Source organism: Prosthecobacter sp. (assembly GCF_044222345.1).
In the GTDB taxonomy this organism is placed as follows: domain Bacteria; phylum Verrucomicrobiota; class Verrucomicrobiia; order Verrucomicrobiales; family Verrucomicrobiaceae; genus Prosthecobacter.
Window position 1 is genome coordinate 1 of the sequence record NZ_JBGANL010000016.1, and the last position, 113,726, is coordinate 113,726.

The 113,726-nt window shown below is 60.9% G+C and carries 100 protein-coding genes (1 of these 100 running past the window's edge); 36 read left to right on the forward strand and 64 right to left on the reverse strand.

The genetic code is table 11. The features are described from left to right. From ACILSL_RS10605 to ACILSL_RS10645, 9 genes are all read right to left on the reverse strand, one after another. Window positions 1-308, reverse strand: a 308-nt coding sequence (locus ACILSL_RS10605) for a hypothetical protein (protein ID WP_395731996.1), incomplete at its 3' end; no start/stop codon positions are given. Window position 309: 1 nt separating this feature from the next. Next, on the reverse strand, window positions 310-849 hold the full coding sequence (locus ACILSL_RS10610; protein WP_395731997.1) for a hypothetical protein: 540 nt from the start codon (window positions 847-849) through the stop codon (window positions 310-312). Then, window positions 836-1,672 carry a 3-deoxy-8-phosphooctulonate synthase gene (kdsA, locus tag ACILSL_RS10615; RefSeq protein WP_395731998.1) on the reverse strand — a complete coding sequence of 279 codons (837 nt, stop codon included), beginning with the start codon at window positions 1,670-1,672 and terminating at the stop codon, window positions 836-838. The genes ACILSL_RS10610 and kdsA overlap by 14 nt, the downstream gene beginning before the upstream one ends. Before the next feature lie 235 nt (window positions 1,673-1,907). Further along, window positions 1,908-2,759 carry a transglutaminase domain-containing protein gene (locus tag ACILSL_RS10620; RefSeq protein WP_395731999.1) on the reverse strand — a complete coding sequence of 284 codons (852 nt, stop codon included), beginning with the start codon at window positions 2,757-2,759 and terminating at the stop codon, window positions 1,908-1,910. Between the two features lie 29 nt (window positions 2,760-2,788). Next, a complete protein-coding gene (locus tag ACILSL_RS10625; protein ID WP_395732000.1) occupies window positions 2,789-3,841 on the reverse strand; it encodes an alpha-E domain-containing protein in 1,053 nt (350 codons plus the stop codon). 9 nt (window positions 3,842-3,850) lie between these two features. Beyond that, window positions 3,851-5,329: a circularly permuted type 2 ATP-grasp protein gene (locus tag ACILSL_RS10630; RefSeq protein WP_395732001.1), complete on the reverse strand. Its 1,479-nt coding sequence runs from the start codon at window positions 5,327-5,329 to the stop codon at window positions 3,851-3,853. A 75-nt stretch (window positions 5,330-5,404) separates the two neighbouring features. Next, window positions 5,405-6,283: a transglutaminase N-terminal domain-containing protein gene (locus ACILSL_RS10635; RefSeq protein WP_395732002.1), complete on the reverse strand. Its 879-nt coding sequence runs from the start codon at window positions 6,281-6,283 to the stop codon at window positions 5,405-5,407. Beyond that, window positions 6,283-8,811 carry a circularly permuted type 2 ATP-grasp protein gene (locus tag ACILSL_RS10640; RefSeq protein WP_395732003.1) on the reverse strand — a complete coding sequence of 843 codons (2,529 nt, stop codon included), beginning with the start codon at window positions 8,809-8,811 and terminating at the stop codon, window positions 6,283-6,285. The genes ACILSL_RS10635 and ACILSL_RS10640 overlap by 1 nt, the downstream gene beginning before the upstream one ends. A gap of 123 nt (window positions 8,812-8,934) precedes the next feature. Further along, window positions 8,935-12,327, reverse strand: coding sequence for a DUF2126 domain-containing protein (locus ACILSL_RS10645; protein ID WP_395732004.1), 3,393 nt, complete (start codon window positions 12,325-12,327; stop codon window positions 8,935-8,937). A gap of 160 nt (window positions 12,328-12,487) precedes the next feature. Here ACILSL_RS10645 and ACILSL_RS10650 point away from each other — a divergent pair, with 160 nt between their 5' ends. Together ACILSL_RS10650 and ACILSL_RS10655 are read left to right on the forward strand one after the other, a co-directional pair. After that, complete coding sequence (locus ACILSL_RS10650) at window positions 12,488-16,003, forward strand: pyruvate carboxylase (RefSeq protein WP_395732005.1); 3,516 nt, start codon at window positions 12,488-12,490, stop codon at window positions 16,001-16,003. A 197-nt stretch (window positions 16,004-16,200) separates the two neighbouring features. Next, window positions 16,201-16,806: a fatty acid desaturase CarF family protein gene (locus ACILSL_RS10655; protein ID WP_395732006.1), complete on the forward strand. Its 606-nt coding sequence runs from the start codon at window positions 16,201-16,203 to the stop codon at window positions 16,804-16,806. Window positions 16,807-17,074: 268 nt separating this feature from the next. On the opposite strand, the gene ACILSL_RS10660 is transcribed toward ACILSL_RS10655, so the two are convergent. Continuing rightward, window positions 17,075-17,602, reverse strand: coding sequence for a transcription elongation factor GreAB (locus ACILSL_RS10660; protein ID WP_395732007.1), 528 nt, complete (start codon window positions 17,600-17,602; stop codon window positions 17,075-17,077). 35 nt (window positions 17,603-17,637) lie between these two features. Here ACILSL_RS10660 and ACILSL_RS10665 point away from each other — a divergent pair, with 35 nt between their 5' ends. After that, window positions 17,638-18,258, forward strand: coding sequence for a prepilin-type N-terminal cleavage/methylation domain-containing protein (locus tag ACILSL_RS10665; RefSeq protein WP_395732008.1), 621 nt, complete (start codon window positions 17,638-17,640; stop codon window positions 18,256-18,258). Between the two features lie 203 nt (window positions 18,259-18,461). Here the strand turns inward: ACILSL_RS10665 and ACILSL_RS10670 are convergent, their stop codons facing one another. From ACILSL_RS10670 to ACILSL_RS10695, 6 genes are read right to left on the reverse strand one after another with little or no spacing between them, the layout of a single operon-like run. Next, a complete protein-coding gene (locus ACILSL_RS10670; RefSeq protein ID WP_395732009.1) occupies window positions 18,462-19,322 on the reverse strand; it encodes a hypothetical protein in 861 nt (286 codons plus the stop codon). Window positions 19,323-19,333: 11 nt separating this feature from the next. After that, on the reverse strand, window positions 19,334-19,867 hold the full coding sequence (locus tag ACILSL_RS10675; protein ID WP_395732010.1) for a hypothetical protein: 534 nt from the start codon (window positions 19,865-19,867) through the stop codon (window positions 19,334-19,336). Between the two features lie 7 nt (window positions 19,868-19,874). Then, a complete protein-coding gene (locus ACILSL_RS10680) occupies window positions 19,875-20,813 on the reverse strand; it encodes a substrate-binding domain-containing protein (RefSeq protein WP_395732011.1) in 939 nt (312 codons plus the stop codon). Window positions 20,814-20,844: 31 nt separating this feature from the next. Then, entirely contained in the window at window positions 20,845-23,091 is a 2,247-nt protein-coding gene (locus ACILSL_RS10685) for an exo-beta-N-acetylmuramidase NamZ domain-containing protein (RefSeq protein WP_395732012.1), read from the reverse strand. Between the two features lie 37 nt (window positions 23,092-23,128). Beyond that, window positions 23,129-24,490 carry a sulfatase gene (locus tag ACILSL_RS10690; RefSeq protein WP_395732013.1) on the reverse strand — a complete coding sequence of 454 codons (1,362 nt, stop codon included), beginning with the start codon at window positions 24,488-24,490 and terminating at the stop codon, window positions 23,129-23,131. Window positions 24,491-24,518: 28 nt separating this feature from the next. Further along, the gene (locus ACILSL_RS10695; protein ID WP_395732014.1) at window positions 24,519-27,995 is read right to left on the reverse strand and encodes a HEAT repeat domain-containing protein; all 3,477 of its coding nucleotides are present in this window, start codon (window positions 27,993-27,995) and stop codon (window positions 24,519-24,521) included. 99 nt (window positions 27,996-28,094) lie between these two features. Between ACILSL_RS10695 and ACILSL_RS10700 the strand changes: the two genes are divergently transcribed. Beyond that, on the forward strand, window positions 28,095-29,039 hold the full coding sequence (locus ACILSL_RS10700; protein WP_395732015.1) for a leucine-rich repeat domain-containing protein: 945 nt from the start codon (window positions 28,095-28,097) through the stop codon (window positions 29,037-29,039). A gap of 53 nt (window positions 29,040-29,092) precedes the next feature. Then, a complete protein-coding gene (locus tag ACILSL_RS10705) occupies window positions 29,093-29,713 on the forward strand; it encodes a cyclic nucleotide-binding domain-containing protein (RefSeq protein WP_395732016.1) in 621 nt (206 codons plus the stop codon). Window positions 29,714-29,901: 188 nt separating this feature from the next. On the opposite strand, the gene rlmN is transcribed toward ACILSL_RS10705, so the two are convergent. After that, entirely contained in the window at window positions 29,902-31,029 is a 1,128-nt protein-coding gene (gene rlmN / locus ACILSL_RS10710; protein WP_395732017.1) for a 23S rRNA (adenine(2503)-C(2))-methyltransferase RlmN, read from the reverse strand. Between the two features lie 63 nt (window positions 31,030-31,092). Here rlmN and ACILSL_RS10715 point away from each other — a divergent pair, with 63 nt between their 5' ends. Then, complete coding sequence (locus ACILSL_RS10715; RefSeq protein WP_395732018.1) at window positions 31,093-31,494, forward strand: hypothetical protein; 402 nt, start codon at window positions 31,093-31,095, stop codon at window positions 31,492-31,494. On the opposite strand, the gene ACILSL_RS10720 is transcribed toward ACILSL_RS10715, so the two are convergent. Beyond that, the gene (locus ACILSL_RS10720) at window positions 31,491-32,351 is read right to left on the reverse strand and encodes an AraC family transcriptional regulator (protein WP_395732019.1); all 861 of its coding nucleotides are present in this window, start codon (window positions 32,349-32,351) and stop codon (window positions 31,491-31,493) included. The genes ACILSL_RS10715 and ACILSL_RS10720 overlap by 4 nt on opposite strands. Before the next feature lie 161 nt (window positions 32,352-32,512). Here ACILSL_RS10720 and ACILSL_RS10725 point away from each other — a divergent pair, with 161 nt between their 5' ends. From ACILSL_RS10725 to ACILSL_RS10735, 3 genes are read left to right on the forward strand one after another with little or no spacing between them, the layout of a single operon-like run. Continuing rightward, window positions 32,513-32,812, forward strand: coding sequence for an FmdB family zinc ribbon protein (locus ACILSL_RS10725; protein WP_395732020.1), 300 nt, complete (start codon window positions 32,513-32,515; stop codon window positions 32,810-32,812). 35 nt (window positions 32,813-32,847) lie between these two features. Further along, window positions 32,848-33,420, forward strand: a complete 573-nt coding sequence (locus ACILSL_RS10730; RefSeq protein ID WP_395732021.1) for a hypothetical protein — start codon at window positions 32,848-32,850, stop codon at window positions 33,418-33,420. Further along, window positions 33,417-36,203, forward strand: coding sequence for a hypothetical protein (locus ACILSL_RS10735; RefSeq protein ID WP_395732022.1), 2,787 nt, complete (start codon window positions 33,417-33,419; stop codon window positions 36,201-36,203). Before ACILSL_RS10730 ends, ACILSL_RS10735 begins: the two co-directional genes overlap by 4 nt. Before the next feature lie 207 nt (window positions 36,204-36,410). Here the strand turns inward: ACILSL_RS10735 and ACILSL_RS10740 are convergent, their stop codons facing one another. The 13 genes from ACILSL_RS10740 to ACILSL_RS10800 all read right to left on the reverse strand — a co-directional run bounded on the left by ACILSL_RS10740 (window position 36,411) and on the right by ACILSL_RS10800 (window position 55,327). Then, window positions 36,411-36,974 carry a YqgE/AlgH family protein gene (locus ACILSL_RS10740; protein ID WP_395732023.1) on the reverse strand — a complete coding sequence of 188 codons (564 nt, stop codon included), beginning with the start codon at window positions 36,972-36,974 and terminating at the stop codon, window positions 36,411-36,413. Between the two features lie 109 nt (window positions 36,975-37,083). After that, on the reverse strand, window positions 37,084-38,445 hold the full coding sequence (locus ACILSL_RS10745; RefSeq protein WP_395732024.1) for a Gfo/Idh/MocA family protein: 1,362 nt from the start codon (window positions 38,443-38,445) through the stop codon (window positions 37,084-37,086). Between the two features lie 164 nt (window positions 38,446-38,609). Beyond that, a complete protein-coding gene (locus ACILSL_RS10750; protein WP_395732025.1) occupies window positions 38,610-39,182 on the reverse strand; it encodes a Uma2 family endonuclease in 573 nt (190 codons plus the stop codon). 78 nt (window positions 39,183-39,260) lie between these two features. Further along, window positions 39,261-41,975: a VWA domain-containing protein gene (locus tag ACILSL_RS10755; protein ID WP_395732026.1), complete on the reverse strand. Its 2,715-nt coding sequence runs from the start codon at window positions 41,973-41,975 to the stop codon at window positions 39,261-39,263. After that, complete coding sequence (locus tag ACILSL_RS10760; RefSeq protein WP_395732027.1) at window positions 41,972-43,741, reverse strand: BatA domain-containing protein; 1,770 nt, start codon at window positions 43,739-43,741, stop codon at window positions 41,972-41,974. Before ACILSL_RS10760 ends, ACILSL_RS10755 begins: the two co-directional genes overlap by 4 nt. Further along, on the reverse strand, window positions 43,738-44,622 hold the full coding sequence (locus tag ACILSL_RS10765; protein ID WP_395732028.1) for a DUF58 domain-containing protein: 885 nt from the start codon (window positions 44,620-44,622) through the stop codon (window positions 43,738-43,740). The genes ACILSL_RS10760 and ACILSL_RS10765 overlap by 4 nt, the downstream gene beginning before the upstream one ends. Next, a complete protein-coding gene (locus tag ACILSL_RS10770; RefSeq protein WP_395732029.1) occupies window positions 44,609-46,087 on the reverse strand; it encodes a hypothetical protein in 1,479 nt (492 codons plus the stop codon). The genes ACILSL_RS10765 and ACILSL_RS10770 overlap by 14 nt, the downstream gene beginning before the upstream one ends. Before the next feature lies 1 nt (window position 46,088). Then, window positions 46,089-47,537 (reverse strand): hypothetical protein, encoded by a 1,449-nt coding sequence (locus ACILSL_RS10775; RefSeq protein ID WP_395732030.1) that lies wholly within the window; start codon window positions 47,535-47,537, stop codon window positions 46,089-46,091. A gap of 49 nt (window positions 47,538-47,586) precedes the next feature. After that, window positions 47,587-48,642, reverse strand: a complete 1,056-nt coding sequence (locus ACILSL_RS10780; RefSeq protein WP_395732031.1) for an ABC transporter ATP-binding protein — start codon at window positions 48,640-48,642, stop codon at window positions 47,587-47,589. Window positions 48,643-48,662: 20 nt separating this feature from the next. Then, entirely contained in the window at window positions 48,663-50,453 is a 1,791-nt protein-coding gene (locus ACILSL_RS10785; RefSeq protein ID WP_395732032.1) for a hypothetical protein, read from the reverse strand. Beyond that, a complete protein-coding gene (locus ACILSL_RS10790; protein WP_395732033.1) occupies window positions 50,450-51,466 on the reverse strand; it encodes an AAA family ATPase in 1,017 nt (338 codons plus the stop codon). The genes ACILSL_RS10785 and ACILSL_RS10790 overlap by 4 nt, the downstream gene beginning before the upstream one ends. Window positions 51,467-51,712: 246 nt before the next feature. After that, window positions 51,713-53,065, reverse strand: a complete 1,353-nt coding sequence (locus tag ACILSL_RS10795; protein ID WP_395732034.1) for a hypothetical protein — start codon at window positions 53,063-53,065, stop codon at window positions 51,713-51,715. Between the two features lie 18 nt (window positions 53,066-53,083). Further along, window positions 53,084-55,327: an ATP-dependent RecD-like DNA helicase gene (locus ACILSL_RS10800; RefSeq protein WP_395732035.1), complete on the reverse strand. Its 2,244-nt coding sequence runs from the start codon at window positions 55,325-55,327 to the stop codon at window positions 53,084-53,086. Window positions 55,328-55,488: 161 nt separating this feature from the next. Here ACILSL_RS10800 and ACILSL_RS10805 point away from each other — a divergent pair, with 161 nt between their 5' ends. Further along, window positions 55,489-56,040, forward strand: a complete 552-nt coding sequence (locus ACILSL_RS10805) for a GNAT family N-acetyltransferase (RefSeq protein WP_395732036.1) — start codon at window positions 55,489-55,491, stop codon at window positions 56,038-56,040. 18 nt (window positions 56,041-56,058) lie between these two features. On the opposite strand, the gene ACILSL_RS10810 is transcribed toward ACILSL_RS10805, so the two are convergent. After that, entirely contained in the window at window positions 56,059-56,799 is a 741-nt protein-coding gene (locus tag ACILSL_RS10810) for a helix-turn-helix domain-containing protein (protein WP_395732037.1), read from the reverse strand. Between the two features lie 93 nt (window positions 56,800-56,892). On the opposite strand from ACILSL_RS10810, the gene ACILSL_RS10815 reads away from it, so the two are divergent. Next, window positions 56,893-59,490, forward strand: a complete 2,598-nt coding sequence (locus tag ACILSL_RS10815) for a discoidin domain-containing protein (protein WP_395732038.1) — start codon at window positions 56,893-56,895, stop codon at window positions 59,488-59,490. 245 nt (window positions 59,491-59,735) lie between these two features. Here ACILSL_RS10815 and ACILSL_RS10820 read toward each other — a convergent pair whose 3' ends face one another. Beyond that, window positions 59,736-60,707, reverse strand: coding sequence for an amidohydrolase family protein (locus ACILSL_RS10820; RefSeq protein ID WP_395732039.1), 972 nt, complete (start codon window positions 60,705-60,707; stop codon window positions 59,736-59,738). Window positions 60,708-60,803: 96 nt separating this feature from the next. On the opposite strand from ACILSL_RS10820, the gene ACILSL_RS10825 reads away from it, so the two are divergent. Beyond that, on the forward strand, window positions 60,804-62,273 hold the full coding sequence (locus ACILSL_RS10825; RefSeq protein WP_395732040.1) for a PQQ-binding-like beta-propeller repeat protein: 1,470 nt from the start codon (window positions 60,804-60,806) through the stop codon (window positions 62,271-62,273). A 4-nt stretch (window positions 62,274-62,277) separates the two neighbouring features. Here the strand turns inward: ACILSL_RS10825 and ACILSL_RS10830 are convergent, their stop codons facing one another. Continuing rightward, window positions 62,278-62,505: a hypothetical protein gene (locus ACILSL_RS10830; RefSeq protein WP_395732041.1), complete on the reverse strand. Its 228-nt coding sequence runs from the start codon at window positions 62,503-62,505 to the stop codon at window positions 62,278-62,280. Window positions 62,506-62,525: 20 nt separating this feature from the next. Beyond that, window positions 62,526-63,902: a dihydrolipoyl dehydrogenase gene (gene lpdA / locus ACILSL_RS10835; RefSeq protein WP_395732042.1), complete on the reverse strand. Its 1,377-nt coding sequence runs from the start codon at window positions 63,900-63,902 to the stop codon at window positions 62,526-62,528. Between the two features lie 415 nt (window positions 63,903-64,317). Here lpdA and ACILSL_RS10840 point away from each other — a divergent pair, with 415 nt between their 5' ends. From ACILSL_RS10840 to ACILSL_RS10855, 4 genes are all read left to right on the forward strand, one after another. Further along, window positions 64,318-64,803, forward strand: a complete 486-nt coding sequence (locus tag ACILSL_RS10840) for a hypothetical protein (protein ID WP_395732043.1) — start codon at window positions 64,318-64,320, stop codon at window positions 64,801-64,803. Window positions 64,804-64,875: 72 nt separating this feature from the next. Next, a complete protein-coding gene (locus ACILSL_RS10845) occupies window positions 64,876-65,865 on the forward strand; it encodes a S1C family serine protease (RefSeq protein ID WP_395732044.1) in 990 nt (329 codons plus the stop codon). Window positions 65,866-65,869: 4 nt separating this feature from the next. Further along, window positions 65,870-66,973, forward strand: coding sequence for a PDZ domain-containing protein (locus ACILSL_RS10850; protein WP_395732045.1), 1,104 nt, complete (start codon window positions 65,870-65,872; stop codon window positions 66,971-66,973). Window positions 66,974-67,061: 88 nt separating this feature from the next. Next, the gene (locus tag ACILSL_RS10855; protein WP_395732046.1) at window positions 67,062-68,351 is read left to right on the forward strand and encodes an aminopeptidase P N-terminal domain-containing protein; all 1,290 of its coding nucleotides are present in this window, start codon (window positions 67,062-67,064) and stop codon (window positions 68,349-68,351) included. A 27-nt stretch (window positions 68,352-68,378) separates the two neighbouring features. Here the strand turns inward: ACILSL_RS10855 and ACILSL_RS10860 are convergent, their stop codons facing one another. Continuing rightward, window positions 68,379-69,827: a hypothetical protein gene (locus ACILSL_RS10860; RefSeq protein ID WP_395732047.1), complete on the reverse strand. Its 1,449-nt coding sequence runs from the start codon at window positions 69,825-69,827 to the stop codon at window positions 68,379-68,381. Window positions 69,828-70,004: 177 nt separating this feature from the next. On the opposite strand from ACILSL_RS10860, the gene ACILSL_RS10865 reads away from it, so the two are divergent. Beyond that, window positions 70,005-70,730, forward strand: a complete 726-nt coding sequence (locus ACILSL_RS10865) for a 16S rRNA (uracil(1498)-N(3))-methyltransferase (protein ID WP_395732048.1) — start codon at window positions 70,005-70,007, stop codon at window positions 70,728-70,730. A gap of 48 nt (window positions 70,731-70,778) precedes the next feature. Then, complete coding sequence (locus ACILSL_RS10870; RefSeq protein ID WP_395732049.1) at window positions 70,779-71,129, forward strand: DUF5329 family protein; 351 nt, start codon at window positions 70,779-70,781, stop codon at window positions 71,127-71,129. Between the two features lie 219 nt (window positions 71,130-71,348). Here ACILSL_RS10870 and ACILSL_RS10875 read toward each other — a convergent pair whose 3' ends face one another. Both ACILSL_RS10875 and ACILSL_RS10880 read right to left on the reverse strand, forming a co-directional pair. Next, on the reverse strand, window positions 71,349-71,930 hold the full coding sequence (locus tag ACILSL_RS10875) for a molybdenum cofactor guanylyltransferase (protein ID WP_395732050.1): 582 nt from the start codon (window positions 71,928-71,930) through the stop codon (window positions 71,349-71,351). Next, complete coding sequence (locus tag ACILSL_RS10880; RefSeq protein WP_395732051.1) at window positions 71,927-72,382, reverse strand: MOSC domain-containing protein; 456 nt, start codon at window positions 72,380-72,382, stop codon at window positions 71,927-71,929. Before ACILSL_RS10880 ends, ACILSL_RS10875 begins: the two co-directional genes overlap by 4 nt. 46 nt (window positions 72,383-72,428) lie before the next feature. Between ACILSL_RS10880 and ACILSL_RS10885 the strand changes: the two genes are divergently transcribed. Beyond that, a complete protein-coding gene (locus ACILSL_RS10885) occupies window positions 72,429-73,460 on the forward strand; it encodes a Gfo/Idh/MocA family protein (RefSeq protein ID WP_395732052.1) in 1,032 nt (343 codons plus the stop codon). 236 nt (window positions 73,461-73,696) lie between these two features. Here the strand turns inward: ACILSL_RS10885 and ACILSL_RS10890 are convergent, their stop codons facing one another. Together ACILSL_RS10890 and ACILSL_RS10895 are read right to left on the reverse strand one after the other, a co-directional pair. Continuing rightward, a complete protein-coding gene (locus ACILSL_RS10890) occupies window positions 73,697-74,968 on the reverse strand; it encodes a protein kinase domain-containing protein (RefSeq protein WP_395732053.1) in 1,272 nt (423 codons plus the stop codon). Between the two features lie 107 nt (window positions 74,969-75,075). Beyond that, window positions 75,076-76,236: a TMEM43 family protein gene (locus tag ACILSL_RS10895; protein ID WP_395732054.1), complete on the reverse strand. Its 1,161-nt coding sequence runs from the start codon at window positions 76,234-76,236 to the stop codon at window positions 75,076-75,078. 139 nt (window positions 76,237-76,375) lie between these two features. Here ACILSL_RS10895 and ACILSL_RS10900 point away from each other — a divergent pair, with 139 nt between their 5' ends. Further along, window positions 76,376-79,447: a c-type cytochrome gene (locus ACILSL_RS10900; RefSeq protein WP_395732055.1), complete on the forward strand. Its 3,072-nt coding sequence runs from the start codon at window positions 76,376-76,378 to the stop codon at window positions 79,445-79,447. A 449-nt stretch (window positions 79,448-79,896) separates the two neighbouring features. Here the strand turns inward: ACILSL_RS10900 and ACILSL_RS10905 are convergent, their stop codons facing one another. From ACILSL_RS10905 to ACILSL_RS10920, 4 genes are all read right to left on the reverse strand, one after another. Beyond that, window positions 79,897-80,133, reverse strand: a complete 237-nt coding sequence (locus ACILSL_RS10905) for a hypothetical protein (protein ID WP_395732056.1) — start codon at window positions 80,131-80,133, stop codon at window positions 79,897-79,899. A 65-nt stretch (window positions 80,134-80,198) separates the two neighbouring features. Further along, complete coding sequence (locus tag ACILSL_RS10910) at window positions 80,199-81,494, reverse strand: tetratricopeptide repeat protein (RefSeq protein ID WP_395732057.1); 1,296 nt, start codon at window positions 81,492-81,494, stop codon at window positions 80,199-80,201. 12 nt (window positions 81,495-81,506) lie between these two features. Then, window positions 81,507-82,913: an AAA family ATPase gene (locus tag ACILSL_RS10915; RefSeq protein WP_395732058.1), complete on the reverse strand. Its 1,407-nt coding sequence runs from the start codon at window positions 82,911-82,913 to the stop codon at window positions 81,507-81,509. Between the two features lie 50 nt (window positions 82,914-82,963). Beyond that, window positions 82,964-83,602: an N-acetylmuramoyl-L-alanine amidase family protein gene (locus ACILSL_RS10920; RefSeq protein WP_395732059.1), complete on the reverse strand. Its 639-nt coding sequence runs from the start codon at window positions 83,600-83,602 to the stop codon at window positions 82,964-82,966. A 367-nt stretch (window positions 83,603-83,969) separates the two neighbouring features. On the opposite strand from ACILSL_RS10920, the gene ACILSL_RS10925 reads away from it, so the two are divergent. The 3 genes from ACILSL_RS10925 to ACILSL_RS10935 all read left to right on the forward strand — a co-directional run bounded on the left by ACILSL_RS10925 (window position 83,970) and on the right by ACILSL_RS10935 (window position 89,355). After that, window positions 83,970-85,052, forward strand: coding sequence for a ribonucleotide-diphosphate reductase subunit beta (locus ACILSL_RS10925; RefSeq protein ID WP_395732060.1), 1,083 nt, complete (start codon window positions 83,970-83,972; stop codon window positions 85,050-85,052). A 134-nt stretch (window positions 85,053-85,186) separates the two neighbouring features. After that, window positions 85,187-88,513, forward strand: coding sequence for a ribonucleoside-diphosphate reductase subunit alpha (locus ACILSL_RS10930; RefSeq protein ID WP_395732061.1), 3,327 nt, complete (start codon window positions 85,187-85,189; stop codon window positions 88,511-88,513). 11 nt (window positions 88,514-88,524) lie between these two features. Next, window positions 88,525-89,355: a hypothetical protein gene (locus ACILSL_RS10935; RefSeq protein WP_395732062.1), complete on the forward strand. Its 831-nt coding sequence runs from the start codon at window positions 88,525-88,527 to the stop codon at window positions 89,353-89,355. 124 nt (window positions 89,356-89,479) lie between these two features. Here ACILSL_RS10935 and ACILSL_RS10940 read toward each other — a convergent pair whose 3' ends face one another. Both ACILSL_RS10940 and ACILSL_RS10945 read right to left on the reverse strand, forming a co-directional pair. After that, entirely contained in the window at window positions 89,480-89,881 is a 402-nt protein-coding gene (locus ACILSL_RS10940; protein ID WP_395732063.1) for an HNH endonuclease, read from the reverse strand. Window positions 89,882-89,884: 3 nt separating this feature from the next. Continuing rightward, complete coding sequence (locus ACILSL_RS10945) at window positions 89,885-90,142, reverse strand: hypothetical protein (RefSeq protein WP_395732064.1); 258 nt, start codon at window positions 90,140-90,142, stop codon at window positions 89,885-89,887. Between the two features lie 404 nt (window positions 90,143-90,546). Here ACILSL_RS10945 and ACILSL_RS10950 point away from each other — a divergent pair, with 404 nt between their 5' ends. Next, on the forward strand, window positions 90,547-91,188 hold the full coding sequence (locus tag ACILSL_RS10950; RefSeq protein ID WP_395732065.1) for an HNH endonuclease: 642 nt from the start codon (window positions 90,547-90,549) through the stop codon (window positions 91,186-91,188). 293 nt (window positions 91,189-91,481) lie between these two features. Further along, window positions 91,482-92,357 carry a hypothetical protein gene (locus ACILSL_RS10955; RefSeq protein ID WP_395732066.1) on the forward strand — a complete coding sequence of 292 codons (876 nt, stop codon included), beginning with the start codon at window positions 91,482-91,484 and terminating at the stop codon, window positions 92,355-92,357. Between the two features lie 24 nt (window positions 92,358-92,381). Here the strand turns inward: ACILSL_RS10955 and ACILSL_RS10960 are convergent, their stop codons facing one another. Continuing rightward, window positions 92,382-92,678, reverse strand: a complete 297-nt coding sequence (locus tag ACILSL_RS10960; RefSeq protein ID WP_395732067.1) for a type II toxin-antitoxin system RelE/ParE family toxin — start codon at window positions 92,676-92,678, stop codon at window positions 92,382-92,384. Next, complete coding sequence (locus ACILSL_RS10965; protein WP_395732068.1) at window positions 92,675-92,905, reverse strand: addiction module protein; 231 nt, start codon at window positions 92,903-92,905, stop codon at window positions 92,675-92,677. The genes ACILSL_RS10960 and ACILSL_RS10965 overlap by 4 nt, the downstream gene beginning before the upstream one ends. Before the next feature lie 85 nt (window positions 92,906-92,990). Between ACILSL_RS10965 and ACILSL_RS10970 the strand changes: the two genes are divergently transcribed. Continuing rightward, on the forward strand, window positions 92,991-93,452 hold the full coding sequence (locus ACILSL_RS10970) for a hypothetical protein (RefSeq protein ID WP_395732069.1): 462 nt from the start codon (window positions 92,991-92,993) through the stop codon (window positions 93,450-93,452). Window positions 93,453-93,601: 149 nt separating this feature from the next. Next, the gene (locus ACILSL_RS10975; protein ID WP_395732070.1) at window positions 93,602-95,008 is read left to right on the forward strand and encodes a tetratricopeptide repeat protein; all 1,407 of its coding nucleotides are present in this window, start codon (window positions 93,602-93,604) and stop codon (window positions 95,006-95,008) included. Window positions 95,009-95,251: 243 nt separating this feature from the next. On the opposite strand, the gene ACILSL_RS10980 is transcribed toward ACILSL_RS10975, so the two are convergent. The 12 genes from ACILSL_RS10980 to ACILSL_RS11035 form a co-directional block, all read right to left on the reverse strand. Beyond that, on the reverse strand, window positions 95,252-95,671 hold the full coding sequence (locus tag ACILSL_RS10980) for an HNH endonuclease (protein WP_395732071.1): 420 nt from the start codon (window positions 95,669-95,671) through the stop codon (window positions 95,252-95,254). Further along, on the reverse strand, window positions 95,668-95,880 hold the full coding sequence (locus ACILSL_RS10985; protein WP_395732072.1) for a hypothetical protein: 213 nt from the start codon (window positions 95,878-95,880) through the stop codon (window positions 95,668-95,670). The genes ACILSL_RS10980 and ACILSL_RS10985 overlap by 4 nt, the downstream gene beginning before the upstream one ends. A gap of 189 nt (window positions 95,881-96,069) precedes the next feature. Continuing rightward, window positions 96,070-97,410 (reverse strand): sulfate adenylyltransferase subunit 1, encoded by a 1,341-nt coding sequence (locus ACILSL_RS10990; protein ID WP_395732073.1) that lies wholly within the window; start codon window positions 97,408-97,410, stop codon window positions 96,070-96,072. A gap of 23 nt (window positions 97,411-97,433) precedes the next feature. Further along, window positions 97,434-97,700, reverse strand: a complete 267-nt coding sequence (locus tag ACILSL_RS10995) for a hypothetical protein (RefSeq protein ID WP_395732074.1) — start codon at window positions 97,698-97,700, stop codon at window positions 97,434-97,436. Beyond that, complete coding sequence (cysD, locus tag ACILSL_RS11000) at window positions 97,700-98,608, reverse strand: sulfate adenylyltransferase subunit CysD (protein ID WP_395732075.1); 909 nt, start codon at window positions 98,606-98,608, stop codon at window positions 97,700-97,702. The genes ACILSL_RS10995 and cysD overlap by 1 nt, the downstream gene beginning before the upstream one ends. Window positions 98,609-98,621: 13 nt before the next feature. After that, window positions 98,622-99,368 (reverse strand): sulfite exporter TauE/SafE family protein, encoded by a 747-nt coding sequence (locus ACILSL_RS11005; protein WP_395732076.1) that lies wholly within the window; start codon window positions 99,366-99,368, stop codon window positions 98,622-98,624. Window positions 99,369-99,374: 6 nt separating this feature from the next. Continuing rightward, window positions 99,375-100,031: a phosphoadenosine phosphosulfate reductase family protein gene (locus ACILSL_RS11010; protein ID WP_395732077.1), complete on the reverse strand. Its 657-nt coding sequence runs from the start codon at window positions 100,029-100,031 to the stop codon at window positions 99,375-99,377. 131 nt (window positions 100,032-100,162) lie between these two features. Then, window positions 100,163-100,423, reverse strand: coding sequence for a 50S ribosomal protein L27 (gene rpmA, locus ACILSL_RS11015; RefSeq protein WP_395732078.1), 261 nt, complete (start codon window positions 100,421-100,423; stop codon window positions 100,163-100,165). Window positions 100,424-100,442: 19 nt separating this feature from the next. After that, window positions 100,443-100,757, reverse strand: a complete 315-nt coding sequence (rplU, locus tag ACILSL_RS11020) for a 50S ribosomal protein L21 (RefSeq protein ID WP_395732079.1) — start codon at window positions 100,755-100,757, stop codon at window positions 100,443-100,445. A 127-nt stretch (window positions 100,758-100,884) separates the two neighbouring features. Next, window positions 100,885-101,676 carry an HAD family hydrolase gene (locus ACILSL_RS11025; protein WP_395732080.1) on the reverse strand — a complete coding sequence of 264 codons (792 nt, stop codon included), beginning with the start codon at window positions 101,674-101,676 and terminating at the stop codon, window positions 100,885-100,887. 16 nt (window positions 101,677-101,692) lie between these two features. Next, window positions 101,693-103,171 (reverse strand): hypothetical protein, encoded by a 1,479-nt coding sequence (locus tag ACILSL_RS11030; RefSeq protein ID WP_395732081.1) that lies wholly within the window; start codon window positions 103,169-103,171, stop codon window positions 101,693-101,695. 28 nt (window positions 103,172-103,199) lie between these two features. Then, window positions 103,200-104,270: an OmpA family protein gene (locus ACILSL_RS11035; RefSeq protein WP_395732082.1), complete on the reverse strand. Its 1,071-nt coding sequence runs from the start codon at window positions 104,268-104,270 to the stop codon at window positions 103,200-103,202. Window positions 104,271-104,377: 107 nt separating this feature from the next. Between ACILSL_RS11035 and ACILSL_RS11040 the strand changes: the two genes are divergently transcribed. Genes ACILSL_RS11040 through ACILSL_RS11055 form a run of 4 tightly spaced genes read left to right on the forward strand, consistent with a single transcriptional unit; the run spans window position 104,378 to window position 106,400 of the window. Beyond that, a complete protein-coding gene (locus tag ACILSL_RS11040) occupies window positions 104,378-105,094 on the forward strand; it encodes a Fe-Mn family superoxide dismutase (protein WP_395732083.1) in 717 nt (238 codons plus the stop codon). 22 nt (window positions 105,095-105,116) lie between these two features. Beyond that, complete coding sequence (locus ACILSL_RS11045; RefSeq protein WP_395732084.1) at window positions 105,117-105,644, forward strand: hypothetical protein; 528 nt, start codon at window positions 105,117-105,119, stop codon at window positions 105,642-105,644. Between the two features lie 41 nt (window positions 105,645-105,685). Further along, window positions 105,686-106,063 (forward strand): rhodanese-like domain-containing protein, encoded by a 378-nt coding sequence (locus ACILSL_RS11050; protein ID WP_395732085.1) that lies wholly within the window; start codon window positions 105,686-105,688, stop codon window positions 106,061-106,063. Between the two features lie 40 nt (window positions 106,064-106,103). Next, the gene (locus ACILSL_RS11055) at window positions 106,104-106,400 is read left to right on the forward strand and encodes a hypothetical protein (RefSeq protein ID WP_395732086.1); all 297 of its coding nucleotides are present in this window, start codon (window positions 106,104-106,106) and stop codon (window positions 106,398-106,400) included. A 29-nt stretch (window positions 106,401-106,429) separates the two neighbouring features. Here ACILSL_RS11055 and ACILSL_RS11060 read toward each other — a convergent pair whose 3' ends face one another. From ACILSL_RS11060 to ACILSL_RS11075, 4 genes are all read right to left on the reverse strand, one after another. After that, window positions 106,430-107,257 (reverse strand): ThiF family adenylyltransferase, encoded by an 828-nt coding sequence (locus ACILSL_RS11060; RefSeq protein WP_395732087.1) that lies wholly within the window; start codon window positions 107,255-107,257, stop codon window positions 106,430-106,432. Between the two features lie 176 nt (window positions 107,258-107,433). After that, window positions 107,434-108,462, reverse strand: coding sequence for an SMP-30/gluconolactonase/LRE family protein (locus ACILSL_RS11065; protein ID WP_395732088.1), 1,029 nt, complete (start codon window positions 108,460-108,462; stop codon window positions 107,434-107,436). Window positions 108,463-108,595: 133 nt separating this feature from the next. Further along, a complete protein-coding gene (locus ACILSL_RS11070; RefSeq protein ID WP_395732089.1) occupies window positions 108,596-109,993 on the reverse strand; it encodes a Gfo/Idh/MocA family protein in 1,398 nt (465 codons plus the stop codon). Window positions 109,994-110,026: 33 nt separating this feature from the next. After that, window positions 110,027-110,878, reverse strand: coding sequence for a sugar phosphate isomerase/epimerase family protein (locus tag ACILSL_RS11075; protein ID WP_395732090.1), 852 nt, complete (start codon window positions 110,876-110,878; stop codon window positions 110,027-110,029). Window positions 110,879-111,105: 227 nt separating this feature from the next. Between ACILSL_RS11075 and ACILSL_RS11080 the strand changes: the two genes are divergently transcribed. From ACILSL_RS11080 to ACILSL_RS11100, 5 genes are all read left to right on the forward strand, one after another. Further along, window positions 111,106-111,615: a LysM peptidoglycan-binding domain-containing protein gene (locus ACILSL_RS11080; protein ID WP_395732091.1), complete on the forward strand. Its 510-nt coding sequence runs from the start codon at window positions 111,106-111,108 to the stop codon at window positions 111,613-111,615. Window positions 111,616-111,708: 93 nt separating this feature from the next. Continuing rightward, a complete protein-coding gene (locus ACILSL_RS11085; RefSeq protein ID WP_395732092.1) occupies window positions 111,709-112,320 on the forward strand; it encodes a sigma-70 family RNA polymerase sigma factor in 612 nt (203 codons plus the stop codon). Further along, window positions 112,304-112,948 (forward strand): anti-sigma factor family protein, encoded by a 645-nt coding sequence (locus tag ACILSL_RS11090; RefSeq protein ID WP_395732093.1) that lies wholly within the window; start codon window positions 112,304-112,306, stop codon window positions 112,946-112,948. The genes ACILSL_RS11085 and ACILSL_RS11090 overlap by 17 nt, the downstream gene beginning before the upstream one ends. Then, window positions 112,945-113,442 carry a hypothetical protein gene (locus ACILSL_RS11095; protein ID WP_395732094.1) on the forward strand — a complete coding sequence of 166 codons (498 nt, stop codon included), beginning with the start codon at window positions 112,945-112,947 and terminating at the stop codon, window positions 113,440-113,442. The genes ACILSL_RS11090 and ACILSL_RS11095 overlap by 4 nt, the downstream gene beginning before the upstream one ends. Window positions 113,443-113,524: 82 nt before the next feature. Beyond that, on the forward strand, window positions 113,525-113,726 hold the 5' portion of the coding sequence (locus ACILSL_RS11100) for a DUF6572 domain-containing protein (RefSeq protein ID WP_395732095.1). The gene runs 200 nt beyond the window's last position; 202 of the gene's 402 nt are visible here — the first part of the coding sequence; it begins with the start codon at window positions 113,525-113,527; the stop codon falls past the right edge of the window.

Genomic DNA, 113,726 nt, shown 5'->3' on the forward strand with positions numbered 1-113,726 from the left:
GCGGGGGGGGGAGTCGTGCCAGCAGGGCTGGGGGCCGTGCTCTGGATCATGGACTGCGCAGCCTGCAGGGCCTTCTGGCGCATTTCAACGCTGTCGGGTGAGAGGAGGAGTTCCTTGGCCTTGTCCTTCACGGAATCCGGCACCTGTTTGACGGCCTCCTTGGCGGCATCAATCGCCTTGGTTTTGGTGTCTTCATCCACCTTCTTTTTGCGGAAATCAAAGAGGGGGCGGGTGCCGCCGGGGCCTTGAGCCAACGCGCCAACGCTGCTGATGAGCAGGGCAATGTACAGTATGGACGACGTCTTCATATCACTTGGAGGGGCGTGATTCAGTGGTGGGTGTTACCTCGCCGCTGAGAGTGCTGCTGTCAAAGATGACCATGTGGATGTTTCCTGTCATCCGTCCCTGATTTTTTGCGGTGTCAAAAATGAGGCTGTCACCTTCGATGTCGAAATCTGCGCGGCGCACATGGCTGCGCTCCGTGCTGCGGAGGACACCGCCGCTGCCGGCCATCTGATAGAAGGCGGTCTTGAGGTCGATGCGGACGTCGTTTTTCGGATCGGCATTGAACATCTGGACCACGAGGTTTTCGGCGTAGATGCGTTCGTCATCCACCCGGCGGAGCATGTCTGCGGTGATGAGCGAGGTGCGACGGCCGGTGGAGTCGAAGGAAGGAATGACGGCGCCTTTGTTCACGGCTCCGGGCGGGACCATCTGCAGAAAGGCGCTGATGCCGGAGTCTGCCGGCGCCGGCTGCTGGGCGGTGGCGAACATGACGAGGCCGGCCAGCACGCCGAGCGTGATGGAAATCGCGAACCTGCGGCGGTACAACCGCTCAAGTGATGTCACGAACGAGGCCATGAATCTTCCGCAAGGTTTCCACCACTTCCGCGATCTGCGAAAGCGGGATTTGATTGGGGCCGTCTGAAAAGGCGTTGGCTGGATCCGGGTGCGTTTCCATGAACACCCCGTCACAGCCTGTGGCGACTGCGGCGCGGGCGAGGACGGGGGCCAGCTTGCCATCACCACCGGTGGCGGTGCCGAGACCGCCGGGACGCTGCACGCTGTGGGTGGCATCCATGACCACGCGGTAGCCGAGTTCCCGCATCCAGTAGAGGGAGCGCATGTCGGCGACGAGGTTGTTGTAGCCAAAGGTGGTGCCACGCTCGGTGAACATGAAATTTTGGCAGCCGGCACTGACCAGCTTGTCACCGATATTACGAACGTCCCAAGGCGCGAGGAACTGGCCCTTTTTGACATTCACCGCGCGGCCGGTTTCGCCGGCGGCGACGATGAGATCTGTCTGGCGGCAGAGAAAGGCGGGGATTTGCAGGAGGTCGATGTGTTCGGCGGCCTGCCGGGCTTCCTCGACGCTGTGGACGTCTGTGGTGACGGGGACGCCGAGTTTGGCACCAATCTGGGCGAGCAGTTTGCAGCCGGCCTCACAGCCGAGACCGCGGTAGGAGGAGATGGCGCTGCGATTCGCCTTGTCGTAGGAGGCTTTGAAAATCCAGCGCCAGCCGTACTGCTGCGCCATGGCACCTAATTTTTCGGCCACGCTCCAGATGAATTCTTCGCTCTCGATCACGCAAGGACCGAGCATCAGGACCGGTTCCGTGCCATCCATCGACACAGACCCTATTTTTACCACCGGAAGAGAGAACAACCCCATAAGAACTTGATATTGATTCTGGGAGCCTCGCTCCAGAATCGGTCTTGAAGATTTCCAACCCCGTTGCGCGGCCCGCTATGGGTGAAATGTAGCGGGCGAGGGGGGAAAGACAACGGGAGATTCTGGCAGGAATTGATGCATCCAAACGTCTGGAGGCCGTGCGAATGAGCAGGAGTCTTCCTGTGGTTTTAAAGGAGGCGTTTCCAGAGCGGCATCGGAGTGCCGCGCTCCCGGGTTATGCATCCAAGCGCCGGACTTCGAGCTCGACTTGAAGGGCTGCAGTCGCTCCGGGCGGACCGTCGAAGTAGCCGGAGACGGGGGCGGCGTCCTGGTAATCGCGGCCGGTGGCGATTTTGATGTGGCGTTCATCGGCGAGGGTGTCGTTGGTGGGGTCCAGGCCGAACCAGCCTTTGCCGGGAACGTGGACCTCACACCAGGCGTGGGAGGCCTGGGTGCCGCGGAGGTGGGAGTCGGGGCCGTTGTAGAGATAGCCGCTGATGTAACGGGCCGGAATGCCGAGGGAGCGGCAGATGCCGATCATGAGATGGGTGAAGTCCTGGCAGACGCCTTGTTTTTTTTCCAGCACCTCATTCATGTGCGTGGAAGCGGTGGTGCTGCTGGGGGCGTAGCTCCACTCGCGGAAGATGTGATGCATCACCGCCTCGGCGGTTTCAAAGACGTCGTTGCTGTCATTGCGGATGTCGATGCCGAGCCGCCAGACTTCGGGCGTGACTTCCACGTAGCGGCTGGCGCCCAGAAAAGGGGAGACCATTTCGTCGGTCTCGCTTTTGAGTGCTTCAAAAGGGACACCAAGGGGCTTGCCGTCCTTGTAGGGATTGGTGGTGTTGATCGTGGACTGCGACTCGATGATCAGATCGTTGTGCGGCTCTGGAATGTCGAAGTAGTGAACGTAGTTGAGCCAGTTGTCACGGAAGTGCTGGAGCCGGGCAGGCGGCTTGACGTTGAGCAGGAAGAATTCGAGGCGTGATTTGTCATCCGTGACGGGACGCAAACGCACTTCGTTGTAGCTGTCACTGACCGCCGCGCGGTAAACGTAGCGGGTACGGTGGAAGACTCGGAATCGCATGGCGAGCAGCAGGGGGTGCCAACGGCGTGTTACTGTTGCTGCTGCTGGACCTGGAGATCTTCGTCGGCGTAGGCATGGTAGGCGCCTGGGGCAACGCTTTCCAGCGGGTCATCGTCGTCGCTCAGTTGCGAGAGTTCGGCGTGCTGGACGAAGGTCTGGAAGATGGCCTCGCCGATCTGATTCAGGCGAAGCTGGAGATCGTCGATGTATTCATGGAGGCCGGTGGCGAGGACTTCCTCCACGGTGGTGTAGGCCAGATCAGCGCGGAGACGGCCCACGTGGCGCAGGGGCAAGGGCATGCCTTTGAGGCCGGCATCTGAGCAGAGCAGTTTCAAGGCAGTTTCAGCTTCTGCGACGCAGCAGGCGATGGAGCGCGGGAAGGTTTCGTCGAGCAGGAGATAGGCAATGATTCTGGAAGGATCCAGGCGGCGGTGATGGGCCTGGAAGGCATGCCAGGCGGAACAGGAGCGCAGCAGGGCGGCCCAGCGCAGGGGCCGGGCCTGTGCGTGGGGAGGCAGCTCGAGTGACAGGCCGGAGCAGGTGTCCAGGAGGCGGGACATTTTGTCCGCACGCTCCAGGCAGGTGCCGAGGCGGAGGAAGTGCCAGATCTCACCGCGGGGGGTGGTGGAATCGGCGATGCCCTGGAACTGATAGGAACCACGGAGCACGCGCTCGTAAAAGGCGGCGCTCTGGGTGCGGTGCATGGCCTTGCCTTCGGCGGAATCGACAAACAGGCGCAGGGAGTTCAGCGACTCCCAGATCTCATCGGAGATCTGATCCCGCACGGTGCGTGCGTTTTCACGGGCGGCGCGGATGCTGTTGAGCATCGAATTGGGATTGTCGGAACGGAGGGCGAGGAACTCGGTGACGTCCTGGCCTTTGATTTTTTTGTGCAGCTTGAAATAAGCCTCTTCATCGCCGGTGGTGGCGAGGAGGGGCTGCCAGAACTGCGCTTCATCGACGCCTTCGGCTCCGGCATCCAGCAGGAGGTCCTGCGTGGAAAGGAGGAGGCGTGAGAGGTTTTCCGCACGCTCGACGTAGCGTGCCATCCAGTAAATGCTGTCTGCGACTCGGCTAAGCATGGCGTTTGATCAGGCGGCGGGTGGGGTTTCGGCAGGCATGTCGAGGGGGTCATCCCAGAGCACCCAGGTGTCTTTGCTGCCGCCGCCCTGGGAGGAATTCACGACGAGGGAGCCTTTTTTCAGCGCCACGCGGGTGAGACCGCCGGGGACGACGCGAACGCGGTCGCCACAGAGCACGTAGGGGCGGAGGTCGATGTGGCGGCCTTCGAAGTGGTCGTCCACAAAGACGGGATGGCGGGAGAGCTGGAGAACGGGCTGCGCGATGTAGTTGCGCGGGTTCTTCTTGATGCGCTCGGCGAATTCAGCGCGCTCCTTTTTGGAGGCGTGCGGCCCCATGAGCATGCCGTAGCCGCCGGATTCGTTCACGGCTTTGACCACAAGCTTGTCGAGGTTGTCGAGGATGTAGGAACATTCCTTCTCGTCCACGCCGAGGTGCGTGGGCACGTTTGGCAGGATGGGGTCCTGATCGAGGTAGTATTTGATCATCTTCGGCACGAGGGCGTAGACGGCCTTGTCGTCTGCGACGCCGGTGCCGATGGAGTTGGCGAGGGCGACATGGCCTTTGCGATAGGCATTGATGATGCCGGGGACGCCGAGGAGGGAGTCTTTGCGGAAGACCTGGGGATCGAGGAAGTCGTCGTCGATACGGCGGTAGATGACATGGACCTGCTCCAGGCCTTTCGTCGTGCGCATGAACACGCGGTCATTGCGGAGGATGAGATCCCGGCCTTCGACGATGGGCACGCCCATCTGCTTGGCGAGGTAGCAGTGCTCAAAGTAGGCGCTGTTATAAATGCCGGGCGTGAGAACCACGATGGCGGGATCCAGAACGCCGCTGGGGGCGAGGTGAGCGAGAGTCTCACGCAGCATGGAGCCGTAGGCATCCACCGGGCGCACGGGCAGCTGCTGCAGCAGGCCGGGGAAGGCGCGCTTCATCGCATTGCGATTTTCCAGCATGTAGGAGGCGCCGGAAGGGCAGCGGCCATTGTCTTCGAGGACGTAGTAGTCGCCTTTGCCATCGCGCACGAGATCGGTGCCGCAGATGTGGATATAGATGCCGTGCGGCACTTTGATGCCACGGAACTCAGGCCGGTAATGCGAGGCGGAGAGAACCAGCTCGGCAGGGACCGCCTTGTCTGTGATGATCTTCTGACCGTGGTAGATGTCATTGAGGAAGAGGTTCAGCGCGGTGATGCGCTGGATGAGCCCGGCTTCAATGGTCTCCCATTCACGCTGCGGGATGATGCGCGGCATGAGATCGAAGGGGAAGATGCGTTCCGTCCCTTGGTCGTCACCATAGACAGTGAACGTCACGCCCTGGCGGAGGAACGCGGCATCCACGGCCTTTTGGCGAGCGGAGTATTCGGACGGAGTGAGTGAACCTATACTATCAAGCATGGCTCCGTAGTGCGGACGTGCCTTCCCGGATTCGGAAAACACTTCGTCGAAGAAGCCCTCTGGTTGGTAGTCGTTAAACAGTGACGACATGAGGTGATATAGTTTAGCAGGGCCTGTGCCAGAGTTTGAAAGTCTTTCTAAATGGCATCGGCTGGGGGGTCTTGATCAGGTTCCCACCGGCTCGACATCCACGCCGACGCCGACGGTGTGCCTGCCACCGCCAGTAATGATGCCACGCACGGGGCTGACATCCGAGAAATCACGACCGATGGCCACGGCGATGTGGTCGAGAGAAGTGAAGCAGTTGTTGGTGGGGTCGAAATCGACCCAGCCAAATCCGGGTACAAAGCAGGAGGCCCAGGCATGCGAGGCATCGACCCCCTGGAGCCGCGGTTTGCCTGCGGGAGGATGGGTGCGCAGGTAGCCGCTGATGTAGCGGGCGGGCAGGCCCATGGCGCGGAGGCTGGCGATGGCGAGATGGGCGAAGTCCTGGCAGACGCCACGCTTTTTTTCCAGCACTTCGTTCAGCGGGGTGCTGATGGTGGTGGCCTTCGGGTCGAAGACAAACTCACGGTAGATGCGGCGGCAGAGATCGGCGGTGGCGGCGAGGACGGGGCGGCCTTTGGTGAAGCTGGGCAGAGCGAAATCACGCAGCGGCATCTCATGGATGAGCAGCGGGCTGCCGAAGACAAACTGGCAGGGGTCCAGCAGATCCACCGCGACGGGGTCACGAAACATGGCGGCAACGCTTTCCCAAGGCGGCGTCTGGAGGGGATCTGGCTGCAACACCGGCATCAGCGAAACGAGGCTGCGTGAGATGACTTCAAAATGCTTGTGCAGCTTCTGCACGGAGAAGCATGAAACCAGATTGCCAAAGGAATCGGTGTGCTCCGTGAGCAGATCGGGCTCCGGGTCGAAGCTGAGGCTGAACTCCAGGCAGCGCTGCGTTTCGGTATCGCGCGGGCGCAGACGAGCGGCATGGTGCGACACGACCACCTGCGAGCTGTAGGCATACGTGGTGCGATGAGTGATGCGGTAGTTCATCACGAGGACGGAGTGTCAGCAGGAGCATCTTCGCTGCTGCTGATGGTGGAGTGTGCGAAGTAACCGGCGGTGAGCGCATCATTGAGCACCGGCATGGCCTCGATGAGCTGGGTGAGCAGCCTGGCCACCTGGGTCTGCGACCAGGCACCGGGCTCGACCCGGGCGAGCTCGGTGGGATCACACAACTGGAGGCGGGTGCTGTTTTCCAAAAAGACGCGCATCGCCGGAGTCAGCAGGGCTGAATTGAGCTCGTGGGGCAGATGCTCGAACTGCTGGCGAATGCGTTCAAACTGGAAGCGCAGGCCACGGGGGTTCTGCTCGTCGAGCATGAGCAGATCGTACACGGCGGCGAGCTGGGGAAGGAGGCTGTAGCGGTTGCGGTAGGTGATGGTGCTGTCACCGACTTCGAGAATGGCCTCCAGCAAGCTGGGGTTTTCGGCATCGGCGCTGCGGAGGCCGGCGCGGAGGAGTTCGCAGATGTAGACGGTGCGCTCAATGCGGTGGCCCATGTCGAGGAACATCCAGCCCTGGGCACGCGTCATGTTTTCCTTGGCGAGGCCATGGAAGGAGGCGAGTTCGAGGATGATGCGGGTGAGGACGTTCAGCGCGTCCGACATCGGCGTGACGCTGGGCGTGTTGTCGTAAGCGTCGAGGGCATCTCCAAGCTGGCTGATGACGCGCCAGGTATCGATGGAAATGCGGTCACGCAGCAAGACGCCGATGCGCTGGATGTGGGCGACGCTGGAACGAATGCTGGTGGGGTGATTGGCATCAAAGACCGCCTCCAGGAGCCGTGCCTCAAGCTGCTCCTGCTGGGAGGCGAGCGAGGCGGCGTCCGGCACATCGTCCAGAACGGTGAGACTTTTCAAGGCCTCCAGCAAGGGGAGCAGCAGGGGTGTTTCGCTCATGCCGCTTTCCGGAGAGCAGCGCAAAAGGGTGGAGCGCAGGAGGCGGGCGCTGGATTCAGCGCGTTCCGCGTAGCGACCGAGCCAGTAGAGATGATTCGCCACACGGCTGCCGAGATTGTGGCCGGTGCGGCGGAGTTCCACCGGAGTGCTGGTGGTGGAGAGCAGTGTGACGTTTTCCACCGGCCCTTCACTGAGCACCCAGGTGTCCTTGCTGGTGCCGCCCTTCTGCATGGAGACGAGGGGTGAATCCATGGAGGCGGCGACGCGGGTGAGCGCGCCGGGCATGACCATGTAGCCGTCCTTGGTGGCGACGAGGTAAACGCGTACGCTCACGGGCTTGTGCACGAGGTGGCCGTCCTCCCACATGGGGGCGGTGGAGAAGGCGATCTTTTCCTGCGCCGCCCAGCGATCCGGGGCAAAGCGCATGCGTTCGGCGAGGGAGGCACGCTCGGCACCCGTGAGGCGTCCGCCAAAGCAAGCCTCACGTCCGCGCACGCGGAAGGCGCTCTTAATCACGAGGCGGTCGAGATTTTTTTCCACCTCGCCACGCGGGCGTTCCTGTCCGCACCACCAGGTGGCCACGGAGGGCATGAGCAGCTCTGAGCCAAGCAGTTTGCGACACAAACCGGGGAGGAAGGCCATCATGGCCGGAGCTTCGGCGAGGCCGGAGCCGAGGGCATTTCCCAGGGACACATTGCCCGCACGCACGGCGCGCACGAGGCCGGGAACGCCGAGCATGGAGTCGTTGCGCAGCTCCAGGGGATCGCAGAAATCGTCATCCACGCGGCGCAGAATGACATCCACGGGTTCGAGGCCGTTGAGGGTCTTCAGGTAGACGCGGTCATCGCGCACGGTGAGGTCTTCGCCTTCCACCAAAGTGTAGCCGAGGTAGCGGGCGAGGTAGGCCTGCTCGAAGTAGGTTTCATTGTAGGGCCCGGGGGTGAGGAGGACGACGCGGGGCTCCTCCACCGGACGTGGGGCCAGGGCAGCGAGGGACTGCTGCATCTGGCGGAAGAAACCGGCGAGACGGCGCACGCGAGCATCGCGAAACACGTCTGGCAGCAATCGCGACGTGATCAGGCGGTTTTCCAGCGCATAGCCGGAGCCGGTGGGGATCTGGGTGCGGTCGGAGATGACCCACCACTGACCGTCGGGCGAGCGGGCGATGTCAGCCCCGTACACCTGGAGTGGTTTGGCGTTTGGCAGCTTGATGCCGTGGCAGGGGCGCAGATAGGCGGGCTGCCCGAGCACGAGAGCCGCAGGCATGCTGCCATCACGGATCAACTGCTGCGGACCGTAGCTGTCAGTGAGAACCGCGTTTAGCAGCGTGGCACGCTGGATGAGCGCCTTCTCGATGCCCTCCCATTCGCGAGCCGAGATGACAAAGGGCACCGGGTCCATCTTCCAGGGGGTGTCGAGGCCTTTGTCGTCGTAGATGTTGAAGGTGACGCCGCGCTCCGCCAGCAGGCGGCGGGTGGTGTCTGCGAGGCGTTTGACGCCAGCGGTGTCCCGGCGCTGGAGATCCGCGATGACGGGCTCGTAATGCGGGCGTACTTTGCCGCTGGCGTCCCGCAGTTCATCGTAATGACCCCGGGTTTCAGGACCGTCCAAGCGCGACATGACCGACCGTTGGTGAACGGGAGCAGCAGTGGAGGTTTGAGATTGGAAGATCAATGCGAGGACAGCTTTGCGATTGGTGATAGTAGGAACCGTTCATGCTTTGTGCATCCCCATTCTTTACTTTCATCCATTGCGCAGGTCCAAGGTGAAGGGGAACTCGGGATTGGGCCGGGCGGGCGCCACCTTCATCTTTCCGGGGGTGTGACCGTGGCGGAAGAAGCGGGCGTAGCGGCGGCTTTCGGCCTCGTAGGCATTCACCGGGAAGGTTTCGTGGCTCAGGCCGCCGGGATGGGCGACGTGATATTTGCAGCCACCGAGGGAGCGCTGATTCCACTGATCGACGAGATCGATGGTGAGGGGTGAGTGGACGCCGACGGTGGGGTGCAGGCAGTTTGGCGGCTGCCAGGCGCGGTAGCGTACACCGGCGACGTATTCGCCGTTGGTGCCGGTGGGATGCATGGGCACGGTGCGGCCGTTGCAGGTGATGGCGTAACGGCCTTCCACGAGCCCCTGCGCCTTGATCTGGATGCGTTCGAGCGAGGAATCGACGAAGCGGACGGCACCGCCGGCGCCGTTGTCCTCTCCGAGCACGTGCCAGGGCTCCAGCGCCTGACGGATTTCCACGTTCACGTTGCGCGTGCACCAGTCGCCACTGAGCGGGTAGCGGAACTCGTAATGCGGGGCGAACCACTCGGGCTTCAGTTCAAACCCGGCCTGCTGGGTGTCATGGCAGACGTCCTCGATGTCGCTCCAGGCGAAGTGAGGCAGCATCCAGCGATCGTGGATGTCGGTGCCCCAGCGCACGAGGGGCGCCTCGTAAGGCTCCTTCCAGAAGCGGGCGATGAGGGTGCGGAGCATGAGGGCCTGGGCGAGGCTCATGTGCGGATGGGGCGGCATTTCAAAGCCGCGCATTTCCAGGAGGCCGAGGCGGCCGGTGCTGCTGTCTGGCGAGTAGAGCTTGTCGATGCAGAACTCGGCGCGGTGGGTGTTGCCGCTGGAGTCGATGAAGAGATTCCGGTATAAGCGGTCAACCAACCACGGAGAGACCTCGCCGCCCTTTGCCATGGCCTCAGATGCGGCCTTGAAGGCCGTTTCGAGTTCGTAGAGCGAGTCGTTGCGTGCTTCGTCGATGCGCGGGCTCTGGCTGGTGGGGCCGATGAACATGCCGGCGAACATGAACGAGAGGGAGGGATGATTCTGCCAGTAGCTGGTGAGGCTGCGCAGGAGATCGGGACGGCGCAGGAAGGGGCTGTCCCGGGGTGTTTCCGCGCCCATGACGATGTGATTGCCGCCGCCGGTGCCGGTGTGGCGGCCATCGACCATGAATTTCTCCGTGCCGAGGCGGGTGAGCCGGGCCTCTTCGTAGAGCGATTCGGTGATGTTCACCATTTCATCCCAGCTTTTGGCGGGGTGCACGTTTACTTCGATCACGCCCGGGTCAGGGGTGACTTTGAGGACGTGAAGGCGGGGGTCATAGGGGGGAGGATAGCCTTCGATGACGACGGGCTGATCCAGAGCCAGCGCCACGTCCTCCACGGCACCGAGGGCGGAGAGGTATTCCTCCAGCGTCTTGGTGGGTGGCATGAAGATGAAGAGCTTGCCGTCACGCGGCTGCACGCAGAGGGCGGTGCGCACGACCTGGTCGGCGGATTGCCCCACGGATGGAGGCTGGGCGGCAGGATCAATGCCCTGCTGATGGTCTTCGCCGGCGTCTTCGGAGAGGCCTTCCGCACCGGAAGGGCCACGGCGCTGGGCGAGTTTTTCCCAGAAGGAGGAAGGCACCCCGGCGATGCCACGCACAAACTGCTGGCGCGAGGGCAGCGGATCGCGCTCTTCCATGGGGTCCTGCTCGTGGTGATAGGGGTAGTCGGTGGTCTTGACCCAGGGCTGCGAATCGAGCGGCAGACGCAGGCCGATGGGGGAATCTCCCGGAACGAGGTAGCAGCGCTCGGCACGGAGGAACCACGGGCCGGTTTCCCAGCCGTTGTCCACGGGTTTGATCGGGAGCACGTGGCCGATGATTTTATCAAGACCTTCCTCGAACACCTTGGCGAGGCGGGTGCGCTCCTCCTTGTCCTTGAGGTTGGATTTGAGCGGATCGACGTTCACCGGCAGCTTGCGCTCGCGCCAGAGGTAGTAGAAGGCGTCCTCATACGTGGGCATGATCCACTTGGTGCTGCAGCCGATGCGTTCGGCGAGAGCGTGGATAAAGCGAGCGGAGTGGGTCTCGTTGACGCCGTAGTCTGTCTGCATGTCGGCATACAGATGGGGATGGGCCCAGAGAGGCTGGCCGTCTTTGCGCCAATGGCAGCCATAGGACCAGCGAGGGAGGGATTCGCCGGGGTACCATTTGCCCTGGCCGTAGTGCAGGAAGGCTCCGGGCGCGAAGCGGTCTCTGAGGCGCTTGAGCAGGATGTCGGACAGCCTGGCCTTCATGGGTCCGACGGCGGCGGTGTTCCACTCGGCCCCTTCGGCGTCGTCGATGGAAACGAAGGTGGGCTCGCCACCCATGGTCAGGCGTACATCGTTGGCTTCCAGCTCTTTGTCCAAGGCATGACCCAGAGCGGCGATCTCCGCCCACTGCTCCTCGGTGTAGGGCTTGGTGACGCGGGGTGACTCATAAATTCGGTCGACTTTCATGTCGAACTCGAACTCGGTTTCGCAGGGCTCGGCCATGCCGCTGATGGGTGCGGCGCTGCCGGGGTCAGGAGTGGCGGCGAGCGGGATGTGCCCTTCCCCGGCGAAGAGGCCGGAGGTGGGATCGAGGCCGACCCAGCCAGCGCCGGGCAGATAGACCTCACACCAGGCGTGGAGGTCGGTGAAATCCACCTCGGTGCCGCTGGGGCCGTCGAGGGACTTCACGTCCGGCTTCAACTGGATGAGGTAACCGCTGACGAAGCGTGCGGCGAGGCCGAGACGGCGCATGAGCTGCACCATGAGCCAGGAGGTGTCGCGGCAGGAGCCGGTGCGCTTGGTGAGGGACTCCTCCGGGGTCTGGACGCCGGGCTCCATGCGGACGGTGTAACCGATGTCCTTCCAGAGGCGCTGATTGATGGCCACGAGGGCATCAATCGTGCGCGGCGGCCAGGGTTTCATGGCGAGGAGCTCGCTCTGCACCTGGGTGAAGTATTCGGCGAATTTGGGCGTGAGTTCCCCGCACTTCAGGAAGGGGGCCAGTTCATGGTCGAGCGCGGCATCGTAATCGAAGGGGAAGTTTTCAGCCTCAGGCTCCAGGAAGAAGTCGAAGGGATTGAAGACCGCCATCTCCACCACCACATCCACCTCGATGCTGAATTCCTTGGTTTTCTCCGGAATGACCAGCCGGGCGAGGAAGTTTGACTGGGGGTCCTGCTGCCAGTTCAGGAAATGCTTCTCCGGGGTGACTTTGAGGGAGTAGCTCAGGATGCGAGAGCGGGAATGCGGGGCGGGACGCAAGCGGATGACCTGGGGGCCCAGCTCGATGGGGCGCTCGTAGCGGTAGCTGGTGCGGTGGTGAAGGGCGACGTGGATGGACATGCGAAAAGGTTGGGAGGGCGGACGGGATGCTCAGCGCCCGCAGGGCTGTGTTTAGCAAGTTCATGGCCAATCTTGGATTCAGGCGCGGGAAAACTGCGCTTCGAACCTTGCCTCCCCACGATTTCGCGGGACTATGGGCGCGCATTCAACCAACCCAGACATGTCCAAGAAAACGCCAGCCCCTGCCACGATCCGTCCCATCAAGAAGCTGATGGTGGCGAACCGCTCTGAAATCGCCATCCGCGTCATGCGTGCGGCCACTGAACTGGGGCTGAAAACGGTGGGGATTTATGCGCAGGAAGACCGCTTCTGCCCGCACCGCTTCAAGGCGGACGAAGCCTATGAGCTGAACAAGGACAAGGGACCGCTGGGCGCCTACCTGGACATCGAAGGGATCGTGGCTCTGGCGAAGGAGAAGGGCGTGGATGCGATCCACCCTGGCTACGGCTTCCTGTCTGAGAACCCGAAGTTCTCCCAGGCGTGCGAGGACGCGGGGATCATCTTCATCGGGCCTGAAGCGAAGATTCTGGACATGATGGGCGACAAGACGGCCGCCCGTAACGTGGCGCGCAAGCTGAAGGTGCCGATCCTGGAAGGCACCGATGAGCCGGTGAGCGACCGCAAGGAGGCGCTGGCGACGGCGAAGAAGATCGGATTTCCGCTGATCATCAAGGCGGCCTTTGGCGGCGGCGGGCGCGGCATGCGCGTGGTGCGTGAGGCGAAGGATCTGGAGAAGCTGCTGGACGAGGCGCAGACCGAAGCGGAACGCGCGTTTGGCAACGGGGCGGTGTTCCTGGAGCGATTTGTGGGCAAGGCGAAGCACATCGAGGTGCAGATCCTGGCGGACAAGCATGGCAATGTGCTGCATCTGCATGAGCGCGACTGCTCGGTGCAGCGCCGGCATCAGAAGGTGATCGAGCAGGCGCCGAGCTACGGCATCAAGCAGGAGATCATCGACGGGCTATGCGAGGCGGCTGTGAAGCTGGCGCATGCGGTGAACTACACGCACGCGGGCACGGTGGAGTTCCTGGTGGATCACGAAACAGGCGAGTGGTTCTTCATCGAGATGAACCCGCGCATCCAGGTGGAGCACACAGTGACGGAGGAGATCACGGGCATCGACATCGTGCGGAGCCAGATCCTCATTGCGCAGGGCTACCAGGTGCACCAGGAGCCGCTGGCGCTGCCACCGCAGCACAAGATCGAGAAGAGCGGCTTTGCGATCCAGTGCCGCATCACGACGGAAGATCCGGAGAACGGGTTCACGCCGGACTTTGGCAAGATTTTGACCTACCGCAGCGCGGGTGGTTTTGGCATCCGGCTCGATGGCGCGCTGGGCGCGACGAACGCGGTGATCACGCCTTATTATGACTCGATGCTGGTGAAGATGACGGTTTATGCCCGCACCTATCAGCAGTCGCTGGACCGCATGGACCGCGGCCTGCGCGAGTTCCGCATTCGCGGGGTGAAGACGAACATTCCGTTCCTCATGAACGTGGTGCATCACCCGGATTTCATGGCGGGGCAGGCGACGACGCGCTTCATCGACAACAACCCTGACCTGCTGAAGTTTGTGGCGCGCAAGGACCGCGCCTCGAAGCTGCTGAGCTACCTGGCGGACACCAACGTGAACGGGAATCCGTTTGCGAAGGGGCACAAGATTTCCAAGGCCTTCACCGCGCCGCCGATTCCGACGTATGACCACCGCGTGGAGCCAGCCAAGGGCACGAAGCAGCTCCTGACGGAGATGGGGCCTGAGAAGTTCTGCCTGAACTGGGTGGCGAAGCAGAAGAAGCTGCTGCTGACGGACACGACGATGCGCGATGCGCACCAGTCCCTGCTGGCGACACGCATGCGCACCTTTGACATGCTGGCCGTGGCGGACAGTGTGGCGCGGCGCACACCGAACCTGTTCTCGCTGGAGATGTGGGGTGGGGCGACCTTTGACGTGACGATGCGCTTCCTGCGCGAAGATCCGTGGGACCGCCTGCGCTCCATCCGTGCGAAGGTACCGAACATTCTTTTGCAGATGCTCTTCCGCGGCTCGAACGCCGTGGGCTACACGAACTACCCGGACAACGTGGTGAAGGGCTTCATCAAGCATGCGGCCCAGAACGGGATGGATATCTTCCGCATCTTTGACTCGCTGAACTACCTCCCTAATTTGAAGGCAGCGATGGATGCGGTGCGCGAGGAGACGGACTCCATCTGTGAAGGCACGCTGTGCTACACGGGCGACATCCTGGACCCGAAACGCGACAAGTACGACCTGAAGTACTATGTGCGCCTGGCGAAGGAGCTGGAGAAAATGGGTGCGCACATGCTGTGCATCAAGGACATGGCCGGCCTGGTGCGCCCGTTTGCGGCGAAAAAGCTGGTGAAGGCGCTGAAGGATGAGGTGGGCCTGCCGATTCATTTCCACACACATGACACGAGCGGTCTGAACGCCTCGAGCATTCTGGAGGCCTCCACGGCGGGCGTGGATGTGGTGGATGCGGCGATTTCCTCCATGTCCGGAGGCACTTCGCAGCCGAACCTGAACTCGATCGTGGCGGCGATGCAGAACACGCCGCGTGACACGGGGCTGGACAGCGAGGCGCTGCAGGAATTCAGCGACTACTGGGCGGCGGTGCGCAGCTTCTACAAGCCCTTTGACACGGCGGAGCCGTACGGAACCGCAGAGGTGTATCTGCATGAGATGCCGGGCGGCCAGTACACGAACCTCAAGGAGCAGGCCATCGGCATGGGCCTGGGGCCACGCTGGCCGGAGATCGCGCATGCGTATGCGGAAGTGAACCAGCTCTGCGGTGACATCGTGAAGGTGACGCCCTCGAGCAAGGTGGTGGGCGACCTGGCGATCGAGTGCGTGGCGCGTGGCGTGAAGCCGGGCGATGTCTTCAACCTGACCGGGACGAAGTGGAGCAAGGACGTGACGAGCATGTTTGAAGGCTGGCTGGGCGAGCCCTTCTACGGCATGGAGCCCGCCAAGGCGGCGGATTCACGCAAGAAGTGGAACAAGCTGGCCGACGCCATCGTGGGCAAGGACGGCAAGCGCATCAAAGGCCGCCCGGGAACGCATGCGGCGAAGATCAATCTGGCCGAAGTGCGCGCGGAGCTGAAGGGCAAGCTGAAGAAGGAACCGACCGAGGATGATGTGTGGAGCTACCTCATGTATCCGGATGTGTTCCTGAAGTTTGCGGATTTCCGCAAGACCTACGGCGATGTGTCTGCGCTGCCGACGCCGGCCTACTACTACGGGCTGCAGGACAAGGAAGAAATCCACATCAGCCTGGAAGAGGGCAAGACGCTGTTTGTGCGCCTGCTGAACATGACCGAGGCCGACGCCGCTGGTCAGCAGACGGCGATCTTTGAACTCAACGGCTACCCGCGCCACACGACGGTGACGAACAAGGCGCTGGCGAAGAACGCGGTGACGAAGACGAAGGCGGATCCGGCGGATTCCACACAGGTGGGTGCGCCGATGCCGGGGATGGTGGCGAGCATCGCCGTGAGCGTGGGCCAGAAGGTGAAGGAAGGCGAGACCCTGCTGACGCTGGAAGCCATGAAGATGTTTGCGGCCGTGGCGTCACCGATTTCGGGGACGGTGAAGGAGATCTGCGTGAAGATCAGCGAGAGCGTCGAGAGCAAGGATCTGATGGTGAGGCTGGTGAAGTAGCGGGGCCTTGTATTTCAGAGACATAGGCCTTTACCATGGACAGTGAGCTTCCTGCGCGAACGCAAGTGCGCAGGAAGCGGGCGAGTCATGGCCTGCCAGCCAGGTGCCTTTGGAAGAGCCGCCATTGATCTCCTCAATCGAAGCTTCAGGACTATCAATATCCTGAGGGGAGACTTTGTGGGCAAGTGATGGGGGTCATGAATGACCTTATCTTACTCTCTCTACAGGCGGCAGGCGTGGTGCTTGCTGCGGATTTTGCGGCAGGCCTTGTCCATTGGACGGAGGATGCTTACATCCGTGAGGACACGCCGTGGCTCGGGCGCTGGGTCGGGCGGCCGAACATGGTGCATCATCATCTGCCGCGGCGGATGACGCGGAACACGTGGTGGGAGAGCAACAAGGAGCTGCTGGTGGCGATGGGGGTGCTGATCTGCGCGGCGGCATGGCTGGGCTGCCTGACGTGGCATGTGTGGCTGTTTGCGCTGGTGGGCGGGAATGCGAACGAGGTGCACAAGTGGTCGCACCGGACAAGGCGGGAGAACGGGCGTGTGATCTCGCTGCTGCAGGATCTGCGGATTTTGCAGACGCCGCAGCACCATGCGGCGCATCACACGAATCCGAAGGAGGTGCATTACTGCCCGGTGACGAATGCGCTGAATCCGGTGCTGGATGCGCTGCATTTCTGGGAGGGGCTGGAGTGGCTACTGGCGCATGCGGCGGGGCTGAAGCGGCAGCCGGACAGCTCGGTGCCCGGGCAGGGCATTCCGCCGGAGTGGATCGCGGAGATGCGGCGTGCGGGATGACGTGGAGGGACTGAGCAGGCTCTGGGCGTGGAGGATGGAATGGGAGCCGCACTCGGAGAGTGCGGACCACGCCGCGATGGCTATGCGAAAGCGATGGGGGGGCGCACTAGCCGCGCTTGTTCACACAAACGCCTCTTCGGCAAACTGCGGGACTTTGAGGGTGTGCGTATGCCAGAGTGTCTGCCATGCGCTGATGGACGGGCGGGCTGTCGCCACGCCCATCCTACCTACCAAACATGCTGCGCCAGGGCGCTCGCCAGGAGCGAATTTATTGAATGGTGGTGACTTGGGCTGAGAGGCCGGGCTGGAGGGGGATGGACTCCCCTGCCCTTTTGCCGAGGAGTTTCTGGCCGAGGGCCGAGGCGGGGGTGATGACGACGATCTCGGTGCCCTCGTGCAGGATCTCGGTGCCTCCGGCGAAGGGGCCGATGAAGTAATGGGCGGCTTCTGCAGGGAGTGCGAGGGTGACCAAGGAGCCGAGGGTGATGGCGGTGCCTGACTCCTGAGTGGCCGCTGACATGGCCGTGAAGGCCTGCACGGCCTGCTGGAGCTCCGCCACGCGCTGAGCCTGACCGCGAGCGACGTAGGAGGCCTCCAGGGTGCGGGTGTCGTATTTGTTCTCCGCCTTGCTGTCGGGGTCCGTGGCGGCAGCGAAGGCGCCCTGCGCGGCGCGGGTGAGGGCGGCGAGTTCGGCATTGAGCACGGAGAGGATTTGAGCGAGGACGGCTTCTTTATTCACAGGGAGGGAAGCCGTGCGCTTTTTCCAGACGCGGATCAAGGATGAAAAATACGGCATTGACCTGCCATTGGCATTTCAGGTAAAATCAAATCATGAAAACGCACCGGCAGCTTGCTACGAGAGCGTTCACCCTGATCGAACTGCTCATTACGATCACCATCATCGCGATCCTCGCGAGTTTGACAGTATCGGGAATCATTAATGCCATCGACCAAGCCAATCGTCTGAAAGTGCGATCGGTGTCGATGGAACTCAAGACTGGCATCGAGCAATTCCAGGTCGACTACGGCCGCTGGCCCATCGACCCCAGTGTCAGCGGAGCGAATGGTGAGGACGCAGCGGAACTGCTGACGGATGGCAGCAATACTCTGGTGGACACGCTGATGGGGATTCCACCTGCATCGGGAGGTGCGGTGGATCTGAATCCCAAGCGTACGTCGTTTGCATCGTTTCCCCCCGCGAACAATGGCCACCACGGTCTGGTAGGAGCCGCACGCCCCTTCAAGCTCGCGGACATGTATGGCCAGCCCTACCACATCCTGCTGGATACGAACGGTGACAACCAGGTGAAGAATCCCGATGTCAGCAACACTGACCCGAAGCTCTCGACGGGTCAGGCGGCGCATCTGGTCACCAAGGTGGCAGTGTATAGCAACGGCAAGGATCAGATCCCACGCACGAGTGATGACGTCACCTCGTGGCGGCCCAAGTGAATGGACTTGCTGCTGAACAGATGGCACGAGCGCGCGGAGAGATGGGGATGTGGCGAGGCTCGTTTGGCTGTCGGAGTGTGGTGGGCGCAGTGGGGTAGGAGCACGCTCGAAGTCGGGCGGTTTGGCGGAGGAGGGACTGGGTGATGGAGTGACTCCAGCGCGCCAAACACGACCGACCTACGACGGGAGCTGCGCGGGCTGTTTCATTTTCCTGCGGCTTTGAACACTTCGGGGTGATCCAGCACCATCTTCTTCACGCGGGCGGCCTGAACCGCAGGGCAGTCGGGCGGCAGCCATGAGGATTGTTCGAGCACCTCGCGGCCGCCGATGCTGCCGAGAATGACGTAGGCGCTGAGCAGGGTGCCGAGCAGATCGGGATGTGTGCCGTCCTCGGCATAGAGCGCGAGCGCGGGATAGAGATCATGCACCCGCCACCAGAAGTCTCCCACGGGGCTGACGATGATCTGTGCGCCGGGAATTTTTTCCTGCGCTGCTTTCACGGCGTTTGCATTGGCGAAGTGGATGCGGGCAAGGGCCTGCTCAGGATCATTGCCGGTGGCGAGGGCATCGGCGGATTTTTCCTTCCAGAGCTTTTCGTGCCGTGCCCATACCTGAAACACGACGACCAGCACTTTGGGATTCAATTCGTGGGCGGATTTGACGAGCTTGGCGAGGCCGTTTTCCATGAGCGTTCTGGCATCTGCATCCACGGCGGCGGCAGCGGAGACGACGCTGTGCTCCTGCACAACGACGACATCCCAGGGCTTGCCGTCGTCCGCGCCTTTTTTCAGCAAGTCCATGCCCTCCGCATTGGTGGTGTGGCGCTCAAGGGTGTAGTTTCCCTGGAGATTGCTGCCGATGTGCGGCGCCAGCATCTGGGAGGAGAGCATGAGCTCGCCCACCATGCCGGGGAGCTTGTTGAAGGCGGTGTAGCTGTTGCCGAGAAAAAGGACGCGAACGGGCGTGGCCTCGTCGGCGGCTTTCGCATTCCCGCAGAAGCAGGCGGCGAGAGCTGCCAGCAGGAGCGTGCGCCGGGACCATGCGATGAATGAAACTGTCTTCATGTGGTATTTCATCATGGCTTGCAGAGCTTGTCCGCGAGCAACTCGGCTTTTTCGTTTCCTTCCTTCGCGGGCACATGGCCGACGACGGTGGATTTGTCCTTGTCGAGCTTGATGATGATGAGCGTTTCGAGGCGTGTCTGCTTTTCGTCGTCGGCGCTGGACATCATGCGGTAGATGATGGCGTAGGGGACAAAGGTGTCGCCTTTGCGGAAGCCGCGCCACTGGACGACGTTGTTTGCCTTGGCCGGGAACTGACCGGGGCAGGCGGTGAGGGTGGCGTTCATGAGGTCGGTCTTGCTGCCGTCGTAGATGAGATTGATCCAGCTGCGGAGATCGCCGCCTTCATGGATGACCTGATAGCCGCCGAGGCCGGGGCAGAGATGCCTGAAGTGATCGATCTCGGGATCTTTTTCGCGTGACGAGTCTTCGAGGATTTTGACCTTCTTGGGATCGGTGGTGGTGAACTCGGAGTCGGGCTTGAGATCTGCGGCGGAGGCGAGCAGGCAGCCGAAAGCCAGGAAGAGAAACTGGGGGAGAGATTTCATGAGTGGATCATTTTAGTGCAGCATCCGCCGCGCCATCGGCTTTGCGATAGAGACTTGTCGGAATGAGCATCTGTGGGGGCAGTTCTTCACCTCTGGAATAACGCATGTAGGCGCGCACGACTTCAATGCCCATTTTATCGGGGAACTGAATGGGGTCGGCGTAGATCTTGCCGTCTTTGATGGCCTGCTTGCCTTCGGGCTGGCCGTCGAAGCCGATGATGACGACCTTGTCCGTTTTTCCCGCCTTCTCCACGGCCCCGCGAGCACCGAGGGCGCCGGGATCATTGATGGCAAAAATGCCGACGAGATCCGGCTGGGCTTGCAGCATGTCTTCGGTGGCTTTGTAGCCTTTGTCATTCGCGCCGCCGCAATCGAGCTCGCTGACGATCTCGATCTTTTTTGTCGCCGTGGCGTTGTGGGCCGCCAGGGCCTCCTTGAAGCCTTTCACGCGGAGGATGCAGGACTCGACCTGCTTCATGTCGAGCACGCCGATCTTCCCCCCCTGCCCTTTCAATGCTTCGATCATGGCTTCAGCGGCCATTTTGCCACCGCCGAAGTTGTCGGTGGCCACCTGGGTGGCGATCTTCACGCCGGGCTCGTTGCAAGGCACATCGACGGTGAAGACCGGGATGGCGGCAGCGTTGGCTTCCTGAATGACGGTGACGATGGCCTTGGAATTCGTGGGGCTGAGCACGATGGCGACGACGTCCCGCACGATGAAGTCTTTGATCTGATTGCTCTGGCGCGCCACGTCCGAATCGGCACTGACGATGAGTGTGTCATAGCCATGCTTTTTGGCCTCGGCTTCGATGTTGTCGGCGATGACTTTGAAGAAGGGATTTTGCAGCGAGAGGAGCGACACGCCAATGGTGCCTCTGGATGACTCCGCCGGTCTGCCGCAGGCGGCAAGCAGGAGGGCGCAGAGCAGAAGGAGGCGGGATTTCATTGTGCATGGTAGCACGAGCTCCTCATTGGCATCAATAGCGGAGAAACGCGCGCCTCCTTGCTTCGAATGCCTGGGTCTCGCTGCTCCAGCCTGCCACCACTTTTTTCCAAGTGTCTCCAGCACGCATTGCCTTTACGCTGGCGGCGCGATTGAGGAGGGTGTTCACCAGATCGAGCTTGAACTGCTTTGGATAGAGACGGTGCAAGGTGCTGGCGATGGCGATGCCTGCATCGACGGCATTCAATGCGGTGCGGTCGGTGATGGAGAGGCGGACGCCGCCGCAGGCTTCGCCTTTGAAGATGCTGGCTGTGGGCGTGAAGCGGATGGGGGTGAACTGCAGGCCGGCGAGGCCGAGTTTGTTGAGTTCATGGGAGAGACGCAGATCGTCCACGTAGGGTGCGCCGAGGACTTCGAAGGGGGTGTCGGTGCCGCGACCGACGGTGATGCTGAACTCGAGGAGGCCGATGCCGGGATAGAGGAGGGCGGCATTGAGCGAGCGCATGTTGGGGGATGGATTGATCCAGGGGAGGCCTGTTTGATCGAAGAGCATGTGGCGGCGCCAGCCTTCGACGGGGATGATTTTCAGATCGCAGCCGATGACGCGCTCGGTGTTCATCAGGGCGGCGAGTTCGCCGGCGGTCATGCCGTGGCGCAGAGGGATGGCGTGCGTGGCGGTGGGTTTTTCGGCGTCGATGACGGCGGGGCCTTCGATCTGGAGGCCGCCGATGGGATTGACGCGATCAAGCACGTAGAAGGGCTTCTTGGCTTTCGCGGCGGCTTCCATGCAGAGGCGCATGGTGCCGATGTAGGTGTAGAAGCGGCAGCCGATGTCCTGGATGTCGAAGACGAGGGCGTCCACGTCCGCGAGCTGCTCCTGCGTGGGGGCGCGCTGCTCGCCGAAGAGGCTGAGCACGGGCAGGCCGGTTTTTTTGTCGGTGGAGTTGCTGATTTTTTCCTGATCGAGCTCACCACGGATGCCGTGTTCGGGGCTGAAGAGTTTTTTCAACTTCACGCCGGGAGCATTGGCGAGGAGATCGATGGTGCTGTGGCGCTGGGCGTCGATGCCGGTTTGATTGGTGATGAGGCCGATGCGGAGGCCGTGCAGGTCGGTGAACTTGCGACGGGTGAGGACGTCGATGCCATTGAGCACGGTGGGCACCTCGGCCTCGGCGCGGGGCCATGGCGGACCGGTGGCGGGAACGAGTGTGACGTACTTGGCGGCGGTGGTGCCGATCTCTTCGTACAAGTCGCGCACGCTGCCTTTGCCATCGGGGTGGAGGCGTGAGCTCATGAAGATGACGAAGGTCTGCGATGCGGGATCGATCCACAGGCTGGTGCCGGTGAAGCCGGTGTGCCCGAATGAGCCGATGGGGAAGGTTTTGCCGCGCGGGCGGCTGAAGGTGGAGTCGATGTCCCAGCCGAGGCCGCGGCGTTCGAAGACGGTGGCGATGGTCTGTGGTGCGGTCATGAGTTTGACGGTCTCGGGCTTCAGCACACCTGCGCCGTTTTGAAGAATCATACGCGCGTATTTGGCGAGATCGCCAGCGGTGGTGAAGAGGCCGGCGTGGCCGGTGACGCCGCCCATCTTGCGGGAGGTGGGGTCATGCACGACGCCGCGCAGCATGGTGCCGTTTTCATCTTTCTCCGTGGGCGCGATGCGTGGCTTCCACTCATCGGGTGGGAGGAAGCGGGTGGAGTCCATGTGCAGCGGTGCGAACACATGCTGCGTGGCGAAGTCATTCAAGCGCATGCCGCTGACGCGCTGAACGATCTCGCCGAGGAGGATGAAATTGATGTCGGAGTAGCGGAAGAAGCGGTCAGGCGGGCCGTCGGGTTCTGTGGCGATGGCGCGTTCGATGCCTGCGGCGTAGCCGGTCCATTCGGGCTCTTTGGGCAGGCCTGCTTTCAGGCCGGAGGTGTGGGTGAGAAGGTGACGCACGGTGATGCCAGCGCGGAACTCCGGGATGTAGCGGCGCGCCTCGGCCTCCAGCTCGATTTTTCCCTGCTCCATGAGGATGAGGATGCTCGGAAGAGTGGCGACGACTTTGGTGAGCGAGGCGGCATCGAAGACGGCGTCTTCGGTCATGGGCTCTTTGGCGGGCACGAGGGCGCGCTGGCCTTCGGCGAGGGTGAGCTTTTTGTCGCCGCTTTCAAACCAGAGCACGGCACCGGGCGGGTTGCCTTTGGCGACGGCTTTGGCCACGACGGCACGCAGAGGATCGAACTCATCCGCGTGCGCGAAGGAGCAGAGCAGAAGGAAAGTGAGCGAGCGCAGCATGAAGAACCTCATGCTGCCAGAAACGCTGCGAAGCAGGCTATTTCTTTTTCTTCTTCGCCGCTGGTTTGCCCTGCTTGGGGCTTTCGAAGATGGGTTTGATGGTGCCTTTTTCCCAGTCGGCGATGGCGGTGACAAGCTCCTGAACCACGGCGGGCTTTTCAGCGGCGAGGTTTTTGGATTCGCCGATGTCGGTGGCGAGATCGTAAAGCTCGGGCTCCGCTTTGCCGAGGCGCACGAGTTTCATGGTGCCGCGACGGATGGCGTTGTTGCCGCCGGGGCCGCCGGTGCGCCAGAAGAGGGTGTCGTGGGGGGCGGTGGATTTTTCACCGCTGAGGAAGGGCAGCAGGTTCACGCCATCGAGATTCTTGGGGGTGAGATCCGCCGAATCTGCAGCGGCGAGAGAGGTGGGCAGGAAATCGAGGGCGATGACGGGCTGCTCGTATTTGCCGGGCTTGATTTTGGCGGGCCAGCTGACGAGGAAGGGCACGCGCATGCCGCCTTCATAGACCATGCCCTTGGCACCGCGCAGGGGAGCGTTGCTGGTGAAGTTGCTGCCGCTCTTCGCCTGGAGGTTGGGGCCGCCGTTGTCGCTGACGAAGCAGATGAGGGTGTTGTCGCGCTGCTTGGTGGTGTCCAACTGCGTGAGCACCGCGCCGATGGCCTCGTCCATGGCCGACACCATGGCCGCGTAGGTCTGGCGGCTTTTGTCGGTGATCTGCGAATACTTGTCGAGCCACTTCTGCGGCGCCTGAAGTGGTGTGTGCGGGGCATTGAAGGCGAGGTAGAGCATCCAGGGTTTGGACTCGCTGGCGTGGCGTCCGATGAATGACGAGGCTTCATCGCCGAACTGCTCGGTGAGGTACTTGGTCTGGGGTTCGTCCTTGCCGTTGCGGTTCAGGGGGATGGTGTACTCCACACCGCCTTTGTCTCCGGGGAAGTACTGGTGGCCTCCGCCGAGCGCGCCGAAGTATTCATCAAAGCCACGCTTGTTGGGGTGAAACTGCGGATGCGCGCCGAGGTGCCACTTGCCGACGGCTCCGGTGGTGTAACCGGCTTTTTGCATGAGCTGCGGATAGGTTGTCTCGGTCACAGGGAGGCCGGCAACGGTGTCCTGAGGGAGCCAGGCGGGGTTGTTTTCATGGCCGAAGCGCTGCTGATACCGGCCCGTCATGATGCCGGCGCGCGTGGGGCTGCAGAAGGGGTGCGAGACGTAGCCGTTGGTACAGACGAGGCTCTGGGCGGCGAGCTTGTCGAGATGAGGCGTGGTGATTTCCTTGGAGCCCTGGAAGCCCAGATCGTGGTAGCCGAGATCGTCTGCGACGATGAGCAGGACGTTGGGTTTGGCGGCGAAAGCCGATGCGGTGAGAAGCAGGGAGGCAAGGAAGAGGAGAGATCGCATGATGAGGCGTTTGAACGATTCCACGTGCTTATTGTTTCATTCCATCGGGTAGTGAGAATCTGAGCAGATCACCCTTGGCCAGGTACACAACACGCGCCTTCTCATCCACCCAGAAGTCCAGGCTGCTGACAGGCCAGAGCGGGAGGTCCATCACCTTCGTGAATTTAAACGTGCGCAGATCGTAGCGGCCAAGCGCCACGGACTCGGGACGCCCGTTGTCATGCTTGGAAACGGATGCCCAGACAACCCCGGGTTCGCCTGCCGGTTGCAAAGGGCGCCACGTTTGATCTTCGAGCGGACCAAACTCCCCCCTCACACGTTCAAGCTCGCCTGTGGCGGGGTTTAGAAGATGGTATTCCGCTTTATCGGGCCCCGCCTTTGGCTCGATGCCGGGCGCAGATTCGTTGCGAGACCTGCGGATCACTATCTTTCCAGAATCAGGCAGCCTTGTGACCGTGCTGATATCGTCCGCCGCAGCCAGTTTGAGAGGAATCACTTCACGCGTGGCCAGATTGATCCTCACGACGTCGTTCGGCTCGGCCCAGGAATTTCCCAGCACGCGCGCAGCCACAGCCCACCGGCCGTCGAGCGACGTGATGGGCGAGGCGAAGACTCCTTTCACGATCAGTTCAGGCTCCTGATTTTCGCGGCAGAGCCACAGACCGCGCACATCATCCTTCTCACGCGTTGCCGGTCGTAAGAAACCGCCAGAAGCAGCGCTGAGCCAAGGTGCTGTGACCAGGTGTTCAGGAGCATCGAAGCCTTCGGTGAATCCGCCGTGGGGCAGTGTCACGGCGGGCCCTTCCCAAGTTTTCTCCGCCTTGCCAGGGCTGCTCTCCATGGCTGCGGGCAGCCAGCGCGCCGTCTCACTGCCAGAGGGAACCGCATTCACCATGAGCACTCCGTTCTGCTCCAGCACCGCGCGAATGTTTTGCTGCTCAAGGGGAATGACGATTTTCAGGTCCGGGAGGGGCGTCGTTATGCGGTAAGTTACCTGAAGACCAGATTTGTCTTCCATCAACTTTTGGAACAACCGAACCAGGCCCACATAGACAGAGTCATTGACCTCCGGCTCCATGTCCTGTGCCGGCACGAACATGGAGCCATGCCCGGCCAGACCACCGCTGTAGGTACCCGGGTTGTTCATGAACACGCGCCTGCCACCTTCTGCAGTCAGGTGCACATACTCGTACTGGATGCCATCATTCACCGGCAGCGTGAGCGGCGGCAGGTCGTCCACGCGATTCTGTGACACATAGGCCCGCAGTTCAGCGAGCTCCGCAGCTGCGAGAGGTCTCGTTCGATACCTTCCGCCACCCTGATCGTTTACGAGCGTGGCCTTGTCACCCTCGACCTCCACCCAGACCTGACCCACGTCACCCCAGTAGCCGGCACTGAGCAGGGCGTGAATCTCCAATGGCCCCTTGGCCGCCAGCACCTGCTTGCGCAGGAGGTCCTGGATTTCACCCAAGCCACCGTATGAGAAGTGTCCGGGATCATGGTTCATACGTGCCCCCAGAATCCTGGCCTCTCCTTTGAAGCGACTCTGCAGAACGGCCCGCGCCTGCGCGCTGTCCTCCGCTTCAAGATAGCGCTCTGCCCCACGCGCGCAGAGTATGTGCCTGGACTCCAGCAAAGGCACCACCTTGTCGAGCGGGAGAGGGGTGCGCTGCAGACGCGCGCATGCCAACAGCATGGCCTGAGCCTCCACGCTGCCCCCTGTCAAAATCTGCCGCATGCGGGCGTCGTCTTTCAGCAACACTGCCACCACGGCGTTAGTGTTTGGCGGAAGGTCTTGTGACCCCTTGAGTTCGGACAAAGGCACCGACCGACTGGAGAACACCTGCCACAGCCATTCCGCGCTGAACCGACCGGCCCGCAGGCGGTCGGCCAGCAACCGTGCCCCGGCAGGTGTGAGCCACAAGCTGACACGTGATTCCAATTCCTCGGCGACATCCATCTTCCGCTTTTGCCGCAGCTCCAGAACCCGTCTGGCCAGCAGCTCCGCCAAAGAATCAGACTGGCAGGATTCATCGCCCGCAATGACCATACCCGTAGTGACCAGCAGCCGCTGATCGGGCGCGATGACTGATTTCGAAGCGCCAAAACCGAGCGACATGTACTCATCTTGCAACGCCTCTCGGCCTTCCTCGGTGAGGGTGATCGATGCGTATTGCACCACAGCTTCGGCCTGCTCCTCCAGAGGCACGCCTCCGAGTTTAAGCAGATCCTCGGCCAGCGATTTGCGGTGATTCAGGTTGGACTCCCTCTGGATGGCCTTTCTCAGATCCGGGACCGCCGGTGTGGCGTGGTAATGAACCAGCGCAGACACCGCCGCCATCAGCGTGTATTCGGAATCATGTTTCAATGCCCAGAGCAGGCCGGGAACGCACTCAGGCAGGTCCACGTCACACAGGGCGTTCATCAAGTGCCTCCTGCGGTCGATTTCTGCATCCAGCGCCCACTTCGGATTCGACAGCCAGGGCAGCAGCGGACGAAGAGCGTCAGCCCGCTCAAACTGAATCAAGCAGCGAACCGCATTGTCATGCACCACCCGATTGGGACTTCCCACCAGAGGAACGATCTTTGGCACCCACAAGTCCGGGGTTGCTTTGACCAGCAACGCCAGCGGCTCCTCCTTGGTATACTTGTCCTTCTGAACCACACTGAGGCTGGCGTCGTCAAAGAGACGCATCACCCACTCCGCTTTGCCCGCCCACTCCATTTCTGCGAGACCTCTCAAAGCACGTGCGCGAACGACCGCAGGCACCTCACGGTGGGTGACGATCTTTTGCAGTTCCTCCCGCCACTGGCCGGCAGGTGCGTCTTTCATGGCACTCAGCCAGAGCAGTGCGGTGGTGCACGCCAGTGGTTGCCCGGCCGCGGCCTGCCGCAGCAAAAGCGCTGTCGCAACAGCAGGTTCGAGTTTTTGCAACGCTTCAAAGGCAGCACGCAGATCAACGTCATCGGGTTCGGTGAAATACTTCTCTGCCCCAGCCTTAAGTTCCTCACGAAACAGTCCCGCCTTGGCCATGAGCCAGAGGCGTACTTTGCGCAGCGCGGCCTGGGCATCTTCGTCATTTACGGCGACGGCGGCAAGGCGGTCATGCAGCTTCTGAATGCGTAGAACCACGCCATCCTGACTGGCAGAGAAACGTCCCGCCAGCATTTCGAACGCTGCTGGATGCTCCTCGCAGTAGTTCAGCAGCCTTTCTCGGACGGCCGCTCTGAGCTCACCCGGCACACTGTCTGAGCTGTCTGTCCGCCAGTAGCATGCCAGCGCTTGAATGTCGTGGGTGTCGGCCGCTGGAGCGGTGGGTAGAGGCGGTGGCACCCACCCGGCCTGCTTGCGCCTCTTCAGATGCTCCTGCCAGTCCTCAGCCGGGACAGAGTAGGAGAGCAGCTCCGAAATGGCGGCGTCTGCATGCGGTTCGACGGCCGGCTGCGCCAGGGAGCCTGACACGAGAAGTGCCAGCATCAATGAAGTCCGAAGAAGCAAGCGCATGCAGCATTCAGTCTGCCGTGAACACAAGCAGGCAAGCAATCCAAAAAACAAAGACGTTCCGGCGAATTTTCGCCCTTGCTCCATGCGTTGAACAACGCCATGCCCGTGACCATCGCCATGCAATGCCGCCGCCTTCTCCTTCTTCCCTCTCTTTCTCTGCTTCTGACCCATTGTGGTGATGAGCCCAAGAAACCTGCGTCTGCGGCGAAGCCGGTGGCGGAAAAGCCTGCGGCAGCAGCTGCTGCTCCAGCTCCGGCCAAGGATGCGCCGAAGAAGGTGTATTGGACGCCGGAGATGATGCATACGGAGATCAAGTTTCACAATCCGGGCTATGCGGGGAACGGGCAGTTCAACATCGAGGGCGGGAAGGTGATCGCGCTGAGCCTGCGCGGGGCGAAGATTGAGAATGTGAAGTTTCTGGAGCACATTGAGCCGCTGGCGCTGGATCTGAGCGAGACGCCGATCACCGACCTGCGGCCGATGCAGGGCAAGAAGCTGGTGGAGCTGTATCTTGAAGACACGAAGGTGCGGGACCTTTCGCCGATCCGTGGCATGCCGCTGGAAAAACTGTACCTGAGCCGCACGCCGGTGGAAAATCTGGCAGCGCTGGAAAACATGCCGCTGGTGGAGCTGAATGCGGTGGGATGCCCGATTGGTGACATCTCGGGGATCGCCAAATGCCCTGTTCAGATGCTGTGGCTGACGGACTGCCCGGTGGCGGACATCAGCGCGCTGAAGACGGTGCCGCTGGTGAGTGTGACGCTGCACCGGACGAAGGTGAAGGACCTCACGCCGCTGAGCGGCACGGGCTTGCAGAGGCTGCACATTGCGGAGACGCCGGTGACGGATCTGTCGCCGCTGAAGGGCATGAAGCTCACACGACTGGTGTTTACTCCGGCGAACATCACGGCGGGCATTGAGGTGGCGAAAGCGCTGCCTTTGCAGGAAATTGGCACGCGGTTTGACGACGGCGGCAAGGACCTGATGCCGCCAGCCAGCTTCTGGCCTGCGTATGATGCAGCGGTGAAGAGTGGCGGAAAATGAGTAAAATTTATCTTTCCCGCCCGCCTTCCTCCTGACAGAATCCGGGCAATTCCATGAAAGAGTTTGCTTACATCCATGACGAGAAGCACAGCCCGTCACCTCTGCGTGCGGTACCGGCTCTCGCCAGTTTTAGCGATGACCAGCTTGATGATGTTTTGAACTCCAGCAGCCTGCTGCAATGCGAGCCGGGCGACCACATCATCAAAGAGGGCAGCATCGACTCCCGCATCTACGTCCTGCTCAGCGGTGAGCTGGAGGTGCGGGTCGGCACCAAGAAAGTGGCTGCCATCACCCGCATCGGGGAAGTTTTTGGCGAGCTGGCGCTCGTGAACCATGACAAGCGTCTCGCGTCTGTCATCGCCTCCACGAAGGCGGTGTGCCTGGCGGTGGACCAGAAATTCCTGCAGGACATCCATCCGCGCGAGGAAGACCCGGATTTCCATGCGGCGCTGTATGAATTTGTGGCCCGCCTGGTGGTGCGGAAGCTGGAGGCAACGTCCAAGCGTCTGGCCGAGGTGGAGAAAGAACTGCGCGAGCTGAAGGAAGCCAAGGCTGTGGCGAAGCCCGCCGCCGCCAAACCAGCGGCTGCACCGAAGCCGGCGGCGTCCAAGCTCAAGCGACCGGTGAAACGCGTGCCTGCCAAGGCGGTGAGAAAACCGGCGCGGGTGAGGTAGCGCATTTTAGACGTTTTACAGCCTGCTGGCGTTTGGGCGCCGGGGGCTGTCGCAATTAGCGGGCCGCAAGGCCCTCTGTATGATTTTCAGCGTGCACGACTGCCCAGACGCCGCACAGAGGACTGTGCGGACCACTTTGCTGCCGCCCACGCGACGGTCTTATTGCTTAAACCGATTGGCGCACAAGTTCAGTCCGCGCCAGCGCCGATGGTGATGCGTTTGGCGGGGATGGGGGATTCGATGATGCCGAGTTCGGTTTCCTGTTTCAGGCGGAGCTGGCCGCAGGCGGCGGCGATGTCGTGGCCTTTTTCACGGCGGAGGGTGGCGGTGACGCCGGCGTTGAGGAGCACGGCGAGGAAGGCGTCCTGGGCGGCTTCGCTGGGGCGCACCCAGTCGAGGCCATCGACGGTGTTGTAAGGGATGAGATTGACCTTGGCATTGGCGCTGCGGGCGCGTTTGGCGAGGGCGTGGGCCTGCTGGAGGCTGTCGTTCACATTGGCGATGAGGATGAACTCGAAGGTGAGGAACTGTTTTCGCTTCTGGTTCCAGTAATCGAGGGCTTCGAAGAGTTCCGCGAGGTTGTGCTTGCGGTTCACGGGCATGATTTTCTCACGCACTTCATCGGTGGCGCCGTGCAGGGAGATGGCGAGGCGGATTTGGAGCGGGAAGTCGGCGAGTTTTTTGATCTGCGGAGCGAGGCCGCTGGTGCTGACGGTCATGTGGCGTGCGCCGATGCCGATGCCCCATTCGGCATTGAGGATTTCGATGGCCTTGGTGACGTTGGAGAAATTGGCGAGGGGCTCTCCCATGCCCATGAAGACGAGATTGTCCACGCGCTCTCCGGCGTAGGCCTCCACCTGCACGATTTGCTCGACGATTTCTGCGGCGGTGAGATTGCGGGTGAATCCGGCGAGGCCGCTGGCGCAGAATTTGCAGTCGTAGGCGCAGCCAACCTGGCTGGAGACGCAGAGGGTGCGGCGGTCCGAAGCACCGCCGTAGAGGGCGGGATTGGCGGGAATGAGGACGGTTTCGACGTAGCGCCCGTCGTGGAGTTTGAGGAGGAACTTGCGCGTGGTGTCGCTGGAGCCGGTGACCTTGGCGATGGTCATGGTGCGGGTGACGAAGCGGGTGGCGAGGGCTTCGCGGGTGGCTTTGGGGAGATTGGTCATCTCCTCGAAGGTGGCGGCGCGTTTGGCGAAGACCCATTCGACGAGCTGTTTGGCACGAAAAGCAGGCTGGCCCAGCTCTGCGAACACGGCAGAGATCTCCTCCGGCTTCATGCCGAGGAGGCCCTGGGGTGCGGGGGGGATGGTCATAGGCCTGACAGTGGCGGTGAAATGAGGATTTGAAATTCGAGATTTGGGTTTGATGCTGCTGGCATGGGAATTCCCGCGCTTATCGCCATGCTGGTCATGATCGTACTGATCGGCGTTGGTATCGGCATTGGTTTGTTTGCCTGCGCGATCGCAGCGGGGCTGGCCATGCTGGGGGTGGTGTCGAGTTCTGTGGCGCTGGGGGTTTTCACGAAGCGACCGGCCACGGCGGTGCGGGCGCTGCTGCTGCAATGCGGGATTCTGGCGGGTATTCCTGCGGGGGCTGTCACGGCGTGGGTGGGCCGGACGGTGCTGGAGAAGGTGGATGAGAGCTGGATGATCGCCGTGTATGGCGGGATCGGCGGGGCGTTCGCGGGGGCGGTGCTGGCGCTGATGCTGGACTTTATTTTCCGCCGCACGCATGCGTGGGTGGAGCAGCGGCTGAAGCAGAAGACGCTGGTGGGCTAAGGCTGCTTTTCCTGCTCACGGAACTGCGTGGGGGTGAGCTTGGTCATTTTCTTGAAGTCCTTGGAGAAGAAGAACTGATCGTGATAGCCGACCTGGCGGGCGATTTCTTTGACGGGATCGTCGGATTCGATGAGGCGGCGCTTGGCCTGATTGATGCGCTCGCGCCGGAGCCAGTCGATGGGGCTGGTGCCGATGGCGGCTTTGAACTGGCGGCTGAAGTGGCTTTCGCTCATGCCGCTGAGCTGGGCGAGCTCGACCACGCGCATGGGGAGGTGGAAATAGAGGCGCATGCGCTCGAGCGCCTTGGAGACGGCGGAGGGGAGCTCTGGCTGCACGAGGCCCGGCTCTGAGAGGCGCACGTGGAATGCGAGGCCGATGATGGCGGCGACGGCGGCGCTGGCGAGGGCGGCATCGCTGGGGCGGGTGCCGCTCATGAACTGAAAGGCGCGCTCAAACTCCTGCTTCACCGCCTGCTCATTGATGCCTTCGAGAACGGGCTGCGAGCGCACCTGGAGGAGTTCGGCGATGCGGTCCAGGGATCTGCCCTCAATGCGCGTCCAGTAGAGCTCCCAGGGATCTTTTTTTGCGGCCCCGTAGATGTGGGGGTGGTGGCAGTTCACCCAGAGGAGAGCGCCGGGCCCGACCTCATGGCGTTTGCCTGCGATCTGGGCCCAGCCGTGGCCCCTGAGGCAGAGGATCAGCTCATGGCCGGGGTAGGTTTCGCGCTCGATGCGGTGCTCGAAGCCCGCCTTCAAATGGCCTGCGCGCACCACGGAATAAAACAAATCACGCTGCCAGTCGGCGGGTGTGGCGTAAAGGTTCGTCATGAAGACGGTTTCCTGGAACAGCGTGGCCATGGCCGGATAATACATTCAGCAGTGCGCGGGTGTCGAGCATTGAATTGTGCCCGGGACCGAACGGAGGGGGAAAATCCTTTTGCAGCAGAGGGGGCCAAGCGGCATAATGGATCCCCTGCTGCGCACTTTATTACCCCCGCGCACGCACTTACCCACACACCATGCCCACTTACGATTACGAATGCCAGACGTGCGGCCACCAGTTTGAGGCCAAACAATCGATGAAGGATCCGCATCTCACGGACTGCCCGAAAGAGGGCTGCCCGGGTCCGGTGAAGCGCAAGATCGGGCTGGGGTCAGGCTTCATCTTCAAGGGCAACGGCTTTTACATCACGGACTACCGCAGTGATTCGTACAAAGCGGCGGCGAAAAAGGACTCTGAAAGCGCCAAAGCTTCCACGAGTTCGACACCGGCGCCGGCTGCCACTCCGCCAGCACCTGCCAAAACTTCGGGCACCTAGACCTGAGTCCGCATCTACCCTCCACCCCTGCCGCCGTGATTCGCCACCTGTTTCAGACTTTGCGGCTGCTTGGGATCAGCCTGCTGGCCGGCGCCACCTGGGTGGCTTACCGCCCGGCTGACCTGCCCAAGGTCGCTGCGCCAAACTCTGCCAAAGCCGATGACTTGCTGGACATCCTGCGCCAGACGACGATCAAACGCGCAGCGGTGATGGAGATCAGCGAAGCTGAAATCAACCGGCACCTGACCACGACGCTGTCAGGAAAAATCCCGAGCATGCTGGGGAGCTGGGTCACTTTTGAAGGCGCACGACTTGATCTGGAGCCTGACCGGGCACGCTTGTTCGTCATCTGGAAGCTCAAAGGCTACACCCACACGGCGAGCGTTGATCTCGCCATCAGTCGTGACGACAAGAACTTTCGAGTCGATGTGCTGCGCGGTGCCTACGGCCATCTGGACCTGCCGCGAGGCATGATGCGGCCGCTCTACCCGTCACTGGAGGCGCTGGCAGAAGCGCTGGATCCTGAAATCCGGGCCATGTTTCAAATGACCCAAATCACCATCGCCAAGGACAAGCTCGTGCTCGATCCCCGTTTCCCTCCCGCATGAACCGCCGTTTCCCATCCGCCCTAGCAAGCGTGCTTTCATTTGCCTGCGCCACATTGCTTGCGGTGGGGCAGACAGCCGCGCCACCCGTCCCACCGCTGACGAAGGAGCAAAAGGAAGCTGCGGCTGCCATCGAGGCACCGAAGACTGCCGTGCCCGCGCCCGCGCCAGGCCAGCAGAATGGAGCCCCTGCCCAGCCTGCGGCGGGGCCAGCCACCACTCCTGCGGCATCTGGTAATTCCGCCAGCAAAATGCAGGTGCTGGAAGCCGTGACCCAAAAGCCTGCGGGCACGGAAGTGCCACGCGTGGGGACGCCTGCGGACAAGCTGCCCGTCACCAGCTCCACCAGCACGAGCCGGCAGTTCATCGTGCATGGGAAAGTGTTTGAGACCCGGAGCGCGATGTCCACGCGCTGTGAGGAGGTTTCCCAGGAAGTGCGGAAGGTGCTCAATGACAAGGAGCCGTGGGTGCTGCCGATCGTGGTGGTGCTGAACACGGGCGAGGAGGCGGCGAAGTCGAAAGGCCCGCCCATTTCCACCACGATTTCCGAACTGAGCTTTGGCGGCTTTCACCTGCAGGTGACGATCAATGAAGGCCCCGGACTGAAAGCGGAGGATCTGCGCAAGGAGGTGGTGCGTGCATTGCTGGCCGAGCGCATCCTGCGCAATCATCAGAAGATCGAGACGCCGAAAGGACGCCTGCTGCTACCGGACTGGATCATGACGGGCGTGCTGCACGCGCTGGACTTCCGTGCCAGCCCAACGCCCAGCGCGATGTTTGCCACGCTGTTTCGCAGCGGTAAAATCTATGGCATCGAGGAGATCATCGAAGCCTCTCCGGTGGAGATGGACACCCTGTCCCGCACGATTTACGAGACCTCCTGCTGCGCTCTGGTGCTGGCGCTTGTGGATCAGCCCAGCGGACCGCAGAACCTGAACAAGTTCCTCAATTCCCTGGCGAGCGATCCGCGTTCCGAACGAGAACTGCTGAGCGCCGCGTTTCCCAACTTTGCCGCCTCGGCCTCCAGTCTGAACAAGTGGTGGTCGTTGCAGCTAGCCGCGCTGGCCAATCCCGGCGTCGCCGAACCCCTCAATGCGGCCGAGAGTCTCAAGGCCATCGAGGAAGCCATCACCATCCACTACGAAGCGCTGCCTGCCGCCGTACCGAAGAACATCAAGCTGCATCCGTTTGTGATCCCGGCACCGCTGGCAGTCATCCCAGCCAGCGAATCCCATCCGGAGCCCCACAAGGCGGCTGCGCCCGCCAAGCCCAAGACCCAAGAAGCCGCCGCCGAAGCCAAGGAAGAGCCGGCTGAAGAGGACCCCAAAGCGAAACGCAGCCTGATCCGCCGCATGCTTTTCCTGGGGGATGCCAAGGAGAGCGAGCCCAAGGGAGATGACAAAGAGCAGCCGGCTGAAGAAGCCAAGAAGCCTGGCTTCATGGGCCGTCTCTTTGGGGCTGGCGGCGAGGAAAAAAAGACGCCGGACGAGCCAGGCGTCAAAGATGCCGCCCCCAAGGTCGTAGCAAAGCCGGCTGAAACCCCTGCAGTGGTCGAAGAAGAGAAGAAGCCCGGATTCATGGGGCGTCTCTTCGGTGCGGGCGGTGACGAAAAGAAGACGCAGGATGAGCCAAGCGTGAAAGAGAGCACAGCCAAGGCAGCTGCCAAGCCGGCTGAAGCTCCCGCGACTGTCGAAAAGGAAAAGAAGGTAGAAGAAGAAAAGAAGCCCGGATTCATGGGCCGTCTGTTTGGCGCCGGCAGTGAGGAGAAGAAGCCTGAGGACAAACCGGCGGTGACCGCGCCTGCTGAGAAGAAGGCGTCTGAAAAAGAGAAGGCTGCTGCGGTTGAAAAACCCAAGACCCCCGTCAAAAAAGAACCGGAAGCCAAGGAGGAGCCGCCAGAGGAGAAGAGGCCCACCAAGCTCAATCCCATGAATTGGTTCCGTGGTGGCAAGAAAACTGAGGAGAAGAAAGAGGAGACGCCGGCCAAGGAGAAGGAGGCATTTCTCACACCGCCTGACACTTTCGATGTCGCACGTCTGATCTCGCCCCTGATGGCGGATGCGTGGCAGATGCTCGCACCTGCCGCCGCGCGTCCGACTGCGGAACCGCTGTTTGATTTCCGCAAACGCAAACCCAAGGCTGAAGAAACGCCCCAAGAGGAACCGCCGCCTGCCCCGAAAACGGAGGAGGACAGACCGCCCGTCAAGAAAAGCAGCAAGCCGCGCACGACGAATCCCAATTCCAAACCGGCTTCCAAAGCATCCGCCACTCCTGCGAACAAACCGCAAACGACCAATCCCAACGCCAAACCCGTGGCGCCTGAACTGGTCAAAGCGGTGACCGCAGCCCCCGCCGACACCGCGCCCGCCCTGGTGCCGGTGAGTTTGCCGCTGGAAGAGTACCAGCACATCCTGAAGCACCCGGACCGCGCCAAAATCCTGGCCTACAACACCGCCTCACTGCGCGCCCTGGAGCTGCGAGTCAGCATCCTGTTCCGCCCAGTGATCCGAGGCTATCTTGTGGCGGTGCATGACATTGACGCCGGAAGGACCAAGGACATGGACAAGCGCCTGGCCGCGCTGCATGAATTTGCGCTCATCGCGTATCAGAAATCCATCGCCGTGCGCGACTACCTGGACTGGTTTGAAGCGAGTGAAAGCGGTCGTTTGTCAGGCAAGTTCGACGACTACCTGAATCTGCCTGCGACCATCAAGAAAGAACTCCCTGCACGCACCGATCCGATCTCGAAGTATCTGGATGCGATCGACAAGGAGTTTACGAAGTAGAGAGCCGCGCACGGACTTCTAGTTTACGTCGGGAGGTTGAGGGCTTCTCGCATACCTCCGGCATGCGCCCTTGAACTGGACGTGGTGTGCGCCTGGTCCGGTGGTTCTCGCTGCACCGCTTCGCGGTTTCGCTTCACCACCGGCTTGTCTCTCTGCTCCCTCCGGGAGCCATGACAAGATTGGCTGCGGGATGAGAAGAGGGTTTGATCAGTTCAAGCTCACGTCCTCAGGCATGCCGGCCATGACTTGGTAAACCGGCCCCATGTCCTTGAGAATGGCGGACCACATCTGAGCTGGCTTTTCGACAGTGAGGACGAGGGGACGTGCGGTGGTGGTGATCCAGGAACGGACTTCGAGCTCGCTTTCGAGCTGACCACCGCTCCAGCCGGAGTAGCCGACGAAGCCGCGCACATCATGCCCAAGGCTGAGCGCATGCAGGGCATCTGTAACAGAGAGGTGGGTCTGGCAGCGCAGGGTGCGGCGACGCTTGTTCCAATGCAGCGCGGCAAAGGCGAGCTTGTCCGTGGAAACCGGGCCGCCCATGAAGACGGGAACCTCACCGAGCGGGCCGAGATCCTGATCTGGGAGGAGATCGGCGACGCATTGCTCGAGCGGCCGGTTGAGGATGTAACCGAAGGCACCGTCCTTCGCGTTGTGCGCCGCCATGAAGACCACGGAGCGGGCAAAGTTTGAATCGCGCATGGCCGGTGAGGCGAGCAGGAGGCTTCCACTGAGGGAAGACGATGATTCGTTGTTGTGTTCCGAATTCATATCGATGTCTGACGCAATAACTACGCCAGCCACTCAATTGCCATCAAAAAAAACGCGCGCTGACTTTTTAAGTTCAGCGCGCGTCTGATTAAACCAGGGCTTGGGATGATTATGCAGCGGCCACTTCGAAGCCCTTGCGATAGGTTTTCGTGAGCAGCTTGTCAGCCTCGGGGGCGTTGGTGAATTTCAGATTGGCGGCGTCCCATTCGAGCACTTTGTTGGCTTCCTCCATGCGACCCGTGATGGGGTCGATCTTCGGAATGGCGAGGCGTGTGGCGACGTTGCCTAGCTGCACGGTTTCCGCGAGCGGGCCGGCGTAGTGGAAGCCATCGCTGGTCTTCTTGCTGGCGAGGCAGGCGTCCACCCAGGTGTGCCAGTGGCTGCGGCCTTCCTCCTTGGGATATTTGAAGCCGGTGAACTTGTCGAGCGGGTACAGGCGTGGGCCGGCCACGTGGGCGAGGACCATGGTGCCGCCTTCGCCGATGAAGATGGAACCACTGCCGGGGAGATCCACGTCTCCGGGCATCTGAGCGAGCTTGTGGCTGGGCTTGAGGCCGCCGTCCATCCAGGTGAGCTTCATGGTCTTGCCGGCGGTGTATTGGGTGCCGGGGAAGACGTAGTTGATGGTCTCGTGCGTGGGCCAGATCTGATTGTTAATGCCGCTGTTCTTGGCGTGGACGCTGATGGGGGCGGTGAGATCGAGCGCGGTGAAGACGGGGTCCATGATGTGGCAGCCGAAGTCGCCGAGGCCGCCGCCGCCGAAGTCCTGCCAGTCGCGCCAGATGAAGGGATGGTAGGCGGGTGCGTAGTCACGCATCGGTGCGGCACCGATCCAGAGGTCCCAGTTCAAATTGGCCGGGGCCTGAGCGGAGGGCGGCGGCTGGAACATGCGGGTGCGTTCATTGCCCGTGACGCCGACCCAGGAATAGACTTCTTTGATTTTGCCGATCGCGCCTTCCTTGATGAGGCGCGTGCCCATGCGGTACTCGATGGAGGAGTGGATCTGATTGCCCATCTGCGTGGTGAGATTCTTCTTCTCGGCCCACAGCTTCATCTGCCGTGCCTCCCAGACGGTGTGTGCCAACGGCTTCTGGCAGTAGATGTGCTTGCCCTTCTGCATGGCGGCCACGGCCACCGGGGCGTGCATGTGATCGGGAATGCCCACGGTCACGGCATCAAAGCCGTCTCCCAGCGTGGAGAACATTTCGCGGTAGTCGGAGAAATGCTTCACGCCCGGGAACTCCGCGTCCGCTTTGTCGAAGCGATTGGCATCCACATCGCAGAAGCCGACAAACTTCACCGAGGCATGAGATCCCACGTTGTGCAGATCACTGTAGCCCATGCCATTGACGCCGACGCAGGCGACCTGGAGCTTGCTGTTGAGGTTCTGGCCACGCACGAAGGCCGGAAAGGCGACAGCGGCGGAGGCGAGCGTGGAGTTTTTGAGGAAGGAGCGGCGAGAGGTGGGCATGATGAGCGGCGATGAATTTGAGTGTCTCCAACGTACGGTGCCACGCCGGATTCTTTGTCTCGAAAGACAAAGAACGGCAGTTTAGTACCATGAGCTGTTGGAAAAGAATCTGGATCAAAGACGCGCAAGCCGTCATCTGGGCATTCCAGGCACGCCCGCGGGAATCAGGCGCCGATACCCGCAAACAATTCGGCGATGTCCACGCTCACTGCTGGCAGTGCGGTGCTCTGAAGAAGGGAGCCTTCGGTGATGCGGAGCTGTGTTTGATAGCGACCGGCAGAGGGTTCGCGATAGCATTCGATGCAGCGTTCCTGACCATTGACGATCCAATATTCGGCCACTTGGTTTTCCGCGTAGATGTCGGCCATTTCCCGATCTTCGTTGAGGCTGGAAACCGAGACTTCCACCACGAGGAGGGCTGTAGTTGGATGATTCTGGAAGTCCTCTTCCCTGCCTGCGACCACCGAGGCATCTGGCTCGGGTTCTGAATCGGTCAAGGTGAGCGGATCTTCTTTGCGGACCCAGACCTGAGCGCCTGCCAGTTTTTGCAGCAAGGCGAAGATTCGCGCAGAGAGCTTCGTGTGGATGATGGACTTGCTCATTTTTTCGACAATCACCCCGCGAATGAGTTCAGCCCGCGCCGGAGCGAGACCGGTGGCGATCATTTGATGCCACGCTTTGATCGACAGCGGCATGGCACGCTGTTGAAAGCCTGGCTGTCTCAGGATGGGAACCATGATGGATTCTAATTCCAGCCTCAAAGACACGCAAGCCTTCATCCACCCCTCCCCCCCAGCGATTCTTTCACTGCTGCATCAACGTTTCTTCGCGCGCTGGAAGCGGTTTTGACGTTCGGCGTCGGTGGTGGGTTCGAGTTTTGCTGGCTCCGCCGCTGCGATGATGGCTGGTGTCTCCACGTTGGGCGTTTGTTGCAGCCGCTGCTGATGCTGCACGGCCTCCCGGGCTGGCTTGACGACTTTGGACCGCTGCGTGGCTGCGGCGCGGGCGAGCCGGGGAATCTTCCAGCCGGTGCGGGTGACGACGGCTTCGAAGAGGAGGAGGAGCAGCGTGGCGATGATGAGATAGAGGCCGAGATCGGTGAAGCGGGGGAGGGTGGGGCTGCGCCAGGCCTGGCTCATTTCGAGGAGTTCGCGGCCGCCGCTGGTTTGGGAGACGCGGCGAAGCTCCTCCACGCGTGCTTCATCGAAAGCCCATTCGGTGCTGGTGCCGACGATGGCGGGACCGAAGCTGATGGCCTGACCGCCGACCTGCACGGCGCCGCGCACCATTTCACCTTCGGGGAGTTCGGTGCTGGTCTGGAAATGACCGGGCGCGACGCGCTCCCAGGCGAGCTCATGCGAGCCTTCGGCGCGCAGGCCATGGGCCAGCACCACACGCGGGGCTTTGGTGCGCAGCTTGGGCTCCCATTCCTCATCGTAGAGGAGATCGAGGGTGAGGGTGTTGCCGTCGATGCGATGGCGCACGCCGATGCCTGGAGGGACGGTCTCGCCCATGAGCCAGCGCACCTGGGTCTGTAGAAAGTCGCCGTATTTGGGCCAGTCGCGCACGCGCTGGGAGTGCTCGCCACCGAGAGGGAAGCTGACTGCGGCGGTGCGGCCGGTGCCGCGCGGACCGAAGGCGACGAGGGGGGCGGCGTATTCATCCTGGGTGATGAGCGCCTGACTGGCCCAGTCGCGCAGGTAGCTGAGATTGAAACCGTCCACCTCCTTCGGCCACTCAAAGGCCTGGCTGCTGATTTCAAACCAGCCGCCTGCGGCCTTGGTGGGGACGGGTTCCGTGATGAAGGCGCTGCGCGCCACGGCAACGGTTTCCTGACTGAAGATGCTGGGCAGTTCCTCGGCTTTGTCGGTATAGAAAATGCGGCCTTTGCCGCGCTTGGCGATGTCATCGAGGATCCAGGCATCCACATCCCTGCGGGTGCCGAGGGCGATGACGCTGACGGTGCCGCCGTTCTTGATGATGTCTTCGATCAGGATCTGGTAGTCGCCCGGCTGCTCGGAGTCAGCGGCGTCGGAAAAGAGGATGATGTGGCGCTGACCTGCGGGTGCATTTTTGAGCTGATCCCACGCGGCCTTGAGGCCGTTGTAAACAAAGATGCCACCGCCGGTGCTTTCGATGCGACGCACGGCGCTTTCCATTTTTTCGCGGTTGGGTCCCACCTGCTGCAGCGGCACCATTTCATGGGCCTCACTGTCCACGGCGTAAACGGCCAGCAGATCCTGAGGACCGAGGAAGCGGATGGCATTGGCCGCGCCTTCATCGGCAAGCTGCATTTTGGTGAAGCCATTCTGCACGGTCATGCCCATGGAGCCGCTGCGGTCCATGACGATGGCCATGGCGACCATGAGCTTGCGGTGCTCCTGCTTCATTTCGAGGGACACGGGCAGCAGGGGATCGAGCGGAGACTCGAAATAGCCGCCAGCGGCAAAGCTCTGCTTGCCACCGGCCATGAGGATGCTGCCGCCCTGCTCGCGCACATAAAAATCCATGGCGGGGAGAAACTCGGAGGGCAGCTCAAAGGCGGGGACGTTGTTGAAGATGACGCACTTCACGCCTGCGAGCTGGCCTGGACGCAGGGAGCGGAGTTCCGTGACAGTTTCGACGGTGAAGCCCTGGCGCTGCAGGGTCTCCGCGACGGGATCGTTCGTATATTTGGTGAGAAGGAGAACGCGCGGACCGCCGGCGATCTCGATCATGGCCTCATGGCGGTTGTTGCCCGAATGCGCGTCCTTGGCGGGCTGGATGATGGCTTCGTAATGAGCCACACCGGCAGCGGGCAGGCGATCGGTGAAGCGGATCATGCCGCTGCCGAGCTTCACCGCCACTTCGCTCGTTTTGAGCTCGCGGCCATTGCGCAGGAGAGTGAGGGGGACCTTGCCATCGGAGGTGCCGCGCAGTTCGACTTCGATGAGAAAGGGCTCTCCGAGCTGAGCGCGCGCGGGGAGCCTCATGGCGGAGACGCGGAAGTCGGTGGTTTCGATTTCGCGGGCGAGGCGGTAGTCCAGCTCCACGCCCTGCTGCGTGAGTTTGGATGCGAGGCCTGTGAGGGGCTCGGTGGAATAGCCGTCGGTGATGGCGAGAATGCGCGCCGGCCTGCCACGGCCTTCACGCTGAGCAAAGGCGAGCGCCTGATTCACGGCCTGGGCGGTGCGAGTCTGAGTTTGATTGCGGGCATACATCTCCGCGCCTTCGGCACCGCGCTTCATCACCTCTGCCGCGTAGTTAAGATAGAAGATGCGATCCTGGCTGCCGCGGCTTTTTTCGAGCAGCTTCTCCCATTCCTGCATGCCTTTGGCCATGGGCTGTTCGGCGGAGGTCGAAGAGTCCAGCAGGACCCAGAGATCCACGCCGTCTGCGAGACGCCGCCACTGTGGCTGCGCCAGCGTGACGGTGATCAAAACGAGAAGCAGCAGCCGCACGGGCCGCCAGAGAGAAAGGCGTGGCAACAGCCAGCCTGCGAGCAGCAGCACGGGCAGAAGAGCGAACCATTCTGGGTGGCGGAACATCATGGCCGTACCACCTCCCGGGCTTCGCGTTTGGAATTGGTGAACCACCAGCTGCCCAAGAGGAGGAGCAGCAGGGTGAGAAGCCACAGCCGCCAGTTGGGATCGGCCTCGTGCAGGGTTTCGATTTGCACGGCCTTGATCTTGTCGAGCTCGCTGAATGGCTTGGCCTGGGTGAGGTCGGCTTCGCGAGTGTCGGCGAAATGGGCGGCGGCGGTGAGCAGCAGTGTTTCGCCCTGATGGATGGTGAAGTGGCCGGGGCGTGAAGGCGCGCGCAGCAGGCGTGCTTGTGCGAGAGGGATCTGCTGGTCACCGAGCTTCAAGGGCGCGGCTTCGGCATCCTGGCGATGCGCGACGACGAGGTGCTGGCGCACATCGAAATTCGCGGCTTCAGGCGCGAGTTTGTCCGCGCGCAGTTCTTCGAGAAAGCGATGCAGCAGCACCGCGAAGGCAGGCAGCTTGCGCGCATTGGAGGTTTCCAAATCGAACTGGCATATCAACTGGCGACCGCCTGCGGGCATGATGCGCAGCGTGATCAATGGGCGCTCGCCCTGCCAGAGGAGGACGCGATCCTGCGACTGGCGCGGCATGGCCTTCGATTCGCGAACCAGCAGGCCCTGCCAGTTCAGGCCTTCGACAAGCGCATGAGGTTCGGCGACGATACTGCCTTTGAGATAGGGCGCGGTGTCGTCTGCCGGGGCTTGAAAAAAGCAGCCATGACGCTGCTCCGGCAGCGCGAAGCTGGGTGTCATCACGGCAGCGACGAGGTCCGATTCACCCGGCACCGAAACCGTGCGCAGGTGGGCGTAGCGGCTGAAGAGCTCGGCCAGCACTGGCACTTTGCCTTCGAGGGGACAGAGCGAAAGAATCTTGGGCTGTGGACGCACGAGGGGCAGATCGTTGTCGAGAGGCAAGGCATCATCGCTGAGGTGCAAGGCGATCTGTTGAATCTCCCCGGCAGGAAAAGGCCCGGAGAGCGTCTGGGTTTCACCGGGAGCGAGCTTGACGGGTTTCCAGGGTGATTCCGCAGCACCGGCCTGCGCACGCCACTGCCGCTCCTGCGCGGTGCGGCTGTAATTTTTCACCAGTGCATGCCACACCCACTGGCCGTCTTTTTCCTCCACGGTCACGCCGGCCCAGCCGACGTTGTCGGTTTCCTGGCCCACGGAAACCACCTGCGCGGCAAAAAGAGGAGGCACAGGCAGGGGGTGATCCGTGATGAGCACGACGACACCCTGCTGACCGACAAGCCCGCGTGCGATGCGCAGTGCGGGGGTGAAATCATGGACGCCGAGCAGCGGCTCCCAATGAGCCAGCGACTGCCTCAACTCGGCGGGCATGGTGCCGTGGTAGAGGCTGGGGGCTTCGGCATCCGAAGAGAGAAGGGTGAGCTCCGCGCGAGCGAGCGGCCCTTCGAGGAGGCCGAGCACTTCATCGACCGCTTTTCCAGCGGGAGCGCGAAAGGCCTGCATGCTGGCGGAGGTGTCCATGACGATGGCGATGCGCTGCACGGCATCGTGTTTGAGCCAGCGTGGCTGCACCAGCAGCCAGGTGAGGAGGAGCACCATGAGCAACTGCAGCCAGAACGGGATGGACGTGCGCAGGCGCTCGAAACGGCTGCCGGTGCGGCTTTCGCGCTTCATCTGCTGCAGGAGGAAGAGCGTGGTGGCTGGCACACGGCGGTTGCGCCGCTGGAGGAAATGGATGGCGATCACGGCAGGAATGCCGAGCAGTGCCCACAGGCCCCAAGTATTGGCGAGGGTGAAGCTCATGCGGTTTCCACAGCTCCACTGGGGATGCCTTCAAGTTGCAGCGCCTTTTGAAAATCCGCCTCGGCGGCGATGCGGGCGAGCGCGATGCCGTGCTTTTGTGCGGTGGCTTTCCAGAGTTCGAAATGGCGGCGGTAGGATGCCTCGTAGCGCTGGAGCAAGGCGGACTCGACGCGGTGCTCGTGCGGGAGGCCGGTTTCGGGATCGATGAATTCGTAGTTTCCATCCCAGCCGGGATCGGACTCCTCCTGAGCCTGCGGAGCGAAGACAATGCCACGGCCGCTGCGGGTGCTGAGGCAGGCGAGGACGGACTCGGGCTCGGTGGGAAAGAGCAGGTCGCTGATGAAGACACGCATGGCCCCGGCACGCAGCGGGAGACGGTTTAGCACGGGAGTTTCCTGCGTGGGGATCAGGGCGCTGACGCGTGCGTGCCACTGACCGCTGAGGATGACCTCGGGCTCCAGCAGTTGATGCTGTGCTCCGGCGATGGCGTAGCAGCGCAGGGTGGCGCCAGACTGCAGTGCGGACTCGACGGTGTAGGCAAACAATTCCAGCGCGCGCTGCTCTTTGGCAGGAAAGGCAAACATGGAGGCGGAGACATCCAGAATCACATCGACGAGGGGGCGAACCTCTTCGCGATAGAGCTTCATCGAGTAGGTGCCGGTGCGTGCGTAGGCCTGCCAGTTGATCTGGCGTGGGTCGTCACCGGGGAGGTAGAGGCGGTGGTCCTGGAAGTCGAGGCTGCTGCCGGTGCCACTGCCAAGAAACTCGCCGGCATGACCGCGCCAGCGCTGCTGACGAAAGGGCAGCTTCAGCACACGGGCCCAGCCACGTGCGCGGACGTGAAGGGTGCGCAGAGCGCCGGCATCTTCAAGCAGCGTCATGAGTGCGAGGGGTTTCCCGAGCGGCCTGCTGCAGGGCTTCGGATTCGAGTGTGGTGTAGGTATTGAAATTCGTTCCTGCACGCACCAGGGCGGCGAGCAGCCACACGGCGCTGAACACACAACCAAGCAACATGATGCCCTCACGGCTGCTGTAGTCCACACACTCGACACCAAACAAGGTGGTGATGGGGGTGAAGATGCCAACGACGCCCAGCTCACGCGCATTCATGGAGAAACAAAACAGCGACAGCAGGATCCCACAGATCACTGAGCAGAGCTGCACCACCCACCAATTCACAAAAGCGTTCGTTCGATTGATGCGCAGGATCACCGGCACGAAGACGGCCAGCAAAATGCAGACCATGTAAACGCCCGGGCCGTCGTCCCAATCCCAGGAGGAATGCCTGAGAGTGATGCCAGCAATGATGCTCAAGGCCATGACACACATCACGAAAGCGAACACCACGCCGGAGGCCCAGCCGGGGTAGAACAACCTGCCTGCCAGCCTGCCCAAACGCCCGCGCCGTGCGAGCGCCACCACGACGGTGGAGTAACGCGGCATCTCCTCCGTCAGCACGTCCATGCAGACGATGAGCGTCAGGATCATCAGGGGGATGTAGGCCCAGAAGGCCACATCAGGATCCGTGTTGAGGAAACACAGCAGCAGGCCCGCCACCATCAGCGCGCCATGCACGGCCAGTGCGATGATGCGCTTCAGCGTGCTGTGATTCTCCGAGGGCGGAGCGATGCGTGAGGAGCCGAGTGCCAGAAAATAATACACGGCATAGACCACCAGAACGAGAATGCCGCCGATGAGGCTGCTCTGCTCCCAGAGAGCTAGGGCAAAGAATGCGCGCACCATCGAGTCTGCCTGCGAGGCCGAAACGAGGAAGGTGGTGAAGAAGGCCAGCGGCGCCGCCCCTGCACCCACGCAAAGCGCCAGAAAGATGCGCAGCAGCAAGGGGCCCTGCGAAGAAAAGGCCAGCAAGGCCGCTGTGATGATGCCGGAACCGAGCGAGAGGACCACCAGTGCGACGACCTCCCGCAGGATTTCGACGCCACCGAAGAAGTAGCGTGCGACCATGTAGGGCAGAATGGAGCCTGCGACCAGCAGCGCCTGGCTGTAAAGCGCGACCCATTTGCCATACAGGATGCGGAATGACGCGATGGAGGTCAGCGTCAGCATGTCCAGCGTGCCGTCGGTGGCTTCCGTATGCAGGGCGGCAAAACCCCGCAGCGGCATGACCACCAGCAGCATGAAACCTGCGATGCCCCAGAAAATGCCGTTCACGGCCTCCACCGGCGCACCCAACGTGACCGTGATGAGAAGCAGGATGATCACGGTGTGAAACAAGATCAGCGCCGAGGTGAAGAACCGCGTGCGCAGGCCCTGGCGCAGTTCCTTGACGACGATAGGGCTGAAGCGATCGCTGAAATCACGCAGCATGGGCAGAGTGGTGTTCATGTCAGACGGCGGGGCCTCCCTTTTGGCCGTGGATCATGCGCCAGCCTTCCTGCCGTGCAGGACGTGCATGCCGCCAGGCAAGGACGGCGGCGATCAGGAGGACCACGGGCCAGATGCAGGCGGTGAGAACTCCAAGATCGAGAAGGGCCGCCTTGTCAGCCGGTTGCGCTGTCGCATAACCCGCTGGCAACAACTGCGGCAGAGCGAAGGTGAACCTGGCCGTGCTGCTCTTCATGGCCAGAGGCATCACCATCAGGCTGCCGAGCGTCGCAATCACGACATTCACAAACAGCCAGAAGATGATGAAGGGAGGCAGCAGATCACGTGACTTGCGGGTGGGAAAAAGCTGCACCAGGGCAGCGATCATCCAAACCCCGGCGGCACTCACGACGACCAGCTTTGCCTCTTCGACACTGCGGGTCCAACCCACGCACCCCACCGCCAGCGCCACCAGCAATGCTGAGTAAACCAGCCCCGTGACCCAGCCCGGCGCCAGCAGCCACAGCGCAAGCCGACCCGGCCACCCGCGCTGATAAAAGGCGGCATAGACGGAAGGAACTTCATTCACGCGCTCGGTCAGGGCATCCATCATCAGCAGAGGAAGCACGCTGACAACCAGCGCAGCCATGGAGGCGACGCCCGCACTGGTGAGCCAGCCCAGCATCAGCAAGGACAGGATCATGAGCAGATGCACGGAGCGTTTGATCACGCTCAGGAGAGAAGCGGCCGGCGCGATGCGCGTGGCCGCCAGACTGAGAAAGAAGAAAATGGCCCAGGCCGACATTCCCACCGCCAGCAGTGGGACACTGCCACCGCCGGCCTTGGTGAAGAAAGTGAACATCGAGCCCGAAGACGTGCCGGGCCCCATGCGTGACATCATGATGAAAGAAAACGCGCCGCAGCCACCGATCATGAGCGGCAGAAAAACAACGACGGCCCGCAGCCAGAACTGGCGCTGCGTGGAGAGCGCCACGATCAGCGCGGCGATCACGACGCCCGCCAGCCATTTGTAAAACAATGCCGCGATCTCGCCGAAGAGATCCAAACCGCCAAAGACGAAACGGGCGACCACATACGGCAGGATGCTGAGCATGAGCAGCAGCGACTGTGAGGCGATGGCGGCCCATTTGCCGAAGATGATGCGCCCGGCTGAGAGGCGCGTGAGAGCCAGCATGTCCAGCGTGCCGGACTTCAGCTCATCCGCCACGGCGGAAAACCCGCGCAGAGGCATGATGATGCAGAGCACGAGCGTGACGATGCCGTCGAACCATCCGCTCACCACGGCGGCATTTTCCGCCCCGCCGCTCATGAGCGTGAGCAGCACCAGCATGAGATGCAGCGTGAGCAGCACACCGCCGAAGAGCCGCGTGCGCAGCCCCTGACGCAGCTCCTTGACCACCATCGGGGAAAGGCGGTCGGGGAAGTCTGAGAGGGTGAGGGCGACGTTCATGAGTGGGATGGCCGCAACGCAGGGCAAAAGAGGGGCCGGAGTTGATGCATTATTTTGCGTCTTCTGCGTTTTTTTGCGGCAAGATTGCCGGCAGCGGCGGTGGTTTGAAGGTGTTCTTGTCGATCTGGCCGAGCATGTCGATGAAGGCGTCTTCGAGACGGCGCTCTTCGCGGTGGTAGTCGAGCACGGGGAGGCCGTCCTGGATCATGCGGCGGAGCACACCCGCCAGGGTGGCCTCATCGGCAGCCTGAATGCGCAGACGCGCGCCGCGTTTGGTCTCTTCTTCGATCTTGATCAACGGGGCGGTGAGCGCCCATTCGATGAGCTTGGCGGGCTCGCCGGCGATCTGCACATTGACGAGTGTCTCGCCGGCGGTCGCGGTGCCGCGCACCATGCTTTCGGCATCGCCATGATGCACGATGCGGCCTTTGTCGATGAAGAGGAGGCTGTCGCACATCTCACCGAGCTCGCTGAGGATGTGGGAGCTGATGAGGATGGTCTTGCCCTCCTGCGCGAGAATGCGGATGAGGTTCTTCAGTTCCACACGCGCCTTGGGATCGAGGCCTGCGGCAGGTTCATCGAGGATGAGAATCTGCGGATCATGCAGCAGCGCGCGGCCCAGACAGAGGCGCTGGGTCTGGCCTTTGGACATCTTGTTGCTCATGCGGTCGGCCAGCGGCGTGAGATCGGTGAAGTCCATCACCTCCTGGATGCGGCGGAGGCGGTCCGCGCCTTTGAAGCCGAGGGCGCGTGCGTAGAAGTCGAGGTATTCGAGCACGGTCATGTGCTCGTAGGTGCCGAAGCTGTCCGGCATCCAGCCGAGCAGACGGCGCACCTTGGCGGGATGATGCACGACATTGTGCCCGCCCATGCAAACCCTGCCGCTGCCGGGAGAATCGAGCGTGGCCATGATGCGCATGGTGGTGGTTTTTCCGGCACCGTTTGCGCCGACGAACCCGACCACCCGGCCGTGGTCAATGCTGAAGGAGACGCCGTCCACCGCCTTCAAGGCGCCAAAGGTGCGGTGCAGATCCTCCACGACGACCGCAGGCTGGCTGCGATCCATCTCGTGAGCGGGGGCGGAATTTGAAACAGACGATGACATGAAGATCGAAGAGGCGGAGTTCAGGGCTGCGTGACGGGGCCGAAGACCACAATGCGATCGTCCTCCCAGCGGATGGAGGACAGGGTATCGAGGGTGAAATCAGGCGCCTGCCGGGCCTTCGCGATGAAGAAGGAACGGCGGTCCGCTGCTTGGATGAGCGAGGTCTGCAACGTGCTCACGGCAGGATCAAGAGCTGCATAGAACCAGGCGGTTTTTGCAGACGCATTCGTTTTGATCAGTGTCGCACTCTGCCCGGTGACCAGCGGTTTTTCGAGCTGCCACAGATCGCCCGCTGCATCGGTGTAATACAGTTCATCCACGGTGAAGCCGAGTGCTGAGATCAGAGTTGGTGCTGCGTCAGGTGCGGCACCAGCTTTGAGTTCCAAGCGGGCGCGCGTGGAGATGGCGGCGCGCAGCACCTGGCCCTGCTCCGCACGGCTTTGGAAAAAATTGCCGCGTCGTTCGCGTCCGTCCTGCGTCAGGTCTGCGGGCTGCACGTTGTTGGTGTTTTTCAGTTTTGCCCAGGGTGTGTCTGGCATGGTGAGGGGCTCTATGAGCACGGGCTGCTTCATCTCAAAAGCCGCGCCGAGAAGCACGCCCGTGCGGGAGACCTGCTCCTGCGTCACGTAGGCTGCCGCTTCATCCGGCTCCAAATCAATGGCAACAAAACGCCTGCCACTGCCGCCGATGCCGTCCTGCAGCAGGATGAGCACTACCATGACCAGACTGGCGCCGATGGAAAGCAGCGGTGTGGTGACGAAGAGCTTGTGCCGCCTGCCCGCAGGAGCCAGCACGAAGAGATTCACCGGACCCACCAGCAGGCCGAAGACGACGAGGAACACGATGACCTGCCATGAAGCAAAGCTGCGCGAGCCCAGCAGAGACAGCAGCGGCCATGAGCCTGACGTGGCATGGTCAGACCTGAGACTTTCCAAACGCACTTTCTCGCCCCAGTAGCGATTGATGGTCTCTCTTGCGGGCAGCGTCTTTCCATCCCAGGCAAAGACCGCGATTTTCCCCTGAGAGACCGACTTTGAACCTGCATCCGTCACCTCGGGCAGCCCCAGCGATGAAGCCGAGACACCCGGCGAGAGATAGACATGCAGCGCACCGCCCATCCGCACCCACTCCAGCAACGCGCGCTTCACACCTGGCTTCAGCTTCTGGCAGTCGGTGCTGCTGAGGAGAATGATGTCAAAACCACTGCAGCCCATCCAGGAGTCCGGAAGATCCGACACATCAAAGCGGCTGCCAAAAGTCACGGGGCCGCCGTAGTGGCCGCCACCGCTGGAGCGAAGCCTCGACTCCATCTCCTTGTTCAGCTGGGTGATGCTGAATTCGGCCAGCGTCTCGCTCAGGGCGAGGGCCGTGCGACCGGTGACGCGGTTTTCATGCTCGTATTTTGACCCCACATCAAAACCCGTGCCTGAGAAATCCACACGCAGCACATGGCCGGTAACGCTCACGCTTCTGTCCCCGTAGTCCACAGCCAGCGGCACCATGAACAAGGCCGACTGGGTGGAACGCGCGGAGACATCGAGCGCAAAGCTGCTGTGGTGCGCGTTTTGCCGATAGTGCTGGGTCTGTGAATGAAAGTCGAAACCCCAGCGCGCATTCCGGCCTGTGCCGTTCGTCGCCACGATGCGCATGGGCGCATAGCCCGAGGGAGGCAGCGGATCAAACACGCTGCGCACCTGCACCCGCGTGCCGGAGAGCGGATCCAGCTCGTCATTGGCGATGTTTTTCTGTGCATGCGCCGCCGTAGCCCCAAGCAGCAGCAAACTCAGCAGCAGACGGTGGAAAGTCTTCATGCGGCCTCCTTCAGCGTGCGGGGTGTCGCGAGATTTTGCACGGGCACTTCCGCGAGAATGGCACGCACCACGCCGGCGCTTGTTTTGCCGTCCATGCGCGCGGTGTAGTCCAGCAGGATGCGATGATTGAGCACGGGCAACGCCAGGGCCTGCACGTCTTCAAAGCTGGCATTGGGGCGGCCATGCATCAGAGCGCGCGCCTTGGAGGCGGCCGCCAGACTGAGCGCCGCACGCGGGCTGGCACCGAAGCGCACGCCCACCGCCGCCTGCGACTGCCCGGGATGCGTGGCATCGACGATTCGCGCGATGTAGTCCGCGACGATCTCGGGCAGGAAAATGCGCCGTGCCGTGGCCTGGATCTGCGCAAAGGCCTCGCGTGTGACCACGGAGGCCACCTGCGGTTCCACGCCGAGTTCGCGCTGGGTGACGATCTTGGCGAGCGTGGCGGCTGAATTGCGCAGCACCTCCAGCTTGAACAGAAATCGGTCCACCTGCGCCTCCGGGAGTGGGTAGGTGCCTTCGAGCTCGATGGGGTTCTGCGTGGCGAGCACGAAGAAAGGATCTGGCAGCGCGTGAGTCTGACCGAGCACGGTGACGCGGCGCTCCTGCATGGCTTCGAGCAGCGCGGACTGCGTCTTGGGGGAGGCGCGGTTGATTTCGTCTGCGAGCAGCAGATTGGTGAACACGGGCCCGGGTTGAAAGACAAACTCACGTTTGCCATCCACCTCCTGCAGCACGGGATTTCCGGTGATGTCGCCTGGAAGCAAGTCGGGGGTAAACTGGACGCGGCGGGTGGTGAGATTGAGGGCTTTAGACAGGCCTTTCACCAGCTCGGTTTTTCCCAGGCCGGGCAAACCTTCGAGCAGCACGTGGCCGCGTGCGATGACGCCGCAGAGCACCAGCTCGATGAGTTCACTCTGGCCGAAAAGCACCTCGTTCAGAGTTCGTCGCAGGGAATCGACGGGTAGGGAGGCTGACTGGATCTCTGAGTCTGAAGCGTAGGCGTCATTCATTCATCCGACTAAAACAAGAACCAAGGCATGAAGTCGAGTTGAAAACAGAACTTCACACACATTTCACAAACACCGTACGGCAGAAGGCGGACGATGCCTGGAAAACGACCACGAACGAAGGGTGGGCGCGTGGGTTTACCGGGAGGATGGAGGGCGATGGGCAAACCCTAGATCGAAGGCTGTGGGTGGTGCGTGAGTTTAAGGGATCAGGATGATCCCTCTCCTGCCGGAGGCGGCGGGCGGCTGCTACTTGAAAACGCGCTTCAGCACGGCCTTCTCGTCCGGGGTCAATGATTCGCGCCAGACCTGCTCGCCGCCTTGGCCGGCGTTTTGAATCGCACCGGCGGCCTGCGGGCCTTTGCGGGTCTTGTCCACTTCGTGTTTGCCATCCTGCAGTGCCAGCATGTTGCCCACCTGAGCGCGGGACATGTCGGTGTTTGAGACGGCTTCGTTTTTGTTCGTGCCGAAATCGTTTTCTTCATCGGAGAGCGTCAGCGGTGCGGTGCCCGGGCCACGCGTGACGCCGCCATTGCCGGGGCCCTCTCCCTCTTCCCCGCTGCCCTGGCCTTGTTTTTTCAGCAGTCCCAGAGCCTCAGCCAGTTTGTCGTCCTCGCCTTCGCCATCGCCGAGAAAGCCGGGGTTTTTGCACATGCCATTGCAGGCGCCCGCCTTCTTTTTCATCGACTCGCCGAGTTGTTTCATCTGCTCCTTGGAAAGGCTTTTCAGATTTTTGGGATCGAGGCCCGCAATCGACTTCAACAGCTCAGGATCAATCTCCAAGGAGCTCGACTTCATATCCGCCAGCGCCTGATCGAAGTCTTTGAGGAGCTGCTCCTTGGCTTCCACCGAAAGCTGGTCAGCGTAATTTTTCAGCGCATTGAGGCTGCGCTCTGCCGTGGTGAGATTTTGCGCCAGTTGTTTGATGTCACGCTGGAGCTGCTCCTTGAGCGTGTCGCCTGCATTGAGGCTCTCGTGGCTGAACCACTTTTCCGGCGGCTGGTCACGGAGTTCGGAGATCTTCGCGAGCTGCTCCTGTTTTTCCTCTTCGGTGACGATCTTGTCTTCCTTCAGCTTCTCCAGCCATTCTTCCATCTGCGCCCAGGCCTGGGGCTCCACGGTCGGCCCCTTGGCTTCGGCGTCCTGCGCGACTGGCAGCCAGATCGCGAGGGCCAGGCTGCCGGCAAAGGCGACGACGGGTCCGCCCACGGTCTGCCAGCGCCAGCGCCAGCCGTCGTCTGCGGAGGGGATCAACGCGGGCCAGGCACCACGGCCTGCGGCGGCTGTGGTCAGGGCATTGTGCAAGTGCAGTTCTGATTCAAGGCGCACCAGGGCCTGCGAGGTGGAGACAAACTGCCGCCGAGCGAGAAGCCAGCCTGTGATCATCAAAGCTGCAAAGCCAGACGCCATCCATGGCCAGACGTGCTGCCATCCCAACTCCATGCCGCGCGAACGGAGCGCAAAAATCACGACGAAACCGAGCACTCCCGCCATCACCAGAAGGGGCATGGCCCGAGCGAGCCACCAGCCGGCATTCACCTTGCGCCGCGTGCGGCACGCCTGTTTCAACCAGGCCGTGGAAAGCTGAGCTTGATCCGTCATGCCGGGATTCATATCCGATCAACCGCCGGATGACGAGCACAATAATTGACGCAGGCCGGTCCAACGTTTGCGGCTTTCCTGCTTGCTCACGGCGAGTGACAGAGCGCGCTCATCGCCAACGAGAACGCACAGCTTTTTAGCACGTGTGATGGCGGTGTAGATGAGGCTGCGCTCCAGCAGGACGTAGTGCTGCGTGCTGACGGGAATGATGACGCAGGGGAACTCGCTGCCCTGGCTTTTGTGAATGCTGAGGGCGTAGGCGAGCTGGAGTTCATCGAGCTCTCCGGGCTCGTACTCGACGAGGCGGTCGGCATCGTAGCGGACGTGCACTTTCACCGGATCGGGATCGATGGTGACGATGTGGCCGATGTCTCCATTGAAGACATTCTTGTCGTAGTTGTTGTGGGTCTGGATGACTTTGTCGCCAACGCGGAAGGTGACGCCGAAGCGCTCGATTTCGAACTTGAGCTCGTTGGGCGGATTGAGCGCGAGTTGCAGCGATTGATTGAGCGAGAGGGTGCCGAGGAGGTTGCGATTCATCGGCGTGAGCACCTGAATGTCGCGGATGGGATCGAGGCCGTATTTGTTGGCCAAGCGTGTGTGCGCCAGCTCGACGAGGGTGTGTTTGATCTCTTCCGGCTCGCTCTCCTGAAGGAAAAAGAAATCGCTGCTGCGCGAGGGTTTCAGATCGGGCACCTGCCCGCGATTGATCGCATGGGCGCTGGTGATGATGCGGCTGCTGGCGGCCTGACGGAAGATCTCGGTGAGCTTCACGCAGGGGACTTTTTCACTGGCGATCAAATCGAACAGCACCATGCCGGGGCCGACGGAGGGGAGCTGATCTGCGTCTCCCACGATGAGCAGATGCGCGCCGTCAGGGAGCGCTGCGAGAAACTGCGCCATGAGCGGGGCATCGATCATCGAGGCTTCATCGACGACGAACAGATGGCCTGCGAGGGGCTTGCCTCGATGTCGGCCCCACTGGCCTTCGCCCTGGTATTCGAGCAGGCGGTGCAGCGTCTTGGCTTCAAGGCCCGTGCTTTCGGTGAGGCGCTTGGCCGCACGGCCGGTGGGCGCGGCGAGCACGAGCTTGATCTGCTTGCTTTGCAGAATGAGCAGGATGCTGCGGAGGATGGTGGTCTTGCCCACGCCGGGGCCGCCGGTGATGATGAGCAGGCGATGACGCAGGGCCTCGCGCACGGCGCGCTGCTGGCTTTCGGCGAGTTCCTTGCCGGTTTTTTTCATCACCCAGGCGAGGGCGGCGTCTTCATCGATGCTCGGATAGGCGGCGGGCAGGGCGGCGAGTGACTTCACATTCGCGGCGATGCTTTGCTCGGCGGCACGGAGATAGGGCAGGTAGAGAAAAGTGATGTGGGCACTCTTGCCCGCAGTTCCGATCGCGGCGTCCTCATTGCAGGCAGGAGTGCCCGCATCACTATGGCGCTCGACCTTGTCCTCAGCAATGAGCGCTTCGATCTGTGGTGCGATCAAAGCCTCCACGCCGAGAAGGTCGATGGCTTTTTTGATCACCTCGGTTTCGGGAACGCAGCAGTGGCCGCTTCCGGCGGCGGTTTCGAGCACGTGAAGGATGCCTGCTTTGATGCGTTCGGGTGCGTCCTCCGCGACGCCGAGCTGATAGGCGATGTCGTCCGCTGTTTTGAAGCCGATGCCGCGAATGTCCTGCGCCAGACGGTAGGGGTTCTCTTTCAGCACCGCCTGCGATTCTTCGCCGTAGGTTTTGTAAATGCGCAGGGCACGGGAGGAACTGATGCCGTGCTGATGCAGGAAGAGCATGATGCCGTGGATCGACTTCTGCTTGATCCAGGATTCGCGGATTTCCACACGACGCTTCTTGCCCACGCCTTCGACGTCCTCGAGTTTCTTGGATTCGTTTTCGATGATGTCGAAGACCTTGGGCCCGAACTTCTCGACCATGCGTTTGGCGTACTTCGGCCCAATGCCTTCGATCAAGCCGCTGCCGAGGTAGCGCTCGATCCCTGCGAGCGAATCGGGGCGCCGGAGTTTGAGCGCGTCTGCTTTGAACTGCGGGCCGAAGTCGCGATTAGGCTCCCAGACGCCGCGGGCTTCGAATTCCTCGCCGGCGACGACTCGCGGAGCTTTGCCGATCAGGCTCACGACATCGCGTCGGCCTTCGGGGACGATTTTGAGGATGCAGTAGCCGTTGTCCTCATTGTGGAACACCACGCGGTCCACCAGTCCGCGCAGGACTTCGGATTTGGGGGTGTTTCGCGGAGGTGGCATGGGTGCAGGCTAGACAAGGATGCGCCTGCCTACAAATCCGATTGCCATTTGAATGCTTTGACGGAGTTGAACAGAGGCCCATTTGGCCACTACTTGAATGCCAATCAAACCTCCCTGTTTTGCTGGACCACTATCGACTGCAACTTCGTGACCAACTTCCCGTGATCCTGCGTCCGCTGCTGCCGGATGACCGGGAGCGGATCATTGAGGCCTTCAGGAGGCTTTCGCCTGAATCCACGTACTTCAGGTTTTGGACGAGCTTTCGCGGGGCCAATCCGACCTTCATTGATCGCCTCTGCGCGGAAGATCAGGGGCTGCATGCGAGCTGGCTCCTCGTCATCGAGGACAACGATGATGTCCCAGGCGTGGGAGGGGGCTCATTCTGGCGCATGGGTGAAGATGCAGACACCGCGGAAGTCTCCTTCACCGTGGCGGATGAGTTTCAGGGGCAAGGTGCAGGAACGATCCTGCTGGCGGCGATCTGGGAGCATGCGTACTCGATTGGCATCCGGAAGTTTGTGGCGCAGGTGCTGGATGAAAATCATGTGATGCTCACGTGGTGGACCAGTCTGGGTGCGGCCCATGTCAGGCATCCGCATGGAGGATGGGAGCTGACGCTCATGCTGGATGAGGCCGCGCTACCGGACACGTCTGCCGCCAACAGTTTGCGCCAAAGGCTGGCGTTTCTTCGCGCGGCATCCTTGCCTGCCTGATCTCGCGCTTTGAGCGCCTCACCCGGCATGCCGGATGCGGAACTCCTTGGGCGTCATGCCGGTGCGTTTGCGGAACTGCTGGGTGAAGGCGCTTTGATCGCAGAAGCCGTGGTCGAGGGCGATCTGGATGATGGGCGTGGAGGTCTTGGCCAGGGCTTCGGCGGAGGACTGGATGCGGGTGCGCAGCAGCAGCTCGTAGGGGCTGAGGCCGAGGGCCGCGCGGAGCTTGCGATGAAGGTGGCGCTCAGAGACGCCGGCGGCACGGGCGAGCTCCGCCGTGGTGACGACCTGCTGGCAATGTTCGCGGGCGTATTGAATGGCGGCGGTCACTTCGCGCACGTCGTGCTGGCGCATGCGGTCTTCATCGCGCCGGGTGATGCCCATGACGCCGATGACCTTGCCGCGCTTGTCGAGCACGGGGAGCTTGGTGCAGAGGAACCAGTTCAGGTTGTGCTGCTCGTCATACCAGACTTCGAGGCGGTTGATGAGCGGTTTTCCACTGCGGATGACTTTCTGATCGTCCTCGCGGTACGCCTTGGCGACCTCGGGAGGGAAGAATTTTTCGTCCATCGCGCCGACGAGGTCGCGCTCACTTTTGATGCCGAAGCGTTCATAGGTGGCGCTGTTGGCCGCGATGTGGCGCCCCTGGTCATCCTTCATGAAGAAGAAGACGCCCGGCATGTGCTCGAAGATGGCTCGCACGCCCTGGGGATCGGCGATCTGGGCGAAAAAATCAGCTTGGAGGCGCGGCAACGACATGGCCGGATTTTAACAAAAATTGGCAGCCTGTCACCAAACGAACGGCGGGTGGCGGAAGTATGTAGACGGCGATCATCTCCACCTCCGTCCGTCATGCACCTTCGCCTCCTTTCCTTCCTCGCCTTTGCCGGCACCGCCGCCTTCGCTCAAACGAAGCCGACTTACACCTTCCCCATCAAGGCGCTGACCGCCGAGGAGGAGCTGAAAACGATCGAGCTGCCGAATGGCTACTCCTTGGAGCTGGTGCTGAGCGACCCGATTATCAAGGAGCCGACGGCGATCGCCTTTGATGGCAATGGCAAAATGTATGTGGTGGAAATGCGGACGTACATGCAGGACATCGACGGCACGGACGAGCTGACGCCGAAGAGCCGCATCTCGCTGCATGAATCGACGAAGGGCGATGGCGTGTATGACAAGCACAGCGTCTATCTCGATAACATCCTGCTTCCCCGCATGGTGCTGCCGCTGGATGACCGCGTGCTGGTGGGCATCACGGATACGAATGACATCACGCTGCATCGCGATGCGAACGGCGACGGCGTGGCGGATGAGCAGTCGCCGTGGTATGTGGGCGGGCCGCGCGGCGGCAACATGGAGCATCAGCCGAGCGGGCTGGTGTGGGGATTGGACAACTGGATTTACACGACCTACAACGGCTACCGCCTGCGCTGGAATGGCAAGGAGGCGCCACTGAAGGAAAACACCGCGCCGAACGGCGGGCAGTGGGGTCTGGCACAGGATGACTACGGCAAGATGTGGTGGAGCAACGCGGGCGGTGAAAAGGGCCTGTGGAACTACCAGGCACCGATCCTCTACGCGGCGATCAATGTGCCGCAGCAGAAGAGCGAGAAGTTTGATACGGTGTGGCCCATCGTGGCGCTGGGGGATTTCCAGGGTGGCCCCGGCCGCTTCCATTCGCCGGAGGATCTGCGTTTGAATCATTTCACCGGCTGCGCGGGACAGACAGTCTATCGGGGTGATCGCCTGCCGAAGGAGCTGTATGGGAATGTGTTTCTGCCGGAGCCGGTGGGACGTTTGATCCGGCGTTCGATTGTGGAGATGAAGGATGGCATCACCACCGTGACGAATCCGTATGAGGCGGAGATGAGCGAGTTCATCCGCAGCAGCGACCCGAACTTCCGCCCGCTGAACATGACGACCGGGCCAGATGGCTGCCTGTATATTGTGGATGCGTATCGCGGCATCATTCAAGAAGGCAACTGGGTGAAGCCGGGCAGTTTCCTGCGCGGTGCCATCGAACCCACCGGGATGCAGCATGTGACCGGCCATGGCCGCGTGTGGCGTCTGGTGCACAAGGACTTCAAACCCGGCCCGCAGCCGAAGATGATCGGCGAAACACCTGCACAACTGGTGGCGCATCTCACGCATCCGAACGGTTTCTGGCGCGACACGGCGCAGCGCATGCTGGTGGTGAAAAATGACAAGTCCGTGGTGCCTGCGCTTGTTGAGATGGCCGCGAAGCATGCGAACCATCTGGCCCGCCTGCATGCGCTGTGGACGCTCGAAGGGCTCGACGCGATCACGCCTGACATCATCCACACCGCGATGAAGGATGCGCATCCGCAGATGCGTGCGAGTGGTATTCGCGTCGCGGAGACACTGCTGAAACGTAGCGCAGCCGTCCCGGCTGCGAAGGACGCAACCGAGACGGTCGCGCTACAGGCCGACATCAAGGCGATGCGTGCTGACAAAGATCCGACGGTGGTGCTGCAGACGCTTTACACCAGCCGTCACTTCAACTGGCCGAACTGGAAGCTCGAAGCGCAGACCGTGCTGATGACATCGCCCAGCATCGGCGTGAGGGAAATCGGTGCGCAGTTGCTCGTGGAAGCACCGAAGATCAGCGGCAGCTTCAGCAAGGACGAGAAGAAGCAGCTGGAGCGTGGTCAGGAAATCTTCCGCTCGCTTTGCTTCGCCTGCCACGGCTTCGATGGCAATGGCATGCCGATCGCGGGCCGTGAAGGCGCGACGCTGGCTCCACCGCTCGCGGGTTCCAAGACGGCAGTGCAGGGAGACGCCATCGTGCGCGTGATGATGAACGGCCTCACCGGCCCCATCAATGGCAAGACTTATGAGGCGCAGATGGTGCCGATGGCGACGAACAACGACCAGTGGATCGCCGATGTGACGAGCTACATCCGCAAGGCCTTTGGCAACAACGGCAAGCTGGTGCAGAAGAAGGAGGTGGAAAAGCTGCGCAAGGAGCTCTCCAAGCGCACCACGGCGTGGACCATCGAGGAGCTGCAGGCGCTGTATCCGCAGCCGCTGAAGAACCGTAGTGAGTGGAAGCTCACGGCCAGCAACAATGAAAAAGAAACAGCCAAGGCCGTTGATGGTGACATCGCCACGCGCTGGGACAGCCGCAAGCCGCAGACTCCGGACATGTGGTTCCAGATTGATCTCCCCGAAGCCACCGAAATCTCGGGCCTGGTGCTCGACACGGGCAAATCCCACAACGACTATCCGCGCCAGTACAAGATCGAGCTGTCACTCAACGGCAGTGAATGGGAGAAGCCCGTGCTTCAGGGCAAAGGCGATGCGGGAGCCGTCGAATACCTCTTCCCCAAACCTGCCAAGGTGAAATCCATCCGCATCTCACAGACCGGTGAAGTGAAAGGGACCTACTGGTCCATTCATGAGCTGGAGGTGCTGGGGGTGGTGAAGTGATTTTTCTCACGAGGTGCTGAAGAAGTACCCTCCCGTGCTGCCTGCTGCGGTTGCCTGATCCACCTCCCAGCAGATGTCATCCATCCTGCCCGCTCTGAAGAATGAGCCCCCATGCGTCCGGCTAGGTCATGTCTCCGCGCCATGTGCTCAAAGGGGCGGATGCGGACCATGCCTCATTTCTCTGCTCCTTCCGGGAGCCACTGGAAATGACTTCGATCAAGCAATGCGGTCGGATAAGACGGCATCTACAAGCGGTAAAACTTGGTGGCATTTCCCGACCACAGCTTGCGCTGATCGGCGAAGGGGCGTGAAGACACGATCTGGTCCAGGGCCTCGACCCAGCCACGCACGCGGCTGCCGAGGAGGCAGACGGGCCAGTCGCCGCCGAAGAAGACGCGGTCGGGACCAAAGGCATCGAGGCAGTGATTGACCACGGGGGCGAGGTCTTCGGTGCGCCATTCGCCGGGTGGCACGAAGGCGACGATGCCGCTGATTTTGCACATGACACCGGGGCAGGCGGCGACGGCGTCGATGCCGCGTTTCCAGCCGTCGGCGGTGCAGGTGCGTGGAAGGCCGGGGCCGAGCTTGGGGTTGAAGGCCTTGGGGTCACCATTGCCGCAGTGGTCGAGCACGAAGCGGGTCTCGGGGCACTGCTGGATGAGCTTCACGGCATCGTGCAATTCCGTGGGACGCATGGTGAGCTCGAAGTTGAGCCCGTGTTTGCCGAGCGTCTGGATGCCGCGCACGAAGTCCGGGCGCAGGCAGTAGCCACGCGGGGTGGAAGGGCCGTGCAACACCTGGCGCAGCCCTTTGACGATGCCAGTGCCTGCGTAGCGCTGCACGTAGCTTTCGAAATCTGCCGAAGCGGGACGCCCGCCGATGGTGGCGGCGATGGTCGGGGTGTTACGCGCGCGGATTTGCGCGACGATGGCGTCGGCTTCTTTGATGTGGTCCTTGGGGGCCACGTCCACCTCCATGTAGATGGCCTTCACGTTGAGGCCTTGGGTGGCCTCTTGGTACTCGGGCGTGAGGAAGGTGTGCTGCAGGACTTCAGGCGCGGTTTTGACCCAGGGTGGATTCACGAAGTTGCCGCCCCAGAGATGCTGATGGGTGTCGATGATCAGCTTGTCCGCCCGCCGGGTGGTCGTGTTGCAGGAAGAGGCGGTAAGGGCTGCGGCGGAGGCGGTGGCGGTGTGGAGGAACTGGCGGCGGTTCATGGTGATGGAGGCTGTACGTGCGGCGAAACGACACCTTGTCACCTCGTTTCAAAGCTTGGCCGAGTGAAGAGCTGAAACTGCGGCGTTTGAAGAGGAATGTCATTCTTCCGCATTGCGCTCGCCCTTCTGCCCATTGTCTCGTTTGCCGCCGATCAACCCCAGTGGGGCCAGGCCTGGACGCGCAATCTCGTTTCAGACGAAAAGCACCTGCCGGACTGCTTTGATCCCAGCACCAGGCAGAACGTGAAATGGGTGATGGACCTCGGTACGCAGGGGCACTCCACGCCGGTGGTGGCAGGCGGGCGCATCTTCATCGGCACCAACAATGCCAATCCGCGTGATCCGAAGCACGTTGGTGATCGGGGCGTGTTCATGTGCCTGGATGAAAAAGACGGCCATCTGCTGTGGCAGCTTGTGGTGCCGAAGCTGGAGGACGACAAATACTTCGACTGGCCGGACGTGGGCATGTCATCCGAAGCCACCGTGGAGGGTGATCGCGCGTATATGGTGACGAATCGCGGCGAAGTGGTGTGCCTGGACGTGCATGGCATGGCCAATGGCAACGACGGTCCCTATCAGGATGAAGGCAAACATCTGGCCCTGCGCGATCAACCCGCGCTGACGACGGGCCCCTTGGATGCGGACATCGTGTGGCTGCTCGACATGAAGGAGGCCTGCGGCATCTGGTGCCATGACAATGCGCACAGTTCCATCCTCATCCGCGGTGACCACCTGTACCTGAACACCGGCACGGGCGTGGACAACACGCATCGTTTCATCCGCAGGCCGGACGCGCCGAGCCTGATCGTGGTGGACAAGAAGACGGGGAAATACCTCGCGCGGGATGACGAACACATCGCGCCAAACATCTTCCACGCGACCTGGTCCTCACCGAGCTTTGCAGAAGTGGACGGCAAGCCCACGATCTTCTTTTGTGGTGGCAACGGCATCACCTACGCCTTTGAAACGCTGGAGAGCGCATCGCCGACGGATGCGGTGGTGACGCTGACGAAGCGGTGGCAGTACGACCTCGATCCCACCGCGCCCAAGACGCAGGTGCACCAGTTCACGCAAAACAAGCTGGAAGGGCCGAGCAACATCTACGGCATGCCGGTGCTCGCCGATGGCAAGCTTTTCATCGCCGGCGGCGGGGATGTGTTCTGGGGCAAAAACGAATCGTGGCTCAAATGCGTCGATCCGCGTGATGGCAAAGAGTTGTGGAGCCATGCCCTGGGCAAACACACCCTCTCCACCGCCGCCGTGCACGACGGCCTCGTCTATGCCACCGATGCCGACGGCACGGTGCATTGTGTCGATGAGAAAACGGGCGAAGGGATCTGGACCCACGCGATGAACGGCACTTTCTGGGCCTCGCCGATGATCGCCGACGGCAAGATCTACCTCGGCACCCGCAAAGGAAACTTCTGCGTGCTGGCCGCCGGCCGTGAGAAGAAGGTGCTCTGCAATCTCGAACTCAAAGCCCCCATCAGCGCGAGCACGACCATCGCGAACGGCGTCGTCTATGTGGCGACGATGAAGCAGCTCTGGGCGCTGGCGCTGCCTTGATGATTCAATGGCTTGGCGATGTCCAAATGGCAAAGACGACCAGGCCGAGCACCACGAGCGACAGCAGGATTCCAGACAGGCCATAGATGATTTCGAGGATCACCCAAAGCCGTCCATTTTCCCGCCACTCGCGGTGCTTCTTAAGCCGGCATGAACGTGAGAAGAGATAACTCCACCCGGCGAACATCGCTTTGAGCAATTCCATCCCGTGGATGTGATAACCAAAGCGCATGAGGCCGGGGGAGAATTGACTCACACGTGAATCGGATGCCCCTTGGCGACTTCCGTAGCCTCCTTGACCATCTCGGACAGGGTCGGATGGGCGTGGATGGTGGCTTCGATTTCGTCCCAGGTGGCTTCGAGATTCATGGCGAGGCCGATCTCGGCGATCATCTCGGTGCTTTCGCTGCCGATGATGTGCGCGCCGATGATCTCGCCGTGCGGTTCGCCGTAGAGGATCTTGACGAAGCCTTCGGGCTCGGCGGCGGCGAGGGCCTTGCCGCTGGCGACGTAGGGGAATTTGCCGACCTTGAACTTGAGACCCTTCTCCTTGGCGGCGCGCTCGGTGAGGCCGATGCTGGCCACCTGCGGATGGCAGTAGGTGCAGCCGGGGAAGACGCCGACTTTCTTGGGCTTGTGCTTGGTGAAGAGACCTTCCACGCACTGCACGGCTTCGTAGCTGGCGACGTGGGCGAGCCAGGGCGGCCCGATGATGTCGCCGGCACCGTAGATGCCTTTGACGGAGGTTTGATAGCGTTCGTCGGTCTGGAGCCAGCCGCGGTCGGAGAGCTTGAGCTCGATGCCGCCGGGCAGCACGGGGGCCACGCCGATGGCGACGAGGCAGACGTCTGCCTCAAGGGTTTCGTTGGCGGCGCCTTCGACGGTGATTTTCACGCCTTTGCCGTCCTCGGAAGTGCCGGTGACCTTGGTGTTGGTGAGGATGCGGATGCCAGCCTTGGTGAGGCTCTTTTCCAGGGTCTTGCTGACTTCGGTGTCTTCGACGGGGAGGATGTCTGGGAGCATTTCAACGACGGTCACCTTGGTGCCGTAGGCGTTGAAGAAATAGGCGAACTCGATGCCGATGGCGCCGGCACCGATGACGATGATGCTCTTGGGCTGCGTGGCGAGGGTCATGGCCTCCTTGCTGCCGATGACGGTCTTGCCGTTGAAGGGGAAGCCGGGCATCGGGCGGGTTTTTGCGCCGGTGGCGATGAGGATGTTGGCGGCATCGTGGGTGGCCTTGGTGCCGTCTGCGGCAGTCACTTCCACCTTGCCTGCGGCGGGGATGCTGGCGGTGCCTTTGAGGTAGTCGACCTTGTTCTTCTTGAAGAGGAACTCGATGCCCTTGTTGAGCTTGTCGCTGACGCCACGGCTGCGGCCGATGACCTTGGACCAGTCGTACTCGACGCTGCCGATTTTGAGGCCGAACTCCTCGGCGCGGTGGGTGATGGTGTGGTAGAGCTCGGCGTTCTTCAGGAGGGCCTTGGTGGGAATGCAGCCCCAGTTCAGGCAGGTGCCCCCGGCGCGGTCGTTTTCGACGCAGGCGACTTTTTTACCAAGCTGTGCTGCGCGGATGGCTCCGACGTAGCCCGCAGGCCCGCCGCCGATAACGATGAGGTCGTAGTTCATGTATTTTTGAGAGAGAAAGTGAGGGAGGGAGAGAAGCGCAGCCGGAAGGGATGTTCAACCGGTGAATCACCCTTCCAGGGCGGGACTTTTCCAGATGACGGCCAGGTAACATATGTTACGCTGGCATTATGAAACCCAAGGCGGTCATCATTACGGACCCAAAAAAGCTGTTCGCGATCTGCTCCAATCAGCCGCGCGTATCAGCGGAGCAGATGCGCAAATCCATTATGGCTGGAATTCGCAGCGGTCATACGCAGCCGCCCGTGAAGGCGAGTTAAGGCAGCTTGCCGCAGAACCGGACGCGGGCGCCCCTCCTTCCGACACCATGGGTGTAGGCGGAGAGCATGCCCTATTTGGCTCCGAAGCCTTGGGAAAAGTCATCAAACACACCCTGCCCGGTTTTTATGGTCGGATCATGGACGAGACAAAGCTGCTCGACGCACGTACCTTTCAGAACAAAACGCGGCTCATGATGCGGGCGGCGCTGCCCTCGGAATACCTGCGTCGGTGGGCGGTGATGACGGCTGTGTTTGGGATGCGCACGCACTACCTTGGCAAAGTCATGGGGTCTGATCACGAACCGCAGATGGCGGTGGAGCAGCCGTTCATCCCTGAGGATGAAAATCTGCCTGCGACGCTCGAAGACGCCGCCGCGTTCTTCACCGCCCATGGCTTTGAACGTGTGGCCGATGAACACATCATCAATCCCGAAGTTCATGGCGTGACGTGGTATCGGCAGCGCGACGGTGTTCTCGTCACCGATGCGCATGCGCGAAATTTCCGCCGTGACCTTGATGGCGTGCTCATCCCGGTGGATCTCGTCATCGCTTTGGTGCCGCCGGGGGCATCGGCACTGCTGCCAGCGGCAAAGAAGCTGTGGGAACCGGCCGAAGAAGACTGAGACTTGGCTTGAACAGAAGAGCCAATTCTGGCAACTTTCCTGCAGTTGAGCCGTTGGTTCTGGTTGATTCAAATGCACACTTCATTTCACCTTCTGCTGATCGTGGTCCTGCTGTGTGGGCGCGCCAACGCGGCGGAACAGCGCCCGAGTGTGGATAAGTCGCCCAAAACCGACCTCTCGGAGCTCCTGAAGATCCAGAGTGACGTGCAGAAGCTGCTGCCCCGGGTGCGCCAGGCACTGGTGGCGATCCAGACGGGGGGCGGCACGGCCAGCGGAGTCATCATTTCCGCCGACGGGCTGATGCTGACGGCCGCACACGTTCCCAACGGCCCGGGGAAAGACCTGAAGGTCATTTTGGAAGACGGCACCGTCACCACGGCCAAATCTCTGGGTCTGGACAAGACGACCGACGCAGCGCTGGCCCGGCTGAAAGACCGGGGCAAACCCTGGCCCTTTGTGAATCTGAGCCGTGAAGTGGCCAAGGCACAGCCCGGCGAGTGGTGCTTTGCCCTCGGCCACCCCGGGGGCTTTGACAAGGCACGCGGCCCGGTGCTGCGCGTGGGCAGGATCATCAAGCAAACCGCCAACAGCCTGCACAGCGACTGCGTGCTGATGGGCGGCGACTCCGGCGGCCCGCTCTTCAACTTCAATGGCGAGGTCATCGGCATCCACAGCCAGATCTGGGAGGGGCGGGACCAGAACGTCCACGTCTCCATGGCTCCCTTCCTCCGGTCCTGGGAGGCGATGCAGAAATCCCAGGTCATCAAGACCTGGGGCACGGGCGCGGGCGGCTACCTCGGCGTGGCCACCGTGATGAACGACCGGCTGGATCTGGAAGTGGCGGATGTGATCGACGCCTCACCCGCGCTGAAGGCTGGCATTCGCGCCGGAGATGTCATCCTGAGCGTCAATGGTGAAGCCATGACCGACCAGCAGCAGTTTAGCGCCGTCGTGAAAGCCCGGGCCGCCGGAGACACCCTCAAGCTCAGACTGCGCACCCACGACAAGGAACGCGACGTTTCCGTCCAACTGGCCCAAAAGCCGCAGGAGGAAGGACAGTAAGACAATGACGAATGACGAATTTAAAATGACGAATGACCGTCCTGGCGCGAGGCGCGCGAGGGCCATTTTGCCATTTGGATTTTGTCATTACGCCTTTCTCGTCCTCCTAAGTCCCCTTTTCCTTTACGCGGACCCGCCCCGCCTGCCCCTGCCGCAGGAGGACCGCACGAATGGGAAACACACGCTCGCGGCTGTGGAGAGGCTCAAGCCGCTGACCCTCGCGTGTGCTGCGCGCATCGAGAGCCCGCTGGGCCGCACCATCTGCACCGCCACCATCGTGGGTGAGGACGGCTATGTTTTGATCAAGGCCAGCGAGGTGCCCGAGCTGCAGAAAACACGCATCAAATTCAGCGACGGACGCACTGCGGACCTGCGCGAGGTGCACCGTGAGACGCGGCTGGACCTGGTGCTGGCCCAGGCGGTGGGCATCACCGGCCTGCGTGCGGTTTCGTTGGGTGGCGCGCGCTCACTCGGCCTCGGCCAGTGGCTGTGCAGCGTGGCGGATGCAGGCAAGGAAACGCGCATCGGCATTGTCAGCGCCAAAGCCCGCCGCATTCCCGGCGAGGGGGCTGCCATGGGCATCCGCATGGATGCCAAAGCGTCCAAGGATGGCAAAGGGGTGCGGATCGTCGGCATCGCCAGCGAAAGCCCCGCCGAGGCCGCCGGTTTGCGGGAGGACGACGTCCTCATCACCATTGCCGGTGAAAAGGTGGCGGCGCTGGATCGTGTTTATGACATCGTGAAAAAGCGCCAGCCCGGTGAGGTCATTGACATCCGCTACCTGCGCAAAGACAAAGAGGAGAGCTGCCGCGTCCGCCTGGCCAGCCGCTCCAAGGTGCTGAACAACTGGGAGGGTGAGGACTTCGCCAATGGCGGCGTTTCTCTGCGCAATGACAACTTCCCCGAAGTACTCCAGCATGACATCCCGCTGCTGCCCACCGACATGGGCGGCCCCGTGGCGACGCTGGAGGGCAAGGTCGTCGGCATCAACATCGCGCGCGTGGACCGTGTGACCACCTTTGCCCTGCCGGTGGAGGCGTTCTGGACGGAAGTGCAGCTGTGGATCAAGGCCGACCGCCATCCGCCAAAGGCGGTGCCGGCGCAATAAAGGGGTGCAAGCCTGCGTCTTGCGTGCAATTTCGCGTCTTGCGTGCAATTTCGCGTCCTGCTGCAAGCGGGACGCTTGCCCTACTCCTATGCGCTACCAACCTCTGCCCGCCGAATTGTTTGTTTCGAATCGTCAGCATCTGTATGCCAAGCTGCCGCCGCAGTCCGTCGTGATCGTGCATGCCAATGATGTGCTGCCGACGAATGCGGACGGCTCGCTGAGCTTTGTGCAGAACAGCGATCTGTTTTATCTGAGCGGGGTGGATCAGGAGGAGACGATTTTGGTGCTGTATCCGGATGCGGCTGACCCGAAGCAGCGGGAGATGCTGTTTGTGCGCGAGACGAACGAGCACATCGCGGTGTGGGAAGGCGAAAAGCTGACGAAGGCGCAGGCCACGGAGCGCAGCGGCATCACGCGCGTGCACTGGCTGGAGGATTTTGAGGTGCAGTTCCGCAGCGTCATGTGCCAGGCGGATCATGTGTTCCTGAACTCGAACGAGCACCCGCGTGCCACCATCCCCACGGAAACGCGGGAGATGCGCTTCACGCAGCGCTGCCAGCGTGAGTATCCGCTGCACGACTACCGCCGTCTGGCGCAGCTGATGCATGAGCTGCGCGTCATCAAGAGCCCGCATGAAATCACCGCGCTGAATGAAGCGATTCGCATCACCAGTGATGGCTTCAATCGTTTGCTGAAATTTGTGAAGCCGGGCGTGCAGGAGTTCGAGATCGAGGCGGAGCTTTCGCATGAGTTCATCCGCCAGCGGGCGCGCGGCTTTGCCTACACGCCGATCATCGCCAGCGGCGCGAATGCCTGTGTGCTGCACTACATCACCAATCATTGTGAGTGCCAGGATGGCGAGATGCTGCTGCTGGATGTGGCGGCGAACTACGGAAACTACAACGCCGACCTGACGCGGACGATTCCGGTGAACGGCAAGTTCACGCCACGCCAGCGCCAGGTCTATGACGCCGTGCTGCGGGTCTTCAAAAAATGCTGCCAGATGCTGCGCCCCGGCGTGATCATTCGCGAGTATCAGGAGGAAGTGGGCAAGCTGATGGAGAAGGAACTGCTGGGCCTCGGTTTGATCACGGAGGAGGACATCGCCAAACAGGACCCCGAAAAGCCGGCGTATAAAAAATATTTCCCGCACGGCACCTCGCATCCGCTGGGCATCGACGTGCATGACGTGGGCCACATGTGGAAGCCTGTGCAGCCTGGGATGGTCTTCACCGTGGAGCCCGGCATCTACATCCGGGAGGAGAAGCTGGGTGTGCGCCTGGAGAACAACATCTTCATCGGCGAGCATGAGAACATCGATCTCATGGCGCACATTCCGATCGAGGCGGATGAGATTGAGTCTGCGATGGCAGGCTGACGCGGGAGGGCCGGACGCACCGCATTCTTAGCTCCCCTCCTTGATCTTGAAGCCGATGTAAACGCCGGAGCTGATACCCATCAGGCCAAGGAGTTCGTTGCTGAACAGCGGCATGGCGTAGTCGGAAAGGACGCCGTTTACAAAGACGACGGCAAGCACCAGAGTCCAGGCGAACATCTGAAAGCGATGGATGGTCATGCCTTCGTCAGAACTCAGAATGTCGATGAACCAGTTCATGACGACGTTGTCTGATGCGTTCTCGGGTTCACGCTTTTTCGCATCCCACTCCCTCTTCTCAGAGATGATGGCGGCAAACATGGACGTGCCGCCACTGATACCCATGAGGATGAGCGCGGTGTTGTTCACGCCTGCCAGGCTTCCAGTTGTGGACCAGAGAAAGACAAACGAGCCAATGATAATGAAGAACCAGATGGACATCTGCAGCCGCGCAAGACTCAACGGATGCGCGTGCTGGTGCCAGTAATTCGGCGCCGGCTGAGTACGGTTCGTCAGCGTGATACCGGTGTCACGGAGCACATCTGAAGTCGGAACCTTCCAAATGAACAGCCCCAGGCAGCCTGCAATGATGCCCATGCTGGTCCAGAACTCCCAGCGGAACAAGGGAATCTCAAGACGAAAACCGCTGTCCACGCCGATGTAGTTTTTCCTGCCGTTGTCTGATACATACGTCAGAGCCATGTCACCGACCATGCAGGTCATCGGGCTGGATTTCAGCAGTCTCAGCCATGCGTCCTTGTCTTTGTTGATGTCACGCAAACTGAAGCGCAGGAGAAAGAGCGACTTTTCCAGGTCAATCATTTCAGCCACATCCGTGGGATGAAGTTTGTCAAACGTTTCACCGCCGATTCGGAGTCGAAAGTTCAAGCTCAAGGGTTTGAAGCCGTGTTTGACGAATCGCTTCGCAGTCTCGACCTGTGTGTTGAGCGTCGCCTCCTTTTTTTCCGCGTCCTTGAGTGCCAAATCGGCTTTCCCGCGCTCCACATTGAGCACGTTCAACGTCGGAGCATCGGACGCCTTTGCGATGCGCTCAGCGTCAATGCTGTCGAGTTTGATTTTCAGAGCTGCGCGGTCAAGCGCGACGCGTTTCAATTGATCATCACCCGTCTTGTCGACGACCAATTTCCAATTTTTCGCATATTCGGAATCGGGATCCGACAGTTCGCTGAGCAGGCCGTCGAGGTCGTTGATGACGACAAAGACATCGGAGGAAAAATTTGCCTCGAGCGAACTGTCGGAGGAAATGAGCCGATACTTTCCGTCTTCCAGGATTTCGCCAAAAGCTAGAATCTTTGGCAGGGAGGATGGCAAAACACGCTCTCTTACCGCCTTGCCGAGATTCGCCTTGCCCACGACTGTGAGTCCGTGCTCGTCCTCTGCGGAAGCTGAGAAGCCACACACAAGGAAACAAAGCACTAGGAATCTAAATATGCTGAGCAGAAAAAGTGAGAACTTCATGGCAAAATAATGAACTTGTGTGACACAGTTATTTAGCGAGTCTATTTGCAATAGACTCACATTCCAACCTAAAACTCCATCTCAAAAGAGGGCTGGAAATCGACGATTCCCACGCTCGTCGTGACTTATCTTGCTTGAAGGGCGCAAGCAGACAAGATCACCATCCGTCCACAAAACATGTCCCGTTCCCGTTTCCATCTTTCCACCACCGAGTGGTCTCCACCTCATCTCAAGCTGACCGGCGATGAAGCGCAGCATTGTGGCCGCGTGATGCGCAAGCAGCCGGGTGACACCATTGAGGTTTTTGATGGCGCGGGACGTGTGGCCGTCTGCGAGATCACGCATGTGTCCAAATCGGAGGTGCAGGCACGCATCGTGTCGGAATCCAGTGTTCCACCGTTTCAGAGCTCGATCCATCTGCTGCCTGCGCTGATCAAGGCGGAGCCCTTTGAGTGGCTGCTGGAGAAGGCGGTGGAGCTGGGTGCGGCGAGTGTGCAGCCCATCATCACGGAGCGGACCGTGATTCATCTCGATGCCGCACAGACGGAGAAGAAGCTGGCCAAGTGGCGGCGGCACATGATTGAGAGCGCGAAGCAATGCCACACGCCGTTTGTGCCGGAGCTGAAGGCGCCGGCGCCTTTCTCCAAGGCGCTGAAGTTTGAGGCCGAATGCAAGCTCATCCCGGCGCTGAGCGAGCACGCACGCACGCTCAAACAGGCGCTGTCAGCAGCCAAGCCAAGCCGCGTGGCGGTGCTGATCGGGCCTGAGGGTGATTTCACGCCCGAGGAGGAAGCGCAGGCTTTTGCGGCGGGCTATGTACCCGTGACTCTGGGGCCACTGGTCTTGCGTGCCGAGACTGCCAGCATCGCCACGCTGGCGATCCTGGGGCATGAGCTGCGCTGAATCTGGACATCCTTTTGTCTGAGCAGGAACGTTTAAAAGAATACCGCCATGACATCGAAACTCATCATGCAGCTATTTTGCCTTCTTTGTTTCTTTGTCACGCTGCCCGCAGCAGAGCCGGAGGAGAAGGCGAAGATTGAGGCGCTGATCTCGCACATCCAGGGACTGGAAAACGCCACCTTCATCCGGAACGGCAGCGATTACAGCGGGGCGAATGCGGCCAAGTTTCTCCGGGCCAAATGGGAACGGCATGACAAGGAAGTGCAGACCGCGGCCGATTTCATCGCGAAGGTGGCCTCTGCTTCAGGCACTTCGGGCAAGCCTTATGTGATCCGCTTCAAGGATGGGAAAGAGACGCCGTGCGGGGAGTATTTGACGGCGCTGCTGAAGAAGCTGTGAGCTGAAGGGGGAGCGGCTAGAGCATTTTAAATTATTTCGTGTTCTACAAATCCTGGGCGGCAAACTCGGTTCTCCCTCTCCCCGCCCATAAAAAACGACAACCAACCAATTTTCTCTTCGGGGAGAGGGCTGGGGTGAGGGGAAGCCCGGCGGCTTCGCAATCGCCATGAGCGAGAAGTAAGGCTATGAAATAAGTTAAAATGCTCTATCCTGCCTAGGCTACTTCAAATCCCCCGGCGTGTTCGCATTGCGGAAGAAGGGCATCTGCTCGTCCCCGAGAGCGTGGGTGATGGCCAGGCCGGAATGAACGGCGGTCTCGATGATGTGCTGGAGCTTGAAGTCTTTCTTTGAAAGCGACTCGCGCATGAGCGGCAGCATGGAGGGAGCGTAGAGGCCGGCGAGGGTTTCATCGCCATGCGGGCCACGGAAGAACCAGCCTTTGTCCGGGCTTTCGTGCTTGTGCAGTTGTTCGCGCAAAAAGGCGGCGGTCATCCAGGGCATGTCCACGGCGAGGACGAGCAGCGGCATCTGCACCTGCTCCAGACAGCGTGTGATGGCACCCAGCGGGCCGTCATCGACGCCTTCGGGATCGTGCATGACTTCCACTTCATCGCTGGGGCTGACGAACAGGGGCTGCTCGCTGCGGCAGGAGAGCAGCACACGAGCAGCACCAATCGACTGCAGCTTGTGCAACTGCGCCTGCCACAGATCCTGCCCATGCCAGTGGAGCAGGGCTTTGTCCTGTTTCATCCGGGTGGAGCGACCACCGGCGAGCAATACGGCGGCGAAGGGAGTGTTCATGATTTGCGGAGGATGCCATCGCTCAAAATTTTGGCCCGCAGGCCGCCGTGGCCTTTGAGGGCGGCTTCGGCGCCTTCGGCGAAGGCCTGGTTCATCCAGTGACAGGGAGCGGCCTCCTGCGTGCCGAGAAAACGGACGCCCTGCACTTCAAACTCGGTGCCGATGAGGGTGTTGAGGTCGATGCCTTTGGTGATGATGTTACGGCGAAAAACAGAGGGTGGCACGCCCATGGCGCTGAACTGTTCGCAGAGGCGCTCGTATTGTTCGTGCTCAAAGAAGGTGACCTGCCCTTTGAAGTCCTCCTTCCAGCCGAAATAGCGATCACCCCGCAGGCCTTTTCCAGCCACACATTCAGCCTCCGGCACTTCGATCATCGGCGTGGTGCCGGGTGGCAGGCCGTGATGACCGACGTAGATGTGCTCCGGGGAGATGAAGATGTGCAGGATTTGCATGCAGGGCTTGAATGTTGGCTCCAAGGTGTGCCCAATCCATACGTCTATGACCGCAACTGAGCAACCCATCCGCATCGGCATCATCGGCGCCGGTGGCATCGTCAAATCACGCCACATGCCCGGCCTGCGGGCGATCCCGAATGTCCAGATCACTCAGGTGACGAACCGCTCGCTGGAGAGCGCCGAGGCTTTCTGCCGGGAATTTGCCCCGGAGGCGAAGGCGGTGAAGCGCTGGGAGGAGCTGGCATCGAGTGACGAGGTGGACGTGGTCTGGATCGGCACGCACCCGTACATGCATGCGGAGATGACGTGCTACGCGCTGCAGCATGGGAAGCATGTCTTCACGCAGGCACGCATGGCGGCCTCCGTGCCGGAGGCGAACCAGATGTGGGAGGCGTCCATGCGCTATCCTGAACTCGTCACGGCGATCTGCCCGGCACCGCAGGGCATGCACGGGGGTGAGCTGGTGAAGAAACTGCTCGCGGAAGGGGCCATCGGCACGCCGCATCAGGTGCTGCTGCACAGCTTCAATGATGCCTGGCTGGATGCAGCGAAGCCCGCGCACTGGCGGCAGCAGTCCGACCTGAGCGGCATCCAGATCCTCACGCTGGGCATTTACACGGAGGTGCTGCAGCACTGGCTCGGCCACATCGTCGAAGTGGAGGCACGCGGCAACGTGGTGATCCCCGAACGTGCGGGCGTGGAGGTGGATATTCCGGATTTCGTCCACGTGATGGCGAAATTCCGCAGCGGCATCGAGGCCACGATGCTCTTCAGCGGCGTGGCCGCGCATGCGCCGACGGACAAGCTGTGGATCTTCGGCTCCGAAGGCACGCTGAGCTATGACTTCGCCACGGACGATCTTCAGCTGGGCAAACGCGGCGGCAAAATGGAGTCGGTGGCGGTTCCAAGTGAACTGCAACGAAGCTGGACGGTGGAGCGCGATTTCATCGCGGCGGTGCGTGATGCCAAAGCGCCGCGACCCAGGCCGGATTTCGGCGAAGGCATGAACTACATGCGTGTGGTGCATGGCGTGTGGCAGGCCATGGATGCGCAGGCGGCGGTGAGGGTGGTGTGAGCGGTGTTTGAAAACGCCTCAATGGAGCGCGGGCCTCCGAGCCCGCAGCACTCCGCGCCCATGAAAAGCGCCGCCTTTTCCCTTCAGCCTCCGCCTTGAGTGCTGCGGCGCTTTTTTCTGCTAAGAGCAGCTGGTGTGAATGATCCCACGCAGTGTGCTTGCCACCTGCTGCGGGCTCGGAGGCCCGCGCTCCGCCAGAAAGGCTGGAGCTGCGCGGTCCAGTTTTCAAACACCGCCTAACCCACACCCGGCAGCGGTGCGCGGCGGCGGCCCACGGCGAGGGCGCCGTTCACGACGTGCAGCAGACCTTCGACGTGGTAGGGCTTTGGCAGCGCGGCGGCGAAGCCGTAGGCGGCACAGTCCCTCATGACGGCATCATCCCGGTAGCCGGAGGAGACGATGGCGAGAATCTGTGGATCGAGACGCCGGAGATAGAGCATGGTTTCCCGACCGCACATGCCGTTGGGAATGGTGAGATCGAGAATGGCAAGATCATAGGGGCGGCCCTGCTGCATCGCTTCCTGATACTGGTGCAGAGTCTCCTTGCCGTCTCCGGTTTCAACGACTTCAAATGACGCTTTTTCCAAGGCACGGCGCATCAGATCGCGCACCATGAGATCGTCCTCCAGCAGCAGGATGCGTCCGGCGGAGGGTTTGGCGACGGGCAGCGGCCGGCTGGGCGTGTGCGCCACCGGCACCAGAGCCGCCTCGATCACACGGCGCATGTCACCCATGGACTGGTAGCGGTGCTCACGATCCGTCATCAGCGCACGAATGATGACCGCATCAAAGCGGGCATCCAGACCATGCAGCAGGGTGGAAGGCGGCTGCCAGGAGCCGCGTGGCAGCGCCCCCGTCAGCATCTGATACATCAGCACGCCGAAGGCATAGATGTCGGCACGGTGATCGACATCCCGGTGCGCGTTGAACTGCTCCGGCGCGGCGTATTCCGGCGTGCCCATCACCATGTGCGTTTCGGTGACCATGGACGGGGCGCGCATGACGTCCTTGGCGAGCCCGAAGTCGGTAATTTTGACCTCCCCCTGGCGGGTGAGCATGATGTTCGCAGGCTTGATGTCGCGATGGACGATGCCTTTGGAGTGCGCGTATTCCAGTCCGACGCAGATTTGCGGCAGCAGCTGAAGAGCGAGTTCGGGCGTCATGCGGCCCGTGCGCATGATTTCGCCGAGATCGGTGCCATCGACGAACTCCATGACGAAGAACAGGAAGTCGGTGCCGATGTGACCATAGTCATAGATGGCGACGATGTTCGGATGGCTGAGTGTGGCCATGGCCCGCGCCTCACGACGGAAGCGGTCTTCAAAAGCGAAGTCATAGCCGTCGCTCACGCGCAGCACCTTGATGGCCACCGGCCGGCCGAGGCTGAGCTGCGTGCCGCGGTAGACCGTTCCCATGCCGCCAATGCCCACCTGCGCCTGCACCGAATAACGCCCGAAGGGCATCATGGCGGAAAGCTCCTGCGGCGAAGGTGGCGCGGAACGAGTCACGAGGGGAGCGGCAGTGCTGCTGGTAAATCGCATCAGTCAGGTACTGTGACACACCTGATCACGGGAGCAACAACCATCAAGTCTAGAGTATATTTAGACCTTCTTACTTAAGCAGTGGCCGGCTTGCTGGCAGCAGCCAGCTTGCGGGTGTAGATGAAGGCGCCGATGGCCAGTGCGAGCATCGCGATGCCCAATAGCGGACGGACAAAGATCCAGGCAATGGCGATCACCAGGAAGGAGATGGCACCCGCCAGAGCGAAGGAAATCAGGCCCGTGCCCATGCCGATGATGTTGCCAATGAAGGGAATAACGCTGCCCAGCACGCTGAGCGGTTTCATGATGGCCATGAAGCCGAAGGCCATGACGAGGAAGCCCAGGAAGCGGACCAGCCAGGTGATCATCGAATTCGCAGTCGCGGCGTGTTTAAACATCGTTTCTCCGCTGACCGTGCCTTCCTCGATGAAGCTGAGCGCGTCGCCGGCCTTGGTCTGGTAGGGTTCAAAAGTTTTCCCGATCTGCGCCGCCAGAATGCTGAAGGTGCCGGGCTTGACGATTTCAAATGACACGCGGACATCGCCGATTTTGGGCTCTTTGGGGTTGGCGCCAAAGTAGAAGGCCCCGTTCTGGATTTTCGCACTCTGCTTCAGATCAGCAGGCAGTGTGGCAAGCGCCTCTTCCGTGAGCACCTGCTTGATCGGGCTGCCCATCTGCCTCACAAAGTTTTCCGGCACGTCGAACGCCCCCAAAGTGACGTCCTTGGCACCGATGTTCGCATCTCCGGCGATCAAGTCACCCTCGTTGGTGTGGCCTTCTGCATGCTTGAATTCCGAAGACTTCACGGGCTCGTCCACCCATTTTTTGTCATAGGTGTAGGAGGTCGTGGTTTCCTCACTCCCGCCCACTTTTTGCTTTGTCTCGCTCTTCTGGCTCTCCACCCACTGGTAGATTTCCTCGCTGCGAACCAGTCTTAAAGCGGGCAGACTGACGCCGTAATCCGAGTCCACCACCGGCTCGGCGGCCTTGGCGTCTCCCGTCACATGCACCAGCTTCTTGTCATTGGCCGGGTCCACTTTGTCCGCAGCCACATGCACCATATCGGCAGCGCCTTCCTTCAGGCTGTTCGCAGTGGTGACGGCACGGCCTTCATTCCACCAGAGCAGAATGATCGCCAGTGGGATGACAATGATGCCAAACAGAATGCCTTTGATCGATTCGCCGATGCGGCTGAACCAGTTTTGTGAAGTCACTTCAGTGTAGGAGTCAGCCATGGGAATGAGTTGGGTTGTTCATTTCAAATTGGAGCGGAAATCAGGCCCGGCCTCGAGTTTTTTCCGTCACACGAAAATACCGGAACCGGTGACAAGGCGGCAAGAAACGGCCGCAGCTTCGTTTGTTAGTCTCTACCCCATGAAAACGCGCCTCCTTCTCCTCCTGCTCGGCAGTTCTGCGCTCGCCGCCGGCCAGAACGTCAAACCCGACGCCGTGGCGGGCAATGAGGCCGTGAAAAAAATCATGGAGACCCGTGCCGGACGCGGGGTGATGCGGGACGACACGCCGCCCACGCCGCCCGAAGAGGCGCTGAAGAAATTCAAAATTCGCAGCGATGTGGCCATCGACCTCATGGCCGCCGAGCCGGTGGTGGAGCAGCCGCTGTATGCGAGCTGGGATTCCAAAGGCCGCATGTGGGTGGTGCAGTATCGCCAGTACCAGTTTCCCGCCGGGCTGAAGATCATCAGCTATGACCAGCACCTGCGCGCCAAGTTTGACAAAGTACCACTGCCGCCGCCACGGGGTGAGAAGGGTGCGGACAAGATCACGGTCTTTGAAGACACCGATGGCGACGGCTTTTTCGACAAGCACGAGGATGTGATCACCGGCCTGAACATCGCCAGTGCGGCGCTGCATGGCATGGGGCGCATCTGGGTGCTGAATCCCCCTTACCTGCTGAGCTACCCTGACGCGGACTTTGACGCGAAGCCCGACAGCGACACACCCGAGGTGGAGCTCAGCGGCTTTGGCCTGGAAGACACGCACAGCGTCGCCACGAATCTGCAATGGGGCATGGACGGCTGGCTCTACGGCGCCAATGGCAGCACCACCACCGGCAACGTCAGCAGCGCCAACACCAAGAATGTGAAGTGGGAGGGCCAGTGCATCTGGCGTTATCATCCGAAGAAGAAGACCTTTGAAATCTACGCCGAAGGCGGCGGCAACACCTTCAGCCTGGACTTCGACAGCAAGGGCCGCCTCTTCTCCGGCACGAACGGTGCCACGCGCGGCATGCACTACGAGCAGGGCAGCTACGGCATCAAAGGCTGGGGCAAGCACGGCCCGCTGACCAATCCGTATGCCTTTGGCTGGTTTGAGCACATGCGCCATGAGGGCGACAACAAGCGCTTCCCGCAAGCCTTCACTGTGTATGAGGGCGGCCTGCTGGGCAGCGCGTATGAGGGTAAGATCATCGCGCCGAATGCGCTGCACAACCTGGTGTATGTGAGCGAGCGCCTCCCGGACGGCTCCACTTTCCGCACGAAGGACGAGGAAAACCTCCTCAGCACGCCGGACCGCTGGTTCCGCCCGGTGTGGGCTGGCGTGGGCCCGGATGGCGGCTTCTACATGGCCGACTGGTATGACACGCGCCTGAGCCACGTGAGCCCCATCGACGACTGGCACAAGACGAGCGGTCGTATCTATCGCGTGCGGCCTGCCGCAGGTGCGCCGAAGCTGAAACCCTTTGATCTGAGCAAGGCGGGCGGGGATGAGCTGCTTGGTTATTTGAGCCACCCGAACGAGTGGTTCCGGAAGCAGGCGGTGCTGGAGATCGGGTGGCGCGGTTTGAAGGAACTGGATAAACCGCTGAGAGAGATGCTGGAAGTAAAGGCAAACAATCCTCACGCGCTGGAGGCTTTGTGGGCTTTGGATATGCTAGGTCCGGTCGATATGGAAACCGACGCGTCAGGGTATTATGAGAAGGTCAATCTTTACGTCAGTGGAGCCGCTTTTCATAAGGACCCTTATGTCCGTCGATGGGCAGCAAAGATGGTTGGAGAACGTGGCATCTCATGGAATAACCTTGGCGCGCTCTACGAGTTGCAGAAAAGCCCCGAGTTGGAAGTCCGCGCTCAATTGCTGGCCTCAGCGAAAAGACTGCCGGGCAACATTGGTCTCATGCTGCTAAAGAGTGCCGACGTCGAAGACGAAAGCGGCCATCTTCCGCTCCTTGCCTGGTGGGCGCTGGAGTCCAAAGCGGAGAAAGAACGCGCTACTGTGTTCGCTTTCCTCAAATCAAACCCCGATTTCCTCAAGACCACGCTTTTCCGCGAGCACCTCGCCGAGAAGCTGGCGAAACGCTATGCGCTGGCCGGTGGCGAAGAGAACCTGCAGTCCTGCGCGGACCTGCTGGCGCTGACGAATGACGAGGCGCTGAGTGGCAAGTTCATCGCCGGCATTGCCTCCGCCTTCGAAGGCGCGGAGATGCCGAAGCTGCCGGAGTCACTCACGAAGGCGCTCAATGACTACATGGCGAAGCAGAGCGGCGGTGATCTCACGCTGGCGCTGCGCAGCGGCAATGCGGATGCTCTCAAGAAGGCGCAGGCGCTGCTGTCCGACAAAACAGCCAGCAGCACCGCCCGCATCGCCATCGCGAAAACGCTGGCCGAACTCGGCAAGCAGGAGGCGGTGATGCCGATGGTGAATATCTTGAAAGCCGCCAACCCGCCGGGCCTCAAGCGCGGCATTCTCCAGGCAGCGGCCAAGTTTGATGACAAACGCATCCCCGAGGCCCTGCTGCTGGGCTGGGAGGCGCAAATCGCCGGAGACAAGGCGCTGCGTGAAGATGCACTGCGTGTGATGGCCGGACGCAAGGAGTGGGCTCAAATTCTGGTGAGCTTCGTGAACGAATGGAAGATCCCTGCCAAGCAGTTCACCGTGGACATCGTGCGCCAGCTCAGCCTCTTCAAAGATCCTGAGATCGACGCCGCGATCGACAAGCATTGGAAAGGCCTGCTGGCCACCGGCCCCACGCCGGAGAAAAAGAAAGAAGCCGAACGCATCAAGGCCGTGCTCAAGACCGGTCTGGGGGATGCCGAGAAGGGCAAGATCCAGTTCATGGGCCGCTGCGCCATCTGCCACAAGCTCTTTGGCGAAGGCGGCCAGATCGGCCCCGAACTCACCGGCTACGACCGCAGCAACGCCGACTTCTGGCTCGACAACCTCTTCATGCCCAGCATGGAAATCCGCGAAGGCTTCGGCGCCTACATCGTGAAAACGAAAGGCGGCCAGATCCTCACCGGCCTCATGGATGCGCAGGACGCCAAAGGCATCGTCATCAAAGACATGGCCAACAACAAAACGGCCCTCAAACAAACCGACATCGAATCCATGACCGCCTCGCCGATTTCCCTCATGCCCGAAGGCCTGACCACCGGCATGAGCGACGCGGATTTGAAGGACTTCTTTGCGTATCTGATGAAGAAGTGAGCTCTCCCACCTTAGATTGCGACTCGCATAGTAGAGTGACGAACTTCTTCGTAAATCTTACGCTTTGCACACAGGCAGCCTTTGCTTGGGCCTCCCGGAGGGAGGGTGGAAATTAGCCGGTGGTGGAGCGAAACCGCGCAGCGGTGCAGCGAAACCACCGGATCACGCCCGCGATCACCTCCCTGCCTAAGGCCGCATGCCGAAGGTATGCGAGAACCATTCGCGAATCCCTCGTGAACGCTGGGAAAATGAAGGCTTCTCGCATACCTTCGGCATGCGGCCTTGATCCTGAGCGTATGGTTTGCGGTGATCCGGTGGTTCTCGCTCGCCAAGCCTCGCTTCACCACCGGCTACCTTCCATGATCCTTCCAGGATCAGTCGACAAAACGGCCTGTGGCCGCAGAGGCCTCATACCCAAGGCATCTTGTCACCATATTGAGAGCACGGAATCATGCCACATCCTCTTCACCCGCAATCCACCGGTCCAAACCCGCGGTCTCTTCCACGGTCCATGCAGGCTTGCCGAGCGAGTGCAAACGTTGCCAGTAAGCCGGGAAGTCCGGGACTTGCATGCGAGTGGACGAGGTCTGGGAGCCCATGTCAAAATCCATCAGCGCATCCATGAAGCGTCGCTGCTCGTCAGGAAGCAGGGCTTTGACTTGCTGGAGTAGATCTCGGGCGTTCACGCCTTAAAATACCGCGTCGGAAGTGTCTAACAACCAGCCATCCCATGCTGGCACAATCTCGCTGCTCACCGATACCCCACCCCGAATCCGCGCAGCCAGGTGGCGGCGACGCCGAGGAGGAGGGCCAGGGAACCGAATTCTCCGGCAAAGGGCAGGTGCAGATCGGCAAAGACATCCAGGGTGGCGTAGAGAGCGCCCACACCGGCCAGAGCGGCGGCCACACCATAGACATGGCGGCCGATCCAGTGGTCATTGGTGAAGGCGGCGGCGTTCACCACGGCGGCGAAGATGCACACCAAGGCGGCAAAGCTTCCTTCGACGCCGAGATGCCAGGCAAAGCCGAGCACGAGGCTGGAGATGGAGGCGAAGATCAGACCGCCCACCACCACGCCCTCCCAGTACTCGCGCGGGCGCAGCGCCTGCCGTGCAAAGCGGTCCATCACAATGAAGGCCGAGCTGAAGCCGCGCGCCAGATGCGCCCACAGCACGAGCATCAGCCAGGCGCCAACGACGACCGCGCCGAGGATGGGCGAGACGGTCTTGAGATAGCTGCTGAGGACCTTGTAGCAGATGAATCCACCGAGCATGATGGCGGTCTGCCGGCCTTCCGTGAACTGGTTCATGAAGTGGGCAAACTTCAGCTGCAGACGGTAGGGCCATGACCGTGCACGAAAGGACTCGATGAGGCCCAGTCTTGCGTTTTCGTTCATGGGGTTCAGCCGCAGCGCTTCAAGAAAGTGCTCGTTGGCTTTTTTGTGATCCCCCTTCATCACGGCCATCCATCCGGCGCTGGTGTGGGCGCTGTCGTCTTCGGCGTTGCGCTCCAGCTGGTATTTGATGAGATCCTGGTTGTCGCCGTCCTTCTTCTGCAGCAGCAGCGCGGCGGAGAGCACCTCGGCGGCCATGGTGTTTTCCGTGTCGAGCGAGAGCGCGGCACGTGCGGAGGCCTCCGCTTTCGGGTAATCCCGCAGGCGCAGGTGCAGGCGCGAGAGCACGGCGTGGCTGAAATCGCTGTCGGGATCGAGATTCACCGCGTCCTCGGCCTGCTGCAGCGCCGCTTTGATCGCGGCGTTCTGGCCGTCTCTGGCATTCGCATTCAAAGCGAGCGCCAGGACGCTGCGGGCGAAGGGATTTTCGGGTTCGAGCGCCACAGCGCGCTGGGCCGCATCGGTCGACTGTGGCGCGGTGTCGTCCTCCTGCATCCAGCACAGCGCGAGCATGATGTAGCTGAGGGTGTGATGCGCATCGAGCTCAAGGGCCTGCTTGTAGCACGCAATGGCGTCCTGCGTGCGGTGCTGGCTTTGCAGCAGACGGCCGCGGGCGAAGGCCGCATCGGGGGAGGGATGGAAATCGTCAGACATGCGCCAGGTGGTTCAGCGCTTCATCAGGCCGAGGTGCTTCAGCACGTCATCGTAGAAGCCGCTTTGATTGGAATACATGGCGTAATTTTTCGCGCTTTCGAACCACGCCTTCGTGGTCGCCTTATGGCGGCCTGCGGCCTTGATGAGATCTTTCGTCGTCAGCGGGATCACCTTGCCGCTTCGCATGACTTCGTTCATCACGTCTTCCGTGGCGAGATCAAAGACCGCCTTGAGATCTGCGCCGGAGAAGCCTTCGGTTTTTTTGGCGAGGGCGCGTGGATCAAGCTCACCGATCGGCTTCTTCTGCGCCATGACTTCGATGATGGCGGCGCGTCCCGCTTCATCCGGCGGCGGCACAAACAAGGTACGATCAAAGCGGCCCGGGCGGCGGAACGCGGGATCAATGTGCCAGGGCGCATTCGTGGCGCCGATGATGAGCACGCCGTCGTTGCTCGACTCCGCGCCGTCCATCTCAGAGAGGAAGGCGTTGATGAGATTGCGTCCGGCGCTCTGGCGCAGATCGCGGCGGTCGGCGGCGAGCGCATCCACTTCATCAAAGAACAGGATGCTGGGCGCGTTCTGGCGGGCGAGTTCAAAGACCTCGTGCATGTTTTTTTCGGAGCCGCCGATCCACATGTCGAGAATCTGATGCAGCCCGAGGGCGATGAAGTTGGCCTTGATCTCGCCGGCGGTGGCCTTGCTGATGAGGGTCTTGCCCACGCCGGGCGGGCCGTAGAGCAGGACGCCGCCGCCGACTTTTTTGTCGTAGGCTTTGAACAGCTCCGCGTGCTGGAGCGGGTAGATGATCTTCATGCGGATCTCCTCCTTCAGCGCCTCCATGCCGCCGACACTGGAGAAATCGAGCTGCGGTTTGCCGAAATCCGCCAGCCCCAGATCGAAGGCGGCACCGCCACGCGGATGGCCTTCATCATCGTCTTTGTCCTCCTGCACCGATTCGATGAGAGCACCGCTGGAGGTCAGGCCAGCGCGCTTGCGGCCGGAGGCGTCCTCCCCGGAGGGCTTGATGCCGTGCAGATCTTTTTCGATGCCGGGATCTGCCAGGGAGCGGTTCAGGGAGATCCCCTTGTCATACATGGCCTTCGCCTTTGGCAGATCGCCTTCCGTGATGTGAATGCGCGCGAGCAGCAGGTAGGCGGCGGCGCAGGCGGGTGTGTCTGACACGATCTGCTCGGCGCGCACGGCCGCCTGAGAGGTCTTGCCTTGAAGCAAAGCGACATGGGCGAGGCCCAGACGTGCGTCTGCGTGGGCAGGGTCTTCCTTCAGCACGCGCTGAAAGCTCTGCTCGGCCTCATCCAGCAGGCCATCATCCAGGCAGGCGTCCGCAAAGAGCATCAGCAGAGGCGCGTTGTCGGGAGAATGCTGGAGTGCCAGACGAAGTGCGTCGAGATTTTGAGCCATGCGCCTGACTCCAGCGTGGGGAGGCTGAAGTGGCAAGGTGTTTTAATTTTTCACATCGAACGCCGATAGGCCGCGATCCGCCTGAGGAAGGCCTGCCACTTGGCGCCGGGGCGGCCACGGTCCATCAGGAAGTGCGGGCAGTTTTTGTGGCCCAGATTGCGGTGATCATCATGGCGGACCATGAGCCAGTGCTGGTGCGGGACCACGTGATCCAGCGGGATGCCATGCTGTTTCATGAGCCAGGCGGTCAGGCGCGCGGTTTTGTCCAGCGTGCGGGCGCGGTCATTGCCACGGTTTTCGCACATTTCGATGCCGATGGAGCTGCGGTTGCCGGGGCCGTCGTAGTCGGCGTGTTCGCCGCGCTCGTTGGTGGGCATGCTCTGATAGATGGAGTGGTCATCCACGGTGAAATGCCAGCCGATGTAGCCGATCGCGTTGTGCCGGCCTTTGATCGAGCCGGTTTTGAGCATCTGGGCATGGGCATAGGCTCCGGCACCCCGTGCATAATTCTCCGTGGCATGGATGGTGATGTAGGTAGGCCGCATGGGCCGATACTTCCGACGCGCATAGCGGCCGTTTGGCACCAAATCCACCGTGACCCCGGGCGGAGTCCCCGGTGGAACGACGACCGAACAGGAGCTCAAGAGGGCCGCGACAAGCATGTAGCAGGCGATGTGTTGGAATTTCATGGGTTCAAAATGAGCAGTTTAAGTGTTAAGAGCCGCTTCCGGTGCCCTGTCATTATCGAATTATAGGTATTTTTTGGGTCCCCCCTGATTTTCGCCCCGCGCAGGCAAGGCTGCAAAGATTCTCAACTTCGCTCTTCATGGGCGGCATTTTAACGCGTGGAAAATTTTTACGGCGTGGAACCCTTGAATCTCCGGTGTGAAACGCGTTTCGGCACAATGGATGGGAAAAAAATCTCGCCAAAACACTATATCTTGTGCATGATCCTCCTCGGTGCGCGTCCAATCTAGTATTTATGACGCACGTCGGATAATTTGTCATTTTCGATAAAATTCTAATAAACATCCTTCACTCTGCAACGAAATCGTCATGGAAAAGACCTACAAGATCGGCAATCGCGAATTCCCCCTCGATCAAGACAAAGCCGAGGCTGCCTTCGCGGCGAAGATGGTGATCAATGGTCGCAAGAGCATGACCTTCAACCTTCTCCCGCTGAAATATCAGTGGGCCTATGACCTCTACCGGATCATGAAGGCCAACCACTGGGAGCCGGAAGACATTCAGATGCAGAAGGATGTGGAACAATGGCGCTCCAACGACGTCTCCCAGAACGAGCGCTGGATCATCATGATGGGCATCGGCTACTTCAGCGCCGCTGAAGGCATCGTGGGTGACAATGTGCAGCATGTGGTGCGCGAACTGGTGACCGCCCCCGAACTGAAGCTCGTCCTGGGCCGCCATGCGCATGAAGAGAACATCCATGCGGATTCCCTGCTGTACATGATTTCCTCCCTGGGCATCAACCCCCATGAGTGCGAGGCAATGTTTGAGCAGATCCCGACGATCGTGAAGAAGAACGAATTCGTCACCAGGCACTCCAACAACCTGCGCCGCGATCTGGACCTGACCAAGCTGGAGAACAAGCAGCTGCTGGCCAAGAACATCTTCGTCTTCGGCCAGTGCATGGAGGGCACGCAGTTCTACGGCCTCTTTGGCATGATCCTGAGCCTGTACCGCCAGAACAAGTTCCCCGGCATCGGCCAGATGTTCCGCTACACGCTGCGCGATGAGTCGAACCACATCGAAGTCTTCCGCAATCTGTTCATGGACCTCATCGAGGAAAATCCCGACATCTGGACCGCTGACTTCCGTGAGGAGCTGCTCAACATCATGCGCGAAGGCGTGGCGCTGGAGAAGGAATTCATCCGTGACTGCCTGCCGGTGAATGCCGTGGGCCTGAGCGCCGAAGAATTTGAGCGCTACACCGACTACATCGCCGACCGTCGTCTGGACGGCTGCGGTCTCCCGGCGCTGAACCCGGGCATCACCAATCCGCTGCCATGGCTGGCGGAGCTGATGGACATCAAAAAGGAGCAAAATTTCTTCGAAGGCAAGGTGACCGACTACCAGAAGTCCTCCGCCCTCGCCGCCTGCTCCGACGACGACCTTTAATTTCCCAAGACCTTTAATTCCTCACTGCTGGCCGACTTTTCGCTGGAGCTTCTCCAGCGGAATTTCCATCGCCGCCGTTTGTTCATTTCCGTTCATCACCTGCTCCCGTTAACCTTAAACTTGGACCTCCCGCCATGACCCACGCCCACGACCTGCTCAAAGAAGACAAGGCGCTTAAAAACGTCGCTCACAACACTCCGAAACACGAAAAACCCCAGTTCGAGTGGAGTGCGCTGACCGCAGGGGTGGTCGGCATTCCGATGACCGCTCCCAAGGTCCGCATCGGCAGCAGCGAGCGTGATTTCGACGTCGGTGAGATCGCGGACACGGTGGGCAACGCGATCACGGACCTGCTCCTGGCGCGGGAACGCCAGAGCGAAATCTTCAATGACTCGAACCGCCAGCTGGTGCAGGCCATTTCACGTGCGGTGGCCGAGGAGGTGGCCCAGCGCACGGCGGACAACGGTACGGAGGCGCCCATGCTGAGCACCAAGGAGATCTACCAGGTCATTGAGCAGGCGCTGGTACGCCACAATGCCCACGATGTGGCCCGCAGCCTGGCCGAGCGCCGCAAACGCACCGGAACGCTCGCCAATTCCGACGCCAACGACGCAGGCTCTCTCCAACCCATCATGGTCACCACCAAAGTCATCCGCCGCAACGGCCAGCTCGTCCCCTGGAACCACAACAAGATCGAGATCGCCGTGCGCAAGGCCTTCCTCTCCATGGAGATGGATTCATCCCCCGCCGTGCAGGTGGCCGAGGCCGTCAGCCGCGCCATCATCAGTGACGGCAAGCAGTTCATGCACATCGAAGACGTGCAGAACCTCGTGGAAGAAGAGCTCATGAAGCAGGGCTTCTTCAAAGTGGCCCGCGCCTACATCCAGTACCGTGCGTTGCGCTCCACCATGCGCGTTGGGGAGGAAACGGCCGCCGCCATCGCGGACGAGGCCGAGTCCGACCAGCAGCAGACGCTCATCCTCGTGCGTGTGTCCCCCACGGAAACCTTCCTCTGGGACGGCCAGGATCTGAAGCGCCGCATCGACTTCGCCAGCCTGGGCCTCGATCTCTGCATCAGCCGCGCCGAGATCGAAATGGAGCTGCGCCGCTCCATTTTCAGCGAGATCACCGTCGAAGCGCTGAAGACCACCATCATCCTCAATGCGCGCACCTTGATGGAAAAGGACGCCGACTTCGCGAAGTTCGCCGGCCGCATGCTCCTCACCTACATCTATGAAGAAGTGCTCGGCTGGAGCATCGTGGATCACGGCATCGAGCAGCTGCCAACCTTCCACCGCCGTGGCTTCCGCAAGAACCTCGCCCGTGGCATCGAGATCGAGCGCCTGCACCCGCAGCTCCTCAAGTACGACCTCGACAAGATCGCCGACGCGCTGGATCCCGCCGCCGACATGGACTTCGACTTCCTCGGCATCCAGACGCTGTATGACCGCTACCTGATCGTCGATAAAAAGACCAAGCCCTCCAAGCGCCTGGAAACCCCGCAGCTCTTCTGGATGCGCGTGGCCATGGGCCTCTGCGTGCAGGAAAAGGAAAACGCCGAGGACAAGATCATCGCGCTGTACCGCCTGTACAAAGGCCGCCGTTTCTGCTCCAGCACACCGACGCTTTTCAACAGCGGCACGATGCACAGCCAGCTCTCCTCCTGCTACCTCTACAAGGTGGACGACAGCATCGAGTCCATCATGCAGCGCGGCATCGCGGACAACGCCTACCTTTCCAAGTGGGCGGGCGGCCTCGGCGGCTCCTGGACCGCCGTGCGCGGCACCGGCGGCTACATCAAGGGCACCAATGGCGAAAGCCAGGGCGTCATCCCCTTCCTCAAGCTGCACAACGACCAGCTCATCGCGGTGAACCAGGGTGGCAAGCGCCGCGGCTCCGGCTGCGCCTACCTCGAAGTCTGGCACAACGACATCGAAGACTTCCTGCAGCTCCGTGTGAACACCGGCGACGAACGCCGCCGCACGCATGACCTGAACACCGCCAACTGGGTGCCCGACCTCTTCATGAAGCGCATGGAGAACCGCCAGCAGTGGACGCTCTTCCGCGCCAATGAAACTCCTGATCTCCACGAGCTCTACGGCAGCGCCTTTGAAAAACGCTACATCGAGTACGAAGAGATGGCCGCCAAGGGCCTGATCTTTGGCCGCACCATGGAAGCGCTGGACCTGTGGAAGAAGATGCTCAAGTCCATCTTCGAAACCGGCCACCCCTGGATCACCTTCAAGGACCCTTGCAACGTGCGCAGCCCGCAGGACCACGTGGGCGTCATCCACAGCTCCAATCTCTGCACCGAGATCACGCTGAACACGAGCTTTGAAGAAACCGCCGTGTGCAACCTCGGCTCCGTCCTCATCGACAACCACCTCGACGACAACGGCAACATCGACCACTCCAAGCTGCGCGAGACCATCCGCGTCGCGGTGCGCATGCTCGACAACGTCATCGACATCAACTACTACCCCACCGAATCCGCGAAGACCGCCAACAGCCGTCATCGCCCCATCGGTCTCGGCGTCATGGGCCTGGGCTACGCGCTCTACCGCAAGGGCCTGCCTTTCGCCTCCAAGGAAGCCGTGGAGTTCAACGACGAGTTCATGGAAGCCGTGGCCTACTACGCCTATGAAGCCAGCAGCGACATCGCCGCTGAGAAGGGCCCCTATTCCACCTACAAAGGCAGCAAGTGGGACCGTGGTCTGCTTCCGCAGGACACCGTGGATCTCCTCGCCAAAGAGCGCGGCCTCGACATCGACGTTCCCCGTGGCGGCAAGATGGACTGGTCCGGCCTGCGTGCGAAGATCGCCAAGAACGGCATGCGCAACAGCAACGTCCTCGCCATCGCGCCGACCGCCACCATCTCCAACATCATGGGCTCCAGCCCCTGCATCGAGCCGCTGTTCACGAACTTCTACACCAAGAGCAACCTCTCCGGCGACTTCATGGTGCTCAATCCTTACCTCGTGAAGGACCTCAAGAAGCGCGGCCTCTGGAACGCCGAGATCCAGGCCAAGATCAAGTACACCGACGGCGAGCTCGAAAGCATCGAGGAAGTCCCCATGGACCTGAAGCGCAAGTACGCCACCGCCTTCGGCATCGACTGGGCCTGGCTGCTCGACGCCGCCGCGCGCCGTCAGAAGTGGATCGACCAGTCCCAGAGCGTGAACCTCTTCTGCGGCGAGAGCGCCATGCAGACCCTCTCCCACATGTACCGCGCCGCCTGGCGCAAGGGCCTCAAAACGACCTACTACCTCCGCACCCGCAGCGCCTCCAACATCGAAAAAGCCACCAGCGAAGTCGAGAAGGAGAAGCGCGGCATCGTCGGCACCCACCACGCCGGCGTGGCTGCTGCAGCAGCCGCTGCGAAGCAATACACCGCCGAAGAAGTCATGGCCTGCTCCATTGAGGCCATGCGGAACGGCGGGACGTGTGAGGCGTGTCAGTAGGGGAGCCTTGAATGTTGAGACTCCAAACCGGCTTTCAGCAGATGAAAGCCGGTTTTTTATTAGTTGTCATAGATCACATTAAAGTAATGAGTCACGATCGTAACGAGAACCGTCAAAAATCAGCGTCATTCAGCGGGCTTGAGATGCTGATATTGCTCACCATACTCGGAGTGGTAATCTTGTTCTGGTTAGCTAGCCCGTGGCTTGTTACAAAACTATCAGAGCTTTCATATGATAGCACCGAAAAACGGGGTCAATTTGGCGATTCCTATGCCGTTACTAATACCTTGTTTTCTGGACTTGCATTTGTCGCCTTGATTGCAGCCCTTGTTTTTCAGCGAAAAGATCTCATGGGACAGGTAAAGGAACTTGGACATCAAGTGAGCCAATTTGAACAACAAAATCAACTCACGCGCAAGCAGATGGCATTCCAAGAAATTCAGACGCGCATCGCCGCAATGCCCTTCCTTAAAATTTTCTTGTCTCTAGATTCCAGCGACACCCGTATTCAGAGTCCGGTTTGGCGATTCCATCTCACCAACGAAGGGCCACCGATTTATAATGTGCGAGTTCATTATTGCGGACAGGAACCTGAAACTAATTGGGTTATGAAGATGTCTTCTGGCGACACGTTAGGTGGATTCGAAGAAATGATTCTTGATAATCAGAAGAAAACTATTTGGTGGCAGGTGAATTATGTGAATCAACTTGGTGAAGCAGGCTCTCTGACAGCCACAATGCCAGATACATCTGATTTTACTGTACTCACTCGGTTTGATGTCGAAGCCCACAAGATACGTGAAGAAGTCTTGGCAAAGTTCAAAATGAAAGAAGACTCATAGGGTGCTCAGTCTGCAAATCCCACAGGGCTTTCGGTATGCAGCCCAGGAGCGCGCTCTTCGGCAAACAGAAAAAGTTGCCATTCATGTCGTGCTGCCCTCACGCTCCAGCCATTTGGCCTGCGGATTAATCCAGTTCGCCCAGCTCAAGAAGGAGATGGCGCTGAGCGAGGTTGTCGGTGTCGTTGAAGCGGAGCAGCCATGCTGTTGTGCGCCCCACGGCAGTGAGGCCGAGAATGTAGGGGCCTTCACGGCGGAAGTGGTCTTCCCAGCGGTCTTTTCTCGGGTGATATAAACGAGTCAGTTCACCTGAGTCGGGATCGATGCTGGAAAGGTTGGGACCTTTGACCGCATTGCACCAGGAGCAGGCGAGGGCGAGGTTTTCCAGCAGGTCGGTGCCGCCATGCTGCTGCGCAATGACGTGCTCGATATGGAACGGGCTTTCCTCTTCATCCTGCTGGCGCAGCCGACAGTATTCGCAGCGGTTTCCAGCACGCTGCCGCACTTCGTTTCGAATGGCAGATTCCATGCCTCAGGCTGCCTGACGTTTCAAAAAGAGCCTGGCCTGGAGCTTGAGAATCGACATCATCTTGCCCGCATAGATGTAGCTCCAGTACTCGGACTCCTCATCGCGGGCCAGCCGTCCCTCATTGGCCTTGGCCGCCAGTTCTTCCATGCGTGCCGTTTTGGCGGCGTCGGGCTCGATCTGAACGATGTTTGCCGCCGTCTCCGCCGTGAAGCACGGACGGGAAGGATCGAGCATCTTTTCGAGGCTGGAGAATGCGTTCATGACAGCCAGAGTCTGCCACACCGTCTGACGGGTGCAACCCGCGTTTGGCGCGTGATCGGGCTTGGGGATCAGGGTCACAAACCATCGGGAGGCTGGATTGAATGCCAACGCCTGCGGTGATTTGCTTCCTGCTGCGATTTTTTGCTCACACGCCGAATAGCGGGACCACTCTTGAAATCCGGCTGCCGGGTGCGGGCATTCAAGGGCTGTAAAGAAGCCGGGCTGAGATCATGAAACAGGCCAAAAGTGCTTGAACAAATACCGAATCATACCATACTATATCCGAGTCAATCATACCAGAAACGATTGCCTTGCCGACCGTCTCAGGACGGCGCTTGGAAGAAGAAAAGGATGCCGGTCGTCATGGGCATCCAAACCGGTTTTAACATTGCCTCCAGACACCTATGGAAACACACCTGCCCATCCTCATGGAAGCGATCCCCCAGCCACGATCCATCCGCAGGAAGTGGCACTTTCCCTCCCTGGAAATCGACAGCCGTGAGATCAGCGCGGAGGCTGCCAGGCAGCGGCATTGCGATCATCTGCGGCGGGAGCCTCGTGTGGCGCTGCAGTCGGACGGCAAGCCTTTCTACCGCATCCAGTGTGCTGACTGCGGCCAGAAGCTCAGCCATTCACTCCCGCACTCCAGCATCCCCAACCGCGAGAGGTGCCCGCAGTGGGATGAGGAGCTCTACCAGAGGCGCCTCCGCAGCCGCCTTGCTGCCTACGGGCAGTGCCGGGAAGCGGCCATCGCCAAACGGAAGGCGGAGTGGAGGGCCGTCTATCGCCGGTATCTGGCCTCTGCGGACTGGCAGTCCGTGCGCCAGCGCGTTTTGAGAAGGGCCTGGGTCACTTGCGAAGGGTGCCTGGAGGCTCGGGCCACGGAAGTCCACCACACGACCTATGCCCATGTGGGCGATGAGTTCCTCTTCGAGCTGGTGGCGATCTGCCGCCCCTGCCATGAGCGCGCGCATCCCCGCGCTTCGACCGGCTATCCGGAGCTTCTGGAAAGGCACCTGCAAAAGGTTCATGTTTACGGGAGCTGAACCCGGCTGAGAGGGACGGTGGTGGAGCGCGGACTTGAGTCCGCAGCACTCCGCAAACACATGTCACTCCGCAGCTCCCCTTCGGCCTCATCCAAGCCCAGCTCCCCTTCGGCCTCATCCAAGCCGAGCATCATCGTGCCTGCAGCATTCAACGCGCATCAACACACGTCTCATGCGGACGACCTGCTGCGGACTCAAGTCCGCGCTCCAAGGCCTGGGAGGAAACGCGGTCTGAGACCGCAAAGCAGGCCAAAACATCTTGATAAAATACCGAATCATACCATAATATATCCATGGTAATCCTACCAGAAATGATTGCCGCGCTGCTCGCCTCGGGCAGGCGATTTGAACTTACTCCCGAAGGGGGCGTGATCGTGGATGCGGAGCCATCCAAGGCCAGCAGGCGTGCCGAAAGGAACCGCCGCTACTATCAATCCGAGCGTCAACGCGCGTCTGAAAACGTCTTGAAGTCGTCTGAACCCGTCTTGGAGTGTCTGGACGCGTCTGAATCGTCTGAAAAAACAACACCTCTCCCCCTCTCTCCCTCCCTCCCCCTTTCCCCTCAGACTCCCCTATCCCCCGCCCACCCACACGCCCCCACACCTGCACAAGGGCGCACGCCCGCGTACGTAGGCGAAGCCGCTCCTTGCCTAGCAGCGCAGCCCCCGGCAGCGACCCACAAACCCAAACGACGCGGACTGCCGGTGGATGACGCGGCATGGCTCGCACACCTCGCCACGAACCCGGCGTATCAAGCCCTCGACCTCCCCGCAGAACTGGGGAAATGCGCCGCCTGGTGCGAGCTGAAACACAAGCGGCTCAGCCGTGCGAGGCTGCTGAACTGGCTGAACAAAGCGGACCCGCGCATCAGCCTCAAAGGCCTGGAGTCGCCCAGTGGCGCAGAGCCCAACGCAGGCCGTGGCACCCAGGCGGAGCTGGAGGCCTACGCGATGCAGATCGGCCTGCCAGCCAGCGATGGCGCCTCGATGTTCAACCACTGGGAGGCAAACGGATGGATGAACGGCCCCAATGCGATCAAGGACTGGCGGGCCGGGCTGCGCAAGTGGCGCGATCAAGGCTGGCTGCCTTCGCAGAAGGTGATTCATCGCCCCGCGCCCGCGCCGCCGACGCGCAGTGATACTGCCAACCGGCCGGGACGGTATGCGTAGAACCTCACCGAGTCCGTGGAAGCATCACGATCTCCCGCTGCCATATCGCGGATGCCTTTTTTCGTGCCGGAGGCAGAGAACGCGAATCTGTCCGGGTCGGATCTCATAGAGCACATCGTATGGGAAACGCTGCAGTTTCACCCGTCGGACAGATGAGGAAGACAGCCAGAAACTGAAACCTTCTGGATGGGCTTCAATCTGGCCCAAGGCCATCTTCAGCTTGGCGAAGAAATCTTCTCCCAGTCCGGGACTCTGCTCCTCGTACCAATCCACGGCTTCATTCGCCTCGGCCTGAACCTGCCTGTGGTAGGTGAGCCTCATCGGCGATCACGATTGATCTTGAGCCCGGCCAAGAACTCCTCATGCGAGAGCTCCATGCTCGGATCTGCGTCCATTTCCTCGGAGCGTCTTGTCGCTTCTTCCAGCCAGGCCTGATCGACGGCCTTCTGCCAGTCTTCGGGTACACTGGCGTAGAGCCTGTCGGCCAGAGCCACACGTTCAGCCACGGGCAGTGAAAACAAGGATTGTGTCAGAGCAACCGTACTCATGCTGCTGACTGTCCGCCATTTGGGGCGAAAATCCATCGCTGTTTGCATCGGCTTGATTCCTGACGGTTTCCGGGAACCTTGGTGCATGAAGACGACTGAACCCCTCTCCATCGCCGAGCAGATGAAGGTGCTGCAATCCCGGGAGGATGTGGCGACGTGGGCGCTGGCGCATCTGGGGCTGCTGCCGGAGTGGCGCGACACGAATGAAGAGGGCAACACGGGGCGCTGCCAGGAGGCGGTGAACCGGGTCTTCACGCTGACGCGCGCGGACATCGAAGCGAGCCTCGCCGCGCAGGGCCTGCAGCCCGAGAATCTGCCGCCAACGAAGACCCAGCCCGGCTCGCGCGACGGCTCCTACTTCATCAGCAACGGCAAAGGCGAGTGGGAGTATTACTTCCAGGAACGCGAAATCCGCTGGCCCAGCGCCACCTTCAACGATCTCGGCGAGGCGCGGAAGTTCCTGCTCAACGAATGGATTCCCGTCTGGCTCAAACACCTCCGCATTCCTTGCCGCACGAAGAGCGGGAAGATGATCGAGACGCTGTAGGCGATGGGTGGATCACGCCCCTCAGTGACAAGTGGGTGTGCTAGGATTTGCCGACTTGGCAACTGATTCGAATAGCGTATCGAAATCCCGACCTATACTTTATGAGCTTCACACCCTTTTTTATGCGAGTGTCTCCCTTCAAGATTTGGATGCTGCTTTGGTTCGGAATGGTGATTTCCGCCTACTCCCAGAACAGCTACAGCCCCGAACTGGAGACCAACGCCAAGGCGGGAAATGCCGAGTCGCAGTATCAGCTCAGCCGCTGCTATCTTCTCGGCAAGGGTGTCGCTGCAAATGATGCAGAAGCAGTTAAGTGGGAAATGCAGGCTGCGGAGAGAAACTATGCGGAAGCCCAGTTCCACCTCGGAGCCCGCTACTCGATCGGTTATGGTGTCAAACTGGACACGGTCCAGGCCGGTAAATGGCTGGCTTTGGCCGCGAAAACAGGACACGTGAAAGCTCAGAACATGCTGTCGGGCATCGAGCGCAGGCTGACTGCCGAGCAAAAGGCGCAGATGGCGAAGCTTGTCACCGAATTCCGGCCACAGTCCTCGGCGAATCCTGCTGTCAAAATCGCGCTGCCGCCAGGGATGGAGCGTGCCTCCAAGTATGAACTCCTCCAAGGAGAAGGCGGCGCAGGTTCTGGATGCATCATCCGGTATTATGAAAGCCTTTGCGCAGTGACGTCTCTGCATCAATTCAATGGGCAGACTCCCCGGAACCTGGAAGACCGCCAGCAAAAGCCCGTGGCCTTGAATTCCGGCAAAGTCATCAAGCAGAAGGATGTGCAGGCTGTGATGCTCGCGGATCAAAAAAGCACGATCCCCTTCCTGGAGTACCATCCCAAGTTTCGGCTGGAGGATCATGAGGCCGTGTGTGTGTTTGATGCTGCGGGCAAACCGCATGAAGGGGAATTATACTTCCTCACTTTAGCAGGTGAATATCATTCCATCGCCGGCCCGACAGAAATGGAGGTCAGGATGAAGACTCCCATCATGGCGGCCGGAGCGAGCGGGTCGCCCATTCTTCAACAATCCACCGGTCTGGTCATCGGCGTGCTGCTCGGCGCAGACCATCCGGTGAAGGCCACCCGCATCTCATTCGAAACCCTTTGCCTGCCAGATTTGACTCCCAAGCCGGCTCCGAAACCCGCCCCGGTCTATTCCGATCCCAAGCAGGCCGCCGCCTATCAAGGCTTCACCGAATTTGCCAAACGCGTGCCCACCATTCATTGGAACGCTTCGGAGAAATACCTCAGAGCATGGAAGGCACCCAGCGTGGACACCGTGGAGGAGTTTGTACAGTCGAACAAGGTCAGCGACATGGAAGTCCTGCCTGGTGCAGACGGTCAATGGGAGGCATCCCTGAAAATGGCCGATGAAAAAACTCCCGACCTGTTTTGGAAATACCAGTTCATCTCGAACAGCACGGGCGGCTGGACGCTCAAGGGTGGCCAAAAAATGGACCACGGCAAGCCCATGGAGATCCTGGTCGGAGACCGCTTGATGAAGCGATGCTTTATCTCCGCTTTTGCCGAAGACGCTGCTAAAAAATAGACCTTCAGGCCGGCTCCACTTTTGAGACTTCACCCCCGCAATCCGCCAGCGGCACCTTGGCGGCATGGACGAGGCTGAGCTTGCGGGGGGCAGGCGTGGTGTGCTGCGGCAAAATTTTCGTTCAGGAAAATCAGATGGCCACTTCCGCATCTTCGTCACCTGCATCCACGAGGGACTTGGTGATCATGCCGGCAGCGACGGTGTTGTTCGTCTGTTCATCGACGAGGACGAGCCAGGATGCTCTTACAGATGTCGCGGCGGCGGATGACGGCCACGCAATGATTCTTCACGACGAATACTTATCGCAATCGGACGATTCATCGCGAGCGCTGATACCGTAGCCCGGCCTGTGGGAGTGATCCCGACGAGTTCAGATGCATTCCAACGAAAATGCAGGTTCCACACATCTCGGCGGGGATGAAACAATGGAGCCGAGGAACCTGTGGTTGGATCCGCAGCGCCCACCCGCGCAGCTTTGCGCAGAGAACAAGAAACACAGGCAAGAGCCAAATTTTCAGATTCAGTCGGCCCACCCAAGCTCTGCGGGTAAACATGATCGACATGAAATACGGCCTCCTGTCCTTCCTGAGACAAGCCGCAGTACTCGCAGCGATTCATCGCTCGTTCGATGACCTGCCAGCGCAACGAACTCGGAATGCTCATGCAGCCGCCCTGGCCTTGAGGCCCAGATAGGTGAGCGTGTCCGCCAGGTCCACCAAGCCTTCAGCTTCTCGTCTCTCCTGATCGGTAAGTGCCTGACCCGAATCCTGCTTGTCCAGCAACAAGGTCAGTCGCTCGTTCACGCCTTCGGGCAGTTTGAACCGCGCCAGATCGTCGGGCAATTCGAGATCAAGGTGAATCGACTGTGACATGGCTGGAATCTATCGCCTCCCCTCTGCGATGCAATGGATCAATTCCTGCCAAAGAGGACGCTGAGAGGAGTGTCCGCGCCCCCTTCATTAAACCCCGCAATCCGCCAGCGGCACCTTGGCGGCATGGACGAGGCTGAGCTTGCCGGGGGCAGGCGTGGTGTGCTGCGGCAAAATGTTCGTTCAGGAAAATCAGATCGCGACTTCCGCATCTTCGTCACCTGCATCCACGAGGGACTTGGTGATCATGCCGGCGGCCACGGTGTTGTTCGTCTGTTCATCGACGAGGACGAAGCTGCCGGTGGTGCGGTTCTTGGAGTAGGGGTCGAAGAAGATCGGGGACGCGCAGCGGATGCGGATGCAGCCGATGTCGTTGAGAGAGAACTCCTTGCTCGCGGTGGTTTTTTCCAGCGTGCTGATGTTCACCTTGTAGAGCACGTCGGTGACGACGGCGCGCACATCATTCGTGGTGTGGCGCAGGTGGAAGCGGCTGCGTGGCTTGAGCGTTTTCTTGTCGGCAAACCAGCAGATCATGGCGTCAAACTCATGGCTGGTCTGCGTGGGCTCGCCGGCCTTCACGATCATGCCGCCACGGCTGGTGTCGATTTCATCAGCGACGGTGATGCTGTAGCTGAGCTGCGGGATGGCCTCCTGCTGCGGGCCTTCAAAGGTGTGAATCCCCGTGATCTTGGTCTTCATCTCGGAGGGATAGACGAGCACGTCATCGCCCACCTTGAAGGTGCCGCTGGCCATGCGGCCGGCGAAACCACGGTAGTCATGCAGATTGCCGAGCTTGGCGTCTTCGCGATCCGAGATGGGGCGGATGACCCACTGCACCGGGAAGCGTGCTTCATCGGCGGCGGTTTCCGTATGCACCTGCGCGGTTTCGAGATGCTGCAGGAGAGAGGGGCCGGTGTACCACGGGGTGTTCTCGGACTTATCGACCACGTTGTCGCCATTGAGCGCGCTCATCGGGATGGGCGTGACCTTGGGCAGATTCTCGAGGCCTTTGGCGAAAGCCTGGAAGTCAGCGACGATCTTGTTATAAACGGCCTCATCGAAATCCACGAGGTCCATCTTGTTCACGGCGAGCACGATGTGGCCGATGCGCAGCAGCGAGGCGAGATAGGTGTGGCGCATGGTCTGTTCGATGACACCGAGACGGGCGTCGATCAGGATGATGGCGAGGTCTGCGGTGGAGGCACCGGTGACCATGTTGCGCGTGTACTGAATGTGCCCCGGCGTATCCGCGATGATGAACTTGCGCTTCGGCGTGGCGAAGTAGCGGTAGGCCACGTCAATCGTGATGCCCTGCTCGCGCTCGGCGCGCAGGCCGTCGGTGAGCAAGGCGAGATTCACATGCGCATCGCCACGACGCTTGGAGGATTCTTCGACAGCGAGAAGCTGGTCTTCGAAGATCGATTTGGAATCATACAGCAAGCGGCCGATGAGCGTGCTTTTGCCGTCGTCCACACTGCCGGCAGTGGTGAAACGAAGAAGAGAGGATTCAGTAGGGTTAACGAGAACGTCCATGATAAAAGGCGGAGTGAGAGGGACTATGCGGTCTGGTTGCAGAAGTTTTCGATGCAGTCGCGGTAACCTTGAATGAATTCGTGGTCGGGTTCCGAGTCTTGAAGAAGGGTTGCGATGGCAGATTCTGACGCTGTTCGAATGGCTTCGATCTCAGCGGGTGTGGCTTCGCGCACGATCGCGGTCATGAAGTCCAGTGTTTCGCTGTCTTCATCTGCCGCGTCTTCATCGTTGCGACGGACGGAAGCGAGATAAGCCACCGAGTAGGAGAGAGCTTCGGCCAATCTTTTCATCAGAAGTATCCTTCCTTCTTGCGGTCTTCCATGGCGGTTTCGCTGCGCTTGTCGTCAGCACGCGTGCCGCGCTCGGTCTGGCGGGCGGCGGCGACTTCGGCGACGATTTCATCAATCGTGCTGGCGGTGGATTCCACGGCGCCGGTGCAGGTGGCGTCTCCCACGGTGCGGAAGCGGATGGTCATCTCCTTCACCTTGGGCTTTTCTTCATCGAGCAGCGGAATGATGCCGGTGCTGGCGTCGAGAAGCTGGCCGTGGCGCTCGATAATCTTGCGCTGGTGGCTGAAGTAGAGGCTTGGCAGGGGGATGTTTTCCTGGCGGATGTACTGCCAGATGTCCATCTCGGTCCAGTTGCTCAGAGGGAAGACACGGAAGTGCTCGCCGAAGTGTTTGCGACCGTTGAAGATGTTCCAGAGCTCGGGGCGCTGGTTCTTGGGGTCCCACTGGCCGAACTCATCGCGGTGGCTGAAGAAGCGCTCCTTGGCGCGGGCTTTTTCTTCATCGCGACGACCACCGCCGAGGCAGGCGTCGAACTGATTTTCTTCGATGGTATCAAGCAGCGTGACGGTCTGGAGCTTGTTGCGGCTGGCGTTGTGGCCTTTCTCTTCCTGCACGCGACCGTCGTCGATGGATTTCTGCACGAGGCCGACCGTCAGCGTGGCACCGATCTCCTGCACGAACCAGTCGCGGTATTCCATGGCCTCGGGGAAGTTGTGACCGGTGTCCACGTGGAGCAGCGGGAAGGGCAGCTTGGAAGGGTAGAAGGCTTTGCGCGCCAGCCAGGCCATGACGATGGAGTCTTTGCCACCGGAGAACAGCAGCGCGGGCTTTTGGAACTGCGCGGCCGTTTCGCGCAGGATGTAGATGGCCTCGGATTCGAGGAATTGGAGATGGGTGATCGCGGACATGAGACGGGTTGAATTAAAGGATCTTGAAAATGCGGAGGGAGTTGATGACGACGATCAGCAGACCGACGAGCACCATGAAAGGCTTGTGCGGGATGTGTTTCGCGGCCCAGGCAGCGAGGGGCGCAGCGATGACACCGCCGATGGCGAGCGCAAGGATGATGTTCCAGTGCGTGAGGCCGATGGTGAGGAAAAAGGTGATGGAAGCAGCGAGCGTGACGAAGAACTCCACGGCATTCACGCTGCCAACGGTGATGCGCGTGTCATTGCCACGGATGATGAGGTTGGAGGCGACGATGGGGCCCCAGCCGCCGCCGCACATGGCATCCACCAGCGCACCGACAAAGCCCAGCGGGGCGAGGTGGGTGGTGACCTTCCGCGGAGGGACGCGGGTGAAGGCCTTCGCGATGATCACCACGCCCATGACCACGAGATAGATGGAGATGTAGGGCTTGAGCACCTTGCCGTCGATCGAGGTGAGAACGTAGGCGCCCACGACCGCGCCGATCACGGCAGGAATGAGCAGCCGGCGAAACAGCACGCGGTCCACATTGCCAAACGCATGATGAGAAATGCTCGAGGCTCCCGTGGTGAAGCACTCCGCTGCATGCACGGTGGCGCTGACGACCTGGGGCGACACCCCAAAGACGGAGAGCAGCGACGAGGCGCTGACGCCGTAGGCCATGCCGAGCGCTCCATCGATCAATTGAGCGACGAAGCCGGCCAGCACGTAGAGCGCGAATTCGTTGGTGAGGAATTCCATGAACGCTTACGCTTTGTCGGTGACGAGCTTGGCGTGCAGGCCGCATTCGTGCTTTTCGTCGCCTTTGGCAGGATCGTAGTAGGTGCGCTCGTTCGGCAGGCTGTGCTCAAGCAGGTAGGCGTCCATCTCAACGGGCGTCCACTCGAGGATGGGGTTCACCTTGAGGCAGTTGAACTTGGCATCCCACATGAAGGGCTGCAGGGTGGCGGCACGCTGGGGGTTCTGCTCTTTCCGCAGGGCGGTGATCCAGACTTTCGGGGCCAGCTCACGCATGCCGCGCTCAAAGGGCTCCAGCTTCATGATGCGGCTGAAGGATTCCACGCGCTCCACTTCATCCGGCATGGGCACCTGGCCGCCATTGAGCGCCAGCCAGTGGGCGGCGGTCATTTTCGGCAGGTAGGGCTTCAGATTGAGGTTCAGCTTCGCGCGGCTCTTTTCGGCGAAGACGTAGGTCTCAGGGAGATTGGTGCCGTGATCCACCCAGAGGATCGGGATGTCCTGGCTCTGCTCAGTCGCCAAATGCAGGATCACAGCCTCATACGGACGGAAATTGGTGGTCACGATGGCTCCGCCGGCGGCATGAGCGAGGGCGGTCTTGATGATTTCCTGGGGCGACTGGCCACGGGCGGCATCGTTAAGGGCTTGGATTTGGTCGGGATTCATGCGAGGGGCGCGGAGTATTCACCCGATTCCCGATGTGTAAAGTAGGAAATAGGACTTTAAGGTGAAATTTGGGCAAGAAAAAGGGCGCGGAGGTGATCCGCGCCCTGATGAAAACTAAGCTGTTCGATTGCTTATGCCTGGAGGGCAGCAGCTTCGACGATGTTCACGCGACGACCATCCTTGTCGAAGAGGACTTTGCCGTCCACGAGAGCGAAGATGGTGTGGTCACGGCCAAGACCGACGTTGCGGCCTGGAACCCACTTCGTTCCGCGCTGGCGGAGGATGATGTTGCCTGCGATGACGGCTTCACCGCCGAATTTCTTGACGCCAAGACGCTTGCTCTGGCTGTCGCGACCGTTTTTGACGGAACCTTGTCCTTTTTTATGGGCCATAAGAGGTGAGTATTAAAGATTAAGCGTTGATGGCGGTGATCTGCACGAGGGTCAGCGGCTGGCGGTGACCACGGGTCTTGTGGAAGCCCTTGCGCTTGCGGAACTTGAAGGTGGTGGCCTTGTCAGCCTTGTGCTGGCTGAGCACCTTGGCGGAAACGGTGGCACCTGCGACGGTAGGAGCGCCCACTTTGATGCTGCTGCCTTCACCGGCGACGAGCACCTGGTCGAAAGTGGCGGTGTCGCCTTCAGCAGCTTCGAGCTTCTCCACGTCGAACTTGTCGCCCACGGAGACTTTGTACTGCTTGCCGCCTGTTTTGATGATTGCGTATGCCATAACCTGAAAAGTAAGAGATTTGTCCTCCGCCATTTTGGGGCGAGGGGCGCAGAGGTTTCCACACCTCAACCCATTCGGCAAGGGAAAACTTCCCTCGAACGCTTTAGAATTGTTAAAATAAAGCGGCTCAAGGCGGAGAATTGCCAAAAAAATGTGTCAGCGCCTCCATCATGCCCTCGCTGGCGAAGCGGGTGGCGATGAATCCGCCGCGTGAATGCACGATCTGTTTCACCGGCTCCAACGCATTCCCGGGGCAGGCGATCATGCGGGCATGGCGCGGATCCAGCATGCTGAGGTCATTGAAATTGTCCCCACCGGCAAAACATACCGAGGCGTCCAGTCCGAGCAGACGCGCAAGTTCGCTGAGTGCGGTGCCCTTGCTGTAGCCGCTGTGCGAAAAGCGCAGGTAGATGCCGTTGCGATGGTAGCCAATGTCCGGGAACTGCCGTGCGTGCGTGTCGATGTAGGCACAAATGCCGTCCATTTCGTAGTCGCTGGTGCCCACAATGCCCATGTCACCCTCACTCCCGGTGATGACCGACGCCTGGGTCTGAGTCTCCACCATGCGGCGAATGTCTTGAAGCGCTGCCTGGTGGTCTTTGGCAAACCGCTCCTGCGCACGCCGTGCCTTCCGGTTCCAGGAGCCGTAGTCCGTCCAGCGGCTGAAGAAGCCGGGCTTATAAATGTCACTCTCCTGCGCGATGATGAAATCCGGCTCCATGTAGATGCCGTGCTGCGCGAGGCCTTCGATCGTCTGGCCCAAACTGCGGCCCGTATTGATCACCCAGGCCGCGCCCTGTCCGCGCAGATGTTTAATCATCTGCCCGAGGCCTGGATGAAACACGGGCTCTCTCTCGGAATGCACGAGCGTGCCATCGAAGTCGAAGCAGAGAATGAAACGATGTTTGGGGGTGGCCATGAAAAGGGGCGCGCAGTCATGCCGCGAAAGAGCCCGGCTGCAAGACCGCAATCACTCGCCAGAAGGCCAGGATGCAGAGCGCCCACAGCATTGATTCATAGAGTACGAAGACAGGCAGCCACATGTTGCGCCGGCGTGCACGATGCACCAATTCCTCGCTGGCCCAGAGCAGGCTGAGCACCAGCGGCGGATACAGGGCCAGATGGCGGTTTCCCCAGGTCAGCACCGGCATGTCCCAGCCGAAATCAAGCGTGCAGGCCGCAAAAGCCAGTATGCTGAACAGGGCCAGCGGGGCTGTTTCAGGGTGCAAAGCCTGCCCGGCATGCGCCGCACGCGGCGCCACGAACGCGATGATCAAGAGGAGCAGGCACAGAATGCCGGCCAGAACGATCACAAACACCCCGCGTTCATGCGGCAGTGAATCGAAGCTCCGGGGAAACTGCAGCACCGCCTCCATCATTTTCAGCCCGCCGTGCCAGAAGCGCTGCTGCCTCTCATGGGGCGAATGCGTGGCCAGATAGTTCGCAAAGCTCGGCATCTCGCCTGCAGGCACGGCCTGCAAAGCTTCGCGCGTCCGATGCACCGCCGTCCACTGCTGCATGGCGGTTTCATTCTCAAACCATCGCCAGTGAAAGGGCGTGGCGTCTCCCAGTTTCTCCTTCGAATACGCAAGCATGGGGCCGACGGTGATCAGATGGCACGCCACCAGCAGGACCATGCCCAGCCAGTGATTCCGCCACACCCAGAGCGACGTGCCGCCTTCATGCGGCAGGTGGGCCAGCACCCAGCCCCAGAGCCAGCGCAGCGTGCTCACGGTAATGAAGACGAGCACCAGCGTGGTGGTGGTGGGCAGTGTCAGGTTCGCCAGCGCTGAGAGCAGGCCGATCAAGCCATAGAGCCAGAGGGAATTGCGTTTCAACGCCGCCACACAGCAAACCCAGGTGAGCAGAAACAGCAGCTGAAACAGCACATCCGGTGAAAACTCAGCGGTGGAAGGCAGCAGCACACCAAAGCCGATGGTCAAAATCGTGAGCAAAGCCGCCGGAACTGAAAACGCCCGTGCCGCCGCCAGTCCGAGCATCATCAAAAAGCCCAGGCTCAGCCCCATGAGCCAGCACTTGCTGGCCCCCAGCACACGCTGGTCATCCTTGCTCAAGGGGCCGGATGAAAGGGGCTGCTCCGCCCCGACATTCCATGCGGCCAGCCAGGGCCAGATGGGGCGCACCACGCCATCCGTACGGTGCGGCAGCCAGTCGTTCAGCGGCTTGGAAACGCTCTTGGAGAAATCCGGCGTCAGATCCTTCCGTGTTTCGATGGCGGCATTCAGATACATCCGCTCATGCTCAGGAAGAGGATTTGCACGGGTGATCCCCTGCTGCTGAAAAGCCCGCACGTAGCACCAGGCAAAAAAGATCAGACAGGCGAACATCACCACCCAGCGGCCGCCGCGCAGCCATAGCTTCGTTAACTGCAGGTACACGGACTTGACCGACATGCGGACTGCGGGGTTGAAGTGAAACGGGTTACTTCTTCGGACGCACCTTGATTTCCACCCGGCGGTTCATGCCTTGCTGTTCCGGCGTGCCGGCAGTGCTGACAATCGGCTTGGACTTGCCCATGCCCACGGCCTGAATGCGATCCGTGCCGAGTCCCAGCGATTCACGCAGCCAGCTCACCACCGCCGTCGCTCGGCGGATGCTGAGTTCGAGATTGTAGTCCTCACCGCCGAAGCTGTCGGTGTGGCCTTCGATGATGAAGAGCGAGTCCGGGTTTTTTTGAATGAGGAAACCCAGCTTCATCAGGCTGAGACGTGCCGCTTCGGCGAGCTGGTCGCTGCCATACTCAAACAGGAGATCGGTGGGCATCAAAATCGGAGCCGTGCTGCCGCCCATTTTGCCGCCGCCACCGAGCAGATCATCCAGATTGCTGAAGCCCTTCACGCGTGCGCCTGAAGCGGCCGTGGTGCTCTGGCTTTTGACAGCGTCAAGGAGGCCGCTGTCCATCTTGCCTCCCTCGCCCGGGTCTGCGGCTCCGGCATCCAGCAGCATTTGTTTTTCTGAGATGGGTTTGGACAAGACATCCCGGCGCACGCTGGCCATCTCTGCGGCGATGTCCGGCCCGTCCATGGTCGCAGGGGCGAGCAGCTTTGCCATATCAACGCCTTTGGAAGTGCCGGGAGCACCGTCACCGGGATCGTTGGCGCGGATGAAATTGGTGATCTCCTTCACGTTCGGCGTGAGATCGATTTCCTGATTCTTCGGCAGTTCCTGCAGCTTGTCGAAATCATCCAGCTTGGGCTCGAAGGCCTTCATGTCCGGCACATTGCCGGGGGCGATGATTTCCGGAATCTCCTGGATGGCCTGCTGGTCTTTCAGCACCTGCTCGCTGATGCGCAGCCGCTCCGGCACATCACGCAGCTTGGCCGGGGCCACACTCGAAATGCCCAGCGTGTCAAAACCGACCACGAGCATCATGTGAAACACCACGGAGAGGATGAGCGCGAACATCACCCACCATTTCAGGCTCCAATCGTCGCGAGAACGAAAAGAGGACTGCGGAGTGGTCCATTCGGGGGGATGGGTGACTGCGGCCATGACAATACCAAAACTACCACGGTGACAAAAGATTGCACGCGGCACTTTCGCCGTGACATCGCCCCCTCTGAATTCGTATTGTGGAAGCTCACCCACACCCCAACACCATGAACCGCCGCCACTTCCTCACCACCAGCACCGCCGCCCTCGCAGGCTCGCTCCTTGTTCCTGCCAGCAGCCATGCGCTGGATCTCACCCAGGCCCCCCTGCCCTACGCTCCTGAAGCGCTGGAACCCCACATCGACGCCCTGACGATGAACATCCACTTCGGCAAGCACCACACCGCCTACATCACCAAGCTCGGCGATGCCCTCAAGGCGGCCAACATCGGCAAGACCGACGCCATCGAGCTGATCTCAGACATCAAATCTCTCCCCGAAGCCTCGCAAATGGCCATCCGCAACAACGGCGGCGGCCACGTGAACCACACCTGGTTCTGGAAATGGATGGCCCCGGCCGGCAGCGGCCCGACCGGCCCCGAAGGCAAGCTCGGTGAAGCGATCCAGAGCACCTTCACCAGCATCGACGACTTCAAAAAGCTTTTCGGCGAAGCCGGCGTGAAGCGCTTTGGCTCCGGCTGGGCCTGGCTCATCGTCACCAAGGACGGCAAGCTCAAGGTGACCTCCACGCCCAATCAGGACAACCCGCTCATGAAAGGCATCGTGGATGCCGCTGATCTTGGCACCCCGATCCTCGGCCTGGACGTCTGGGAGCACGCCTACTACCTCAAATATCAAAACAAGCGCCCCGACTACATCAGCGCCTGGTGGAACGTCGTGAACTGGGCGGAAGTGGCCAAAGGCTACGCTGCTGCAAAGGCGTGAGCGTCTTTTCCGCATCACGCTCATGACGGAACTCATCGAGGTCAATCTCACGGAGTTGAACCAGTTGTTCAACTCCCTGGACCCCTCTCCGTTCCATGAGCGTGATCTGGATCACGATGCCGAGGAGTTCATCGTCAGCTGGGCGCAGGAGCACCCACGCAAGCACGATTTGAAGCTCGTGGTGCATCTGGCGAAACGTCCCGCTGACATTGCCGATGCACAGAAGCTCGTCGCCGATTCCATCGCCCATTACTTTGAGTATCGCGCTGAAATGACGCTGCACGATTTCAAGCGTCTGATGCGCGAGGGACGTGCCTCCTTCGTGATCGGCCTGCTCTTCCTTGCCACCTGCCAGTTCGTCGCCACCCTGCTCACCCCCGCCGATGGCAACTGGCAGTCCGTCGCCCGCGAAGGTCTCACCATCATCGGCTGGGTGGCCATGTGGAAGCCGCTGGAAATCTACCTTTACCGCTGGTGGCCGCTGCTCTCCTTGCGAAAGCTCTACCACCGCCTCAGCCACATGCCCGTCGAAGTTCACTGCTCGGCCTGACTTCGGCCTTTATTTTTAACCAACCCAACCCATACCATCCCATGAAAACCCTCCTCACCGCCCTCCTTCTTTTGCTCCCCACCCTCATGCTTGCCGCAGACCCCGCCAAACACGTCAAAGCTGACGAAGCCGCCAAGATCATCGCCGACGGCAAAGTGGCCGTCATTGATGTGCGCACGCCCGATGAATTCAAAGACGGCCACATTCAAGGCGCGAAGAACATCGACATCATGTCGCAGGACTTCGAAGCCCAGCTCGGCAAACTCGACAAAACCCAGCCCACCTTGGTGCATTGCCAGGCCGGCGGCCGCAGCATGCGCGCCCTCAAGGTCTTTGAAAAACTCGGCTTCAAGAACCTCATCCACCTGGACGAAGGCTTCGGCGGCTGGGCAGCCTCAGGCAAGCCGGTGGTGAAGTAGCAGCACGAGCTGGCATTCTCTTGATCGACTTATGGAAGCGATGCCTTATTTCCTCGGCCTCGCCGCCGTCTTCTCCGTCTTCAGCTTCGGTCTTCTCTACCGCAAAGTCTGGATGTGGTATCTCGGCTGGATCGTCTTCTACCTCATGGCCTCCTACTTCGGCACTTTTTTCGTCACGGCTCTCTTCGAAGCCAAGACCCCGGCGCAGGAGGCCTCTGCATTCGTTTACCTTGCCGGTGGTTTTTTGTGCTGGCTGCCCCTCGTTGTTTGGTGGGCAAATCAACGCAGTTCTTTTGGCATTCGCGATGCCCGGCCAAAGTCGTTGGCCGGGGATTGATCACATGATTAGCACACTCTGCGCTCCTCTCATCCCACGGCGGTCAGCCTCGGCGGGAGGCGTGATCCCACGGCGGTCAGCCTCCGCACCACCTCCGCCGCGAGCACAAAGCCAAACGTGCCGGTGACGAACGTTGCCGCACCAAAACCGGCGGCGCAGTCGAGGCGCAGGCCCGTCTCAGCACCGGTTTCGGGTTCGAGGGAGCAGGAGCCATCCGCCCACGGGAACACGGGTTTCTCGGTGGAGAAGACGCAGGGGATGTCCATGGTCACGGGGCGTCCTTGCTCGCTTTTGGCGAAGTTGTAATCGCGGCGCAGGCACTGGCGTGTGCTGCGGAGCAGCGGGTCGGCGCCGGCGTGGCCGAGATCGGCGATGCGAATGGCGGTGGGATCGCGACGCCCGCCGGCGGAGCCTGAAGTGATGACGGGCAGTCCGCGCGCATGGCATTTGGCGATGATGACCGCCTTGATGGAAGTGCGATCCACAGCATCGACCACGAAATCAAAGTTCGGCGCGAGCAGGCGGTCCACGTTCGATTCGGTGAGGAATTCGATGACGCGGTTCACGCGGCCGGCGGGGTTGATCTCCGCCACGCGTGCAGCCAGCACATCGACCTTCGACACACCGATGGTATGCGCCAGCGCAGGAAGCTGACGGTTGGTGTTCGTGATGCACACATCGTCCATGTCGATCAACGTCAGTTCACCAATGCCGCTGCGCACCAGAGCCTCGACGATCCATGAACCCACGCCGCCAACGCCCACAATGGCGACGTGGGCTGCGGCAAGACGTGGCAGGGCAGCAGCTCCGTAAAGCCGCCCGATGCCGCCGAAACGCTGGGTGTAGGATTCATCCATGCGTTCGTTTAATACGCCCGCAGTGGAAGATCAAGGAGGCGAGACTTCCATCTACGCTTTAGCGAGGTAGGGCGCTTGCTCCGCAAGCGCCGCCGCAAGCCGATGGGCTTCGTTCAAGCCCATGTCCATTCCACCAGTTTGACCTCTCGCGGCGGGCTGGGACAGCCCGCCCTACCTCAGCAATGATGCGCGCCGCGCGTGTTCACATACAGCGAGTACAGACTCTGCGATGCCGTGATGAACAAACGGTTCCGCTTCGGCCCGCCAAAGCAGAGGTTGCTGGCGGTTTCAGGCAGCTTGATGTAGCCGATCATTTTGCCTGCGGGATTGAAGACATGCACGCCGTCGTAACCGTCGCCGATCCAGCCGGCGCTGGCCCAGAGGTTGCCTTCGATGTCGCAGCGGATGCCGTCGGAGTTTCCCTTGGCTTTCTTGTCCGCCAGAACGCCCTTGTTGGTGGTGAAAACCTTACCGTTCTTCACGGTCTTCCCATCCACCTCATAGACGCGGATGTTTTTCGGCGCACCGGTGTCCACGATGTATACCTTCTTGTAGTCGGGTGAAAAACAGATGCCATTCGGCTTCTCTAGATCCTCCGTGACCTTGGTGATCTCCCCGCTGGGGTCGATGCGATAAACCGCCTCCTTCAGCAGCAGCTCCCCTTTGTTGCCCTCGTAATCCATCATGCTGCCGTAGCCGGGATCGGTGAACCAGATGGAGCCATCGACATGCACGGCGCCGTCATTGGGTGCGTTGAGCGGCTTGCCTTCAAACTTGTCGGCCAGCACCGTGATCTTGCCATCGAGCTCGTAGCGGACGACGCGGCGCGTGGCATGCTCAAAGGAAATCTGGCGGCCATGCAGATCAAAGGTGTTGCCGTTGCTGTTGTTCGCGTTGTTGCGCAGCACGGAGACATGGCCGTCTTCGGGCAGGTAGCGCATCTGCGCATTGTTAGGGATGTCGCTCCACACGAGGTAGTTGCCGCTGCCGTTCCAGGCCGGGCCTTCCGCCCAGAGCATGCCGGTGTGCAGACGGCGGATGGGCGAGTTCCCCTGAATGAGTTTCTCAAACTCGGGCTCGAGCACAATGAGATCGGGATCAGGGTAGCGCTCGGGCGTCTGGCCGGACCAGTCGCGGGAGAGCAAAGTCGTGGTGGCGGCGGAAACGGCGAAACTGGTCAGGAAGGTGCGGCGGCTGGTGTTCATGGCAGGAGGTGGTTGTAGCGAAGGGAACGTGTGAATGGCAAGAGATTTGGCAGCAGGAGCGCAGGAGAATGCGCACAAAAAAGCCCCGGCTGCATGACTGCGGCCGGGGCTGGAGTGTTCCAAGTCGGTGAGATTAAACAATCTCCACGTTCTGGCGGCCGTGCTCGGCGTAGTCCTTCGCAGCCCAGCCGGGCATGGCGACGGGATACCAGCCTTCGGCATCGGGTTTGACCGGGGCCTCGGACTCGGGGGTGATGATGTTGGGCATGTGCTGCACTTTGCTGTTGAGCACTTCATCCCACTTCAGCTCCTTGCCGGAGTAGGTGGCCATGCGGCCCATGAGGGCGGTCATGGTGGATTCAGCACCGTAGTAGGCGTTGTTGACGGCCTTGTTCTCACGGATGGCGGCCTGCAGGGTGTCGTGCTCAGTCTGATATGGATCTGGGTCCAGTTTCTTGGCATTTCCCTTGCCTGCCGATGCGGGATCCTTGCCACCGGGGCGATATTTCCAGATGGTTTCGCCCTTGTGGTTGTTGGCGTAGCAGCGGCCGCTGTTGTCGAGGTAGATCTTGCCTTTGGTGCCGGTGAATTCTTCGCGCACGGCGTTGCTCACACCGGACTGATGACGGCACTGGCTGTTGATGCGGACACCGTTTTCATAGGTGTACTCCACGTAGTGGTGGTCATAGATTTGAGCGAACTTCTTGTCCACACGCTGCTGGCGGCCGCCCATGCCCTGGGCGCTGATGGGATGACCGCCGATGAACCAGTTGGCCACGTCGATGTTGTGGATGTGCTGCTCGTTGATGTGGTCACCGCAGAGCCAGGTGAAGAAGTACCAGTTGTTGAGCTGGTACATGAGTTCGGTCTGGTCAGGGCGCTTGTCGCGGAACCAGATGCCACCGCCATTCCAGTAAACCTGGCCGGAGACGATGTCGCCGATGACGCCGTTCTCCTTGACCTGGGTGAGGGCTTCGCGGTAGCAGTTCTGGTAACGGCGCTGCAGACCGCAGACGACCTTGAGGTTTTTCTCGTCGGCAATTTTCGCCATTTCGAGAACCTTGCGCACGCCGGGAGCATCCACCGCGACGGGCTTTTCCATGAAGATGTTTTTACCAGCGTTCACAGCGGCCTCGAAGTGATACGGGCGGAAGCCGGGAGGCGTGGTGAGGATGACGAGATCGCAGCAGTCGATCACCTTCTGGTAGGCGTCTGTGCCGGCAAAAATGCGGGAGTCATCGACCTTCACCTTGTCCGGCACTTTGTTGCGCAGATTGCTCAGCGCGCCATCGGCCTTTTCTTTGAAGGCATCTCCCACAGCGTGCAGCGTGACGCCCTGCTGCTTGGTGCTGAGCGCCTGGCCGGCAGCGCCGGTGCCGCGACCACCGCAGCCGATGAGGCCGATTTTGATTTCATCACTGCCGGCAGCCCAGGCGGATTGGGCGACGGTAAGTGCACTGGCGGCGGCAGTGGTGCCGATAAACTGGCGGCGGGAAGTCGCCGCTGCTGGGGGTGGGGTCGGTGTGTTCATGGGTTGAATGGGTTGGGGTGACTTGGCGGTGAATCAGGCGAGCGCGTTTTTGATGAGCGCGAAGCCTTCGGTGTAAACCTGTTCGGTGTTGGGGAAGAAATCGCGCCAGACACGGGTGGCGGCGGCGAGGTCTGGCAGGGCGCTGCCAAAGGCCTCGATGGTCATCCAGCCGTCATAGCCGATTTTTTTGAGGTGCTTAATCTGCTCGACGATGTTGATGTGGCCACGGCCAGGCGTGCCGCGATCGTTTTCGGAGATGTGGACGTGGTTGAGCTTGCCGGAGGCAAACACGGTGTCGATGGCCGCCAGCGGGTTCTTCTCTTCGATGTTGGCGTGGAAGGTGTCATACATCGTGCCGAAGTTCGGGTGATCGACACGCTTCACGTAAGCGGCGGCCTGCTCCATGGTGTTGAGCAGATGGGCCTCGAAGCGGTTGAGGGCTTCGATGGCGCACTTCACGCCGGCGGCTTCAGCCACGGGAGCGATGGCACGGTGCACTTCGGCAGCGCCCGCGAGTTCGGCCTCCGATGGGAAGGCACCGGTAAACTGGCCGAGCACCTGATAGTAGGGGCCGACGAGGGTCTGCACGCCGGCGTTGTGCGCACATTCGATCACACGCTTGAGATGATCGATGGCGCCCTGGCGGTGGGCCGCGACGGGGCTGATGGCGTTGTGGGCTTCATCCGGCAGCACGGTGACAGCGGTGCATTCGAGGCCGTTGTCCTTGAGCACCTGGCCGATGCCTTTGAAATGGGCGGGATTGCTGACGTCGAAGATCGGAACTTCGACTCCGTCGTAGCCGGTGGCCTTGAGTTTTTCGATGACGGGGTAGTTTGCCTCGGTGATGTGGCCTGAGTAGAGAAGGAGATTGAAGCCGATTTTCATGGGGTGGGACGCGAAGCTAGGGAATGGCGGGCGAATTGGCAAGGTCTGTGTCGGAAGATTTCCCCCGTCAGGCACAACGGCCGTGGTGCTGCCTCTATTGCGCGATCCTCAGGAAATCGCAGCGCAGGCTCAGCCGCGACAAATTAGGCATTGAAAAGGATGCGCCCGATTTCATTAGTGCGCAGGTTCCTGCCATGCGTGTATGCTGGCTGAAATCACATCTTATCATGACTGCCCTTCGTTTCATCGCGCTGTCCGCCACCTGCCTTGCCCTGGCTTCCTGTGAAAACATGAAAAAATCCGGCGGCACTAGCAGCGATCCCTACGCCTCGAACTACGGCACCGACGGGCATTACAATCCTTACCCGGGCCAGAGCGGCTACGCCTCCTCCTCCACTCCGAAGTATCAGACCCCGCCTGCCCCGCCGTCCCTGCCGCCGGAACCTGAGCCCCCGGCCAATCCTTACGCTTTCAGCGGCACGAAGAAGGTGACGCCGTCCAGCTCATCCTCCTCCACCACGAAAAAATCGACGGCCTCCAGCACCTCTGCGAAGAAGAAGTCCCCGACCAAGAAGACCACGGCGAAAAAATCCTCCGGATCGAGATACACCGTCGTCAAGGGTGACACGCTCTCCGCCATCGCCCGGAAAAAGGGGTCTTCCGTGGCTAAAATCAAGGCCGCCAATGGCCTTAAAGGTGATCTGATCCGACTGGGTCAGAGCCTCAAAATCCCCTGATTCAACGTTCGACGCATTTTTTGGCTCCAAAACGTGCTGACGATCTGAATAATTCCACCGTCACGGCCGTCAATCCTCCGCCAACACTCATCCATGCCTGCCTCAGCATCGACTGACCCTGGCGAAGTCTCCGACCTCGACTTGGTCAAACGCAGCCAAGCAGGCGACACACGAGCGTTTGACGTCCTCGTCACGCGCTACCGTGGGAGGATTTATGCCATGACCTATCACCTCATCCAGAACGAAACCGAAGCATGGGACCTCGCCCAAGAGGCCTTCATCAAGGCATGGCGCGCGCTGCCGACGTTCAAGCACGATGCGGGATTCTACACCTGGCTGTACCGCATCGCCCACAACGTCAGCTATGACTGGCTGCGGAAGAAGAAGATCCAGGGCGATGGCGAATTTGATGACGAGCGCACCGAACACCGTGTGGCCGTCGGAGCCGAAGCCGCCCCTAAAGGTGATCTGGCACCCGATGCAGCCATGACAAACGCCGAACTCGGGCAGCGCATTCAGCAGGCCATCGCCAAACTTTCGCCCGAACACCGCCAGGTCATCGTCCTGCGCGAGGTCGAAGGGCTCGCTTATGAAGAAATCGCCGCCCTCATTCCCTGCTCTCTTGGCACGGTGATGTCACGGCTGTTTTACGCCCGCAAGAAACTTCAGGAACAACTCCACGACGTTTATGAAAACTCCAACTGAAGAACACGACCTCATCCGCTGGATCGATGAGGAAATGAACGAAACGGAACGCGCCGCGTTTGAGGAACGCCTCAAGCAAGATCCCGTGCTCGCCAAGGAAGCCCGGCAGATGCGCGAGCTGAGCGCCAGTCTCCGCACTCACCTGCCTGCTGAAATGCGTGTGCCGCACGCCGATTACTTCAACACGCAAATCGAAGTGCGCATCACCCAGATGGCGCTGGATGACACACGCGCCAAGCAAGCCGCTCCAGGGTGGGCTGCCATGTTTCAATGGATGCGCCAGCCATGGTTTGCCTTGGCCGGCACCGCTGCGCTGGCAGTTCTGGGCTTCTTCCTGCTGAGTCCGGGCACCGGTGATGCCTCGGAAAGCATGATCCTCAGTTCCTACACTCCCAACACCCATGTGCAGGCGCGCACCTACCATGACACTGGCGCTGAAGCCACGGTCCTGATGCTGGATGGGCTGGATGCCGTGCCAGCTGAGCGAAAAGTCTCGGGAATCAACATTCAGCGCAGCGAAGTGGAGCCTGAACTGGCCTCGACGACGATGTTCGATGTGCATGGAACTCCAGTGCTCATGATTTCACGTGACGCGCTTGGCAATCCCATGATCACTCCTCGCGGATGAAACCCTTTCTAACAGCGCTGTCCCTCCTTGCCTGCACGGCGATCGCCTGTGCCCAGGGGGAGCCCCCACCCCAGGTATCTTCCGTCAAGCACGCGACTGAAGGCCACGTGTGGGGTGCGCTCATTTTTGCCACCAACGATGCCACCCAACTGACCGGCGGCAAAGAGCCGATTCACGCGGAACTGCCCCGACTGAACGAGCGCCTCGCGAAGGTGTTTCCGTTCAAACACTTCGAAATCCTCGGCCAGCATCGGCAGGACATCTTCCGCGAATATGAATCCTGGGTCGTTCCGTCCCGGGATCTGTTCATGAAAATTGATTCCAAAGGCCCTGCGGAAAAAGGCGGGGTGAATTTGCACCTGCAAGTCTGGCGTGAGCAGCAGGTTTTGGTCAAAAGCGATGCCGTTCTGCGCAAAGACAGCCCCTTGTTCATCGGCGGACCGCCGTGGAAAGATGGACGTTTGATTTTTGTTTTGTTTCTGGAGCGCAAATAGGAGCAACAAACGAGCTGCGAGGGCAAAGATAGCTGCCGGGTTAGACGGACAGAATTTGTCGGCCCCACAGGGCCCTGACGCCTTGCCCACCTTTTTCCAGCGTCTCGGCCTAGTGTTTGGCATATATTACGACCGTATGGCAGTTGATGATCCCAAAACGGTTGATGTAGTTAGCGTTGATCGCGCAACAAGCGAAGTCATTTTGGACGTCACTGATCATCTCGATTGGAGTGATGAAGCCGGCCACCTCATGTTTTTGCAAAACAAGATCAATGCTTATGCTT

What these genes read in the sequence shown, in the direction of transcription:
- kdsA (WP_395731998.1), bottom strand. Translation starts at nt 1,672, where the DNA reads ATGGGGTTGTTCTCTCTTCCGGTGGTAAAAATAGGGTCTGTGTCGATG.
- ACILSL_RS10620 (WP_395731999.1), bottom strand. Translation starts at nt 2,759, where the DNA reads ATGCGATTCCGAGTCTTCCACCGTACCCGCTACGTTTACCGCGCGGCG.
- ACILSL_RS10625 (WP_395732000.1), bottom strand. Translation starts at nt 3,841, where the DNA reads ATGCTTAGCCGAGTCGCAGACAGCATTTACTGGATGGCACGCTACGTC.
- ACILSL_RS10630 (WP_395732001.1), bottom strand. Translation starts at nt 5,329, where the DNA reads ATGTCGTCACTGTTTAACGACTACCAACCAGAGGGCTTCTTCGACGAA.
- ACILSL_RS10635 (WP_395732002.1), bottom strand. Translation starts at nt 6,283, where the DNA reads ATGAACTACCGCATCACTCATCGCACCACGTATGCCTACAGCTCGCAG.
- ACILSL_RS10640 (WP_395732003.1), bottom strand. Translation starts at nt 8,811, where the DNA reads ATGTCGCGCTTGGACGGTCCTGAAACCCGGGGTCATTACGATGAACTG.
- ACILSL_RS10645 (WP_395732004.1), bottom strand. Translation starts at nt 12,327, where the DNA reads ATGTCCATCCACGTCGCCCTTCACCACCGCACCAGCTACCGCTACGAG.
- ACILSL_RS10650 (WP_395732005.1), top strand. Translation starts at nt 12,488, where the DNA reads ATGTCCAAGAAAACGCCAGCCCCTGCCACGATCCGTCCCATCAAGAAG.
- ACILSL_RS10655 (WP_395732006.1), top strand. Translation starts at nt 16,201, where the DNA reads ATGAATGACCTTATCTTACTCTCTCTACAGGCGGCAGGCGTGGTGCTT.
- ACILSL_RS10660 (WP_395732007.1), bottom strand. Translation starts at nt 17,602, where the DNA reads ATGCCGTATTTTTCATCCTTGATCCGCGTCTGGAAAAAGCGCACGGCT.
- ACILSL_RS10665 (WP_395732008.1), top strand. Translation starts at nt 17,638, where the DNA reads ATGAAAACGCACCGGCAGCTTGCTACGAGAGCGTTCACCCTGATCGAA.
- ACILSL_RS10670 (WP_395732009.1), bottom strand. Translation starts at nt 19,322, where the DNA reads ATGAAGACAGTTTCATTCATCGCATGGTCCCGGCGCACGCTCCTGCTG.
- ACILSL_RS10675 (WP_395732010.1), bottom strand. Translation starts at nt 19,867, where the DNA reads ATGAAATCTCTCCCCCAGTTTCTCTTCCTGGCTTTCGGCTGCCTGCTC.
- ACILSL_RS10680 (WP_395732011.1), bottom strand. Translation starts at nt 20,813, where the DNA reads ATGAAATCCCGCCTCCTTCTGCTCTGCGCCCTCCTGCTTGCCGCCTGC.
- ACILSL_RS10685 (WP_395732012.1), bottom strand. Translation starts at nt 23,091, where the DNA reads ATGCTGCGCTCGCTCACTTTCCTTCTGCTCTGCTCCTTCGCGCACGCG.
- ACILSL_RS10690 (WP_395732013.1), bottom strand. Translation starts at nt 24,490, where the DNA reads ATGCGATCTCTCCTCTTCCTTGCCTCCCTGCTTCTCACCGCATCGGCT.
- ACILSL_RS10695 (WP_395732014.1), bottom strand. Translation starts at nt 27,995, where the DNA reads ATGCGCTTGCTTCTTCGGACTTCATTGATGCTGGCACTTCTCGTGTCA.
- ACILSL_RS10700 (WP_395732015.1), top strand. Translation starts at nt 28,095, where the DNA reads ATGCCCGTGACCATCGCCATGCAATGCCGCCGCCTTCTCCTTCTTCCC.
- ACILSL_RS10705 (WP_395732016.1), top strand. Translation starts at nt 29,093, where the DNA reads ATGAAAGAGTTTGCTTACATCCATGACGAGAAGCACAGCCCGTCACCT.
- rlmN (WP_395732017.1), bottom strand. Translation starts at nt 31,029, where the DNA reads ATGACCATCCCCCCCGCACCCCAGGGCCTCCTCGGCATGAAGCCGGAG.
- ACILSL_RS10715 (WP_395732018.1), top strand. Translation starts at nt 31,093, where the DNA reads ATGGGAATTCCCGCGCTTATCGCCATGCTGGTCATGATCGTACTGATC.
- ACILSL_RS10720 (WP_395732019.1), bottom strand. Translation starts at nt 32,351, where the DNA reads ATGGCCACGCTGTTCCAGGAAACCGTCTTCATGACGAACCTTTACGCC.
- ACILSL_RS10725 (WP_395732020.1), top strand. Translation starts at nt 32,513, where the DNA reads ATGCCCACTTACGATTACGAATGCCAGACGTGCGGCCACCAGTTTGAG.
- ACILSL_RS10735 (WP_395732022.1), top strand. Translation starts at nt 33,417, where the DNA reads ATGAACCGCCGTTTCCCATCCGCCCTAGCAAGCGTGCTTTCATTTGCC.
- ACILSL_RS10740 (WP_395732023.1), bottom strand. Translation starts at nt 36,974, where the DNA reads ATGAATTCGGAACACAACAACGAATCATCGTCTTCCCTCAGTGGAAGC.
- ACILSL_RS10745 (WP_395732024.1), bottom strand. Translation starts at nt 38,445, where the DNA reads ATGCCCACCTCTCGCCGCTCCTTCCTCAAAAACTCCACGCTCGCCTCC.
- ACILSL_RS10750 (WP_395732025.1), bottom strand. Translation starts at nt 39,182, where the DNA reads ATGGTTCCCATCCTGAGACAGCCAGGCTTTCAACAGCGTGCCATGCCG.
- ACILSL_RS10755 (WP_395732026.1), bottom strand. Translation starts at nt 41,975, where the DNA reads ATGATGTTCCGCCACCCAGAATGGTTCGCTCTTCTGCCCGTGCTGCTG.
- ACILSL_RS10760 (WP_395732027.1), bottom strand. Translation starts at nt 43,741, where the DNA reads ATGAGCTTCACCCTCGCCAATACTTGGGGCCTGTGGGCACTGCTCGGC.
- ACILSL_RS10765 (WP_395732028.1), bottom strand. Translation starts at nt 44,622, where the DNA reads ATGACGCTGCTTGAAGATGCCGGCGCTCTGCGCACCCTTCACGTCCGC.
- ACILSL_RS10770 (WP_395732029.1), bottom strand. Translation starts at nt 46,087, where the DNA reads ATGAACACCACTCTGCCCATGCTGCGTGATTTCAGCGATCGCTTCAGC.
- ACILSL_RS10775 (WP_395732030.1), bottom strand. Translation starts at nt 47,537, where the DNA reads ATGAACGTCGCCCTCACCCTCTCAGACTTCCCCGACCGCCTTTCCCCG.
- ACILSL_RS10780 (WP_395732031.1), bottom strand. Translation starts at nt 48,642, where the DNA reads ATGTCATCGTCTGTTTCAAATTCCGCCCCCGCTCACGAGATGGATCGC.
- ACILSL_RS10785 (WP_395732032.1), bottom strand. Translation starts at nt 50,453, where the DNA reads ATGAAGACTTTCCACCGTCTGCTGCTGAGTTTGCTGCTGCTTGGGGCT.
- ACILSL_RS10790 (WP_395732033.1), bottom strand. Translation starts at nt 51,466, where the DNA reads ATGAATGACGCCTACGCTTCAGACTCAGAGATCCAGTCAGCCTCCCTA.
- ACILSL_RS10795 (WP_395732034.1), bottom strand. Translation starts at nt 53,065, where the DNA reads ATGACGGATCAAGCTCAGCTTTCCACGGCCTGGTTGAAACAGGCGTGC.
- ACILSL_RS10800 (WP_395732035.1), bottom strand. Translation starts at nt 55,327, where the DNA reads ATGCCACCTCCGCGAAACACCCCCAAATCCGAAGTCCTGCGCGGACTG.
- ACILSL_RS10810 (WP_395732037.1), bottom strand. Translation starts at nt 56,799, where the DNA reads ATGTCGTTGCCGCGCCTCCAAGCTGATTTTTTCGCCCAGATCGCCGAT.
- ACILSL_RS10815 (WP_395732038.1), top strand. Translation starts at nt 56,893, where the DNA reads ATGCACCTTCGCCTCCTTTCCTTCCTCGCCTTTGCCGGCACCGCCGCC.
- ACILSL_RS10820 (WP_395732039.1), bottom strand. Translation starts at nt 60,707, where the DNA reads ATGAACCGCCGCCAGTTCCTCCACACCGCCACCGCCTCCGCCGCAGCC.
- ACILSL_RS10825 (WP_395732040.1), top strand. Translation starts at nt 60,804, where the DNA reads ATGTCATTCTTCCGCATTGCGCTCGCCCTTCTGCCCATTGTCTCGTTT.
- ACILSL_RS10830 (WP_395732041.1), bottom strand. Translation starts at nt 62,505, where the DNA reads ATGCGCTTTGGTTATCACATCCACGGGATGGAATTGCTCAAAGCGATG.
- lpdA (WP_395732042.1), bottom strand. Translation starts at nt 63,902, where the DNA reads ATGAACTACGACCTCATCGTTATCGGCGGCGGGCCTGCGGGCTACGTC.
- ACILSL_RS10840 (WP_395732043.1), top strand. Translation starts at nt 64,318, where the DNA reads ATGGACGAGACAAAGCTGCTCGACGCACGTACCTTTCAGAACAAAACG.
- ACILSL_RS10845 (WP_395732044.1), top strand. Translation starts at nt 64,876, where the DNA reads ATGCACACTTCATTTCACCTTCTGCTGATCGTGGTCCTGCTGTGTGGG.
- ACILSL_RS10850 (WP_395732045.1), top strand. Translation starts at nt 65,870, where the DNA reads ATGACGAATGACGAATTTAAAATGACGAATGACCGTCCTGGCGCGAGG.
- ACILSL_RS10855 (WP_395732046.1), top strand. Translation starts at nt 67,062, where the DNA reads ATGCGCTACCAACCTCTGCCCGCCGAATTGTTTGTTTCGAATCGTCAG.
- ACILSL_RS10860 (WP_395732047.1), bottom strand. Translation starts at nt 69,827, where the DNA reads ATGAAGTTCTCACTTTTTCTGCTCAGCATATTTAGATTCCTAGTGCTT.
- ACILSL_RS10865 (WP_395732048.1), top strand. Translation starts at nt 70,005, where the DNA reads ATGTCCCGTTCCCGTTTCCATCTTTCCACCACCGAGTGGTCTCCACCT.
- ACILSL_RS10870 (WP_395732049.1), top strand. Translation starts at nt 70,779, where the DNA reads ATGACATCGAAACTCATCATGCAGCTATTTTGCCTTCTTTGTTTCTTT.
- ACILSL_RS10875 (WP_395732050.1), bottom strand. Translation starts at nt 71,930, where the DNA reads ATGAACACTCCCTTCGCCGCCGTATTGCTCGCCGGTGGTCGCTCCACC.
- ACILSL_RS10880 (WP_395732051.1), bottom strand. Translation starts at nt 72,382, where the DNA reads ATGCAAATCCTGCACATCTTCATCTCCCCGGAGCACATCTACGTCGGT.
- ACILSL_RS10885 (WP_395732052.1), top strand. Translation starts at nt 72,429, where the DNA reads ATGACCGCAACTGAGCAACCCATCCGCATCGGCATCATCGGCGCCGGT.
- ACILSL_RS10895 (WP_395732054.1), bottom strand. Translation starts at nt 76,236, where the DNA reads ATGGCTGACTCCTACACTGAAGTGACTTCACAAAACTGGTTCAGCCGC.
- ACILSL_RS10900 (WP_395732055.1), top strand. Translation starts at nt 76,376, where the DNA reads ATGAAAACGCGCCTCCTTCTCCTCCTGCTCGGCAGTTCTGCGCTCGCC.
- ACILSL_RS10910 (WP_395732057.1), bottom strand. Translation starts at nt 81,494, where the DNA reads ATGTCTGACGATTTCCATCCCTCCCCCGATGCGGCCTTCGCCCGCGGC.
- ACILSL_RS10915 (WP_395732058.1), bottom strand. Translation starts at nt 82,913, where the DNA reads ATGGCTCAAAATCTCGACGCACTTCGTCTGGCACTCCAGCATTCTCCC.
- ACILSL_RS10920 (WP_395732059.1), bottom strand. Translation starts at nt 83,602, where the DNA reads ATGAAATTCCAACACATCGCCTGCTACATGCTTGTCGCGGCCCTCTTG.
- ACILSL_RS10925 (WP_395732060.1), top strand. Translation starts at nt 83,970, where the DNA reads ATGGAAAAGACCTACAAGATCGGCAATCGCGAATTCCCCCTCGATCAA.
- ACILSL_RS10930 (WP_395732061.1), top strand. Translation starts at nt 85,187, where the DNA reads ATGACCCACGCCCACGACCTGCTCAAAGAAGACAAGGCGCTTAAAAAC.
- ACILSL_RS10935 (WP_395732062.1), top strand. Translation starts at nt 88,525, where the DNA reads ATGTTGAGACTCCAAACCGGCTTTCAGCAGATGAAAGCCGGTTTTTTA.
- ACILSL_RS10940 (WP_395732063.1), bottom strand. Translation starts at nt 89,881, where the DNA reads ATGGAATCTGCCATTCGAAACGAAGTGCGGCAGCGTGCTGGAAACCGC.
- ACILSL_RS10945 (WP_395732064.1), bottom strand. Translation starts at nt 90,142, where the DNA reads ATGAACGCATTCTCCAGCCTCGAAAAGATGCTCGATCCTTCCCGTCCG.
- ACILSL_RS10950 (WP_395732065.1), top strand. Translation starts at nt 90,547, where the DNA reads ATGGAAACACACCTGCCCATCCTCATGGAAGCGATCCCCCAGCCACGA.
- ACILSL_RS10955 (WP_395732066.1), top strand. Translation starts at nt 91,482, where the DNA reads ATGGTAATCCTACCAGAAATGATTGCCGCGCTGCTCGCCTCGGGCAGG.
- ACILSL_RS10960 (WP_395732067.1), bottom strand. Translation starts at nt 92,678, where the DNA reads ATGAGGCTCACCTACCACAGGCAGGTTCAGGCCGAGGCGAATGAAGCC.
- ACILSL_RS10965 (WP_395732068.1), bottom strand. Translation starts at nt 92,905, where the DNA reads ATGAGTACGGTTGCTCTGACACAATCCTTGTTTTCACTGCCCGTGGCT.
- ACILSL_RS10970 (WP_395732069.1), top strand. Translation starts at nt 92,991, where the DNA reads ATGAAGACGACTGAACCCCTCTCCATCGCCGAGCAGATGAAGGTGCTG.
- ACILSL_RS10975 (WP_395732070.1), top strand. Translation starts at nt 93,602, where the DNA reads ATGCTGCTTTGGTTCGGAATGGTGATTTCCGCCTACTCCCAGAACAGC.
- ACILSL_RS10980 (WP_395732071.1), bottom strand. Translation starts at nt 95,671, where the DNA reads ATGAGCATTCCGAGTTCGTTGCGCTGGCAGGTCATCGAACGAGCGATG.
- ACILSL_RS10985 (WP_395732072.1), bottom strand. Translation starts at nt 95,880, where the DNA reads ATGTCACAGTCGATTCACCTTGATCTCGAATTGCCCGACGATCTGGCG.
- ACILSL_RS10990 (WP_395732073.1), bottom strand. Translation starts at nt 97,410, where the DNA reads ATGGACGTTCTCGTTAACCCTACTGAATCCTCTCTTCTTCGTTTCACC.
- ACILSL_RS10995 (WP_395732074.1), bottom strand. Translation starts at nt 97,700, where the DNA reads ATGAAAAGATTGGCCGAAGCTCTCTCCTACTCGGTGGCTTATCTCGCT.
- cysD (WP_395732075.1), bottom strand. Translation starts at nt 98,608, where the DNA reads ATGTCCGCGATCACCCATCTCCAATTCCTCGAATCCGAGGCCATCTAC.
- ACILSL_RS11005 (WP_395732076.1), bottom strand. Translation starts at nt 99,368, where the DNA reads ATGGAATTCCTCACCAACGAATTCGCGCTCTACGTGCTGGCCGGCTTC.
- ACILSL_RS11010 (WP_395732077.1), bottom strand. Translation starts at nt 100,031, where the DNA reads ATGAATCCCGACCAAATCCAAGCCCTTAACGATGCCGCCCGTGGCCAG.
- rpmA (WP_395732078.1), bottom strand. Translation starts at nt 100,423, where the DNA reads ATGGCCCATAAAAAAGGACAAGGTTCCGTCAAAAACGGTCGCGACAGC.
- rplU (WP_395732079.1), bottom strand. Translation starts at nt 100,757, where the DNA reads ATGGCATACGCAATCATCAAAACAGGCGGCAAGCAGTACAAAGTCTCC.
- ACILSL_RS11025 (WP_395732080.1), bottom strand. Translation starts at nt 101,676, where the DNA reads ATGGCCACCCCCAAACATCGTTTCATTCTCTGCTTCGACTTCGATGGC.
- ACILSL_RS11030 (WP_395732081.1), bottom strand. Translation starts at nt 103,171, where the DNA reads ATGTCGGTCAAGTCCGTGTACCTGCAGTTAACGAAGCTATGGCTGCGC.
- ACILSL_RS11035 (WP_395732082.1), bottom strand. Translation starts at nt 104,270, where the DNA reads ATGGCCGCAGTCACCCATCCCCCCGAATGGACCACTCCGCAGTCCTCT.
- ACILSL_RS11040 (WP_395732083.1), top strand. Translation starts at nt 104,378, where the DNA reads ATGAACCGCCGCCACTTCCTCACCACCAGCACCGCCGCCCTCGCAGGC.
- ACILSL_RS11045 (WP_395732084.1), top strand. Translation starts at nt 105,117, where the DNA reads ATGACGGAACTCATCGAGGTCAATCTCACGGAGTTGAACCAGTTGTTC.
- ACILSL_RS11050 (WP_395732085.1), top strand. Translation starts at nt 105,686, where the DNA reads ATGAAAACCCTCCTCACCGCCCTCCTTCTTTTGCTCCCCACCCTCATG.
- ACILSL_RS11055 (WP_395732086.1), top strand. Translation starts at nt 106,104, where the DNA reads ATGCCTTATTTCCTCGGCCTCGCCGCCGTCTTCTCCGTCTTCAGCTTC.
- ACILSL_RS11060 (WP_395732087.1), bottom strand. Translation starts at nt 107,257, where the DNA reads ATGGATGAATCCTACACCCAGCGTTTCGGCGGCATCGGGCGGCTTTAC.
- ACILSL_RS11065 (WP_395732088.1), bottom strand. Translation starts at nt 108,462, where the DNA reads ATGAACACCAGCCGCCGCACCTTCCTGACCAGTTTCGCCGTTTCCGCC.
- ACILSL_RS11070 (WP_395732089.1), bottom strand. Translation starts at nt 109,993, where the DNA reads ATGAACACACCGACCCCACCCCCAGCAGCGGCGACTTCCCGCCGCCAG.
- ACILSL_RS11075 (WP_395732090.1), bottom strand. Translation starts at nt 110,878, where the DNA reads ATGAAAATCGGCTTCAATCTCCTTCTCTACTCAGGCCACATCACCGAG.
- ACILSL_RS11080 (WP_395732091.1), top strand. Translation starts at nt 111,106, where the DNA reads ATGACTGCCCTTCGTTTCATCGCGCTGTCCGCCACCTGCCTTGCCCTG.
- ACILSL_RS11085 (WP_395732092.1), top strand. Translation starts at nt 111,709, where the DNA reads ATGCCTGCCTCAGCATCGACTGACCCTGGCGAAGTCTCCGACCTCGAC.
- ACILSL_RS11090 (WP_395732093.1), top strand. Translation starts at nt 112,304, where the DNA reads ATGAAAACTCCAACTGAAGAACACGACCTCATCCGCTGGATCGATGAG.
- ACILSL_RS11095 (WP_395732094.1), top strand. Translation starts at nt 112,945, where the DNA reads ATGAAACCCTTTCTAACAGCGCTGTCCCTCCTTGCCTGCACGGCGATC.